107 protein-coding genes and 1 tRNA gene (2 of these 108 only partly in view) are annotated in these 115,343 nt (G+C 47.9%); 26 read left to right on the top strand and 82 right to left on the bottom strand.

Translation table 11 applies throughout. The features are described from left to right. The 16 genes from ACO0K3_RS01805 to cysS all read right to left on the bottom strand — a co-directional run. On the bottom strand, window positions 1-679 hold the 5' portion of the coding sequence (locus tag ACO0K3_RS01805; protein ID WP_422981329.1) for a CheR family methyltransferase. 215 nt of this gene lie to the left of the window's left edge; 679 of the gene's 894 nt are visible here — the first part of the coding sequence; the start codon lies at window positions 677-679; its stop codon lies beyond the left edge, outside the window. Window positions 680-899: 220 nt separating this feature from the next. Beyond that, a complete protein-coding gene (locus tag ACO0K3_RS01800) occupies window positions 900-2,612 on the bottom strand; it encodes a methyl-accepting chemotaxis protein (RefSeq protein WP_422981327.1) in 1,713 nt (570 codons plus the stop codon). Window positions 2,613-2,694: 82 nt separating this feature from the next. Next, window positions 2,695-3,210: a chemotaxis protein CheW gene (locus ACO0K3_RS01795; protein WP_422981325.1), complete on the bottom strand. Its 516-nt coding sequence runs from the start codon at window positions 3,208-3,210 to the stop codon at window positions 2,695-2,697. Window positions 3,211-3,249: 39 nt separating this feature from the next. Then, window positions 3,250-5,298: a chemotaxis protein CheA gene (gene cheA, locus ACO0K3_RS01790; RefSeq protein WP_422981323.1), complete on the bottom strand. Its 2,049-nt coding sequence runs from the start codon at window positions 5,296-5,298 to the stop codon at window positions 3,250-3,252. Between the two features lie 50 nt (window positions 5,299-5,348). Next, window positions 5,349-5,714 (bottom strand): response regulator, encoded by a 366-nt coding sequence (locus tag ACO0K3_RS01785; protein WP_162020889.1) that lies wholly within the window; start codon window positions 5,712-5,714, stop codon window positions 5,349-5,351. A 54-nt stretch (window positions 5,715-5,768) separates the two neighbouring features. Beyond that, the gene (locus tag ACO0K3_RS01780; protein WP_422981321.1) at window positions 5,769-6,317 is read right to left on the bottom strand and encodes a chemotaxis protein; all 549 of its coding nucleotides are present in this window, start codon (window positions 6,315-6,317) and stop codon (window positions 5,769-5,771) included. 48 nt (window positions 6,318-6,365) lie between these two features. Beyond that, window positions 6,366-7,295: a flagellar motor protein MotB gene (motB, locus tag ACO0K3_RS01775; protein ID WP_422958482.1), complete on the bottom strand. Its 930-nt coding sequence runs from the start codon at window positions 7,293-7,295 to the stop codon at window positions 6,366-6,368. 23 nt (window positions 7,296-7,318) lie between these two features. After that, the gene (motA, locus tag ACO0K3_RS01770) at window positions 7,319-8,179 is read right to left on the bottom strand and encodes a flagellar motor stator protein MotA (RefSeq protein ID WP_422956622.1); all 861 of its coding nucleotides are present in this window, start codon (window positions 8,177-8,179) and stop codon (window positions 7,319-7,321) included. Window positions 8,180-8,322: 143 nt separating this feature from the next. Then, window positions 8,323-9,126 (bottom strand): class I SAM-dependent methyltransferase, encoded by an 804-nt coding sequence (locus tag ACO0K3_RS01765; protein WP_422981319.1) that lies wholly within the window; start codon window positions 9,124-9,126, stop codon window positions 8,323-8,325. Between the two features lie 24 nt (window positions 9,127-9,150). Then, on the bottom strand, window positions 9,151-9,705 hold the full coding sequence (flhC, locus tag ACO0K3_RS01760) for a flagellar transcriptional regulator FlhC (protein ID WP_422956620.1): 555 nt from the start codon (window positions 9,703-9,705) through the stop codon (window positions 9,151-9,153). A gap of 39 nt (window positions 9,706-9,744) precedes the next feature. Then, window positions 9,745-10,062, bottom strand: coding sequence for a flagellar transcriptional regulator FlhD (gene flhD / locus ACO0K3_RS01755; RefSeq protein WP_262836001.1), 318 nt, complete (start codon window positions 10,060-10,062; stop codon window positions 9,745-9,747). A gap of 554 nt (window positions 10,063-10,616) precedes the next feature. After that, window positions 10,617-11,327, bottom strand: a complete 711-nt coding sequence (gene dnaQ / locus ACO0K3_RS01750; protein ID WP_422981317.1) for a DNA polymerase III subunit epsilon — start codon at window positions 11,325-11,327, stop codon at window positions 10,617-10,619. 59 nt (window positions 11,328-11,386) lie between these two features. Beyond that, complete coding sequence (tilS, locus tag ACO0K3_RS01745; protein ID WP_422981315.1) at window positions 11,387-12,790, bottom strand: tRNA lysidine(34) synthetase TilS; 1,404 nt, start codon at window positions 12,788-12,790, stop codon at window positions 11,387-11,389. Continuing rightward, on the bottom strand, window positions 12,787-13,761 hold the full coding sequence (locus ACO0K3_RS01740) for an acetyl-CoA carboxylase carboxyltransferase subunit alpha (RefSeq protein WP_422956617.1): 975 nt from the start codon (window positions 13,759-13,761) through the stop codon (window positions 12,787-12,789). The genes tilS and ACO0K3_RS01740 overlap by 4 nt, the downstream gene beginning before the upstream one ends. 49 nt (window positions 13,762-13,810) lie before the next feature. Continuing rightward, complete coding sequence (locus tag ACO0K3_RS01735) at window positions 13,811-14,467, bottom strand: DNA-3-methyladenine glycosylase family protein (protein ID WP_422981313.1); 657 nt, start codon at window positions 14,465-14,467, stop codon at window positions 13,811-13,813. Further along, on the bottom strand, window positions 14,464-15,855 hold the full coding sequence (gene cysS, locus ACO0K3_RS01730; protein WP_422981311.1) for a cysteine--tRNA ligase: 1,392 nt from the start codon (window positions 15,853-15,855) through the stop codon (window positions 14,464-14,466). Before cysS ends, ACO0K3_RS01735 begins: the two co-directional genes overlap by 4 nt. 260 nt (window positions 15,856-16,115) lie before the next feature. Between cysS and ACO0K3_RS01725 the strand changes: the two genes are divergently transcribed. From ACO0K3_RS01725 to ACO0K3_RS01705, 5 genes are all read left to right on the top strand, one after another. Next, window positions 16,116-17,072 carry a L,D-transpeptidase Cds6 family protein gene (locus tag ACO0K3_RS01725; RefSeq protein ID WP_422981309.1) on the top strand — a complete coding sequence of 319 codons (957 nt, stop codon included), beginning with the start codon at window positions 16,116-16,118 and terminating at the stop codon, window positions 17,070-17,072. A gap of 104 nt (window positions 17,073-17,176) precedes the next feature. Beyond that, window positions 17,177-18,340, top strand: a complete 1,164-nt coding sequence (locus ACO0K3_RS01720) for a L,D-transpeptidase family protein (RefSeq protein ID WP_422981307.1) — start codon at window positions 17,177-17,179, stop codon at window positions 18,338-18,340. 64 nt (window positions 18,341-18,404) lie between these two features. Further along, window positions 18,405-19,019 (top strand): peptidylprolyl isomerase, encoded by a 615-nt coding sequence (locus ACO0K3_RS01715; protein ID WP_422982089.1) that lies wholly within the window; start codon window positions 18,405-18,407, stop codon window positions 19,017-19,019. Window positions 19,020-19,061: 42 nt separating this feature from the next. Further along, the gene (locus tag ACO0K3_RS01710; protein ID WP_422981305.1) at window positions 19,062-19,550 is read left to right on the top strand and encodes a peptidylprolyl isomerase; all 489 of its coding nucleotides are present in this window, start codon (window positions 19,062-19,064) and stop codon (window positions 19,548-19,550) included. A 28-nt stretch (window positions 19,551-19,578) separates the two neighbouring features. Continuing rightward, the gene (locus ACO0K3_RS01705; protein ID WP_422981303.1) at window positions 19,579-20,364 is read left to right on the top strand and encodes a UDP-2,3-diacylglucosamine diphosphatase; all 786 of its coding nucleotides are present in this window, start codon (window positions 19,579-19,581) and stop codon (window positions 20,362-20,364) included. A 229-nt stretch (window positions 20,365-20,593) separates the two neighbouring features. On the opposite strand, the gene cysE is transcribed toward ACO0K3_RS01705, so the two are convergent. The 3 genes from cysE to rnr all read right to left on the bottom strand — a co-directional run bounded on the left by cysE (window position 20,594) and on the right by rnr (window position 24,777). Then, window positions 20,594-21,340 carry a serine O-acetyltransferase gene (gene cysE / locus ACO0K3_RS01700; RefSeq protein ID WP_422981301.1) on the bottom strand — a complete coding sequence of 249 codons (747 nt, stop codon included), beginning with the start codon at window positions 21,338-21,340 and terminating at the stop codon, window positions 20,594-20,596. Window positions 21,341-21,461: 121 nt separating this feature from the next. Then, window positions 21,462-22,202 (bottom strand): 23S rRNA (guanosine(2251)-2'-O)-methyltransferase RlmB, encoded by a 741-nt coding sequence (rlmB, locus tag ACO0K3_RS01695; RefSeq protein WP_422956608.1) that lies wholly within the window; start codon window positions 22,200-22,202, stop codon window positions 21,462-21,464. A gap of 79 nt (window positions 22,203-22,281) precedes the next feature. Continuing rightward, a complete protein-coding gene (gene rnr, locus ACO0K3_RS01690) occupies window positions 22,282-24,777 on the bottom strand; it encodes a ribonuclease R (RefSeq protein WP_422981299.1) in 2,496 nt (831 codons plus the stop codon). A 176-nt stretch (window positions 24,778-24,953) separates the two neighbouring features. Between rnr and ACO0K3_RS01685 the strand changes: the two genes are divergently transcribed. Next, a tRNA-Leu gene (locus ACO0K3_RS01685) sits at window positions 24,954-25,038 on the top strand. Window positions 25,039-25,292: 254 nt separating this feature from the next. Here ACO0K3_RS01685 and trhA read toward each other — a convergent pair. The 22 genes from trhA to surE form a co-directional block, all read right to left on the bottom strand. Then, the gene (gene trhA, locus ACO0K3_RS01680) at window positions 25,293-25,910 is read right to left on the bottom strand and encodes a PAQR family membrane homeostasis protein TrhA (RefSeq protein ID WP_422981297.1); all 618 of its coding nucleotides are present in this window, start codon (window positions 25,908-25,910) and stop codon (window positions 25,293-25,295) included. Between the two features lie 181 nt (window positions 25,911-26,091). Beyond that, window positions 26,092-26,637, bottom strand: coding sequence for a phosphoribosyltransferase (locus tag ACO0K3_RS01675; RefSeq protein WP_422956605.1), 546 nt, complete (start codon window positions 26,635-26,637; stop codon window positions 26,092-26,094). Window positions 26,638-26,673: 36 nt separating this feature from the next. Next, window positions 26,674-27,987 carry an adenylosuccinate synthase gene (locus ACO0K3_RS01670; RefSeq protein ID WP_422981295.1) on the bottom strand — a complete coding sequence of 438 codons (1,314 nt, stop codon included), beginning with the start codon at window positions 27,985-27,987 and terminating at the stop codon, window positions 26,674-26,676. Between the two features lie 3 nt (window positions 27,988-27,990). Next, complete coding sequence (locus ACO0K3_RS01665) at window positions 27,991-29,142, bottom strand: ATP phosphoribosyltransferase regulatory subunit (RefSeq protein WP_422981293.1); 1,152 nt, start codon at window positions 29,140-29,142, stop codon at window positions 27,991-27,993. A gap of 113 nt (window positions 29,143-29,255) precedes the next feature. Beyond that, on the bottom strand, window positions 29,256-30,155 hold the full coding sequence (gene hflC / locus ACO0K3_RS01660; RefSeq protein ID WP_422981291.1) for a protease modulator HflC: 900 nt from the start codon (window positions 30,153-30,155) through the stop codon (window positions 29,256-29,258). Further along, window positions 30,155-31,444: an FtsH protease activity modulator HflK gene (hflK, locus tag ACO0K3_RS01655; protein WP_422981289.1), complete on the bottom strand. Its 1,290-nt coding sequence runs from the start codon at window positions 31,442-31,444 to the stop codon at window positions 30,155-30,157. The genes hflC and hflK overlap by 1 nt, the downstream gene beginning before the upstream one ends. A 52-nt stretch (window positions 31,445-31,496) precedes the next feature. Next, a complete protein-coding gene (hflX, locus tag ACO0K3_RS01650; protein ID WP_422981287.1) occupies window positions 31,497-32,621 on the bottom strand; it encodes a GTPase HflX in 1,125 nt (374 codons plus the stop codon). A gap of 38 nt (window positions 32,622-32,659) precedes the next feature. Beyond that, entirely contained in the window at window positions 32,660-32,896 is a 237-nt protein-coding gene (gene hfq, locus ACO0K3_RS01645; RefSeq protein ID WP_162041076.1) for an RNA chaperone Hfq, read from the bottom strand. A gap of 139 nt (window positions 32,897-33,035) precedes the next feature. After that, window positions 33,036-34,379: a ribosome biogenesis GTPase Der gene (gene der, locus ACO0K3_RS01640; RefSeq protein WP_422956599.1), complete on the bottom strand. Its 1,344-nt coding sequence runs from the start codon at window positions 34,377-34,379 to the stop codon at window positions 33,036-33,038. A gap of 8 nt (window positions 34,380-34,387) precedes the next feature. Further along, a complete protein-coding gene (bamB, locus tag ACO0K3_RS01635) occupies window positions 34,388-35,536 on the bottom strand; it encodes an outer membrane protein assembly factor BamB (RefSeq protein ID WP_422981285.1) in 1,149 nt (382 codons plus the stop codon). Window positions 35,537-35,548: 12 nt separating this feature from the next. Further along, the gene (locus ACO0K3_RS01630; RefSeq protein ID WP_422981283.1) at window positions 35,549-36,232 is read right to left on the bottom strand and encodes a YfgM family protein; all 684 of its coding nucleotides are present in this window, start codon (window positions 36,230-36,232) and stop codon (window positions 35,549-35,551) included. 11 nt (window positions 36,233-36,243) lie between these two features. Then, window positions 36,244-37,605, bottom strand: a complete 1,362-nt coding sequence (gene hisS / locus ACO0K3_RS01625) for a histidine--tRNA ligase (protein ID WP_422981281.1) — start codon at window positions 37,603-37,605, stop codon at window positions 36,244-36,246. Between the two features lie 24 nt (window positions 37,606-37,629). Next, a complete protein-coding gene (gene ispG, locus ACO0K3_RS01620; RefSeq protein ID WP_422981279.1) occupies window positions 37,630-38,898 on the bottom strand; it encodes a flavodoxin-dependent (E)-4-hydroxy-3-methylbut-2-enyl-diphosphate synthase in 1,269 nt (422 codons plus the stop codon). A gap of 5 nt (window positions 38,899-38,903) precedes the next feature. Beyond that, on the bottom strand, window positions 38,904-39,956 hold the full coding sequence (locus tag ACO0K3_RS01615; protein ID WP_422981277.1) for a helix-turn-helix domain-containing protein: 1,053 nt from the start codon (window positions 39,954-39,956) through the stop codon (window positions 38,904-38,906). Further along, window positions 39,949-40,749: a type IV pilus biogenesis/stability protein PilW gene (gene pilW / locus ACO0K3_RS01610; protein WP_422981275.1), complete on the bottom strand. Its 801-nt coding sequence runs from the start codon at window positions 40,747-40,749 to the stop codon at window positions 39,949-39,951. The genes ACO0K3_RS01615 and pilW overlap by 8 nt, the downstream gene beginning before the upstream one ends. Further along, a complete protein-coding gene (gene rlmN, locus ACO0K3_RS01605) occupies window positions 40,746-41,903 on the bottom strand; it encodes a 23S rRNA (adenine(2503)-C(2))-methyltransferase RlmN (RefSeq protein WP_422981273.1) in 1,158 nt (385 codons plus the stop codon). The genes pilW and rlmN overlap by 4 nt, the downstream gene beginning before the upstream one ends. Before the next feature lie 66 nt (window positions 41,904-41,969). Next, window positions 41,970-42,395 carry a nucleoside-diphosphate kinase gene (gene ndk, locus ACO0K3_RS01600; RefSeq protein WP_422956591.1) on the bottom strand — a complete coding sequence of 142 codons (426 nt, stop codon included), beginning with the start codon at window positions 42,393-42,395 and terminating at the stop codon, window positions 41,970-41,972. 344 nt (window positions 42,396-42,739) lie between these two features. Further along, a complete protein-coding gene (gene rlmD, locus ACO0K3_RS01595) occupies window positions 42,740-44,074 on the bottom strand; it encodes a 23S rRNA (uracil(1939)-C(5))-methyltransferase RlmD (protein ID WP_422958511.1) in 1,335 nt (444 codons plus the stop codon). 155 nt (window positions 44,075-44,229) lie between these two features. Then, window positions 44,230-45,285 carry an RNA polymerase sigma factor RpoS gene (gene rpoS / locus ACO0K3_RS01590; protein WP_422981271.1) on the bottom strand — a complete coding sequence of 352 codons (1,056 nt, stop codon included), beginning with the start codon at window positions 45,283-45,285 and terminating at the stop codon, window positions 44,230-44,232. Window positions 45,286-45,378: 93 nt separating this feature from the next. Then, window positions 45,379-46,344, bottom strand: coding sequence for a peptidoglycan DD-metalloendopeptidase family protein (locus tag ACO0K3_RS01585; protein WP_422982087.1), 966 nt, complete (start codon window positions 46,342-46,344; stop codon window positions 45,379-45,381). A 42-nt stretch (window positions 46,345-46,386) separates the two neighbouring features. Beyond that, window positions 46,387-47,250, bottom strand: coding sequence for a protein-L-isoaspartate(D-aspartate) O-methyltransferase (locus tag ACO0K3_RS01580; RefSeq protein ID WP_422981269.1), 864 nt, complete (start codon window positions 47,248-47,250; stop codon window positions 46,387-46,389). Then, window positions 47,247-47,996 (bottom strand): 5'/3'-nucleotidase SurE, encoded by a 750-nt coding sequence (surE, locus tag ACO0K3_RS01575; RefSeq protein ID WP_422981267.1) that lies wholly within the window; start codon window positions 47,994-47,996, stop codon window positions 47,247-47,249. Before surE ends, ACO0K3_RS01580 begins: the two co-directional genes overlap by 4 nt. Before the next feature lie 108 nt (window positions 47,997-48,104). On the opposite strand from surE, the gene ACO0K3_RS01570 reads away from it, so the two are divergent. Beyond that, on the top strand, window positions 48,105-49,085 hold the full coding sequence (locus ACO0K3_RS01570; protein WP_422981265.1) for an NADPH:quinone oxidoreductase family protein: 981 nt from the start codon (window positions 48,105-48,107) through the stop codon (window positions 49,083-49,085). 267 nt (window positions 49,086-49,352) lie between these two features. Here the strand turns inward: ACO0K3_RS01570 and ACO0K3_RS01565 are convergent, their stop codons facing one another. The 18 genes from ACO0K3_RS01565 to ACO0K3_RS01480 form a co-directional block, all read right to left on the bottom strand. Continuing rightward, window positions 49,353-50,609 carry an HD-GYP domain-containing protein gene (locus tag ACO0K3_RS01565; RefSeq protein WP_422981263.1) on the bottom strand — a complete coding sequence of 419 codons (1,257 nt, stop codon included), beginning with the start codon at window positions 50,607-50,609 and terminating at the stop codon, window positions 49,353-49,355. Window positions 50,610-50,868: 259 nt separating this feature from the next. Next, the gene (locus ACO0K3_RS01560) at window positions 50,869-51,639 is read right to left on the bottom strand and encodes a uracil-DNA glycosylase (RefSeq protein ID WP_422981261.1); all 771 of its coding nucleotides are present in this window, start codon (window positions 51,637-51,639) and stop codon (window positions 50,869-50,871) included. A 41-nt stretch (window positions 51,640-51,680) separates the two neighbouring features. Then, window positions 51,681-52,253 carry a type II secretion system protein N gene (locus ACO0K3_RS01555; protein WP_422981259.1) on the bottom strand — a complete coding sequence of 191 codons (573 nt, stop codon included), beginning with the start codon at window positions 52,251-52,253 and terminating at the stop codon, window positions 51,681-51,683. Window positions 52,254-52,329: 76 nt separating this feature from the next. Continuing rightward, window positions 52,330-53,550: a type II secretion system inner membrane protein GspF gene (gene gspF, locus ACO0K3_RS01550; protein WP_422958519.1), complete on the bottom strand. Its 1,221-nt coding sequence runs from the start codon at window positions 53,548-53,550 to the stop codon at window positions 52,330-52,332. A 6-nt stretch (window positions 53,551-53,556) separates the two neighbouring features. Beyond that, complete coding sequence (gspE, locus tag ACO0K3_RS01545) at window positions 53,557-54,987, bottom strand: type II secretion system ATPase GspE (protein ID WP_422981257.1); 1,431 nt, start codon at window positions 54,985-54,987, stop codon at window positions 53,557-53,559. 4 nt (window positions 54,988-54,991) lie between these two features. Beyond that, complete coding sequence (gspD, locus tag ACO0K3_RS01540; protein ID WP_422981255.1) at window positions 54,992-57,118, bottom strand: type II secretion system secretin GspD; 2,127 nt, start codon at window positions 57,116-57,118, stop codon at window positions 54,992-54,994. 29 nt (window positions 57,119-57,147) lie between these two features. After that, entirely contained in the window at window positions 57,148-57,927 is a 780-nt protein-coding gene (locus tag ACO0K3_RS01535) for a type II secretion system protein N (RefSeq protein ID WP_422981253.1), read from the bottom strand. 1 nt (window position 57,928) lies between these two features. Further along, window positions 57,929-58,432 (bottom strand): type II secretion system protein GspM, encoded by a 504-nt coding sequence (gspM, locus tag ACO0K3_RS01530; protein WP_422981251.1) that lies wholly within the window; start codon window positions 58,430-58,432, stop codon window positions 57,929-57,931. Next, entirely contained in the window at window positions 58,429-59,718 is a 1,290-nt protein-coding gene (gspL, locus tag ACO0K3_RS01525; RefSeq protein WP_422981249.1) for a type II secretion system protein GspL, read from the bottom strand. The genes gspM and gspL overlap by 4 nt, the downstream gene beginning before the upstream one ends. Window positions 59,719-59,791: 73 nt before the next feature. Beyond that, window positions 59,792-60,811 (bottom strand): type II secretion system minor pseudopilin GspK, encoded by a 1,020-nt coding sequence (gene gspK / locus ACO0K3_RS01520; RefSeq protein ID WP_422981247.1) that lies wholly within the window; start codon window positions 60,809-60,811, stop codon window positions 59,792-59,794. Further along, on the bottom strand, window positions 60,808-61,461 hold the full coding sequence (locus ACO0K3_RS01515; protein WP_422981245.1) for a PulJ/GspJ family protein: 654 nt from the start codon (window positions 61,459-61,461) through the stop codon (window positions 60,808-60,810). Before ACO0K3_RS01515 ends, gspK begins: the two co-directional genes overlap by 4 nt. Continuing rightward, window positions 61,451-61,852, bottom strand: coding sequence for a type II secretion system minor pseudopilin GspI (gspI, locus tag ACO0K3_RS01510; protein WP_422981243.1), 402 nt, complete (start codon window positions 61,850-61,852; stop codon window positions 61,451-61,453). The genes ACO0K3_RS01515 and gspI overlap by 11 nt, the downstream gene beginning before the upstream one ends. Window position 61,853: 1 nt before the next feature. Next, on the bottom strand, window positions 61,854-62,339 hold the full coding sequence (locus ACO0K3_RS01505) for a GspH/FimT family pseudopilin (protein WP_422981241.1): 486 nt from the start codon (window positions 62,337-62,339) through the stop codon (window positions 61,854-61,856). A gap of 8 nt (window positions 62,340-62,347) precedes the next feature. Then, window positions 62,348-62,827: a type II secretion system major pseudopilin GspG gene (gspG, locus tag ACO0K3_RS01500; protein ID WP_422981239.1), complete on the bottom strand. Its 480-nt coding sequence runs from the start codon at window positions 62,825-62,827 to the stop codon at window positions 62,348-62,350. Window positions 62,828-63,191: 364 nt separating this feature from the next. Further along, a complete protein-coding gene (locus ACO0K3_RS01495) occupies window positions 63,192-64,775 on the bottom strand; it encodes a M20/M25/M40 family metallo-hydrolase (RefSeq protein ID WP_422981237.1) in 1,584 nt (527 codons plus the stop codon). A gap of 116 nt (window positions 64,776-64,891) precedes the next feature. Beyond that, the gene (locus tag ACO0K3_RS01490) at window positions 64,892-66,748 is read right to left on the bottom strand and encodes a M4 family metallopeptidase (protein WP_422981235.1); all 1,857 of its coding nucleotides are present in this window, start codon (window positions 66,746-66,748) and stop codon (window positions 64,892-64,894) included. A 506-nt stretch (window positions 66,749-67,254) separates the two neighbouring features. Then, window positions 67,255-69,537 (bottom strand): molybdopterin cofactor-binding domain-containing protein, encoded by a 2,283-nt coding sequence (locus tag ACO0K3_RS01485; protein WP_422981233.1) that lies wholly within the window; start codon window positions 69,535-69,537, stop codon window positions 67,255-67,257. A 68-nt stretch (window positions 69,538-69,605) separates the two neighbouring features. Beyond that, window positions 69,606-69,797 carry a DUF1289 domain-containing protein gene (locus tag ACO0K3_RS01480; RefSeq protein ID WP_422956569.1) on the bottom strand — a complete coding sequence of 64 codons (192 nt, stop codon included), beginning with the start codon at window positions 69,795-69,797 and terminating at the stop codon, window positions 69,606-69,608. A gap of 165 nt (window positions 69,798-69,962) precedes the next feature. On the opposite strand from ACO0K3_RS01480, the gene ACO0K3_RS01475 reads away from it, so the two are divergent. Beyond that, complete coding sequence (locus ACO0K3_RS01475; RefSeq protein WP_422958533.1) at window positions 69,963-70,565, top strand: MarC family protein; 603 nt, start codon at window positions 69,963-69,965, stop codon at window positions 70,563-70,565. Between the two features lie 82 nt (window positions 70,566-70,647). Here the strand turns inward: ACO0K3_RS01475 and ACO0K3_RS01470 are convergent, their stop codons facing one another. From ACO0K3_RS01470 to clpB, 7 genes are all read right to left on the bottom strand, one after another. After that, entirely contained in the window at window positions 70,648-70,788 is a 141-nt protein-coding gene (locus ACO0K3_RS01470; RefSeq protein WP_422981231.1) for a hypothetical protein, read from the bottom strand. Window positions 70,789-70,871: 83 nt separating this feature from the next. Then, the gene (locus ACO0K3_RS01465) at window positions 70,872-72,125 is read right to left on the bottom strand and encodes a CaiB/BaiF CoA transferase family protein (protein WP_422981229.1); all 1,254 of its coding nucleotides are present in this window, start codon (window positions 72,123-72,125) and stop codon (window positions 70,872-70,874) included. A gap of 15 nt (window positions 72,126-72,140) precedes the next feature. Then, a complete protein-coding gene (recR, locus tag ACO0K3_RS01460; RefSeq protein WP_422956565.1) occupies window positions 72,141-72,737 on the bottom strand; it encodes a recombination mediator RecR in 597 nt (198 codons plus the stop codon). A gap of 226 nt (window positions 72,738-72,963) precedes the next feature. Continuing rightward, window positions 72,964-73,290 carry a YbaB/EbfC family nucleoid-associated protein gene (locus ACO0K3_RS01455; protein WP_422956564.1) on the bottom strand — a complete coding sequence of 109 codons (327 nt, stop codon included), beginning with the start codon at window positions 73,288-73,290 and terminating at the stop codon, window positions 72,964-72,966. Between the two features lie 112 nt (window positions 73,291-73,402). Continuing rightward, window positions 73,403-75,898, bottom strand: coding sequence for a DNA polymerase III subunit gamma/tau (dnaX, locus tag ACO0K3_RS01450; protein ID WP_422981227.1), 2,496 nt, complete (start codon window positions 75,896-75,898; stop codon window positions 73,403-73,405). A gap of 241 nt (window positions 75,899-76,139) precedes the next feature. Beyond that, window positions 76,140-76,919: a potassium channel family protein gene (locus ACO0K3_RS01445; RefSeq protein WP_422981225.1), complete on the bottom strand. Its 780-nt coding sequence runs from the start codon at window positions 76,917-76,919 to the stop codon at window positions 76,140-76,142. 327 nt (window positions 76,920-77,246) lie between these two features. Beyond that, complete coding sequence (clpB, locus tag ACO0K3_RS01440; RefSeq protein ID WP_422981223.1) at window positions 77,247-79,841, bottom strand: ATP-dependent chaperone ClpB; 2,595 nt, start codon at window positions 79,839-79,841, stop codon at window positions 77,247-77,249. Window positions 79,842-80,007: 166 nt separating this feature from the next. Between clpB and ACO0K3_RS01435 the strand changes: the two genes are divergently transcribed. The 3 genes from ACO0K3_RS01435 (at window position 80,008) to ACO0K3_RS01425 (ending at window position 82,277) form a co-directional block, all read left to right on the top strand. Further along, a complete protein-coding gene (locus tag ACO0K3_RS01435; RefSeq protein WP_422981221.1) occupies window positions 80,008-80,604 on the top strand; it encodes a hypothetical protein in 597 nt (198 codons plus the stop codon). 309 nt (window positions 80,605-80,913) lie between these two features. Beyond that, complete coding sequence (locus ACO0K3_RS01430) at window positions 80,914-81,528, top strand: DUF3806 domain-containing protein (RefSeq protein ID WP_422981219.1); 615 nt, start codon at window positions 80,914-80,916, stop codon at window positions 81,526-81,528. A gap of 164 nt (window positions 81,529-81,692) precedes the next feature. Then, a complete protein-coding gene (locus ACO0K3_RS01425) occupies window positions 81,693-82,277 on the top strand; it encodes a hypothetical protein (RefSeq protein ID WP_422981217.1) in 585 nt (194 codons plus the stop codon). Between the two features lie 135 nt (window positions 82,278-82,412). On the opposite strand, the gene pip is transcribed toward ACO0K3_RS01425, so the two are convergent. The 8 genes from pip to ACO0K3_RS01385 all read right to left on the bottom strand — a co-directional run bounded on the left by pip (window position 82,413) and on the right by ACO0K3_RS01385 (window position 90,531). After that, window positions 82,413-83,408, bottom strand: coding sequence for a prolyl aminopeptidase (pip, locus tag ACO0K3_RS01420; RefSeq protein WP_422981215.1), 996 nt, complete (start codon window positions 83,406-83,408; stop codon window positions 82,413-82,415). 223 nt (window positions 83,409-83,631) lie between these two features. After that, a complete protein-coding gene (gene crcB / locus ACO0K3_RS01415; RefSeq protein WP_422981213.1) occupies window positions 83,632-84,018 on the bottom strand; it encodes a fluoride efflux transporter CrcB in 387 nt (128 codons plus the stop codon). Then, the gene (moaE, locus tag ACO0K3_RS01410; RefSeq protein WP_422981211.1) at window positions 84,015-84,506 is read right to left on the bottom strand and encodes a molybdopterin synthase catalytic subunit MoaE; all 492 of its coding nucleotides are present in this window, start codon (window positions 84,504-84,506) and stop codon (window positions 84,015-84,017) included. The genes crcB and moaE overlap by 4 nt, the downstream gene beginning before the upstream one ends. Window positions 84,507-84,511: 5 nt before the next feature. After that, window positions 84,512-84,769: a molybdopterin converting factor subunit 1 gene (moaD, locus tag ACO0K3_RS01405; RefSeq protein ID WP_422981209.1), complete on the bottom strand. Its 258-nt coding sequence runs from the start codon at window positions 84,767-84,769 to the stop codon at window positions 84,512-84,514. 31 nt (window positions 84,770-84,800) lie between these two features. After that, window positions 84,801-86,060: a gephyrin-like molybdotransferase Glp gene (glp, locus tag ACO0K3_RS01400; protein ID WP_422981207.1), complete on the bottom strand. Its 1,260-nt coding sequence runs from the start codon at window positions 86,058-86,060 to the stop codon at window positions 84,801-84,803. Window positions 86,061-86,299: 239 nt separating this feature from the next. Further along, window positions 86,300-87,223, bottom strand: a complete 924-nt coding sequence (locus ACO0K3_RS01395; protein WP_422981206.1) for a PhzF family phenazine biosynthesis protein — start codon at window positions 87,221-87,223, stop codon at window positions 86,300-86,302. 524 nt (window positions 87,224-87,747) lie between these two features. Further along, on the bottom strand, window positions 87,748-89,463 hold the full coding sequence (leuA, locus tag ACO0K3_RS01390) for a 2-isopropylmalate synthase (RefSeq protein ID WP_422981204.1): 1,716 nt from the start codon (window positions 89,461-89,463) through the stop codon (window positions 87,748-87,750). A gap of 675 nt (window positions 89,464-90,138) precedes the next feature. After that, window positions 90,139-90,531 (bottom strand): VOC family protein, encoded by a 393-nt coding sequence (locus ACO0K3_RS01385; RefSeq protein WP_422981202.1) that lies wholly within the window; start codon window positions 90,529-90,531, stop codon window positions 90,139-90,141. A gap of 373 nt (window positions 90,532-90,904) precedes the next feature. Between ACO0K3_RS01385 and ACO0K3_RS01380 the strand changes: the two genes are divergently transcribed. After that, a complete protein-coding gene (locus ACO0K3_RS01380) occupies window positions 90,905-91,852 on the top strand; it encodes a hypothetical protein (RefSeq protein WP_422981200.1) in 948 nt (315 codons plus the stop codon). A 106-nt stretch (window positions 91,853-91,958) separates the two neighbouring features. Here the strand turns inward: ACO0K3_RS01380 and ACO0K3_RS01375 are convergent, their stop codons facing one another. Together ACO0K3_RS01375 and ACO0K3_RS01370 are read right to left on the bottom strand one after the other, a co-directional pair. Then, window positions 91,959-92,495, bottom strand: a complete 537-nt coding sequence (locus tag ACO0K3_RS01375; protein WP_422981198.1) for a flavin reductase family protein — start codon at window positions 92,493-92,495, stop codon at window positions 91,959-91,961. 48 nt (window positions 92,496-92,543) lie between these two features. Continuing rightward, window positions 92,544-93,173, bottom strand: a complete 630-nt coding sequence (locus tag ACO0K3_RS01370; protein WP_422981196.1) for a 2OG-Fe(II) oxygenase — start codon at window positions 93,171-93,173, stop codon at window positions 92,544-92,546. Window positions 93,174-93,518: 345 nt separating this feature from the next. Between ACO0K3_RS01370 and ACO0K3_RS01365 the strand changes: the two genes are divergently transcribed. The 5 genes from ACO0K3_RS01365 to ACO0K3_RS01345 all read left to right on the top strand — a co-directional run bounded on the left by ACO0K3_RS01365 (window position 93,519) and on the right by ACO0K3_RS01345 (window position 96,917). Further along, the gene (locus ACO0K3_RS01365) at window positions 93,519-93,752 is read left to right on the top strand and encodes a DUF1272 domain-containing protein (protein ID WP_422981194.1); all 234 of its coding nucleotides are present in this window, start codon (window positions 93,519-93,521) and stop codon (window positions 93,750-93,752) included. Window positions 93,753-93,819: 67 nt separating this feature from the next. Further along, window positions 93,820-94,752, top strand: a complete 933-nt coding sequence (locus ACO0K3_RS01360; RefSeq protein WP_422981192.1) for an EamA family transporter — start codon at window positions 93,820-93,822, stop codon at window positions 94,750-94,752. Then, window positions 94,727-95,713: a GlxA family transcriptional regulator gene (locus ACO0K3_RS01355; protein ID WP_422981190.1), complete on the top strand. Its 987-nt coding sequence runs from the start codon at window positions 94,727-94,729 to the stop codon at window positions 95,711-95,713. The genes ACO0K3_RS01360 and ACO0K3_RS01355 overlap by 26 nt, the downstream gene beginning before the upstream one ends. Before the next feature lie 184 nt (window positions 95,714-95,897). Further along, on the top strand, window positions 95,898-96,434 hold the full coding sequence (locus tag ACO0K3_RS01350; protein WP_422981188.1) for a glutaredoxin family protein: 537 nt from the start codon (window positions 95,898-95,900) through the stop codon (window positions 96,432-96,434). 9 nt (window positions 96,435-96,443) lie between these two features. After that, a complete protein-coding gene (locus ACO0K3_RS01345) occupies window positions 96,444-96,917 on the top strand; it encodes a DUF6265 family protein (RefSeq protein WP_422981186.1) in 474 nt (157 codons plus the stop codon). Window positions 96,918-97,268: 351 nt separating this feature from the next. Here ACO0K3_RS01345 and thrC read toward each other — a convergent pair whose 3' ends face one another. The 6 genes from thrC to ACO0K3_RS01315 all read right to left on the bottom strand — a co-directional run bounded on the left by thrC (window position 97,269) and on the right by ACO0K3_RS01315 (window position 105,531). Next, on the bottom strand, window positions 97,269-98,729 hold the full coding sequence (thrC, locus tag ACO0K3_RS01340) for a threonine synthase (RefSeq protein ID WP_422981184.1): 1,461 nt from the start codon (window positions 98,727-98,729) through the stop codon (window positions 97,269-97,271). 272 nt (window positions 98,730-99,001) lie between these two features. Next, a complete protein-coding gene (gene fdhD / locus ACO0K3_RS01335) occupies window positions 99,002-99,892 on the bottom strand; it encodes a formate dehydrogenase accessory sulfurtransferase FdhD (protein ID WP_422981182.1) in 891 nt (296 codons plus the stop codon). Then, on the bottom strand, window positions 99,874-100,173 hold the full coding sequence (locus ACO0K3_RS01330; RefSeq protein ID WP_422981180.1) for a hypothetical protein: 300 nt from the start codon (window positions 100,171-100,173) through the stop codon (window positions 99,874-99,876). The genes fdhD and ACO0K3_RS01330 overlap by 19 nt, the downstream gene beginning before the upstream one ends. A gap of 13 nt (window positions 100,174-100,186) precedes the next feature. Beyond that, on the bottom strand, window positions 100,187-102,511 hold the full coding sequence (locus ACO0K3_RS01325) for an FdhF/YdeP family oxidoreductase (protein WP_422981178.1): 2,325 nt from the start codon (window positions 102,509-102,511) through the stop codon (window positions 100,187-100,189). A gap of 311 nt (window positions 102,512-102,822) precedes the next feature. Then, the gene (locus ACO0K3_RS01320) at window positions 102,823-104,466 is read right to left on the bottom strand and encodes an OFA family MFS transporter (RefSeq protein ID WP_422956533.1); all 1,644 of its coding nucleotides are present in this window, start codon (window positions 104,464-104,466) and stop codon (window positions 102,823-102,825) included. A 492-nt stretch (window positions 104,467-104,958) separates the two neighbouring features. Then, the gene (locus ACO0K3_RS01315; protein WP_422981176.1) at window positions 104,959-105,531 is read right to left on the bottom strand and encodes a helix-turn-helix domain-containing protein; all 573 of its coding nucleotides are present in this window, start codon (window positions 105,529-105,531) and stop codon (window positions 104,959-104,961) included. A gap of 147 nt (window positions 105,532-105,678) precedes the next feature. Here ACO0K3_RS01315 and kbl point away from each other — a divergent pair, with 147 nt between their 5' ends. The 9 genes from kbl to ACO0K3_RS01270 form a co-directional block, all read left to right on the top strand. Next, window positions 105,679-106,917: a glycine C-acetyltransferase gene (gene kbl, locus ACO0K3_RS01310; RefSeq protein ID WP_422981173.1), complete on the top strand. Its 1,239-nt coding sequence runs from the start codon at window positions 105,679-105,681 to the stop codon at window positions 106,915-106,917. 33 nt (window positions 106,918-106,950) lie between these two features. After that, window positions 106,951-107,916: an NAD-dependent epimerase/dehydratase family protein gene (locus ACO0K3_RS01305; protein WP_422981171.1), complete on the top strand. Its 966-nt coding sequence runs from the start codon at window positions 106,951-106,953 to the stop codon at window positions 107,914-107,916. 104 nt (window positions 107,917-108,020) lie between these two features. Continuing rightward, window positions 108,021-109,409 carry an L-serine ammonia-lyase gene (locus tag ACO0K3_RS01300; protein ID WP_422981169.1) on the top strand — a complete coding sequence of 463 codons (1,389 nt, stop codon included), beginning with the start codon at window positions 108,021-108,023 and terminating at the stop codon, window positions 109,407-109,409. A 261-nt stretch (window positions 109,410-109,670) separates the two neighbouring features. Beyond that, on the top strand, window positions 109,671-110,126 hold the full coding sequence (locus ACO0K3_RS01295) for a universal stress protein (protein ID WP_422981167.1): 456 nt from the start codon (window positions 109,671-109,673) through the stop codon (window positions 110,124-110,126). Between the two features lie 184 nt (window positions 110,127-110,310). Next, a complete protein-coding gene (locus ACO0K3_RS01290; RefSeq protein ID WP_422981165.1) occupies window positions 110,311-110,949 on the top strand; it encodes a response regulator in 639 nt (212 codons plus the stop codon). 290 nt (window positions 110,950-111,239) lie between these two features. Further along, entirely contained in the window at window positions 111,240-111,635 is a 396-nt protein-coding gene (locus tag ACO0K3_RS01285; protein ID WP_422981163.1) for a response regulator, read from the top strand. 21 nt (window positions 111,636-111,656) lie between these two features. Further along, a complete protein-coding gene (locus ACO0K3_RS01280; protein ID WP_422981161.1) occupies window positions 111,657-112,562 on the top strand; it encodes a helix-turn-helix domain-containing protein in 906 nt (301 codons plus the stop codon). Between the two features lie 76 nt (window positions 112,563-112,638). After that, a complete protein-coding gene (locus tag ACO0K3_RS01275; RefSeq protein WP_422981159.1) occupies window positions 112,639-113,478 on the top strand; it encodes a universal stress protein in 840 nt (279 codons plus the stop codon). Window positions 113,479-113,685: 207 nt separating this feature from the next. After that, window positions 113,686-115,343, top strand: partial view of an MASE3 domain-containing protein gene (locus ACO0K3_RS01270; protein ID WP_422981157.1) — the 5' portion only. Its footprint extends 298 nt past the window's final position; the window shows 1,658 of its 1,956 coding nt (coding positions 1-1,658); it begins with the start codon at window positions 113,686-113,688; its stop codon lies off the right edge, out of view.

Raw genomic sequence — 115,343 nt, 5'->3', positions numbered from 1 at the left:
TACGGCAAAAAATAGCATCAAACTCACCATTAACTGGCCAGCTATCTGCCAAAAGATTCAGTTGTTTGAACGTGATGAGATCTCGCAATTCTTGTCGCACTCTAACCAATCCATCTTGAGCACCTTTTCCTTTAAGAAAAAATTTCTTTGCTCGTTCCGGAGACATTTTATCTAGGCGATCAATGTTATAAACACCTTTTGAAGCAGTTGATAAAACGTTGGTATCAATGTCTGTCGCAATGATATGTGCAGGTGGCTTTAAACTGCCGAATGCCTCACATAATGTCATTGCAATCGAGTAAGGCTCCTCTCCCGTTGAGCTTGCAGAACACCAGACGTTGATGGGATCTTTCCTTTTTTTTACGTGTTCAGCAAGCAAAGGGAAATGATGCTCTTCTCTAAAAAAGGAAGTCAAATTCGTTGTCAGTGCGTTAGTGAATGCCTCCCACTCGGCACCAGCAGGTTCTTTCTGCAACTGATCCAAATAAACAGAAAATGAGTTAATACCTGTCGCACGTAAGCGACGTGCCAAGCGGCTATAAACCATTTCCTGCTTGCTGTCAGCCAAAGAGATACCCGCCTTTTGGTATATTAGCCCTCTAACTCGGTCAAAGTCTTTTTCATTAAAATCAAATTCCTTTGCTGTTTCAGCTCTGTTTTTTTCAGCAGATTTGGTCATTAATTTATCCTTAACATGAGGCTTACTTAATCAACCAATATTTAGACAGGATTGATTTCATCTATATGAATACGTACAACATAATCAGTCAATCTTACGTCACGGCAAAACAACAGTTATTCAGGAAATTCACAATATTTAATTAGTCCGAGTAAATAGCATTATTTCGACTCATCAAAATAGAAGAGGAATCTAAGTAATTTAAAACAATCCAAAGAGTTTAAAATTCATCCCACTCGTCGTTAACAGAATTACTATGCTGCCGGTTTGGAGATGCCGATGACTCTTTTCTTGCAGTCAATTGCTTCACAGGCGAACGCCCCTTGGAGCTTACATGTACAGGTGCTTTAGTAGATTTCGCGGGCTTAGCCGCTGAGAAAGTATCAGCACCACCGAGCTTAAAGACACTGACTGCTTGCGCCAAAGCCTGAGCCTGTTCTTCCATACTCTCTGCCGCTGCCGCTGCTTGCTCTACCAAGGCTGCATTCTGTTGCGTCATTTCGTCCATCTGGGTAATGGCGAGATTGACTTGTTCAATCCCGGCACTTTGTTCCTGGCTTGCTGCCGTAATTTCGCTCATGATGTCGGCGACATGCTGGACACTGGTGACAATTTCGTCCATGGTCTTGCCTGCTTCGTCGACTAGTTTGCCTCCTTGTTCTACTTTGTCGACGGAGTCGTCAATCAGGGCTTTGATTTCTTTGGCGGCACTGGCGCTGCGTTGCGCTAAGTTGCGGACCTCTGAGGCGACAACCGCGAATCCACGCCCTTGTTCGCCAGCTCTGGCGGCTTCAACAGCGGCGTTGAGGGCGAGGATGTTGGTCTGGAAGGCGATGCTGTCGATGACGCTGATGATGTCAACTATCTTGCGGGAGCTGTCTTTGATGGAGCCCATGGTGTTGACAACCTGACCCACAACGGCGCCTCCTTTGACTGCGACACTGGAGGCGGAGACGACGAGCTGGTTGGCTTGTCTGGCGTTGTCGGCATTTTGACGAACGGTACTGGTGAGTTCTTCCATGGAGCTGGCTGTTTCTTCAAGCGAGCTGGCTTGTGATTCGGTTCTTCTCGATAAATCAGCATTCCCTGAGGCAATCTCTTGGGATGCTACTGTGATTGCCTCAGTTCCGGAGCGAACCTGCCCCACAGTTTTACCTAAACTATCATTCATATCTTTCAGTGCATTCAGCAAAGACGATACCTCATCGTTGCCGCTCACAACTACTTGTGCAGACAGATCTCCCGCTGCAACTTGTTCTGCAATAGAGACAGCATCACTTAAAGGTAAGGTAATACTTTTAGTAATCATCCAAGCGACAAAAATACCAATGAGCATAGCGCAGAGTAAGATCAAGAATAACCAGAAGCTAAGTTTTGAACTATTTGCAGCTGATATCTCAAATTGACTCTTGGAAGCCGCTTCCTGAAATTCGACTAGTTTATTAATCTGCTGTATCGATTTACTGCTTAGTGGATCAATGATGGTCGCAATAATTTTTGATGCACCTTCTGCATTGAAGGCGAGAGCCTGACCAACAGCGTCTTTAAAAGGTTTCTCAATTTCCTTATCTGTTTTTGCAAGCTCATCAAGTAATTTTTTTTCTTCCTCAGTTAGTCCTAAAGAAGAAATTTTTGCTTTTGCTTCCTCATATCTTTTTCGTTGTGATTTAACTTTAGCATCCTCTTTTTGCATCTCTGCGACATCGGACTGTATCCCGATGTTACGCATTGATATTCCGCCCTCAAAAAGAGCGCTTTTCATCGTATTAGCTAAAGCTTGTTTTTGGCTTGAATTATTTAAACCTTCAATTAAAGCGTTTCTGTTTTTTGCGGCAAGCACGTTGGCAAGCACTAAAGTCAGTATCAGCCCGCCAATAATTAATCCAAAACCAAGCCCTAAGCGTGCACCGATTCTGAAGTTACGCAAATTCATAGCATTCTCCTCCTTCAATTTTTATTTTTTATTTTGCTGATTCGATTGCGAAACAAACCGCTAAAAACAGTTTTACTACCTATCAGGCCTGATGATCGACCAGCCCCATTTCTGGACTAGACATCAATTTATCGATATCGACAAGGATTAACATCCTCTCCTCAAGTGTCCCCAGCCCGATAAGGAAGTCTGAGCTAAACGTTGTTCCCATTTCTGGCGCTGGTCTGACTTGTTCTGGCAACAATGTCGTAACGTCAGAAACGCTATCGACGACCATACCAACAATACGCCCACCAATATTCAAAATAATGACAACAGTGAACTGATCGTAAGTCGGTTCACCTAAATTGAATTTAATACGCATATCTACAACAGGAACAATAATGCCGCGCAGATTAATAACGCCCTTGAGGAATTCTGGCGCGTTGGCAATGCGGGTAACAGCTTCGTAGCCGCGGATTTCCTGTACTTTCAGAATATCAATTCCATATTCTTCATTACCCAATGTAAACGCCAGAAATTCATGTCCGGCAATATCAGAGCCAGAACCGTCGACTTTGGTAGTATTTCCTTCAGATATTGGTAAAGACTGCGCCATATGATTACCTCCCGCAATTGTTTATATAAATTTTATTGATCATCGAGCTGAGCGCAATAACGCTGAGACATCCAGAATCAAAGAAACCCCGCCATCACCTAAAATTGTAGCGCCCGATATCCCAGGTACTTTACGATAATTTGACTCTATATTTTTGACGACTACTTGTTGCTGACCGACCAGATCATCGACAAATAAAGCGGCCTTCTTGCCATCTACTTCAACAATCACGGCAATACCATCGGACGGTTTGGTAAACTTGGGCTCGATATCAAAACATTCGTACAAAGGGATAAGCGGTAAATATTCATCCCTGACTTTGACCACACGCCCCTTGCCGCTAATTTCCTTCACATCTTGACTTGTTGGCTGAAGTGACTCAATCACAAACCCTAACGGAAGGATATAAATTTCTTCGCCAACCTTAATCGACATACCGTCTAAAATCGCTAATGTCAGAGGCAACGAGATAGTAATCGTGGTACCAAAGCCCTTGGCAGAACGAATATCTACAACCCCCCCCATCGCCGTAATATTTCGTTTGACCACATCCATACCGACGCCTCGCCCAGAGACGTCCGTAACTGCTTCTGCAGTAGAAAACCCAGGAGCAAAAATCAAAAGCCAAACTTCGCTGTCGGTCATTGAGTCAGAAACAATCAACCCGTTTTGCTTGGCTTTCGCTAAGATTTTTTCCCGGTGAAGTCCCCCACCATCATCACTAACCTCAATAATGATATTGCCACCTTGATGAACCGCAGATAGTGATAATCTGCCAGACTCATGCTTACCTGCCTGCAAACGGGCCGCTGGCATTTCTATGCCATGATCAATGCTATTGCGAACAAGATGCGTTAGTGGATCAACAATTCTTTCTATCAGGCCTTTATCCAATTCAGTCGAAGCACCATAGGTTATAAATTCAACTTTCTTACCTAACTTCGTCGCCAGATCTCTCACCATTCTAGGGAAGCGCGAAAATACATAATCCATCGGCATCATGCGTATAGACATTACCGCTTCTTGCAAATCACGTGTATTTCTCGTTAAGTGAGCAACACTGCTAAGCAAACGTTCATTGGCAATAGGATCTAATTCCTGCGTGCGTTGCTCAAGCATTGCCTGTGTAATTACAAGCTCGCCAATTAAGTTAATTAGTTGATCAACTTTCTCGATACCAACTCTGATAGTGGATGCCTCCTGGGAGGCATGCGATTTCTCAGACTCCTTTTTGACAGGAGCCTTTAATTCCACTTTCGCAGAATTCGGATTAGCCGCATTGGGATCTGTAGTTGAAGGTGATGTTACATCGGCATTCGGCGGGAACATCGACTCAATAGGCTCAAAAAAACCATATCCCAGATCATCATCCGACGATACAACATGATGTGCGGTACTCAGGGTGGGCATCTCTTGAGCGGATATCTTCAAGTCATCGGGGTCAAGAATAAAAGAGCATATTGCAATAATATCGTCTTGCGTTCCATTGGTTCTTAAAATCAGCGTAGTGAGTCCATCGGCTTTTTCTTCTTTAGAAATAGCTCCTAGCAAACCTAATTCCGAAAAAATTGCAGATAAATCGTTTGCCGTGAGTTTAGGCAACTCTATCCGAAAGCAAGTAGAGTAAGTTTCATTCTCAAGTTTTGCATTCGATCTTGAATGATCCTCAAACGCAGCTACCGGTGCCTTAACCGGCACGACATCTTGTGACAAAGATTGCAAGAGCATTCTTACATCGGCGACTGCATCCTGATCAACAGGAGTACCTAGCCGATGTCCATCTAGCTGCATCTTTAAAATATCTTTGGTAATCAAAAATGCATCGACATGCTCAGCCGTTAACGCCATCTCTCCTTTACGAATTTTATCGAGAAGTGACTCAAGAATATGAGTCACTTCCGTCATATCATTTAATCCGAAAGTAGAGGATCCGCCTTTGATCGAATGTGCAGCACGAAATATCGCGTTGAGATCTTCAGGGTCCGGAGAGGAGATATCGACAGCCAGTAACAATTTCTCTTTTTCGGCCAAAAGCTCTTCAGCTTCGTCGAAAAAAACTTGAAAAAACTGACTCATGTCAATCGTCATTATCTTGCTCCGTGGTGTACTCGAATTTATAAAATCTAGTCAGAGGACAATTAACCAATTACTTTTTTGACGACTTCTGTCAATTTCTGCGGATCAAACGGCTTCACCAACCAACCATTTGCACCTGCAGCCCTCCCCTTCGCCTTCATATCATCACTCGATTCAGTGGTGAGCATCAAAATTGGCACGCGTTGATAAGTTGCCAAGCCACGAAGAGATTTGATGAGCGTTAAGCCATCCATTCTTGGCATATTTTGATCGGTCAAAACAAGATCAACCACTTGATTGCGGGCTTTTTCCAAGCCATCCTGGCCATCCACTGCCTCAATTACTTGATATCCTGCAGCTTTCAAACTGAACGCCACCATCTGCCTCAACGAGCCAGAATCATCAACCGCTAAAATTGTCTTGGCCATCATCACTCCGTTAAACTAATGAAAAGTACATTAACCCACCAACATTAAAGGCAATCAAAATAATTCGATATCACCGCTATCCAAATGTTTTTGATTGACTGCTTTCCTTAACAAGCTTTTCAGCTCCACACTTTGCTTCTCAAGCCTCACCGTAATTTCTCTAAGCAATATCGCAATTTCGTCGGTTTCACCATCATGAGGTATGCCGTCGCCAACAATCCCTAAATTGCTTAAAACCTCACGCAAACCTGCACTACGCTGAACAGTCCGGGAAATTAACTGACTTGTGAGATCTTGAAATTGCAGGCTCGTAACGGCAGCATTAATATGTGATGCTATATCATCTTTGAGTACTTTAAGTCGGTCGATGCTCTCGACTGGAGCCTCGCCAGTAGAAATAATTAAATCAATCTCTTCTTGCTGACTGGAAATTGCAGCATGTAATGCCAAGAAGCTTGAACCAAGTTTCTCTATCGCCTCTGCGAGCAATATGGTTGTTTGCACAAGATCAGTTTCGACCTCAAGCAAGTGTTCCTTACCGTGATCAGACACGCCTGAAAGTAGTTCTTTAACCTCAGATCCCAGCATTTTCTTTTTTGACATCTTCAGCATCCTAATTCTGAATTTACCCGACCTGTTGATAAACAATACTTATTTATTGACCTTAACCGAAACCTCGCCGCCTGATTCAGTTTGATTACTGACTTCAATCGAACCACCATCCTGTGACGCAGACTCTTCAGCTTTTTTATTCATCACAATAATACTAATACGCCGATTGATCGGATTGAGCGAATCATTTTTATCAAATAGAACGGAAGACGATAAACCGACAACTCTGAGTACTTTTGTCTCATCCATACCACCATAGATCAACTCACGCCGTGAAGCATTTGCCCGATCTGCAGACAACTCCCAATTGCTATAGCCTTTTTCACCACTGCCATAAGGAGCAGCATCTGTGTGGCCGGACAAGCTAATCCTATTGGGCACATCATTCAGGGCTTTACCAATTTCATGCAAAATCTCTCGAGTGTATGGCTGTAACTCTGCTTTTGCAGAAGCAAACATAGGGCGATTCTGTTCATCCACCATCTGGATACGTAATCCTTCGGTTGTTATATCGAGCAAAAGTTGTTTCTTATATTGTTTTAATGTCGCGTTTGATTCAATGGCGGCCTCAATTTTAGTTTTGAGCCCTTTCAGTCTTTCGGCATCTACCTTTGCCAGAGCAGCTTCGGCAGCTTGGAGGTTATAGCTCTTTTTGGGAGCCTCCACGTCCCCCTTTTTATTTTGCCCTTCGCGCAAAGTCAGATCTTTACCACCACCTTTAATGACACTAGAACTATCACCACTGCCCTCACCACCCGCCATTGCAACTTTCAAAGGAGTCTGAAAATATTCAGCAATCCCCTGCAAGTTACCTTTCGCCGTTGAACCAAGTAACCACATTAACAAAAAGAAAGCCATCATTGCGGTCACAAAGTCGGCATATGCAATTTTCCATGCGCCGCCATGATGACCACCGGCCACTTTCTTTATACGCTTGACGATAATTGGCCGTAGTTCTTCATTCGCCATATTGCGCTCCCAACGACATTAAATTACTTGGATTTAGATTGCTTTATATGCTCTTCCAATTCACTAAAGGTTGGCCGCTCGGTTGAGTAAAGAACCTTACGCCCGAACTCCACTGCAAGTGCCGGAGCATAGCCGTTCAAACTAGCAAGCAGGGTTACTTTAATACATTGAAATGTTTTGGATGACTCATCCAATTGCTGCTCCATCAAACCCGCTAATGGGCCGATAAAACCATAGGCAAGTAAGATACCTAGAAATGTTCCTACCAGCGCATGTGCAATTAATATCCCCAACTCAGATGGAGGAATACCTACAGATTCCATGGTGTGCACAACACCCATAACAGCAGCTACGATACCAAAAGCGGGAAGACCATCACCCAATTTCGCAATGAAATGAGCAGGCATCGCACCTTCATGGTGGTGCGTTTCAAGCTCGTTATCCATCAAATTTTCGATTTGGAACGCATCCATATTTCCGGAAACCATCAGCCTCAAGTAATCACCGATAAATTCCATCAAATGATGGTCAGAAACGATCAAAGGATATTTACTAAAAAGCGGACTTTCTTCCGGTTTTTCAATATCGCCCTCAATCGACATCAACCCCTCTTTGCGTACTTTAGTCAGCACATCAAACAGCATCGTCATCAGCTCCATATAGAGCGCCTTAGTGTACTTAGACCCTTTCAAAACACCTGGAATTGCTTTGAGAGAGGCCTTTAGAGTTTTGCCATTATTACCAACCAGTGACGCACCAACGGCAGCACCACCAATCATCAGCAACTCGAGCGGCTGAAACAAAACAGCAAGATGTCCACCGGACATGACGAATCCGCCAAATACAGATCCCATTACTACAATATAGCCGACGATGACTAACACGAGCCATACTCCTTTATAAGCAAATGAACCTACTCATTTAATTGGAAGTGACAATATGATCTGCAAACTAATTTAGTACATTCATTTCTACAAATAATATCAACAGCTAAATATTGCCTGAGAAATATATTTCATAACTATCATTATATGCGCCATACGTAGAGAATTGGATCGTTAGAGTCAGTATTTATACATAAATCTGGCTCTATATCAGGGACAATAAATTCATAACTCAGCAGCAATGTACCGGAGCGCATTTCTGATTTTGCTTTCTCCCAAAGTGAAGGCATCGCTGCGGGTGAGAGATAAGCGAATACAACATCATATTCACCCAGAGTCATGTCATAATAATTTTTTAAAAAAAAACTTACCTTGGCTGAGTGAATTTGAGCTCTAAAGTAACTAATCAACCAAGGTAAAGGCGCAATTTCGACACCACAAAAAAAACTATCAGTTCGTTTTAACGACAAACTTAAAGTCAGTCCACCGAAACCACTTCCCAAATCAACAAACCTCAAAGGCTTACGCGGCAAAAAATCATCGATGACCGAGGGCAATGTGGCCTTAGATGGGTAATATGGAACTTGCGTTCGAAAGGTACTCCAGTAGAGTAACGCCATAAAAATAAATGCCGCCAAATAGTAATGACGAGAAATATCTAAGGAGAGAAGTGCAAAAACAGAGATTGGAAAGAAGAATTGTATCGCCCACCACCACCAATCCATTTTACGAAAATAGGAAATGATGGCCGCAACAAAAGCGCCAGCTAACAAGAAAGATATTAAGGAAAATTTTTTTGCAAATAACAGGTGAGTAAAAAAAATACCTGACCCACAAATACAAAAAGAAAAAATCTGGATAAATAATGCCTCGACCGCCGGAGGAAACCTTAACTTATCCGTCAGAATATTTTGAGCCTCAAATTTTTTTTCTAATTCTGTGCTCAAAAGATCTCCGGAAAACTATCTACATCAGGCCACCATCGCCAAAGGAGAATCCAACTCCCGAACTCGTTTTGTCTTCCCAGCACGAGAAGGAACGTGGCACAAACCACACGCATAATCATCATGCAAATCGAGTGTATGCGCAACAAATTGTCCACCACATTTACTGCATTTTGCAAATTTTAATATTTTTGCGTCGAAGAAACGAACCAAAGTCCAGGCACGAGTCAAAGATAATACAGATTCCTCACCAGGGGCAACCGGAGCCTGCTCAAGATATAGACGATATGCCTTCACTACCGCCTCAATACCTTTAATCTCAGCATGGTCATTCAAGTATTTATGAATATTCATAAATAGCGAAGAATGAATGTTTGGCTGCCAGGTGATGAACCAATCTGTGGAGAACGGCAACATACCTTTTGGTGGAGATACGCCTTTCAATTCTTTGTAGATCTTCAAAAGGCGCTCTCTGGACAAACTTGTCTCAGATTCCAGCAATTGCAGCCGCGCCCCCAGATTAACGAGATCGATCGCCAATTGGATTTCCTGCGCTTCGTTCACGACACTTTTGCTCACCATTTTACTCACCCCAATACGAATTAACTACAATCGACTAAATTAATGAATTTCTTCGACAGCTTGCCCGGCCATTAGAATGGCGGCATGAGAATGAGCCAAAGCGCGCTCTTTGTTATAGTTTGTCAGCATGCATAAAATGGCACTATCTTCAAATCTGAAGCGTGCAAGCATCATATTTGAGCCTGCCAACTTAAGGATTTGTGCGTTATTCAAACCTTCGATCAGGTCAGCAATTTCTTTTGCTATACCCAAGCGAAATATGGCAGTTGCTTTATCTGCGCGTATCATCTGCTGAGCAAGCATTAGGTAGCTCAGGTTTGCATCGCGAATTTCAGCCATCATATCGTTCGGTGTCATTTTCACATCCCCCATCATGTTATCCCGGCACAGAGTTGATTGCCGTTGAGACACATTGTGAGACCAAGAAATTTACCGATGTATAGGCCGAACTAGGAATATTAGGTAATTAAAAGCAGAGACTGCCCGTAGGAGTTTTCCCTACAGGCTATATTTGATATCTTTTTAAGAAGAACTAAAAAGAAAATTGAATTTTATTCTATGCAAGAATAAACAAGAGAAACATCAATAAAAACAAAGCTTTATCGTAAATTTCAAATAAAAATCTCTTTGCTTACATCACATTAACGACAAGAATTTCGAGAACTTTAGGCATTTTTTAAAAAAAACCTAAAAATATTTTCCTTTGTTTTTAACGTCTAAATATCTAAAAACTTTAGGGAGTTTTAAAAATAAATCGTGTTTTCGCAACAATTCTCATGTCAATAGGAATTACTTTTTGTAAAAATAGACACTAATTGGAAGAAATTCTTACAGAAAAGCATGAAAGGCAGATAGGACGCAGAAAAAATGCTGCATCCAAGTTGAGGAAGGTAACTATGTAACTAAAAGACCTATTGATGAGACTGGCGCCAGATACTTTGCCCGCGAACTTCTTTGTCTAAGCCATTGAGCAAGGATTCATGTGCGTCCAAATCGGAATTTGATGCGTAATGCACAATTACATCGCCAATTGGTGTGTCAGGAATAACCTCTTCCACCACTTTTATCTCAACAGTCTCCTCCACTTCAATGGCAAAACTGTTTTGACCACGCGACATTGCCAAAAACACATCGGCCAATAATTCTGCATCCAGTAAGGCGCCGTGAAGTTTTCGATGAGAATTTGATACCTCGTATCTGTCACATAAGGCATCTAGAGAATTTCGCTTGCCAGGATGCAACTCTTTTGCCTGTACGAGCGTATCCGTAACCGCTTCGACATAATCAGAGAATAATGGCAATCCTAGTCGCGCGAACTCGGCATTAAGAAATCCCACATCAAACGGCGCATTATGAATTACGACCTCTGCACCTTTAATATATTCACAAAATTCATCCACAATTTCGGCAAACTTTGGTTTGTCGCTTAAGAACTCTGTGGTTAAGCCGTGAACTGCTAACGCGCCCTCTTCCGAGTCTCGCTCTGGATTAATGTAACGATGGAAATTATTTCCGGTTAATTTGCGGTTAATCAGTTCTACGCAACCAATTTCAATTACACGATCACCGGTTCTGGCACTTAAACCCGTCGTTTCAGTATCTAATACTATTTGTCGTTTCATAATTTTATGTGGTTACTTTTTATTGAGATATTGAGATATTGAGATATTGAAACACTATTTTATTCATTCACAATGAATTCCCAGCGTAAGCGAACCAGCTGATTTGGTAACGCATCAAAAAATGCGGCATCTGAACCGATACCAGCAGCAAATAGTAGTTTTTTTTCACAAGAAATAAGAGGCAGACGATCTCTCTCCCAAAATGGAATTTCCATACTTTGATAATGGCTTTTGATATCACGCGTTGGTCGATTTGATGCTAACTTTAAACGCTCCCCGCCTTGTCGCGAATGCATTGTCAACACAGCCTCCTTTAACCAATCGGCTGAAATACCCACATCAGCATCGTCAAAATGAAGTGTCCCGCCAAATTCAGGAAACGCCATCAATGCCTCTCCATTCCAGCAAAACTGTCGAGGAACCACATCCGCAATTTTTATTGAACGCCTTGAAGACGAATAAATTCTGTTTTTATATCGGTGTATTCCTAAATTATCGTGATAAACACTGATTTTTGCGTCTGCACGACCTTCGAAAAGCTGATGACGTAGCTCTGCTAAACGAGCAGTGGTCGGCATACGTGAACCTTTAAGCGCCAGCCAATACCGAAGTAAATTATCGATCCGGTCAGCCCCCAAAGCGATCACACTAGGAATATACAATCCTTCTTTGTCTGCAGCGCAAGAATGAAGATCCTGTTTTGCTATTTCCGTCAATAATCGGTTGGTGGACTGAGCATGCGTTGCGCTTCTGGATAGACGCTCAGCATAACCAGGGGCAATAGACGACAAAATTGGCATCAATTGATGTCGCAATGCGTTCCGCACATACCGTGTATCGATATTGGACTCATCTTCGACATAGGCAATCACATTATCATTTGTGTACTCAACCATCCTCTGCCTTGTAATCGCAAGTAAAGGTCTGGCGACGAGTAAGGAGTCATTGCACAAAAGCCTAGGGGCCCGGTTAAATTGATCCATGCCAGACAAACCGGCCACGCCCGAACCTCGCAAGAGCTGTAGCAATACGGTTTCGGCCTGATCGTCTTGATGATGTGCGGTGAGAATCAATGGCAATTTATACTGTGAGCACAACATGCCAAGACTTTTATACCTGGCATCCCTTGCCGAGGCCTCTATTCCGTCTTTATGCACATTTTCGAGAACAACCTTAGTCCCGATGAAAGTCGCGCCCATGGATTCGCATTGTTTCGAGCAATGAAGAAGCCAATCATCTGCATTCGGACTCAGCCCATGGTGAACATGAAAAGCAAAAAGAGGAATTTTTTTTCTCTGACAAAAGACTTTTGCCAGATCTAGCAATACTGAAGAATCTAAGCCGCCACTATATGCAACAGCAAGGCCTGTATCACTTAAATCGATATCATTTATTTGCAAAATCTGCTCAAGCGTACGTTGAAAATGATCAATCAACGTACGCTCATTTTTTACTACTGTCATTCTGAAAGTTTAGTTTCCTTGAACTTGCCATAACTCATCAATTTTTCATGGCGGGCAGCAAGTAAATCTTTCGTTTTTAATCCTTGGAATTGACGCAGGGTATCAGCCAAAGCACGCTTGACCAAGGCGCACATTTGTTTAGGATCGCGATGGGCACCACCTAAAGGCTCATTAATAATTTTGTCAATCAAGCCCATGGCCTTCAAACGATGTGCAGTCAAACCAAGCGCTTCGGCCGCATCAGAGGCACGGTCTGAGGTTTTCCAGAGGATGGAAGCACAGCCTTCAGGCGAAATTACCGAATAAGTAGCATATTGCAGCATCAAGACGGCATCACCTACCGCTAAAGCAAGTGCGCCACCAGAACCGCCCTCACCGATGATGGTTGTAATCAACGGCACCTTTAATTCAGCCATTACGTACAAATTACGTCCGATCGCCTCAGACTGGCCGCGCTCTTCTGCGTCAATACCTGGCCAGGCACCGGTTGTATCAATAAAAGTGAATACTGGGATATTGAACTTTTCAGCCAGCTTCATCAAACGCATCGCTTTGCGATAACCTTCCGGTTTCGGCATGCCAAAATTACGCATAGCACGCTCTTTAGTATCGCGTCCTTTTTGATGCCCCATGACCATACAGGCCTGACCGTTAAAACGAGCCAAACCACCTACAATCGATTGGTCGTCAGCAAAACTACGGTCACCATGTAATTCGTGAAAATCGGTAAATATCTGATTCACGTAATCCATCGTATATGGGCGTTGTGGGTGGCGTGCAATTTGAGAAACCTGCCAAGGTGTCAACTTCGCGTAGATATCCTTGGTCAACATTTGACTCTTTTTAGAGAGCCTGTCGATCTCTTCCGAGATATCAACCGCAGAATCGTCCTGCACAAATCGCAATTCTTCGATTTTTGTTTCGAGTTCAGCAATAGATTGCTCAAACCCAAGGAATGTCGTTTTAGTCATCGTGCCTCCTACTATTTCAACCAGCGTTGAAGATAAGCTTTACTTAAAATTACGATTCAGCAACGGGATCTAGGCTACGCCACAGATACCAGGTCGCTACTGTACACCACGGCCCCCAATTTGCAGCCACTTCTCTTGCGTCGCTACGGGAAACCGGCTCACCTGAAAAATAATTGCTGCTAATGCCTTTGAGTAAACCAGGATCATCTAAAGGTAATATGTTCGGACGGAGCAGATTAAATATCAAAAACATCTCTGCTGTCCAGCGTCCTATGCCCCGAATTTGTATCAGCTCCGAAATAACGTCTTCATCTGCCATCTCCGCCCAACTATTGACGTGCACTCTTTTTTCTTTAAAGTGTTCAGCTAAATCCAGAATATATTCTGTTTTACGCTTGGACAGACCGCAAGCTAGTAGTTTTTCACTACCCGCCTTTAATACTTGCGTATAAGTACATTTAGGACAAAGTTCAAGAAAGCGCTGCCAGAGTAAATCAGCCGATTTGACTGAAATTTGCTGCGCGACTATTGAGCGCGTCAACGTAGTAAAAGGATCATCACGCCCGACCAAATACAAGTCGCCGAACTGAGGAATCAGTTTGCGCATGATCCTGTCGCGCTTCATCAACTCGATTTTTGCGCTCTCCCAATACTCGGGAACTTGCGGAACCTCTCTCTGACTCATTGTCGTATCCGCGCCGCTCATACCCTGCGCCACTCAGTCAAACCGCCGGCCTTATCTTCAAGAACGATCCCTTCAAGCAGTAATTCATCACGAATGCGATCAGATTCAGCAAAATTTTTCGCTTTTTTTGCCGCAATGCGAGCATCTATTCTGTCCTGAATCGCCGTGAGTTCGCTTGCATCTGCGAGCTCCGGTGAAGCTCGCAGATAATCGTTAGGTGGGCGCTGCAGCAAGCCTATAGTGCCGGCAAGCGTCTTAAGTTGCCGCGCCAACTGTGGCGATTTACTCTTATTTACATCGTTTGCCAGGTCAAATAAAACCGAGATAGCGATAGGTGTATTGAAATCATCAGACATCGCCTCTGCAAACCGTTTTGAGTAATCATCGTCCTGATCCAGAGGCAGATCGTCACTAATCGTTTCTTTCAGAGCTATATAGAGACGGGATAACGCAGCTTTCGCATCGTCAAGATGTGCATCGGAATAATTTAAAGGACTGCGATAATGTGCACGTAAGATGAAAAATCGGACAACTTCAGGATCGTATTTTTTCAACACGTCGCGAATAGTAAAAAAATTGCCCAAGGATTTAGACATTTTTTCATTATCTAAACGCACAAAACCATTGTGCATCCAATAATTTACAAAAGTATGTTGATGTGCGCCTTCAGATTGGGCAATCTCATTTTCATGATGTGGAAACTGCAAATCCTGTCCGCCACCATGAATATCGAAATGCTCCCCTAACAGATCGCCCGCCATTGCCGAGCACTCGATATGCCAGCCAGGTCGTCCTAGTCCCCATGGAGATGACCATTTAACCTCGGCAGGTTCGGCATCTTTGGCCGATTTCCACAAAACAAAATCCAGAGGATCTCGCTTACCTGTGTTGATATCAATACGCTCACCTGCACGTAAATCATCAAGAGACTTGCCAGACAATTTTCCGTAACCGGGAAAATCACGGACAGAATAATTCACATCACCATCCGTCGCCTTATATGCCAAACCATTGACTTCAAGCTTAGAAATTAATTGCAACATCTGAGGAATATATTGCGTTGCTCTCGGGGCATAGTCTGGAGCCTGCACACCCAAAGCCTGCGCATCCTCATTCATATAGTCAATAAAACGATTTGTAAGCTGTGAAATAGTTTCGCCATTCTCCACCGCACGTTTGATTATTTTGTCATCGATGTCAGTAATATTGCGAACATACGTCACATCAAAACCTGAACTGCGCAACCAACGCTGCACCATATCAAATACCACCATGACGCGCGCATGTCCCAGATGACAATAGTCGTATACCGTCATTCCGCATACATACATGCGTATCTTGCCGGGTTCAATTGGAACAAAGATTTGTTTTTCGCGGGTCAGGGAGTTGTATATTTTTTGTTTGTTCATGAGCTGCGTATGAATTATTTTTTGCGATCTTTGTCCGAATTTGTGCCAACTGATTCAATTTCAAACGACCTGTAACTGACAGTTGACGTCAAAGCGTGTCAAAAACCCATTTTGTGCGCATATTTGTTAAGATGTCGCTTTATATTCAGTATAACATTGCTGAACCAATGTTCCCCAGTTCCCCAATGAAACCAAGTCCATTTACTATGCGCCACCTTGTTCAAAGTGTTTTTGCATTATCTAGCCTGTCTCTTGCGCTCATGTCTTCACCCTGTTTTGCAGATGACACGTCCGATATCGCCAAGCTTTTTCGTGCAGGACAAACGGCTGAAGCGCTGCAAAAAGTAGATTCTATCTTGGCACAACGCCCAAAAGATGCTCAATTGCGTTTTTTAAAAGGGTTGATACTGACCGAACAAAATAAATCAACTGAAGCCATCACGGTGTTTTCCAAACTCACTGACGACTATCCGGAATTACCGGAGCCATATAACAACCTGGCCGTACTATATGCGTCTAGCGGGCAATACGATAAAGCACGTGCCGCGCTGGAAATGGCGATCAGAACCAATCCAACTTATGGTACCGCTCATGAAAATCTGGGAGATGTGTACGCCAAGTTAGCCAGCCAGTCCTACGACAAAGCACTGCAACTGGACTCAGGTAACTCCGGCGCAAAACTCAAACTGACGTTAGTTAAAAATCTGATCGGTAACACTACAGGCGGCACCAACCCCAAAAACTCAGTGAGTCCAGCGACAGTAGCCGCTGCAAGTCCGGCAAAAGCTCCCCCAGCCAAAACCGAACCAGAACCAAACAAGCAAGAAAAAGCTGAAGCCAAAATTGCCAGTAAACCAGTTGCCGCACCTGCAAGCGGCGATCAGGATGAGGTTCTGAAAGCGGTCGAGAATTGGGCAAAAGCCTGGAGCAGCAAAGACACCAGCACTTACCTAGCCCATTATGCGAAAGATTTTGACACACCAAAAGGTGAGTCGCGCAAAGCCTGGGCAGAGGAGCGTCGCACACGCATTGAGGGCAAAGGTCGTATCAGCGTCAAAATCGAGTCCCCTAAAGTCTCCTTGGATGGTAGTAGCGCCATCGTTAAATTCCGACAAATTTATAGCTCGGATCAATTGACTGCAAATAGCAGAAAATCTTTGTCCATGGTCAAGCAGGATGGCAAATGGCTGATCAAGCAGGAGCGCGCGGGTAACTGATGTATCGCTCTGTTCCGTTTTTGACCTCCCCGCCCTACAAGTGCGGGAAACATCTTGTTGCCGTTTTTTTATCGCTGTTATTGATTGCGCTCTTGAGCGCAGCCATGCCATCGCATGCAAAATCGCGCGCTGAGAAGCCCTCTATTGCTGAAGCGGTTCAGCGACTACCGAATCCTGACCTTTTATTACTTGAGGTATATAAAAGTCTGGCGGCAAACAAGTTGCAGCAAGCCCAGTTAAAGGCAGATGAATTAGTTGAAGCCTATCCTAACTTTCAGCTAGGACATTTGATCCGTGGCGATCTCCTCCTGATGCATACGAAGCAGGTCAATAGCTTTGGCGGCAATGCAAACGCATCACCGGAAAAGCTCAAGGATCTACGGGACGAAGCCTATGCGAGATTAAAATCTATCCGCGAAAAACCGGATCCGGATCTGATTCCTCGTAATATTTTGCAATTGCGCGATGATCAAAAGCAAGTATTGATCGTCGATGCGAAAAAGTCGCGCCTGTACCTGTATGAAAACAATGCAGGACAGCCTAAGTTCGTGACGGATTTTTATGTAAGCCAGGGCAAATTCGGCATCAATAAAAATAAAGAAGGCGATCAAAAAACTCCTATTGGGGTGTACTACATTACCAGTCGTCTGGCAGGATCTAAACTCCCTGATTTTTATGGCCCGGGAGCACTACCAATTAATTATCCAAATGAGTGGGATAAAATCAATGGCAGAAGCGGCTCTGGTATCTGGTTACATGGTGTTCCTTCAGAAAATTTTAGCCGCCCTCCTCTAGCCTCGGATGGCTGTGTGGTCTTAACCAATCCCGATTTTTTAAAAATTGCTGCCATGATTGACATAGGAAAAACACCCGTCATTATCAGCGAGCAAGTAGAATTCTCAAACTTTACAAAATGGAATGCAGATAAACAATCGGCGAGTAAAATGCTGGAAGATTGGCGTGCCGATCTGGAAAGTCAAAACCCGAATCGCCTGCTGAATAATTACTCAAGAAACTTCAAAACTATTCAGGGTGATAATCTGAATGCATGGTTTCCCAAACAGCAACAAGCAACCGAGGGCCTGCATAATCTGTCGATCAAGTTAAAAGAAGTCACGCAGTTTCGTTATCCAGGAAAAGATGAAATGATCGTCAGCACTTTCACCCAGGAAACGACAGCGAGCAAGAGCAAAACCAGTATCAGAAAGCGGCAGTATTGGATTAAAGAAGCGGCAAAATGGAGAATCATTTATGAAGCACAAGTTTGATATTTCGAGGAAAACTATGTCACTGACCCGTCGCCACATCATCACCCTGTTCGCCAGTACAGCCATGTTACTCGGTACATCTACCGTCTGGTCGGAAGACTTACCTAAAGTGGCACTCAAAACCAATCTGGGCGAAATCGTACTTGAGCTACATCCTGAAGCCGCTCCGAAAACGGTTGAAAATTTCCTCCGCTACGTTAAGGCCGGGCATTACAACGGTACGGTATTCCATCGTGTGATTGATAATTTCATGATTCAGGGTGGTGGCTTCGATAAAAACATGAAAGAAAAATCGACTGGCAAGCCGATTGCGTTGGAGGCGAAATACGCACTTGAACACGGCTTAAAAAATGAGCTCGGTACCGTTGCGATGGCACGCACGAATGATCCAAATTCTGCAACTGCACAATTTTTTATCAATGTAAATGATAATGACTTTCTGAATCATCAAGTATTACCTGAAGGTGATCCTGTCCAGTATGAACGCAGAGGCAATATCATTACTGCACCACGAGCACAAGCCCTGCTGGCAACGGCTGGCTACACACCATTTGGCAGAGTGATCAAAGGAATGGATGTCGTAGAGAAGATCAAAGCAGTAGAGACAAGCGAGTCGGGAATTATGCAAAACGTCCCAAACAAAGCTGTCATTATTGAATCAGCCAAGTTACTTAAATAATATACAATTACACCAATTTTCTTCACTTCTTCAAGGATTATCATGGCCGTTATTCTCACCACCAACCATGGCAACATCACCATCGAACTCGACGCTGATAAAGCACCTAAAACTGTCGCCAACTTCATCGCCTATGTAGAAGCGGGTCACTACAATGGCACCATCTTCCATCGTGTGATTGATGGATTCATGATTCAAGGTGGCGGTTTCGAACCAGGGATGAAGCAAAAAGCGACAAATGCGCCGATTGAAAACGAAGCAAAAAATGGCTTAAAAAATCAACGTTATTCAATCGCCATGGCACGCACTGGAGACCCACACTCAGCATCAGCACAGTTTTTCATCAATACGACAAACAACAGTTTCCTTGACTATCCAGGTCAAGACGGCTGGGGCTACTGTGTTTTCGGCACCGTCTCAGAAGGCAAAGAAATCGTCGACAAAATCAAATCCGTAAAAACCACACGCACTGGCATGTTCCAGGACGTGCCAGTTGAAAACGTGGTGATCGAAAAAGCTGAAGTCGTTTAATTCCGCTATTGAAAAGAACGAAATAACAGTGATTGATCAACACAAGCACGCGAAAGCGCAACCAGCACTGGTTGCGCTTTTTGTTTCTGACATCCATTTACGCGCATCACTGCCAAACACAGTGGCTGCCTTTTTTAGCTTCCTTCATCAGCATGGCAAACAAGCCAGACAGTTATTTCTGTTAGGTGATCTGTTTGAGTATTGGGCAGGTGACGACGCGATCAACGCGCCGTTCAATCAAACAGTCATCAGCGCTCTACGAGCAGTCAGCGACACCGGGACTCAACTCTACTGGATCGCAGGCAATCGGGATTTTTTAGTTGGCGAACAATTTGCCAAAGCAACTGGCTCCAGCCTTCTGTCAGACCCAAGCACAATCGTGATCAATGGAAAAAAAATTGTGCTGGCACACGGTGATCAGCAATGTACCGATGACCTCGATTACATCGCGTTTCGCAATCAAGTGCGTCAGCCCGCATGGAAACATCAGTTTCTCAGCATGCCCCTAGCCGAACGTACAGCGATGATTGAGGGAATGCGGCAAGATAGCAAGATAGAACAGCAGAACAAGACCGCCGCAATCATGGATGTAAATTCTGAGGCGATCCATCAGCTCTTTTCAGACAGCGATGCTGAAGTGATGATACACGGCCATACCCACCGGCCAGCAATCCATACTCATGAGTTAGGAATCCGTTATGTTCTGCCAGATTGGGAGTGCGATGCGGAGGAAAAACGCGGAGGATGGCTAGCATTATACGATAATGGTCAGCTCATCCGATTTGATGTGAATGGTGCGCCAATTACCGCCTAACAATCTATATACTCCAGCCCAGTATAATTTTAACCACCAATAAAATAGTGCGGATAAAAGACATATTTTTACCCCATAGTGGGGAGTATGCCTTTTTATTTGGTTTACTTGAGTCTGGACGAAAATTAGATCACGAACAAAGATGTCTTAGTACAAGCGCTGCCGACGATTGCGCCAATGCTGTGTAGCAGCCTAGATTCACCTGTGCCTGCTGCTTGAATATTTTCCCTTAATCAACCAGACTATTGATCTGCTCAGGATTCAGCTTTTCTGCCAATAACTGGGCTTCGCATGCAATACCTGCCGTCGCAATCGCTGCGGTCAATTTTTCTATTTGCTCTTGCTGCGATGCTGCATGATCGATCAACTTGTGCAAGACTTTAGAAATAGGGTCATCGCCATTAGACGTTACCCCATACGCGCTGAATAAATTCGCCGTCGCCTCAGACTGTGCATCTGTTTCTTTTTTCACGATATGCGCAGGATTACCCACGGCAGTCGCACCGGCTGGCACAGGTTTGACGACGACGGAATTTGAGCCTATCTTCGCACCGGCACCGATCGTAAAACCGCCCAACACTTTAGCACCAGCTCCGACTATCACACCCGGCTCCAAGGTCGGGTGACGCTTGGCGCCTTTAGACAAAGAGGTTCCGCCCAACGTCACCCCCTGATAAATCGTACAGTCGTCACCGATCTCTGCCGTCTCACCGATCACAACACCAAAGCCATGATCGATAAATACCCGGCGCCCTATCGTAGCTCCGGGATGAATTTCAATTCCGGTAAAGATACGCGCCAGATGCGAGATAAACCGCCCCAGCCATTTAAAGCCATGACTCCAGCACCATTGCGCCCAGCCATGCATCAGAATTGCATGGAACCCGGGGTAACAAGTAACGACTTCCCAAGTATTACGGGCAGCAGGATCTCGTTGGATGATATTGGCGATATCTTCGCGCAAACGACTAAACATGGAGTGATAAAGGAAAGGAAAAACGAATAATGAAAACTACTTAAGGAAGTGCATCTTAGCGCGTTCAGCAAAAACCTGCTGGCGGCAAGGCCAGCGCCAAGATGATATTCAGGCAGATAAATTAAGGACGGGGAAGTCGCTGCCGGCGCGCCTCGTACAGACAGACACCTGATGCTACAGACACGTTCAGACTTTCAACTGAGCCGAACATAGGAATACTAACCAACTGATCACAGGTCTCTCTGGTCAAACGGCGCATCCCCTCACCTTCAGAGCCCATAACAATGGCAATACCGCCCTTAAAATCAACATCATAAATCGTCTGATCTACATCATCCGAAGTACCTACCAGAAAAATATCACGTTCCTTTAGCTCACGCAGCGTGCGTGCAAGGTTGGTCACAGTGATGTAGGGAACCGTTTCAGCAGCACCGCTGGCCACTTTAGCGGCGGTAGCATTGAGTCCTACAGCTCGGTCTTTAGGCGCAATCACAGCATGCGCGCCAACACCATCGGCGACACGCAGACATGCGCCAAGATTGTGAGGATCGGTAATTCCATCAAGTATCAATAAAAGCGGCGGACCTTCGATTGCATCCAGCAATTCATCAAGATTACGCGCCAGAGATAACTCGCCTGCCTTCGCTACCACACCTTGATGGCGACGGGTGCCGACGATACTCGACAAGCGCTGATCATCTGCGGGGATGATGCGTACGCCTGCTGATTTTGCGGCACTGATCAAATCCTTCATACGTCCATCGACGCGAGAAGAATCAACATAAATTTCTTCCACCGACGATGCCTCATGACGGATGCGTGAGGTGACGGCATGGAAGCCAAAAATCATTTTATTTTTCATTATTTACTTTACTTCACTATCTAAATATAACTACCTGTTAATACTGCACCATCAACCTTCAGTACGTCTTTATTGTCTGTTATCGCTTTTTCTTGCCCGACCGGGATGCGGCACGAGATGGACGTTCCGTGGTCTCCTGCTTAGCGCGACGCGCTTTTGCTGGTGCTGCCGGGGTCTTTACCGGAACAACTTTTGCGCCCGACTTCGCTACTGGTTGAGAACCAGATTTAGCAACGACCTTTTTCGATTTGGTGTTGCCTTTAGTGGTACCGGCTTTAGTAGCAGCGCCGCGTCCGCCACCACTATTCTGCTCTCGCAGATCCGCCCCTACTGCCGGTCGCAGGCCAGTTGGCTGAACAATTGCCAGATCAATTTTACGCGCATCCAGATCGACACGACTGACCTGAACTGTCACACGATCGGTCAGCTGGTAGCGCTTGCCAGTACGTTCGCCACGCAGCTCGTGACGGGCATCGTCAAACTGGAAATAATCAGCGCCTAGCTCGGTAATGTGAACCAGGCCCTCGATATAAATTTCATCAAGTTGCACAAAAATACCAAATTGCGTCACACCAGAGATAGTGCCGGTGAACTCTTCACCGAGTTTATTTCTGATGAAATAGCACTTGAGCCAGGCTTCAACGTCGCGTGACGCCTCATCCGCCCTGCGCTCATTGGCAGAGCAATGCACCCCCAGTGCATCCCAGATAGTCAGGTCCTGCTCAGATTTTGGTTTTTTACCCGCGGCCTTATCGAGAATCTGCTGCTTGCGCGCAGCATTTGATACAGTTGTATTGAGCAAGCTAGTATCAATGCCTTTAGGCTCGTATTTCTTGCCTTGCAAAATTGCCTTAATCGCCCGATGTGTCAACAGATCGGGGTAACGTCGTATCGGGCTGGTGAAATGCGCATAAGCCTCATAAGACAAGCCAAAGTGACCAATATTATCCGGGCTGTATACCGCTTGCTGCATTGAACGCAGCAACATAGTCTGCAGCAGGCTCGCATCAGGGCGCCCCTTGATCTTGGTCATCAGCTCAGCGTAATCGGACGCAGAGGGCTTGTCGCCACCATTCAGATATAACCCGACTTGTTTCAGGAAATTGCGAACCTGGTTTAATTTCTCTTTTGTCGGTCCCGCATGAACACGGTAAGTACCTGGCTGTTTATACGTCTCCAGCAAATTGGCAGCACACACGTTAGCGGCCAGCATGCATTCTTCAATCAGCTTGTGAGCATCGTTGCGTGTACGCGGCAGAATTTTTTCAATTTTTCCTGCGGCATTACAAACGATATAGGTTTCGGTTGTTTCGAAGTCGATTGCGCCGCGACGGTGACGAGCTTTCAGCAAGGCCTGAAAGCAGTCATACAAATCTAGCAGATGCGGCACAAGAGGCAAACGCTTGTTCGCCTCAGGGCCTTTAGTATTTCCTAAAATAGCAGCGACTTCGGTGTAGGTGAAACGCGCAGCGGAATGAATAACGGATGGATAAAATTGATATGCAGTCACTTCGCCATCGAGCGAAATTACCATATCGCACACCAGAGTCAGGCGATCCACATCGGGATTTAAAGAGCACAGGCCGTTAGACAGTTTTTCCGGCAACATCGGTATAACCCGGCGCGGAAAATACACTGACGTGCTACGTAATAAAGCATCGCCATCGAGAGCGTCGTTTGGCTTCACATAATGGCTGACGTCAGCAATCGCGACGATTAGTCGGTAGCCTTTTGTGCGTCCAATTTTTGTTGTTTCACAATAGACAGCATCATCAAAATCACGGGCATCTTCTCCATCGATGGTGACCAAGGGCACATCACGCAAATCAACACGATCCACCAGATCGGCATCACGGATTTCGGACGGCAATTTAGCTGCCGCTTTTTTTGCTGCCTCGGAAAATTCATGAGGAACACCGAATTTTCTGACCGCAATTTCGATTTCCATACCAGGATCATCGACGTCACCGAGTACCTCAACGATATGGCCAACCGCTTGCGCGTATTTGGTCGGCTGCTCCGTCAACTCTACGCTGACGACCTGACCTGATTTTGCCTTACCTGGCGAACCGGCAAGTAAAATATCCTGGCTAAACCGCTTATCCTCCGGAGCAACGATCCAGACACCGTTTTCATTGAGCAGGCGTCCAATGATATGGGTATTGGCACGCTCAAGGATTTCGATGATGCCACCTTCCAGGCGACCACGCCGGTCAGTACCGACAACACGCGCTGTGACTCTATCGCCATGCAACACGCGCTGCATTTCTCGTTCTGGCAAAAACAAGTCTTCACTACCATCATCAGGAGTCAAAAAGCCGTAACCATCACGATGACTGCTGACACGACCGGAAATAAAATTATCTTGATTGGCAAGTGTGTAATTGCCGGACTTATCCTGCTTGACCTGACCATCTCTTTCCATCGCGTTCAATCGTCGCACCATGCCATCAAGCTCCTCAGGTTTTACGCCTAGTTTGCCTGCAATCGTTTCCACTTTTTGCTTAGTGCTCGATGTGCGCAGGATGCCGAGAATTTCCTCACGGCTGGGAATGGGATATGAATGTTTATTCAAAAGGTGAATTTCTTTTCTTTTTGTTGTTAAAAATTGAGTGTGCCGATGTCAGTCTACACCCCATCTAGTTTACCGGAGAGCAAGCTAATTGCCTAACATTACTCCAAATCAAAATGCTGACAATACGCTAAAGAGTTGACAATTTTACTGAATACTCTATAATCACGGTCTTCGCTGCCCACGTGGCGGAATTGGTAGACGCGCATGGTTCAGGTCCATGTGCCTTCGGGTGTGGGGGTTCGAGTCCCTCCGTGGGCACCACAGCATTGTAAGCCTCGTTGATTCGTCAACGAGGCTTTTTGCTATACAACTCCGCTTGTTCAATTAAATTCTACGACATTCTTTGTTAAAGATCTCCACGTCAGTTTGATTTTAGCCAGATAGTCTTAAAGAACTGCGACCTGTATCAGCTCATCATTAATCCTACTCACGTCCTCAGATACATCTATTCTATGGAATGAATATGACGCCTTTGCGTCACATCATATAAAAACATTTCCAAATACATCATGAGCTCAAGCAACATAAAATAAAACGGCAATGTAATGGCACACACTACCAGCCAAGACAAAAAGATGCCAGACACCATGACCATGTTTGACTTTATGATCCGTCGCATAGAATCCTATCCCCAGCGTGTAGAACAAACCCCCAGCAGCAAGCCAGCCAAAACCGGGCACACCTAATGCCGCAAGCAAAGGCTTCACGCCAATAATCGCAAGCCATCCCATCATCATATAAATAATCAGCGATGAAATACGAGCACCTTTAGCAAACCAGAGCTCCTGAACAATTCCTATCAAGGCCAGGCCCCACACCACAGCAAAAAGCGCCCATCCCCAGGAACCCCGCATCGTGACCAGTGTAAAAGGCGTATAGCTACCCGCAATCAGCAGATAAATAGCGCAATAATCGAACTTGCGAAACACATCTTTGGCGGCGCCCCGCAGGCTGTGATAAAGCGTAGAGGCAAGATAAAGAATCAGTAAAGACGCTACATAAATACTGAAGCTAACGATCTTCCAGGGATCTCCCGATTTTGCAGCAAAAACAATTAATACTGCACCACCCACAACCGCCAGAGCCGCACCTACGGTATGGGTAATACTATTAAAACGTTCACCGTAATGCATGTCAAAATCACCTTTTGCAGAAATTACATCTTATTTTCAAGACTCGATACAACGATAAAACATCATAGTTAAACAGTCTTCAATCTCATCTGGAGACGAAGATACAGATCAAAAGAGCGCCCACGATGTTTATCCTCCGTAAAATAAAAAACGGGAGCAAATTTCTCTGCTCCCGTATCTATTACTCTTTCGTTTCGCCTTTTTTTGACCAGGCATTCAACTGATGCGGTCGAATACTGTCGTACTCTTCAAACGGTTGATGTATCCAAGGATTACTTGCTAAATAATCGAGATAAAAATCCGGCTCTACCGACGAGCATGCCTTGTACCAAATGACTGCGGATTTTGCCTCTGTCACACCCGGGAAATTCTCACGTAAATGATGCAGAACTTTTTCCAATGTAACACCAGAGTCAACCAAATCATCAACGACGAGCACACGGCCTTGCAATGTACCTTTAGTCGTTGAAATGTATTTTCCGATATCCAATTGACCTTGAACCGTACCAGCATCTTCACGATAAGAGCTGGTGGACAGAATCGCTAACGGCACATCAAAAATGCGAGAAAAAATATCACCCGGACGCAAGCCACCGCGTGCCAGGCATAAAATCTGATCAAACTTCCAGCCGGACTCATATACCTTCAAAGCCAACTGTTCGATGGAGCGATGATACGCATCCCAAGAAACCCAAAGGTCTTTTTCTGTTGAAGCTGGCAACGTCATGTTACTTCCCCTAGCCTTATTTACTGTATAAATTATTTATAGAAATGGATGACGCAAAACAATGGTTTCTTCACGATCCGGCCCTGTCGACACCATATCAACAGGTACGCCAACCAGAGTTTCAATACGCTTGATATAGTTGCGCGCATTCAATGGCAATGCATCCATCGTTTTTGCGCCAACTGTCGTCTCTGTCCAACCTGGCATCTCTTCGTAGACTGGCACACAACGGGCGGCCTCTTCTGCACCAACCGGAAAGATGTCTACCGCTTTACCATCTACGGTATAACCTGTACATAGTTTTAAGGTTTCCAGACCATCTAACACATCAAGCTTCGTCAGACACATACCAGAGACACCGTTAATCTGAACAGAACGCTTCAACAATGCTGCGTCAAACCAACCGCAACGGCGTGCACGGCCAGTCACAGTGCCAAACTCATGACCTACACTAGCAAGATGTTTGCCCACACCCTGATCTGTCGGCAATTCTGATGGGAATGGACCGGAACCAACGCGCGTCGTGTAGGCTTTAGTAATCCCCAAAATATAATGAAGCATATTGGGACCGACACCAGAACCAGCAGCAGCATTACCAGCCACGCAGTTACTTGATGTCACGAACGGGTAAGTACCATGATCAACGTCCAGCAAACTGCCTTGCGCGCCTTCAAACAATAGACTAGCACCGTTTTTGTAGGCAGCATAAAGATCACTCGACACGTCGGCAACCATAGGACGAATACGCGGTACATTTGCCAGAGCATCGTCCAGTGTTTTCTGGAAATCAACGGCAGGTGCCTTCAGATAATTCGTCAAAACGAAATTATGGTAGTCGAGATTCTCTTTTAATTTTTCAGCGAAACGTTCTGCATTCAACAAATCCGCAACGCGAATGGCGCGACGAGCGACTTTATCTTCGTAGGCAGGTCCAATGCCTTTGCCCGTCGTGCCGATTTTTCCGGCACCACGAGCCGCCTCACGTGCCGCATCCAGAGCAGTGTGATAAGGCAAAATGACTGGACATGCTTCTGAGATTTTCAACCGAGATACTACCTCAACGCCATTTGCCTGCAGCTTGTCAATTTCACGCAAAAGATCCGGGACGGACAGCACAACACCATTCCCAATATAGCAAGCAGTACCTGCGCGCATAATGCCTGAAGGAATCAATTGCAAAGCCGTTTTTTGACCGCCAATCACCAAAGTATGGCCCGCATTGTGACCGCCCTGAAAGCGCACCACGCCTTGTGCATGATCCGTCAGCCAGTCAACAATTTTTCCTTTACCCTCGTCGCCCCATTGAGTACCAATAACAACGACATTTTTTGCGATTTTATTTTGAGACATCACTTAACCTACGCTTTTAATAATCCATTGACTACCATCAAATGCGACTGCCCTATTGCAGTCAAATTCGTCCTGTTCGCTCTCATGACCCGGCAAACTTTGAATAACAACCTCCCCACTTTGACGCAGCTCATTAATTTTTTGACGCAAAGCAGGATCCTGACTCCAAGGCGCCAGAATCGCATCTTTACGCTCGGCGGATGGCATCAAACGTGCCAATTCACGCAAGTCCAATGAGAAACCTGTCGCTGGGCGGGCACGACCAAATGCCTCACCGACGTGATCATAGCGACCGCCCCGTGCAACGGCATTCGGCAGACCAGGAACAAATGCATTGAACATCACGCCACTGTGGTAATGATAGCCTCGTAAATCCGCTAAATCTATCGTTACTTTAGCATTGCCGGCTAGTTTAACCAGATAGTCCAACTCATCCAGAGCCGTAGCAATACCCGCCAATGATGGCAGCACCTGACGCGCGCGTTCAATAACGGTTACATCGCCATACAACCTTGGCAACTCAAGCAATGCCTGTCTGACGACAGGATTGAAATCTTGAGAAATTTGCTCTAATGCAGGCAAATCTTTAGATTCCAGTAAAGCAAACAAACTCGATTCATGTTTTTTCGCAAGAGGGTCACTCTCCAGCAAAGATCTTAGTACGCCGACATGGCACAAGTCTAACCTGACCTCTGAAATATTAGCCAAAGCCAGCGAAGCCAGCACCAGCTCCTGGATTTCAGCATCGGCCTCCAATCCGGCATGGCCGTAAATTTCCGCACCGATTTGAATTGGCTCGCGTGTAGCATGCAGACCAGACGGGCGTGTATGCAGAACACTACCGGCATAACACAAACGTGTAACAGATGCGCGATTCAGCAAATGTGCGTCGATACGCGCCACCTGTGTCGTCATATCGGCCCTCACACCCATAGTGCGGCCAGACAATTGATCGACTAATTTAAAGGTACGTAAATCCATATCCTGCCCTGCACCACTCAGCAAGGATTCTATGTACTCAAGCAAAGGTGGCATCACCATCTCGTAGCCATAGAGACGGAAGTTATCTAGTAATACGCGTCGCAACTCTTCGATCTTGCGTGCCTCGGATGGCAAAACATCCGCAATATTTTCAGGTAAGAGCCAATTTGGCATGAGCTTGCAATCAAAAACAAAAACAACAAATAATCAAACTTTATACGTGACAAACGTAGGCGCGCTATTTTTTGCAAATAACGCAACCTACGTTGTATATGTAAAGCTACTTACTACTTAGATTTTCCAGCACTGACAGCAGTACCTGCGCCAGGTGTCTTAAAGTATTTAAAGAACTCAGAGTTAGGATCCACGACCATCACGTCATTTTTTGTCTTAAAGCTTGCGCGATAAGCCTCAAGGCTTCTGTAAAATTTATAGAATTCCGGATTTTGGCCAAACGCCTGAGCATAAATTTGAGAAGCCTCTGCGTCACCAGCACCACGCATTTTTTCCGCTTCTTTATACGCTTCTGCCAAAATTACGATTCTTTGCTTATCTGCATCTGCCCTGATTTTTTCAGAGTCAGCAGAACCAGTGGAGCGCAACTCGTTTGCCACGCGAGTGCGTTCAGCCTTCATGCGATCATAAACAGAGTTATTGATTTGTTCGACGTAATCAACACGTTTTAAGCGCACATCAACAATTTCTACGCCAATCTGCTTCGCTTCTTCTGTGACTTTTTTGCGGATAGCTTCCATCACTTTTCCGCGCTCACCAGAAATAACCTCACGCACAGTGCGCTTGGTAATTTCGTCGTTTAAAGCCGCTTTCACTATTTGAGACAGTCGGTCACGCGCTTTACCCTCGTCACCTTTGAAGCTCACAAAGTATAGTTTAGGATCTGTGATATGCCATTTGACATAGGCATCGACCAAAATATTTTTCTTCTCTGCCGTGATAAAACGATCGGCATCCGGCGTATCAATCGTCAAAATACGTTTATCAAGGAACAGAACATTTTGAAACGGTGGTGGCAATTTAAAATGCAAACCAGGCTCACTAATAACCGCTTTCATTTCGCCTAAAGCAAATACTATCGCATACGATTTTTGATCGACGACAAAAATCGTTGAGTAGGCCGCAACAATTGCCAAGACAACTGCGAATAAAGAAGAAAATAATTTATTCATTATCTTACCTCCCGATCACGGGAGTCACGGCTATCACGGGATCTGCCATCTTTACTGTATCGTAACTCAACAGTAGGAATTTGCTCTGTCGCTGGCGGCGTAGGTGCTGCCGGAGTCGTCGTCGTGGATGACGGGACTGCTTTGCCTGCGGCAGACGCTTCCGTGCCAGGCACCAATTTATCTAAAGGAAGATAAATCATGTTGTTTCCCGCTTTTGCATCCATCATCACTTTCGTCGTGCTGGAGAAAATTTGTTGCATCGTTTCCAGATACATACGATCACGTGTCACAGCCGGCGCTTTTTGATACTCAGCCAATACTTGTTTAAAACGAGATGCATTACCTTCAGCGGTTGCGACGATTCTAGACTGATATGCCTCAGATTCTTGCAACATGCGAGACGCCTCGCCTCTGGCAATTGGAATCACCTGATTTGCGTAAGCTTGTCCTTCATTTTTTTGACGCTCTTTATCCTGCCCCGCCTTCACCGCATCATCAAATGCCGCCTGCACTTGCTCTGGCGGCTGGACGCCCTGCATAGTCACATTCGCTATCTGAACTCCAGCCTGATAACGTTCAAGGATTTGCTGCATTAAGACACTGACATCTTGAACGACCTTATCACGCCCCTCGTACAAAACAAAATCCATCTTACTTTTACCAACAATTTCGCGAATTGCTGTCTCTGCAACCTGTCGTATCATTTCTTCCTGATCACGATTATTGAACAACCAGTCAGAAGCACTTTTGAGTTTGTACTGCACGGCGAATTGAATATCGATGATATTTTCATCATCGGTCAACATTAAAGCTTCTTTCGGCTGCTTGTTTTTTACGTTCGAACGGTAGCCAACTTCAACTGTGCGGACCTGTGACACGTCAACAATTTCGTGTGCCTGGATAGGATAAGGCCAACGCCAGTTAAATCCTGACATCGTAGAGTGACTGTATTTGCCGAATGTTGTAATTACACCAGTCTGACCTTCCTGGACAATGAAGAATCCGCTAACCAGCCAGATGAATGCCAGAACCGCGACAACAATCCCAACACCCATTTTTGCCCCGGCTGCATCGGGGGTAAAACCACCGCCGCCATCGTTGCTATCGCCATTTTTCTGACCAAACAAACGATTGATGCGCTCGTTAAAATCACGCCAAAGCTGCTCGAGATCAGGGGGACCTTCAGGCGGTTTTTTTCCGTTCTGGTTATTGTTTTGCGAACCGCGTCCCCATTGAGGGTCGTTCAAAGACATAGTTAAACCAATTCTTTTAAGAAGTGAAACCAGCATTCTGTCGCTATCCATTGAAATAGTGAGTTGAACTACTAAGAAAGTTCAGAACCTAAGCAAAACGCGCATCGTCCAATTCAGCGACTTGCGGTGTTTTAATTCTTTTTGATGCATCTAACTTCGCCAACTCTGCCACTGCGTGCCGCAACAAATCCATCCCGGCACCGGTTTGTGCGCTCAGAAAAACTCTCTGAATTTTATCATACTCACCCAGCTCTAAATTCGGTTCTAAGCCAGCCAGATCAATCTTGTTCCACACCAGAAGCTGAGGAATATGATCAGCTCCAATTTCCTTCAATACCTGATTGACCTGTTGAATCTGATCAAGTCGCACCGGACTACTCGCATCAACCACATGCAGCAACAGATCTGCGTGAATCGTTTCTTCCAAGGTTGCGCGAAATGCAGCGACTAATTGGTGGGGTAATTCCCGGATAAATCCAACAGTATCAGATACAACAACATTCCCTGCATCACCAAGGTAGAGACGGCGCGACGTAGTATCAAGAGTTGCAAATAACTGATTCGCTGCGTAGGTGCCGGCTTTTGTCAACGAGTTAAACAGAGTTGATTTGCCTGCATTCGTATAACCAACCAAAGAAACAGAGAAAGTGTTGCTTCGTCCACGCGAACGTCGTTGGGTTTCACGCTGCTTGTGTAACTTCTCCATTTTTGCTTTTAAGGCCTTGACTCGCTCACCTAACAAACGACGATCCGTTTCCAACTGCGTTTCGCCCGGACCACGCAAGCCAATTCCGCCTTTTTGCCGCTCAAGATGGGTCCAGCCCCGAATTAATCGCGTTGCCAGATGTTGCAACTGTGCCAGCTCAACCTGTACTTTACCTTCGTGACTATGAGCACGTTGAGCAAAAATATCGAGAATTAAACTAGTCCTGTCAATCACTCTAGTCTTTAGATGGCGCTCCAGATTTCTTTGCTGAGCCGGAGACAATGCATGATTAAAGATTACGATGTCAAGCTGAGCGTCTCGAATTGCATCAGCAATTTCATCCGCTTTACCGGAACCGACGAACAACGCGGCATCCGGGCTTGAACGCTTACAAGTGATGGTTGTGATCGGCTCTGCTCCCGCAGATTGGGAGAGCAGAGAGAGTTCTTCTAAACTTGCGGCGAAATCATCTTTGCCGAAGTCCACGCCAATTAATGCGGCGCGCATAGAAAACAATATTTTTTCAAAAATAACCGCCTGGAAATTTACTCGGCTTCTGGTTCAGTGTTGATGCTGACTGCACGAGCAGGAACAACAGTAGAAATGGCATGCTTATAGACCATTTGTGTCACAGTATTACGTAGCAAGACGACATACTGATCAAATGACTCAATATGTCCCTGCAATTTAATACCGTTCACGAGATAGATGGATACAGGAATGTGTTCTTTACGAAGTGCGTTTAAGAACGGGTCTTGTAAAAGTTGCCCTTTATTACTCATAACAGCTCCAATATGTTGTTGTGATCAGGAGTTGGGGACACATTGCAAAAGTTCAAGAGTCCCAATAGTTGATTACCTTGTAACTGTAATCTATTTTCAAAGATGCTGCATGAAACAACTTACAGCATCTGGATGAATTTTATTTTTCGGATTTTGAGAATGGATTTTTTCCTGATCTCATTTCGATGCGCAATGGTGTTCCCGTCAAAGAAAACGTTTCGCGGAAATGTTTTTCCAAATAGCGTTTGTACACATCACCAATTGAATCCAGAGCATTCCCGTGAATCACGATAATCGGTGGATTTTGACCGCCCTGATGTGCATAGCGCAGCTTTGGACGAATCGATCCCTTACGTTTTGGCTGCTGATGCTCAACAGCCTCAATCAAAGCACGCGTCAGTTTCGGCGTGGACAAATTCGCCATTGCGGCGGCATAAGCAGCATCAATTGACTTCAACAACGGTGCGATACCTGTCGACTTTAATGCCGAAATAAAGTGAAATTTCGCAAAAGTCAGGAAATTCAATTTACGCTCAATGTCGAGCTTAATCTCATCACGACGATCACTTTGCAAGCCATCCCACTTATTGACACCCACTACGAGAGCACGTCCAGACTCAAGGATAAAGCCTGCAATATGCGCATCTTGCTCAGAAATATCCTGCTGCGCATCTAGCAATAGTAAGACCACATTCGCCTCAGAGACCGATTGCAAGGTTTTCACTACAGAAAATTTCTCGATCGCTTCAAACACTTTGCCGCGACGGCGAATGCCAGCAGTATCTATCAACGTATAGTGCTTACCATCGCGCTCAAAAGGAATCTCAATTGAGTCCCGCGTAGTGCCGGGCATGTCGAATGCAATGACGCGATCTTCACCCAGCAAAGTGTTAACCAAGGTAGATTTACCAACATTGGGACGACCGACTATCGCAATTTTGATGCCTCTGACAACGTCATCCGGCTCTTCTAACTCAGGTGGGCGCTGCGCAAAAGCGATATTGAGCGACTCATCTACCAGGTCAAGAACGCCATCGCCATGCGCTGCTGAAATGACGTACGGATCACCGAGTCCAAGCTCATAAAAATCAGCGGTTACCGAGCTATATTTCATTCCCTCAGCCTTGTTGACCACCAACATGACTGAGCGGCCTGATTTACGTAAAAAATCAGTAATGGTTTTATCATGTGGAGTCAAACCTTGACGACCATCAACAATAAAAATAACCACATCGGCTTCGGCGACAGCTTGCTTAGTTTGCTTCGCCATTTCATGCATGATGCCTTCTTTGGCGACAGGCTCAAAACCACCTGTATCAATCACCAAAAATGGTCGCTCTCCCATACGCCCTTCGCCATAATGCCTGTCTCTGGTTAAGCCAGGCAAATCTGCTACGAGTGCGTCGCGAGAACGTGTAAGCCGATTGAACAGCGTGGATTTGCCGACATTAGGTCGACCTATAAGTGCAATAACCGGCTTCATTTTTAGTATTACTCGGTTGCCAACGCAACCACTGCCCCAGATTTGGTTTGAACAATCAGATTCGAGCCAGCCACAATCGGCGCGGCAAGAACAGGACTGCCATCGGTACTAATACGACCGATAAAAGAACCATCTTCTCTTGAGAGAAAATGGACAAAGCCAGAACCATCACCTACGGCGACAGATCGACCAAAAGAAATAGGAGCAGACAAGCGACGGTAAGCCAACTTGTCGTTACGCCAAGCGCTGGTTCCGGTGGAGCGGGCATAAGCGGAAACTGCACCCGCATTGTCTGCAGCAAAGACGAAGCGCTCATCGACACTGACCCCAACTTCGCTAGATAAATTCTTTGCCCAGCGTGACGTACCTGTTGCAATATCGTAGCAACCGACACGTCCCTGATAGGCAACAACACACACATCCGTACCCGCAACCACAGGCGTACCTGAGACATCAACAATACGCTCAAGCTCAGTTGCACCCTTAGGATCTGCAGCAGCTACTTCCCAACGCAAACCACCATTGTTCAAGGAAAAAGAAGCGAGCTTGCCGCCAGGCAAAGCGACAATAGCAGCAGGCTCAGCAATCGCGATCCCAGGAATAATACGCAAAGTCAGGATAGGTAACGGACGCTCAACTGACCATTTTTTCACACCAGTTTCGATATCATATGCCGCGATTTTATTGTCGATACTTCTAATGACCACGACATCTTTCGCTACCGCAGGCGACGCCAACACCTCACTTGATGCCTGGGCTTTCCAACGTAAATTTCCGCTTGTATCATACGCAAACAACACACCTTTTTTCCCGACAACAGCTACTGTCGTTGCGCTCGCTCCTACACCGGCAGTCAGTCCTATACCGGCATTTACACGCCATATCTGGCGTCCACTTGCTCCATCTAATTTAACGACCGAACCATCAGCGGCCGCAGCGTATACATCAGAGCCAATCTGGATAGGGGTAAATACGCTGTCTCCTGCTGCACCAACCGAACTAGACCACAGAGTTTTCACCGCCATACTGATTTTAAAATCTTGCAGTACTGCAGGAACATTTTTTGTTTCCGCCTTGCTTGCAAATGGATTCAGCGATGAACAGCCCGCCAATGTAAGCAACGTCAATGAAGCCAGCAATTTGCCAGAAAAACGCATGAACTACTCCTATTATTTGCTTGTGGAATTGCTTGCAGCGCCAGTAGTACTCGCCACTTTTGCTTCGGCACCGCCAAGAGCATCCAGCTTCAATTGAATCAATTGACGGCCAGGATTTTTTTCTTTGAGTTTATCCAGCGCTGTTTGAAAAGCTGCACGCGCTTCTGTCGTTTTATTTTGAGCCAGATAAATATCGCCCTTTCTGTCAGCGACGTCGCCAGCAAATTCCGCAGGGAAGTCGCCAGACAACAGAGATAAACCTTCATCGTAAGCTTTTTCATCTAAAGCAAGACCTGCAAGACGAATCTTGGCAATACTCTTATATTCATCAACACTACTGTGATCAACGACCCAATGCAATTGCGTCTTGGCGGCCTTCACATCATTTGCGTCAAAGGCGCTTTTAGCAGCAGTTAGTGCGGACATTGCGGCATACGGTGTTTTAGCAAACTTTTCAACAAGATCGTTTGCCGCACGCTGTACTTTGGCATTATCTTTGGCCTGAACAGCCTTCTGCATTTCATCATAGAGTTGCGATGCCTGATTCGACTGATTGCGCTGGTAGCTGGTCCATCCAGCCCACGCTGCGTATGCCGACAATGCAATCACCAGCAACCAGGTAACCAGATTACCGTACTGTTTCCACCATGCTTTGAGCGTGTCTAATTGCTCTTGTTCTTCGAGATCGTATGCCATGTTATGTAAGTCTAGTGATGAATATGAATATGTGTCGGGTCGTCGCAGCAATGATCTGCATCGTCAACACCTGTAATTTGATCAACTAAATAATCGACTGCCGTGTCAAACGGCACACTGACTTGATTATTTTCCATATCGCTGGAGCGCATTGCTTTCACGACAATCGTATTTGCGGAGGCTTCATCTTCTCCAATGATGACAGCATAAGCAGCACCACTGGCGTCAGCCTTCTTCATTTGCGATTTAAAACTACCTACTCCGCTCGCCGTTGCGCAATGTAACACAACATCTAAGCCCGCATCGCGCAAACGCTCTCCCAAAACAAAAGATTGCGCCTGAGCTGCAATTCCCTGATGCACAAGATAAACGTCACATTGTGCGGGCGCATGAGCTTCGCCGGATTCTTTCATCAATTCAAGCAAGCGTTCGATACCCATCGCAAAGCCGCATGCAGGTGTAGGCTTACCACCGAAAATACCGAATAATGAGTCATACCTACCGCCTGCGCAAACCGTACCTTGCGATCCCAGCTGATCAGTTACCCACTCGAAAACCGTCCGGTTGTAATAATCCATTCCACGCACTAATCGCGTGTTAATCGTGAAAGGAATACTGTTATCGCGCAAGATTGTTTGCACGCCCTCAAAATGCGCCAACGATTCAGCACCCAGATAATCCAACAATTTTGGTGCCGCATTTACCATGTCCTGCATTGCCGGATTTTTGGTATCAAGAATACGTAAAGGGTTGCTATGCAGGCGACGCAAGGCTTCGGCATCCAGCAATTCCTTGTTTGTCTCGAAATACGCGATCAGTGCGGCGCGATGAAGATTACGCTCTTGGGCATCACCGATTGAATTAAGTTCAAGACGGACATTTTGCAAACCGAGATCATCCCAGAGGCGCTGACACATCATAATGAGTTCAGCATCGATATCCGGACCACTAAAACCTAAAGCCTCAGCACCCACTTGATGAAATTGACGATAGCGTCCGCGTTGCGGTTTTTCGTGGCGAAACATCGGGCCGTTGTACCACAACCGTTTCGGACCCTCGTAAGTCAGGTTATGCTCTAGTGCGGCACGCACCACGCCTGCAGTATTCTCGGGACGCAATGTTAACTTATCGCCATTCATTGCATCTTCAAATGAATACATTTCTTTTTCGACGATATCTGTTACCTCACCAAGTCCGCGTGCAAACAATGCTGTCGACTCAACGATAGGCGTACGTATTTGCTGGAAGCCATAACTTTTCAATACCGATTGCACTGTGTTTTCAAACAACTCCCACAGCGGAGCATCGGTCGGCAAGAGGTCATTCATTCCCTTAACGCCGACAATTTTTTCTGGTTTTTTATTCTCTGACATTCTTCACTGCCTAATTAATATTTTTCAAAGCACCGTCTTTGACGTGTAATTATTTTTTACGTAATCCAGCACAATCGCCTGAAATTCTTCTGAAATACGTTCACCACGTAAGGTCATCGCCTTAGCACCGTCAATAAATACTGGCGCCGCTGGCGACTCGCCTGTGCCTGGCAAACTAATACCAATATTTGCGTGCTTGGACTCGCCGGGACCGTTGACGATACATCCCATTACAGCAACGTTCATATTCTCAACGCCCGGATATTGCTTCTTCCAGACGGGCATCTGATCACGTAAAAAGGTTTGTATGCTATCTGCGAGTTCTTGGAAAACGGTTGATGTCGTGCGACCACAACCAGGGCATGCGATCACCATAGGGGTAAATTTACGCAGGCCCATTGTCTGCAAAATTTCCTGCCCGACAATCACCTCTTTGCAACGATCACCGCCTGGCTCAGGTGTCAGAGAAATTCGTATTGTGTCGCCAATACCCTCTTGCATCAAAACCGACAATGCAGCGGTTGAAGCGACAATCCCCTTACTTCCCATGCCGGCCTCAGTTAGACCCAGATGCAAAGGATAATCGCAGCGCTTAGACAACTCTCGGTACACTGCGACAAGATCTTGCACGCCAGATACTTTGCAAGACAAAATAATTTTATCGCCCGCAAGACCCAGCTCTTCTGCACGTTGTGCGTTTTCGATTGCCGAGGTAATTAAGGCCTCATACATCACAGTTTGGGCGCTCCATGGGTCGGCACGTTGCGCGTTTTCATCCATGATGCGCGCCAGTAGAGCCTGATCCAGGCTACCCCAATTAACACCAATCCGGACGGGCTTATCATAGAAACAGGCCATTTCTATCATCTGCGCAAATTGTGTATCCCTCTTGGCACCCTGCCCGACATTACCCGGATTAATTCTGTATTTGGATAAGGCTCTAGCGCACTCAGGAAAGTCTTTCAGGAGCGTATGACCGTTGTAGTGAAAATCACCCACCAGTGGCACGTCGATTTCCATTTTGTCTAATTGCGCACGTATCGCTGGTACAGCGGCTGCAGCATCTGGATTATTGACAGTGATACGCACTAGCTCCGAACCGGCTCTTGCAAGTTCTTTAATTTGAATCGCTGTAGCAATCACATCAGCGGTGTCCGTATTCGTCATGGACTGCACCACCACAGGCGCAGTGCCGCCGATCACGACTTCACGAGCGCCATACACAATTTTCGCAGCACGACTGACACGACGAGACAAAGGACCAGATGAGATACCAGGGAAAGAGGCCGTCATACTATTTACTTCACATTCAAATTAATAACATTGCTTTCTTTAGTCGCAGCAATATTCAAAGACGTTCCGCGCAATGTACCGTCAACGCCGGCGGCATTGCCAATTTTGATCTGCAAAGCTTCTTTTACATCAAAGCTCTCTTCCGTACCCGCTTTAGCAAGATGCGATGTGACGACCGTGCCATTTTCACGCTTAATTTGTATCCACGAATCCTGACGGAATTTAAATTTCATCAGATTTGCAGACTGCTCCAGTGCGGCAGAATTATTCGCGACTGACGCAGGCAATGCAGGTTGGCTGGCTGTAGAAACAACCAAAGGCGTCGCTTGGGCAAGCGTCTGCGGAACTACTGCAGGATTGCTGGCAACCTGCTCAGACACAGGTGCTGGCCTGGACACTTCAGGTTCTTTATCCACAGTACTAGCAGCCACTTCTGTGTTCTTTTCAGAATTGACGCGAATTGCCGGAACAGGTGAGGCTGCCATCAATTCTGCCGAATCAGAAACATTTGAGGCCACAGTTTCAGGCGCAGAAACTAGTTGATGAGATAACAATTTTTGCATTAAGCCATTGTGCTCAAGTTTTTGAACGGCAAAAAAACCCGCCGCCAATATAGCCAATACAACCGCGCCCCAAATATATTTACTATTCGTCGGATCCTGGCGCCCCATCAAAGGCAATTTAGACTCAAGGAAAGGGGTAGTCAATGCAGGTCGCAAATGAGGAAATTCGGCAACAGCAGCCGACTCCTGAGGTAATTTCGCGAGTATCGGCTCAGCATCAATCTTCAGCAACTTAGCATAGGAGCGGATAAACCCACGCACAATCACCATTTTAGGCAAAGCATCGAACTGATTTGCCTCCAGAGCGATAATCTGACGCGCAGACAGTTTCAATTGCTCAGCGACTTGCTGAACAGTCCAGTCTTTTTGCGATCTTGCTACAGTGAGCATCGCACCCGCAGTTTGTGGGGCGGCGTGATTTTTTTGTTCGGAATCTTCGGTAACCGCAGAGGTATTCAATTGTTCCACTGACAAATTCAACCCTGCATCACTCATCAAAAGCCCCGCGCTGGAATAATAAATATTCTTTAGAGTTCGGATGACGTCGACGCAATTGCGTGCCAAGGCCGCTGACAGCAGACTGATCACCGAGTTTATTTTCTACTTTAATTGCAAGCCACAAGACGTCAGCCGCATAGACTTCATCCTTCAGAACACGATTAACATAAAATTTCGCCTTCTCATATTCGCCTCTGTCGTAGTACACCTTGGACAAATTGGCATTGATCGTCAAGCTAGCCGGGTCTGCACGAAAACCCATTAAGAAATATTTTTCAGCCGCGACCAGATCCTTCAAACGCAAACTACAAACCCCGGCATTGTTCAACGCCTTGGCAGGAGTAGGATAGCTAGAGTCTAGAATGACACGTTCAAAATACGGCATCGCCTGCTTTTCATGGCCGTTATTACATAGAAACCAACCGTAGTTATTTGCGATGTCTGAATTATTCGGCGCCAGCTTTAATGCATGCTGAAAATTATCTTCAGCCAATTGCTTTTCGCCCATATCCATAAAAATAAGTGCTCTGACGCTATAGGCATCCACCAAGTCCGGCTCAACCAGCAAAGCCTGGCGAATCTCGTCCAGTGCGACCTTTTGTTGACCTTGCTGATAATAGCCAATTGCCAATTGCATACGAATTGCTGCTCGCTTCTGCAGCTCCGCCTTTTCAAGGCTAGGCGTCGATTCTTGCGATGATCCCTCAAGCTTTTTGCTTGCACATGCGGACAAAATCAGCGCCAACAACACGCCAGATAAAACACGGTAGTGCAATCTAAAAATTTTCACTGAGTGATCTCCACGATCTTGCCAAAATTTTTACCGAACTTGGTTTGGTATTCCGCCATTTTTTGCATGCGCTCCTGCACACGCGTCCTATCCTGCACTTCACCTGCCAACTGCCCGCATGCAGCATCAATGTCATCACCGCGCGTTTTACGTATTGTCGTCACCAGACCTGCATCCATCAGCACCTGAGCAAATGCCTTGATACGTGGATTAGCCGAGCGCTTCAGGCCAGACTCTGGGAAAGGATTAAACGGAATCAAATTAAACTTGCAAGGCACATTTTTAACCAGCTGCAGCAATTCGCGCGCATGCTGATCCGTATCATTAACACCATCCAGCATGCAATACTCAAAGGTAATGAAATCACGCGGCGCGAATTCCAGGTAACGTTTGCATGCGGCCATCAATTCTTGCAAAGGATGTTTTTTATTTAAAGGAATCAAGCTGTCACGCAGGGCATCATTCGACGCATGCAGAGACACCGCCAAAGCCACGGCACACTCTTGAGACAACTTATCAATCATGGGCACTACGCCACTAGTCGACAACGTAACACGGCGACGTGACAAGCCATAAGCATTATCATCCAGCATCAAACGCAGAGCCGTGACAGTCGGCTCAAAATTCAACAGAGGCTCACCCATTCCCATCATGACAACATTAGTGATCTGACGCTCACCCTTGGGCCCGGGCGGAACACCTTTGGTCTGACGCAGCAAAAACTCAGCCATCCATAACTGGCCAATAATTTCACCCACGCTCAAATTACGATTAAAGCCCTGTTTACCAGTAGAACAAAAGCGGCAATTCACCGCACAACCAGCCTGGGTAGAAATACATAAAGTACCGCGATTTTCTTCTGGAATAAATACGGTTTCAACCGCGTTGCCCTGTCCCACATCCAACAACCACTTACGCGTCCCATCCGTTGAGGTATGGTCGCTGATAATGGCGGGAGCGGCAATAAAAGCACGTGTTGATAGTTTTTCACGGAGAGACTTAGCGAGATCGCTCATCTCTTCAAAATTGCTGGCACCAAACTGGTGTATCCAGCGCTGCAATTGTTTCGCACGAAACGGCTTCTCACCCAACTCACCGCAGTAAGCGATAAGTTGAGCAGGATCCAGATCCAACAAATTGGTGAGTGCCGTCATATACATCTTCTTTCACGCCTTGCCTCTGCAATCAGGCAAATACAAGGCGACGTTACAATAAAACGATTAACGTGAGTACACGTTCAACGCAGGGAAGAAGTAAGCGATTTCGACAGCCGCTGTTTCAGCTGCGTCGGAACCGTGTACTGCATTTGCGTCGATGGATTCAGCGAAATCAGCACGGATTGTGCCTTTTTCTGCCTTCTTAGGATCAGTTGCGCCCATCAGATCACGATTTTTCAAAATCGCGCCTTCGCCTTCCAACGCTTGCACAAAAACTGGACCGGAGATCATGAAATCAACCAGATCCTTGAAAAATGGGCGAGCTGCGTGAACTGCGTAGAAACCTTCTGCTTCAGCACGTGACAACTGTGTCAGGCGAGCGGCAACTACTTTCAAACCAGCTGCTTCAAAACGGCTGACAATTTGACCAATCACATTTTTTGCAACTGCGTCAGGCTTAATAATAGACAATGTGCGTTCGATAGCCATCTAAAAAACTCCAATAAAATGAAAGGGTTAAGACAAAATTTCAAGAATTCATCTAACCTTAGATTTTATCACGAAACAGCAATAGCTAGGTAAGTTGTCAATGAAAGCTATTACCGTTGAGAATTATTTTCTTTATTGACATGAATTGCAAGTCTTTCATGCAAAAGATGTCTGGATACAAGCTAAGCAATGTTAACGAATTCAGCTAAACGCTTATAAAAAGAGTCGAAATGCATCCGTTTTTTCAAAAATGGAGGGAGTATGCTTAAAATATATACTAAATGCGCACTATAACCGGGCACATTAAAAATATACACCCCCTCAGTATAAACAATATAGCGAAATCAAATTAAGTCAAAAACTGCCATCGATTCCACATGAGAGGTATGCGGAAACATATTAACGACGCCCGCAAAGCTCAGTCTATAGCCCGCCTGACTGACTAACATGCCAGCATCTCTTGCCAAAGTAGACGGACTGCATGAGACGTAGACGATACGCTTAGGCTTCAGCTCTGGAGCAATATCACCCAAATCAATCAAAGCCTGACATACCGCCATCGCGCCGTCGCGAGGTGGATCGACCAGGAAGCGGTCAAATTTACCTAGAGCAACAAAATCTTGCGCCGTAATTTCAAATAAATTCCGCGTGCTGAATGAGGTTGATTTATGCAATCCGTTCGCCAGCGCATTTTCTTGCGCGCGCTCAGTCAAGGTATCACTCCCCTCAATACCCACAACCTCTTTCGCCATCGTCGCAATGGGTAAAGTGAAATTACCCAGACCGCAGAACAAATCCGCAATCCGCTCATCTGCCTGAACATCCAGCATACGCAAGGCGCGCTCGACCAGTACGCGGTTGATATGGTGGTTGACCTGCGTAAAATCGGTCGGTTTAAACGGCATCTTGATACCAAACTCTGGCAATAGATAATGCAATTCGCTTTGCTCGGGATAAAACGGCGTTGCGGTCTCCGGACCTTTTGTCTGCAACCACCACTGAACAGCATATTGATCTGCAAACACCCGTAATTTCACCTCATCGTCAGCACTCAAAGGTGCCATGATGCGCAAGACCATCGCAGTCACGCCCTCGCCGATACCAAGTTCAATTTGCGGTAACTCATCAACAATAGACAAACTTGCGACCAGGGCGCGCAGCGGCATCAACATTGCGGAGACATGCGGCGGTAGTATTTCGCAAGTTTCCATATTGGCGACGTAACGGGATTTTTTCTCGTGAAAACCGACCAGCACGGTACCTTTTTTCTGCACATTACGCACCGACAAACGAGCACGGTAACGATATCCCCAGGTGGGGCCATAAATTGGGCGCAACATGGTATCTGCCTTAACCTTACCGAGATGCCAGAGATTGTCCTCCAGCACCCGCTGCTTCATTGCAACCTGCGCACTGGCATCCAGATGCTGCATAGAGCAACCGCCACACAGACCGAAGTAGGCACATTTAGGCTTCACCCTTTGTGAAGATTCGTGCACCAGTTGCGTCATCGTTGCGGCTTCCCAGCTTGGCTTTTTCCTGAAAGTTTGAAAGCCCACTTCTTCGCCTGGCAAAGCTCCCTCGACAAAGACAACTTTACCAGGACTGCCGTCTTCATTTTCAATATGGCCAACGCCGCGGGCGTCCATATCAAGGGAGCGGATATTAATTGTTTTCATATTGAACAATACATGACATACATGCCATGCAGATTAGGAAATATTCAGAAAGCGGGATTATAAGAGAATCTGACTGGTCACCCGCAATTGATGCAGAGAATTTGCGTCAAGACCCTTCGCAGGCAAAAAAAACAGGCTGCCAAACGGAGTCGCAACTACAACAAAGCATCCCTGCCTACGCCACGCGAGGCAAATGAGCGCTTCAGCTTAATCAGCGCCTCTTGCTGAATCTGGCGCACACGCTCACGGGTAATACCCATTTCATCGGCCAAGGTTTCCAGAGTAGCTGGATCATCGTTATCCAGACCAAAACGGCGCACAATCACAATTCTTTGCTTATCCGGCAATTTAGACAGCCAGTCACGTACCAGAATCGTCATTTCGTGATGCTCTGCGCGAATATCAGGTGTATCTTCACTGTCGCCAGGCAACATATCCATCAGGCTAGACTGCGGATCATTATCGAGCGGCGTATCAAGTGAGGTTGCGTGTTCTGATAGCGCCAGAATATCTTGCACCTCATCAATCGGGCGGTCTACCAGATGCGCAATATCCTCCAGTGCGGCATCACGACCATCATGCTGCTGTGACTCAAGATGATATTTTGCACGAAGAATTTGATTCAGTTCGCGGACCATATGCACCGGCAAACGAATAGTTCGCGCCTGGTTCATGATAGCGCGCTCAATGCTCTGGCGTATCCACCAGGTGGCATAAGTAGAAAAACGGAAGCCACGCTCAGGCTCAAACTTATCGATGGCATGCATCAGACCGAGATTACCCTCCTCGATCATGTCGAGCAGAGCCACTCCGCGATTGATGTAGTGTTTGGCGATCGAGACAACCAGACGCAAATTATGCTCAATCATTTTTTGACGAGCTTCAAAATTTCCCTGCTTCGCCAAGGTCGCATAATGCAGCTCTTCTGCGACTGCAAACAGTGGTCGCGTACCGATCTGATTCAGATAATGTTGCGTCGTATCAGTGGATAATTCCGCAGCTAGTACCGTTTTTAATTCATCAATCGGTGCGACGATTAATGAAACAGGATTATCGCTTTGTCCATCCTGATTATCCTGAACTTCGTCACCCTCGTCTTCAGAGAAGTCTGAGGGTACAGCCAACTGCTCAGTCGCCACATCAACGCGGCGCTCCTGATCTTCATCTATTTCAGTCGATTGCAGTTGATGCTTGGAGGAAGTTTTCGGCATAGTTGAGTTAATAAAACGACTTATCCTATTTTAATGATGGTTAGCAGACTCACCGGAACTATGTTGATCGACAGGTGTTGATATCACTCACTCTTACTGCTGACGTGGCAAAAATTTTGAAGGATCAACCGGCTTACCTTGTTGACGAATTTCAAAATGCAGCTTGACCGCATCACTATCTGAATTTCCCATTTCTGCGATTTTTTGCCCTTTATTAATCGCCTGACCTTCTTTAACTAAAATCGCTTTGTTGTGCGCATAAGCCGAAAGCAAGGTGCTGGTGTGCTTGATGATAACAAGATTACCATAACCGCGTATCCCGCTACCTGCATACATGACCTTACCGGCACCTGCGGCCAAGACATCCTGTCCCAATTTACCCGAAATATCCAAGCCCTTATTTTTAGCCTCGTCATAGCCCGCAATGACCTTACCATCTGCAGGCCACATCCAGTCAACCGCCTCACCATCGACAGGTACTGGAATCACGTCAGCCGGTTTAGATGGAGTCGTCACTTCGGTTTTTGGAGCATTGGCAAGGGCTGGCGGAACGACAGAAGCAAGGGACGCATTTGGCGCATCTGATTTTTGCATATCGGCCAGCGTCGCTTCGGAATAAGGTCGTTTATCGCCACGCGGAGAGGTTTTATTCGTTGACGGATTCACCGATGATAAAGGTCGGACCTCCACGCCAGGGCTCGCAATGACGGCAGCGGTCTGTACTGTGGCACTACCATCAGGAGGCGCTACGCGTAGTACCTGATCAACCTTGATGTCATTCGGATTTTTAAGATTATTCCAGGTCACGATATCGCTGTAACTTTGACCGTGATCCAAGGCGATACGAAATAAAGTGTCGCCTTTTTTAACGATGTAAGTATTGCGGGTATCTACCGGCTTAGCAACCGGTTTAGTCGAAGTCGTTGCCGATCCTTTTAAGGTATCGGGATTGCTGTTATCAGTGCCACGCTCGACCACCGGGGCATTATTTGGCGTCGTGCTACAGGCACTGACCAATGCCAGCAAAATTGATCCTGCGGCTAATTTTAATTTCTTCATACTCATTACTAATTCACTTGATTAAACATGCGCGCTTCGAGATCAGATCACGCCTTGGTGCAAAGGGACGAAATGACAGTGTTCCAGTACAGAACTTTTCCACTCATTTTTCGCCGTACGTTGAATTAATTGCAGAACTTGCTTGGCCCCACCGACAGGAGCAATTAAACGTCCACCTATTGTCAGTTGCTCCAGCAGCGCTTTGGGCACTTCCATTCCTGCTGCAGCCATAATGATACCGTCAAACGGCGCGACCTGAGGCAATCCGAGCATGCCATCGCCGTAATGCAAGCGAATATTCGCAATCCGCATCGGTCGCAAATTGTTTTTCGCCAGCTCATGCAGAGCTTTTATGCGCTCGATAGAAAACACCTCTTTTGCCACCAGCGATAATACGGCAGCCTGATATCCGCAGCCCGTACCAATTTCCAGCACACGGTGTAGAGTGCCACCATCACGCATAATCTCTGTCATTCGGGCGACAATATACGGTTGTGAAATAGTCTGATGATGGCCGATAGGAAGTGAGGCATCAATATAAGCCTGGCTAGCCAACCCTGACTGCACAAAGAGATGTCTTGGTATTGCATCCAACGCGGATAACACAAGCTGATCCTTGACGCCCTGCTGCGCCACCCGGGCGACCATCGCACGCCGCACCGCATCCGATACCAACGGACTGCCACGAGATGATTCGAGTGTGATTTTATTCTGACTGATGTTACCGTCAGACATCGGCTGACCAGTGGCAAATTGTTTTTTTACAGGCCCATGCGTCATCGCGTTTTGCATTGCCGTTTGCTGCGTTGCCGTCTTTGGAGAATGTACCGGCCGGCTTGTGGCTTTACCTGGCGCATCAACGACCGAGGACAAGCTGAGAGGGAAGCGTTTGCCGTCCTTATTCATATCTCGCCAGCTCCGAATTCACTTTGCAATTGCGCCAATTGGCGCATATTGGTTAAATCAATTTGCAACGGCGTCAGTGATACATAACCCTGCCCTGTCACATAAAAATCGGTTCCCTCACCAGCATCTTTTGCCATACCTGGCGGACCGATCCAATAGATATCCCGGCCATGTGGATCACGTGCTTTAATCACCGGTTCAGACGTATGACGCTTTCCTAATCTAGCGGCTTTAACTCCCTTGATCTGCGCATAATCTAGATTAGGAATATTCACATTCAACAAAAACGGCTGACTCAAAGTCGGAAAACCTTGTTCTATCATCTCACGCGCGGTTCTTGCCGCAGAATCGAGATGTGACCAGCCCTTTTCCACCTGAGAGAACGCGATTGCAGGAATACCAAACAAATACCCCTCAGTCGCTGCGGCAACGGTACCGGAGTACAAGGTATCGTCACCCATGTTTTGTCCTTGATTGATACCAGATACAATCAAATCGGGTCTGGTCTGCATGATTGCCGTCAAAGCGATATGAACGCAATCTGAGGGCGTACCATTCACGAAATAATAACCATTAGCCGCACGATAGGCAGACAGGGGACGATCCAGCGTCAACGCGTTGGAACTGCCAGAACGGTTACTATCCGGCGCTACTACGGTCACCTCTGCGATCGAGGATAAAGCATCTGCCAGGGCAATGATGCCGGGCGCAAGGTAACCATCGTCATTACTGATCAGGATTTTCATGATGAACATTTTAACCGATGCAACTTTGTAAAATCAGACAACAAGTAGTTTTTTACGGCATAATCATAAAATCAAACGACCGTACTATTTTAATCAGGAGACAAAAACATGAAAGCGGTATTGTGCAAAGCCTGGGGCTTACCCGACACGCTGGTAGTAGAAGATTTACCGGACTTGGTAGCCGGTGCCGGACAAGTTGTCATCGATGTCAAAGCAGCCGGTGTTAACTTTCCCGACGTCTTGATCATCCAGAATAAATATCAATTTAAACCTGAGCTGCCGTTCACTCCTGGCAGTGAACTTTCTGGTGTTGTACGCGCCGTCGGTGAGGGTGTCAGCAAGATAAATGTGGGTGACAAGGTCATTGCCTTCATCGGACACGGTGCATTTGCCCAGCAAGTAATCGCCCCTGCTCAGGCTGTAATGCCTATGCCTCCTGATATGGATTTTGATACCGCTGCGGCCATCACACTAACTTATGGCACATCACATCATGCGGTTGTTGATCGCGCTCAACTCAAAGCAGGCGAAACCATGCTGGTACTTGGCGCGGCAGGCGGTGTCGGTCTGGCAGCGATAGAAATTGGCAAAGCATTAGGTGCACGCGTTATTGCGGCAGCTTCCTCCGATGAAAAACTGGCTATCTGTAAAGAGCATGGTGCAGATCTGACCATCAATTACAGCACCGAAGATTTGCGTGAAGCGATCAAAGCCGCCACCGATGGTAAAGGTCCGGATGTGATTTACGATCCGGTCGGTGGCATTTACGCAGAGCCAGCATTTCGCTCCATCGCATGGCGCGGACGCTATCTCGTGATCGGATTTGCAAACGGTGAAATTCCTAAACTACCTTTAAACCTGACGCTGCTCAAAGGTGCGTCTTTAGTCGGCGTATTTTGGGGTGAATTTGCCAAACGTGAACCCAAAGCGAATATGGCAGCAATGCGCGAACTGATGGGCTGGTTAGCCGAAGGTAAAATCAAACCGCATATCTCTGGTCGTTATGCATTAAAAGATACTGCAATCGCGCTGAACGATATATCAGCGCGCAAAGTAACAGGTAAAGTCGTTATCCAACCCGAAAAATAAGTTCATATGAACTTAAAGTTTGTTAGTAAGTTAGCGAACCGGGAGCAAGAGTGAAGCAGGACAGCACAAAAGTGAGATCTAGATTACCAGCCAGCCTGTCAGGTTAACTTATCTCCCGATTTGATTATTTCGTTCTTTGACTATGTCACGCTTAGCTGACTTTAGCTCAGCTGACTTCACAAGGCATCAACATCCCCCATAAAAAAAGCACCTCACGAAGAGGTGCTTTTTTATTCTGCCCAACATGTCCACTATCGAATCACGCCATCAATTACCAGGCGTTGAAGCATCCCCTAACCAATAGCGATTAATATCCTTCAGCCCCCACTTGACCGCATCCTCGCGGGCTACGATTTTATCTTGCAATCCTGGGCCTGCAAGATCAAGCAGCTCAGGCATGATATACGCCATTGATTTAATAGAAAAAAATACCTTCACCTTTGGCGACAACAAAGACTTACCAGTCTGCTGCTCGACAACAACACCGAGCCGGCCCGATTCTAAGCGCACCAGAGTGCCGACCGGGAAGATGCCGATACTTCGGACAAAAGCCTGAAATACCGCCTCATCAAAATGCCCCTTACTCCACTCCGCCATTTTTTTAACGGACTCTGCCGGACACCAACCTTGCTTGTACGGACGGTTCGAAGTGATTGCATCATAGACGTCGCAAACCGCCCCCATCTTCGCAAAAAGGCTGATCTGTTCACCTTTTAACCGCTCTGGATAACCTGAGCCATCAACCTTTTCATGGTGATGCAAGCACACATCGAGCGCCACGTCGCTAATCCCCTCGACTTCAAGCAACATTTTATAACCTGCGACAGGATGCTGTTTAACTGAGACGAACTCGGCGTCTGTCAACTTACCCGGTTTATTCAAAATATCATCGGCCACCATCATCTTACCAATGTCATGCAATAGGCCGGCCAGACCGGCTTCGCGTGTTTGCTCGTCACTCAGACCCAATTGCTTGGATAAAGCAATCATCAAAGCACAGACAGCGATAGAGTGCATATACGTGTAGTCGTCTTTGGTTTTCAACCTCGCCAGACCAATCAACGCACCAGAATTCCGCATGACAGAGCTTGCTATTTCATCGACCAAAGGCAGGACGTTTTCGACTTCGATGGCCTTACCCATGCGGGCTTCATTAAACATCGAAAATACAGCCTGCTTGGATCGGGTCACAATCTTCGCAGCTCGCCCGACTTCGTCTTCCATCGAAACGCTGGGAATCTCGCTGAGAGGAGGCGGAGCAGGCTTAACTATCGCGACGACTTCAGGCTCTGCCACATGAATTGCAGGAACCGGAGGCTCTGGCTCAGCCTCTACATAGACATCTACCCCTTTGCTGGTATCGATCCAGGCTTCTTTAATTTTGGTGCTCAAAACCTTGGTTAAGATGTTTTGATCATCAATCATGAAAGATTTTTGCCAGAACGGTGTATCCATCCAGGAACTACATAATTCCTGTACATACATACCAACTCGCAGCTGCTTTATTTCAATTTTCTTCAGCATGTTTGATCTTCATTGCCTGATCTGTATCGACTATTCATTATCGTATCACCGATAAACAATGAAGGATGACGAATTTTAAGCAGATCCTTTGATCTATCTCTGATGTCATATTGACGGGACTCTAATTTCTCAAAGACGGTAGATAAATGGGCAATACTCAGATAAAAATCGGCAAGAAAAAAAGTAAAATAATGAATAAATCCATAGACTTGTATTTTAGACTTGTATTTCTCAGTCTTCGATGAAGTACGGGCCTCTTTTAAATCAACCGTTGCAATAAGCGTAAGGGTTTAAAAAAGGATTGCATCGTTTTGTTGCAAATAAACGATAAGTTATACGGGTGCTCTGCAATTTGCTGTGAAAACAATTCAGTCACCGGGATTTGCTTTAACTGCTCTGCTATCTTTCCCCATAAGACAAGAGTCACCGCTGTCATCACTTGTGGTTCTGATTTTGCTTGACGTTCATGGAGGGCAGTCAAAATATGATGCAAGAATGGTTGCCATGCTTTGGCATCTTTGGCCGGCGCGACATCAGACCTGAAAACCAGTGTCGCGTTCAGCAATAAAAATCCTTGGTTCAATAAATTCTGTTGTAAGTCAGGCAAAGTCTGAATCAAATCAGCATCTGGTAATTTTGCTTGCCTTGCAACGACAGACATCGCCGCAATAGAGGTATCCGCTTCAGTTAAATAGCCGTCTGCGACCAGCAGCATTTTTATAAAATTGCGGAGAGAAGTAGCACGATTCACTTTTTTCGATAAGCCGCCACCCGGGTCCGGAGACCATAGATCCCCTACGGCGCCATCCATAAAGCAAAAACCCGTTGCACTCTCCGCTCTTGGATACGGTCCTTCACCAATTAATACATAACGGACGCGATCGATCGGCAATGCAAACGCTGCGAATAAGCGGGTAGCCTCTGGTAAAAAATCAGCGTTTTCTAACTGTGACAAATACGCAGAGTCTGAGCGCTGCAAGTCGGATAAGGCACTCCGTAAGATCGGCACCCATGAAGGATCTGCAAGCATTAACGCTTGTTCAATAAAATTGGGAAATGACAAAGAATACCCTAGCGTTGATTGTCTGGAGCTGAGGCGGGGGGATTAACCACGGGAACCCCACTACTGATTCCGATACCGGGGTTCGGTCCGCTAAAAACCTGACGGTTATTTTGCGGAAATGCGATGGGATTCGGCGGCGGAACTGCTGGGCTATTCATCGCTGCAGACGGTGAAGAAACGATGGTCGCAGAGGGTGGCAATTCAACTCGCTTAGTTATTCCATTTTCGGATATCAGAACATATTGATCATGTACTTCTTGCAGTGTGATGCCTGGAAACAGTTCCTGATTGATACCGATAGCCTGCGCAGGTTTGCCATTGGCGCTCACAATAGCAACGCTATCGTTGAGACGTCTGGCAAGGATGACGCCTTTTAGCTGGTAATTGCTGGCGGCTTGCGCAATCTGGCTGGCGCCAAAAATATTTCCCCATTGCCCCGCACCTGGCTCAAACGCTACCGCTTGGGAAGGCACTGTAACGGCACGTGCCTTTGGCTTAAATAGTTGAATGCCCCAAAAACTGAGCGACATGCAAACGACAATGAACATCAAAAAACTGATGATAAGAGGTACACGCTTCATTTCATTCCTTGATTTCATTCTTTATTTACTGACACCGATGAAGGGCAGGCATACCAGAGATGTTGCCATTGCACAGTCATCGAACCAACTGGTTAATTTCAATAATCGGCATCAGTACCGCAAGCACGATCAACAAGACAACGACACCCATTGCGAGGATCAGCGCAGGTTCCAATAAACCGGCAATTGTCAGTGCACGACGCTCTAGGTCTTGTTCCTGCGCATTCGATGCACGCTCCAACATGGCAGGCAACTCTCCGGTGACTTCGCCAGCACGTATCATATGAATCAACATAGGCGGAAAGTGCTTGTGCGCAGATAGTGCACGGGCGAGCCCCACACCTTCACGCACACTGGCAGTCGCTTCTTCAACCTGGGCTTGCATCGCAACGTTGGACAAAGTCTCCCGACTGGTTTGTAAAGCCCGGAGTATCGGCACACCAGATCCGGTAGTGATCGCGAGGGTATTAGCGAAGCGTGCTGTGTTCAAGCTACGTTCAAACTTACCATAAAGCGGTGCGGTCAAAAGCCAGGTATGCCAGCGCATTTTAACCTCAGGATTTTTAAGCGCAGTACGCCAGGCCCAAAACGCCAGAGCGATGATTATCGCGACATAGATACCGTAATTACGCACAAAGTCAGAAATTGCCAGCATCATCACCGTCAGCAAAGGAAGCTTTTGCTTGGTATTCGCAAACACCGAAACAATCTGCGGCACGACATAAGTCAGCAAAAATATGACGATTAAAAAAGCGACGACCGTTACGATTGCCGGATAAGTAAACGCCAGTTTTACTTTCTGAACCAAGGAGTTACGACGTTCGATATAGTCTGCCAGGCGCGACAAAACACGTGATAAATGACCAATCTGCTCACCCGACGCAACCAGAGCACAATAAATATCGGCAAAGTCATCGGGATGCTGCTTCAAGGCATCGGATAAAGCGGCTCCAGCCATGACCTCTGATCGGATAGAGCCGATTAAATCACGGATATAAGTGCGCTCAGCTTGTTCCAATAAAGCCGAAAACGATTGTTCCAGCGGAAGTCCGGCTTCCAGCAAACTGGCAAGCTGACGTGTGAACAAGGCTAGTTCAACATTGGACAAATGCTCACCGAACAAGCTGCGTCGTTTTTTACCTTCCGCATCTAATTGATTGGCAAGAGCTTCAACAGAAACAGGTAAAAATCCCTGGCTGCGTAAATCAGCACGTGCAGCGCGTGCGCTGTCGGCATTCACTACGCCTTTTTTGCTGGTGCCGTCCTGATCAACGGCTTCGTATCGGAATGCTGGCACGGTTGATTATTCTTTCGTCACACGCAGTAATTCTTCTGGCGTCGTAATGCCAGCACTTAACCAGCGCTCACCGTCTTCTCGCATCGTTCTCATGCCATCTTTCTGTGCAGCCGTACGTATTTCGGCCTCAGCTGCCTGATGATGGATTTGAGCGCGAATTTCTTCCGTCGTCAGCAGCAATTCGTAGACCCCTACCCGCCCCTGATAACCGGTATGTCCACAGTGTTCACAACCCTCGGCATGCCATACTTTGCCGTCAAATCGTTTGCAGTGGACGCATAATTTTCTCACCAAGCGCTGCGCAATGACACCGAGCAAAGACGAGGACAGCAGGAATGGTTCAATCCCCATATCCAGCAAACGCGTGACCGCAGCAGCAGAATCATTAGTGTGCAGCGTAGCCAGCACGAGATGTCCGGTCAGCGACGCCTGAACGGCAATTTGTGCGGTTTCTAAATCACGGATCTCACCGATCATAATCACGTCAGGATCCTGACGTAAGATCGCACGCAAAGCTTTCGCAAACGTCATGTCAATTCGCGTATTTACTTGCGTCTGCCCCACACCGGCAAGCTCATATTCGATAGGATCTTCGACCGTCAGAATATTGGTAGTACCCGCATTAATGCGCGACAGAGCCGCATACAATGTTGTGGTTTTACCTGAACCGGTTGGCCCGGTTACCAGCACAATGCCATGTGGCTGAGCGATTAATTTATCAAATTGCGGCAACACATCGTCACTCATACCAAGCTTACTTAAATCCAGCCGGCCAGCCTCTTTATCGAGCAAACGCAATACTGCACGTTCACCATGCCCCGTCGGCAAAGTCGAAACACGGACATCAACAGGCTTACCACCGATACGCAAAGTAATCCGACCGTCTTGGGGCAAGCGTTTTTCCGCGATATCAAGCTGCGCCATGATTTTGATACGAGAAATCAATGATGCATGGATTCCTTTTTTCGGGCGAACGATATCACGCAAAGATCCGTCAATTCGAAAACGCACAACAGATATTTGTTCAAACGGCTCGATATGAATATCCGAAGCGCCTTCTCGCAAAGCCTGCGTCAACAAGGCATTGATCATACGGATAACCGGCGCGTCGTCTGCGGACTCCAACAAATCCTCGATCGCGGGCATGTCAGACATCAGTTTAGCCAAATCAAGATCAGATTCGACTTCACCGACCACGTCTGCAGCATCGCCGCCAGAGCCAGCGTAGGCCTTGGCAATCAGCTCAAGCAAATCTTCGTGCGGCATGACCTGCAATGTAATCCGGCCAAAGCGGCGCCCGACCTCAGCAATCGCAGCAGGCTTAGTCTGCGTCGACACAGCGAGCGCTACTGAAGAGGTTTCTTTGCTCAGATCTCGACTTGCCAGCACAGAAAAATCTCGAGCAAACGCGTAGGGCAATAAGCGGTTCTCTAGCATGCTCTTATTTACTCTCTTTACTGTCAGCCTTGGACTTATCGACCGCTGTTGCTGCTGGCGCTTTAAATAGTTTACCCTTTTCGATTTCGGGTAACAAAGTCGCTGCGTCAGTTTCTTTAGTCGGCGCAATTTGTGCGCGCATATAGTCATAGCGGTCTAAGGACACGTTATTACTTTGCTCGGCATTGCGAATCACGATAGGCCGGATAAAAATCATCAGACTGGTTTTGCCGCGTGTCTTGGTCTGATATTTAAACAAATTACCCAGCACAGGGATGTCACTCAGCAAAGGTACGCCCTCGTTCGAATCATCTGTCGAGTCCTTCATCAATCCACCAAGCGCAATGATCTGTCCATCGTCAACCAGCACATTCGACTCAATCACACTCTTGTTCGTAATCAGACCTGAGGCATTCACGGTGGTCTTATCGACACTGGATACCTCTTGATAGATCGACATTTTGATCGTACCGCCATCAGATATCTGCGGCTTCACTTTCAGCGCCAAGCCGACGTCTTTACGCTCAACGGTAGTAAAGGGGTTGACGCCACTACTGCCTGTCGATCCGGTCGATGCATATTGTCCGGTAATGAACGGCACGTTTTGACCAACGCTAATTTTTGCCTCTTCATTATCCAGCGTAATCAGAGTAGGAATCGACAAAACGTTGCCATTACCGTTGGATTGCAAGGCATGCGCCAAGGCGCCTAGCCCGAGTTGACCATTCACCTGCTTAAACAGACCCAGAGTCAATCCCGCACCCGGGAGTGTTGATCCGCTACCTGCAATCAGGGAGCCAATATTATTCGTGGTCGATGTCTGAAATGAGGTACCGCCGCCGACCCGGTAATCGCTATTACTATTACCGGACAAACCTAACCATTGAATGCCAAATTCATTTTCTTTATTCGCCTTAATTTCGACAATCAGCGCCTCGACATAGACCTGCGCACGGCGCGCATCCAGCTGATCGATCACACCACGCAGATTACGATAAACCGTTTCGCTTGCTGTAATAATCAAAGTATTGGTAGCGGCATCGGCTTGAATAAATCCACCAGCACCTCCAGCAGATAAACTTCCGCTTGAACTAGTACTGTTCGAACCGAAGCCTGTTGCAGCAGAACCAGTCGTCGCAGATGACGCCAGCCCGCCCGTGGAGCCAATACCTGTTCCTGATGTGGATGGCGTATTAGCTGACAGATTGGATGTGGAACTGCTTGGCAAAGAGCTGTCTTGCGTCACGATAGAGCGCAATGTCTGCGCCAGCTTTACCGCTTCCGCATTTTTCAGGTATACGACATGGACATTACCTGGCAAGGTCGTTGGCTGATCGAGTTTGGCAATCAAAGATTTGAGCAAATTTCCGCGCGCACTGGAAGGCGCTTTGACCATGATCGAATTAGTACGCGGATCAGCGAGCAAAATAGCTTTTCCCGCATCTGCCGATGCACCGGACGTCTCGGTCAGTTTTGCTACCATCGCCGCCAGATCACTGGCAATCGCGTGTTTGACCGGGATAACATCAACATCATTAGAGGCCGGTACATCAAGCGCATTGATGATTTTAGTCAGGCGCTTGATATTGTCGGCATAATCGGTAATGACAACGGAGTTATTACCCGGATTCGCATTGATCGTATTATTCGGCGAAATCAGAGGCCGCAATACCGTCACGATATTATTTGCCGATTCATAATTCAAGCGATAGATCTGCGTTGCGACCTGATCGCCTTTCAGTGCCTCAGCTTGAATAGGACCTGCCTGCAATTTAGCATCTGACTCCGGTACAACTTTTGAATAACCGTCGCCAGTCACTACTGAATATCCTTGCAAACGCAAGCTGGATGTCAGCAATTTAAACGCCTGGTCCTTGGTTAAAGGTTTTTCTGATACCAGATTAATCTGCCCTTTTACCCGCGGATCGATGATAAACGTCACACCGGTGTAATGCCCGATAGCTTTGACCACCGACTCAATATCAGCACCGACAAAATTGAGGGCCGCTGTATTTTGCCCCGGATCCTGCGCATGCGCGGGAAACGAGCCAGAGCATAGAAAAGCCGCGCTCAACAAAGCGACCAAGGGGAGTCGGCGCACATTCACGCCATGTTGTACTGATACGTTCATCGCAGATCTTGCTTTCAATGGATTTTTTCTCATTTGAACTCTAACGCTATAACATCCTTATCGCCATCCCTACGGCGCTGCCCAAGCAAATTCAACAAATTTGCCAACCTGTCTTCCTGCCCTTTTTCTGCCATTGCTTTGCCAGAAAATTGAAATCGTCCATCACGCAAACCACCGGCACCACTAAGTAACAAGGGTCCTTTGTTGGTGTTCAAAGCTAGATCAGCGGTCTGCCCTTTCCAGTCAAATGTCAGCAAATAACTGCCCAGGGGTTTAATCGCTGAGAGGCGTGATGACATTTCATTCATTTCAAGCCGCATCGCACCTATCACGTCGAGTTTCGCGCCCTGACGATTAAATTGCAAACTATTCCAGGACAACCTTAACTGTCCAGATGGACCAATCGTATTCAACGGTGCGCCTAAACCCTCCAGACGCTCGGGAGGTATCATTAAATCTGCACCGCTAACAGTCCACTGTGAGAAATTCCCCGACAGAGTAACAGGCTGAGAAAGCGATGCCGGATTTTCTACTGCAACATCGAGCTGCCCCAACAACAATAGCGGAGAAATACGCCAGCTAAATCTGCCAGGCAACAATGGCGTCAGCGGCGCATTGCCACTCGGCGCACCGCCGATGAATGCCGATCCCCTCCAAAAACTACCTTGCGCATCACCCAGGCTAACCCGTCCCATCGTTTGCTTTTCGACCAATAAAGCCATCCAGCTCGCAGGCAAAAACACCAATACCGTCAATACAACACTGAGAACAGCAGCGATAACCCAGATGATTTTTTTTATTTTCATCATTTCAGAGATTATTTTTTTGCTGCTTCATCGTCAATGTCGCACTGACCTGACCACTCTCAGCCAAGGCGGTCAATTTCGATTCTTCCACTGTCAGGCGGCTCGACTTCTGCATCTCGAGTAACCATTCCATCAGCGTCGGATACGCCACAGTCGATATCTGCAATCTGACCATATCATCAGATACCGAGAGATTCTGCGCTTTGACGCCACGACGAGACAGAGACAGCTCAACCGCTTCGCGTGAAATCGCATCGACGTTTTCTGCCATTGCGACACCCAGCTGAGCACTTTGCCGGCTCAATACGTCCATTTCAGCTACCTGCTGTTTTAGCTGCGGAATCGCTTTTTGTAATTGTTTTTTCCCTGACCATGCAGGATCAATGCCGATAAAATACAGCAAGGCCGCAACAATACTGGCGACACCGAGTAAAAGCATGCGACGCTCACGCGTTTCTAACTGCTGCAAGTATGACGTGACGGCATCCATTAAACTTAGCGCTTTCATTTAGTACTCCCTGAAACCGGTTTAATCTGCAAAATACCGTCCTTGAATGAGACCAGCATCAAGGCCTGTTCTTGCAGTGCAGTTTTCAACTGATCTGGTGCATTAAATGATTTTGTTTTCACAAATAAATTACGCTCTCTGTATTCCATACCCAGCACACTGGCTCCCGGTACACCAGGTGCCAGACGATCCCAAACTTGGGCGAACTGCGCCGCCAGCACCACGAAATCATCAGGTGACGATTGTCCGGACATTTTTTTTGCAGCAGTGATTTTTTGTTGCATTTGCGCCAGAGGGTCGATGACAACCGACTCCTTAGGATAGGCAGAACGATAGGCTTGTGTCATTGATGCAGTCAGTGACTGCGCTTCACGCTTCAAAGACCACCACTCAATATTCAAGCCGATGATATTAATAAGTAAAGCAGCAACACCCAAACCTAAGGGCCAGCGCCAGATGCGCCAGTCAACGTAGGATTGATTGATTGAACTGATACCTGCCAGCAAATCCGGCGTATGTGTATCGAGTCCGGCAATACGATTTTTCCAGCTCAGTGCCTGTAGTGTAACGCGCTGAGCCATCTCTACATTTTCTGCCAGCGCATGTTGAAACGGCGCAACCGCTTTTGCATCAAGATATACCGTCACATCCGACTCCGGCACAAATAAACTCAATGCCTGCAAAGACTCCAATACACCAGCCGCCTGCTGCTGAGTATCTGTCGACATCGTTTGATCTAAGCCCAAACCGAGGCCGATAAACGAACTATCAAAACGACGTGCTGCAAACTCGATGATGGAATTTTCCTGATCCAGCAAAACGCTGGTCGCGCCAGCGCGATACTCCATAGCCATCTGGGATGGATACGCCACTACTTTTTTGGCACCCGATATCAATACGGTACGATAAACCGTTTCCATCCAGGTTTTATCCACGACGGCGACCGTACACAACCCATCAACAACACTGACCGGTTGCAAGATCACCTCGGATGCTTCAGTAGAAAGCTGATCCTCGAGCAGGTTCGGCAGAGACATTCGTAATTTTGATGCGGCCATCGGCGGTACTTTCGCCTGCAACAAGCTCACATCACTTGCCGCCAGCAAGACCACAACCTGACGCGCTTGCATCAAAGCCGGTTTTAACTGAGCGAGTGTCTGACAACCTTGTTGCTCTATTGTTCCGTTAGCAGACACTGTGGCAAATGGTCGCGCCAAATTAGCCCAGTCTGCACTCGTCTGAGCAGTGACTTTTGAAGGTAATAATATGTACAGTGTACTTGCCATAATCTATTTTCTATTCACGCAACCGCATCCGCGCATCATGATGGTCAAACTACCAAAACTACTACCGTTTTCTTTATAACTCGCGTATCCAGATAATTTTCGTGACGGCGTCGTTACGCTCAATCAGAGAATTAAAATTCAAGAAAGATCTACCTAAGCGAATTTTTCCTGACACGATAAAAAATTCCGTAAATACGGAAGCCTCGCCGTCTGCGAGATTCGCCAGTTTATCTGGAAATCTTTGTTTAAAATCTGACAAATCCAAAAATTCAGCTCTGTCCCGGCTAGCGACGATTGCGGCCGCATCTGACATCGACAATGTTGCGATACATGCGGACAATACTTCAGCAGAAGCCGTATTGACATTCAATGTCGTGGTGCGTGGCAAAACCACGACAAAGTCTCGCAACTTCGTCAGCATGTCAGCATTAAATCCTGCGACAGACAGCAAATCATCGATTTGTGTGAAGCGCAAGAATTGTACTGCAGGAACACTGTCTGACGATGTCTGAGATGGATTGCTTGCTGTACCTGTTGTCACAGTGGGATTAGAGGCGGCTCCGGTAGTCGTAGCCGGGTTACTACTCGCTGTTGTTTTTTTTGTCTGGGACGAAGCGATTGCTTCAGCTGCGGCAGCCGCCAAAGAAGTATCCAGGCGAAGATTTCCTAACAGGCGTTGAAACGCGATGATCGCCTTAGGATTCATCACACCGTCTGTCGCCAGATTGTTCAGGTTAAATCGTGACTGTGCATCGCTGATTTGTCCGGATAAACTTGCTTCACTGCTCTCGGAATCAGCTCGGCCGTTCTCCACATATTCATCGAGACGCGTTTCTGCCAGATTCGTTGCCCATGCTTCTTTCAGGTGATCGACTTTGCGACCACGTCCATCTTCACGCAAGATGAGGCGTGCCCAATCCAGCGCACCACGCAGCACCCATTTTTTTTGCAACTGAAGACGTTGATTCTCAATCGAGCGAACCTGCACCTGCTGCTGCCAAAACAGACTGGCGACTATGGTAATTGCCAGGGTAGTCAGTAATAGGGCCGTGACGACTGCAACCCCTGCCTGCTGACGATGGGGAGTTTTCATGCGGCTCCCAGCAAAAATACTTTTAACATGGCGTGTTCTCTGCCGCGCAATTGCAAAGACATTTCCAACCCGCTTTTCAGGGGAACAGGTTTAGCAGCGCTACCACTGCTGTTCGCCGGATTTTGAGCACTATCAATATCCGTACCGGCAACACGCCAAGCGTTCTCATCCTTATTCCATGTGCGCATGGCAATTGATGCCACATCATTTTGCAGTACCACGACAGGCATTGCGTCCGTCTCATTTAGAGCGCTTTGCCAGTCTGCATCAAGCTGCCTTAAGTCACGGGTCGCGGTCGATTCGCGCCGGGTCAGTACGCCATCAAGCAAGCGATAAGCGACCACTTGCAAACGTAAGGGCTGGTTGTCGTCAAAAACCGTACGAATCAAAAACAAACTTTGCTGGGATGCCCGCAGACTCTCGCGTGTCGCTAACAAATCAACGCCAGCCAGATGCGCGCAGTCATTTTCGAGTTGCGCAAAGCTAATCTGCGTACCGCGCGATTGCTCTAATTCATTGGTGAGTCCGATTCGTGCTCTGACGATACTATCCAGCCCACGCCAACCGAGCACGGCGACGATCGCCAAAATCGTGATTGCGACTAATAGCTCGATTAAAGTAAAGCCGGATTGTTTTTTTTCAGAGCGCATTGGGTACCACTTGAGTCAGCTTGACGATACGGCGCTCTGCGTGTGCCGCATCGAATACATACACTTCCACTCTGCGAAACAGAGGGTTAGGTGTACCTAGCACATGTTCTTCACAGACCAGATTCAATTCTCCCTGAGGACAAGGGAATGAACGCTCGCCCAAAGCAGGCCATTCGCTGCTGAGACGAATCTGGGCTAGTCGATTTTCGGCGGACCAGCTTGCCATCATTGATGCACGCAAATCGTTACTGTTCTGTGTCAGGCTCCCAATCGCCCGCAGGCTTGCGCCAAGCGCGGTACCGACGATGACCAGCGCCACCAGCACCTCCAGCAAAGTAAATCCAGACAGGTAACGAGAGGGTGTTCTTTTAAGAAGAGAATGGGGCTTCATCTTATTCCACTACAAAATGGCCAATGCCATCTGCCCTGATCAGTACCTGATCTTCACCTGAGCTCATACTCAAGACGAAGGGTTTGTCGACTGGCTCTCGCCCAAAGATAATACGTAGATTGGCATTATCTATATTTGTTGCAGGGCTGATTGTGAGCCGCACCGGACTCATCACGAATTCGCGTTCACGCAGCATATCTACGTCACGAAGTATTTCCCAGATTAATTCGTTACGAACCAGAAAATGATATTGGTTTTGATCCGCCTCAAAAGCAATGGGCCGGTTACGCACAATCGCTTCTTCGCGCGCCAGCTGGAGCAACACTGCAATTCTTTGCGCATCCGTTTGCAGACGCTGATGGCTGCTTTGCATAGCGTTAAACGACACAGCGCCGAGCATGATGCCAGCGATGACCAATACCACTAGTAACTCAAGCAGGGTAAAGCCCGCCTGATTACGCAATCTGAAACCCGGGGAAACTTGCACTACGATCCTTATTGATCCCAGGAACCGATGTCAGCATCATTACCGGTGCCACCAAGCTGACCATCAGCACCCAATGAAAAGATATCGACCTCGCCTTTAATGCCTGGCGACAGGTATTGGTAAGGGTTACCCCAGGGATCTTTTGGCAATTTGTCGATGTAGCCGCCAGTTTTCCAGCCATTTGCGGCGGGTCCGGCAGTCGGCTTGATGATCAGCGCTTGCAGCCCCTGTTCTGTGGTCGGATAACGCTGGTTATCGAGGCGATATAGCTTGAGTGCCTGCATCAGGGTAGAAATATCTTGTTTTGCAGCGACAATGCGGGCGTCGTCGGTACGCCCCATTAATTTTGGTACAACCAGTGCGGCCAGAATCCCCATGATCACCACAACAACCATGATTTCAATCAAGGTAAAGCCACGCGAAACAATGGATCGAGATGATTTAATACGGCGAGTTGAATTATTTTGTTGAAAAGTTTGATCGCTCATAGGGATAAAAAGTAAAACATGTAATCTGCAAAGACAAATTTGCCCGGCAAAACATAGATTCATCAAATTCAGAAACTTGCCCTGACCGGAACATCATCAAAGCAAACATCTCCAAAACTCATTATGCGTCACGAAACTGGCAAAGCCTGTCTCTGTTGCACTTATTTACGCTAATTAACAGCACATAATACGGCACATGATTAGTGCACATAAAAAGTATCGCATAGTACGCGAAGTATATTTCAAAAAAATAACAGTCTAGTTATTAGTCTCTAAATAGTCTCTGAATAGTTTATGAATAATACTTCGCGCAACTATGCTCTACAAATGACAATCCGGCCTATCAAGGCGTGTTATTGCGATCTTATTGCGGCCTGTAAGTGACTTTTAAGGTGTAAGTCGCAGCAGAATACCCGTTTAACAGAACGTAGGCATCACCGTTTGCCGTTAAATTGATGCTGCAACTTTCGGTCGATGTTGATCCGTCTGATTTGCAATCATAGGTCGTCGTCGTTGGTGCCGATGTTTTGCGCACGTACAGATCTGCATCTCCAGTTCCGCTCAACGCGGCAGCAAAGCTACCTCCCGCACCGACTTTAAATGGACCGTAACTGGCTTTTTGCCCCTTCGTCAAACTTCCGGTAAAAGTCTCCACCTTATCCACCGGTCCGGGCGTCGCCGCACCATCACTACCCAATTCAACAGCAAATGATAAAGCCAGGCGTGCGAACTTTAGCGAGTGATTCGCTTGCCCGCCACTATTGGCGTAGGTGTCGTTTTCTGTATGAATATAAGGATTATCCTGGGTAAATGCGGTTTCAAAAGGCATGGAGGTTGCATAACCCTGAGCATACCAAGACGCATGATCCGAACAGCCATAACCACACTTATCGTAGCCAATGCTTAAACTTGGCTGATACGTTGAGATCAGATTGGCGACAAACTGGTTCTGGGCGCTATTCGTGTAATCGGTGTAAAGATAAATATCTTTATCCGATCCTTTGTAGTTAGTCATATCAAGCTGCATCATGCCAATCACGTTGGTATTCGCTGCCTTAAAGCTCTTGGCAATCTCCTGGGAACCCCGCAAACCCACTTCTTCTGCGGAATAGCCCATGATTTTAATAGTCCTGCGCGGTTTATAGCCGTTAGCGACCAATACGCGTATGACCTCCGTCAGGCTGGCGATACCCGAAGCATCATCGTCGGCACCCGGGGCCTTGGTGGTTTCCGTCGTACCTTTGGTATTAATTGAATCCAGATGTGCGCCAAGAACAATCACTTCGGCAGCATTATCGGTGCCTTTGATGGTGAGGATAACGGACTTCTGACTCCAGCTTGCATGAGTGAATTGTTCTACGGTGATATCACTGCGGGCCGACGTCATCTGTACCCATTTTTGCTTCAACCAGTTCGAGGCGTTGACACCATTGGTGGTCGTGTAATAACGATTGGCATAGCCAGACATATCAATAATTGTCTGACCGATGTTACTTGCCTGCATCTGCGACAACATCGGCGTCACAACTGTCTGATTATCGATTACATACGATGGTGCCAGACTTGCCGCGATTGCGTTCAAGCTCGCAGGCGTGCTTAATGCAACTCGCCCCGCACTCTCATTCGGATGAAACATAAATCCACCGCAACGCTTCAATTCCTGATGTATTGCGGCCGACAATCCAGTGAGCTGCTGCTCATCAACCTCAACTAAGTGGACCTTCTCCTGGATCATGGAACCAGTGAGTCCCTGAAAACCGGGATTGGCGACAACGATCTGACTATCTTTCGCAATTGTCTGTGGCGCGAGTTTTTGTAACTGATGAAACGCTGTATCACCCAGCGTGATCCATACTTTGTTTCCCGCGACGGCCTCAGTGTTTATACCCATCAACAACAGACTGGTTAACATTCCAGAAAACAGTCCAGATACGATTTTCTTTTGCATGACAATACCCCTCCGAATGCACAATTCTGGCACTCTTCAAAAATACTGATTGAAAAAAAATCCCGCTCCGGACGGAGCGGGACTGAGAGTATCTACTCAATAACAACTAAAGAGTATTACTGATAAGTTGCAACCAAAGTCGTGCTGCTTACTGCGGCATAAGCGCTGACCAAAACATAGTAAGTTGCTGTTTTTGGTGCAGCAATTGTTACTGTCTCGGCATTTGTGGAGCCCTCAGACTTACCATCGTAAGAGGTCGTCGTCGGTGCTGCACTTGCTTTGACATACAGATCACCGTCACCTGTACCACCAGCCAGTTTGACGCTCAGATTTTTTGCGCCTGCTGGAACAACGATGGAGTACAGCTTAGTAGCACCTTTAGCCAGAGTGATGCCAGTGACTGTCACGCCTTTAGTCAATGGTGTTGCTGTTGGTGTAGTCGTAGCGCAGCTTACGCCAACTGCACTGAATGCAGAAGTAACGTCAGCAACTGTGTAACCACGGTTGCCTGCTGCTTTTTCTACGCCGCAAGCACCTTGATTAAACGTGCTGCCTGCAGTCCAGTACAAACGGTTTGCATCCGCCATAACTTCGAACGCTTTGCGTGTGTTCCAGCCAGTTTTAGTCGCCAACAAATAGAAAGCTTTGTTGTACACACCACTGGAATAATGCACATCGAGGCTGCTGGTGTAGTTCGCTGCATTATCGATAGAACCGCCATCCAGCGGTGGATTGTACATATAACGCAAGGCACCACTGGCTTTGAAAATATCAACACCAACTTTAAAATCGTTAGTCCCTTTGACATAGTACTTGACTGCTTCACCGGCCATATCCGAGAACGCTTCGTTCATACCACCGGACATGCCAGAGTAAGTCAGATTCGAGTTCTGTTCTGTGAAGCCGTGACTAATTTCATGACCAGTCACATCCAACGCTGTCAATGGGTAGAAAGTAGAAGCACCGTCACCGAAATTCATTGCTGTACCATCCCAGAATGCATTTTCGTAGGCAGAGCCGTAATGTACGCGCATCATCAATTTTTGACTGATCGGACGTACACCCAGATAAGTCTGGTACATGTTGAAGACCTGATTACCAAAGTAATGCGCGTCATTCATCGGGGAGTAAGCACCGTTCACTGTTTTGACAGTATTGCGCGGGCAGGTAAAGCTGTGCAACGTACCGGAACCGGACGTCGCGTTGTTCATGTTGTAGGTATCAACATTCGTGCTGCTCAGCTTACAAGTAGAGCCGCTGACCAACACGTCTAAATAACCGTAACCAGCTGTGGTACCGTATTCGTATTGACCTGTTTTAGCGTTACCGCCAGGACCTGTGCCGCTCAGAGTGTGGGCAATACCTTCCCATTTTTGCAGAACAGCGCCGGTATTTGCATCAATGATGAAATGCGGACGGCTTGGCTTGTTTGGATTGGACGTATCCAGGAAAGAAATAACATAAATCAGTTGGGCTACATTGTTTGCGCCAAGCTGGATATGTAATTTGGATTGTTCGTTTTCAGTGGAATTAACACGTGCTTGAGTCTTTGCCAGTGTCAATGCCTGAGAGGCTGAATACAGTGGTCTTGCAGTTGGCAAATCATTACCCAGATTGCTCAACATTGCACCTGCCAGCGCTGGCTGAGCGGCACCTGGTACTACGTGCTCAACAACACCTTCACCCCAGACAGGTACGCCCTGATGAAACTGCTGGTAGCGTGTTACCACTTTACCGTTAGCATAAGTCTGGCTACGAACAGCTTGCAGTTCGCTAGCAGTTAAACCCAGCAAATCATTCAGTTTTGCTGTTGTGCCACCGGCTAATGTTTTCGCCGCTGCTGAAGTCGCTGCTGGCGCAACAAAATTTTCCAAGTCAATACGATCTGCTGCCATCGCATTGCAAGCACCCGCTACCATTACTGCCAGTAGGGTTGGACGTAATACTTGTGTTAATTTCAAAGCTTGTTCCATTTTCTCTCCATTTTCAAATTGCCGTAGGGATTGTGTCCCCTATGAGTATTAGCCAACGCGGTAAGCGTTGAATTTATGTCAATCTAAAAAAACAAGTAGACCAGAGTGAAGGCTTTTGATCTGTATCCCAGCAAAAACGCTGAAACTTCTTGCCGAAAAACCACAAAAATATTGCAGTCGTTCAACAGGCTATTGCCCAAATAGCTAGTACAGAGTTAATCAGACATCAAAAGACTTGCAAATAAGCTCGTTGTTTTTCCGCAATGTGAAAAATGATGTAAATATTTCCTTACAAGAGAAAATTTTGGAAAAGACCTTAACATGTCAAATAATGTTAAAAAATTGCCGATTTGAAAATACAAAAAAATGCAATTACATCCATTTAAGTAAACATTGTTTTTACATTTATGGATGAACTATTTTTATTGAATTTGATCCGGAGCAATAATGAAGACCATACCAGTTGACCAAATTCAAGATTAAAATAATTCAAATAGCTGCTTAATTCAGGTAGCTTCCAGACGTAAAGGCAGGCTTCTCAATCGCTGCCCAGTTAGCAAAAACACGGCATTAGCAACTGCAGGCGCAATTGGCGGCGTACCTGGCTCACCGATGCCCTCCGGTGGTTCAGCACTGGCAATGATGACCGTTTGAATTTCAGGCGCTTCACTCATTCTGAGAACCGGATAGTCATGGAAATTCGTCTGCTCAACCTGGCCGTTTTTAATGGTGACTTCCCCATACAAGGCAGCACTGAGACCAAAAATGATCGCAGACTCAATTTGCTGCGTAATGATATTGGGATTAACTGCAATTCCACAGTCCACCGCACACGTCACTTTATGGACCTGGATCTGCTTGTCTTTAACCGAGACCTCTGCCACTTGCGCCACGATAGAGCCGAACGATTGATGTAGCGCAATCCCATGCCCGCGTCCCTCTGGGACTGGCCCAGCCTTATTCACTGCGGCATCCAGTACGGTCAAAAAGCGCGGATGCTGTTTCAATAATTCACGTCGAAAATTGACCGGATCCTTACCCGCCGCATGCGCGAGTTCATCAATAAAGCTTTCTTTGAAAAACGCGTTATGTGAATGCCCGACAGAGCGCCAATATCCTAAAGGGACAACCGTTGGCACAATGACGTGGGCAATTTTTTGATTGGCAAATTCGTAGGGCATATCAAACTCGCCCTCCGCTGTCGTCTTATCTGGTCCGGCACCGGGCACACCAAATGTGCGCTTCAGAACCTGGTGCGTCACGGATCCAGAGGCCGACTTATTATCATAAGCAGTCACAACACCATTCGCATCAACCAACGCATTAAACCTTGCTAAAGCAGCCGGCCGGTACATATCATGTGTCATATCCTCTTCTCTGCTCCAGATCAACTGCACTGCTAAACCCTTAGTCTGCAAGGCTACCGTCACCGCCTGAACCACCATATCGACCTCAAGACGGCGTCCAAAACCGCCGCCGAGATACGTCATATGTAATTCAACTTTATCCGACGATATATTGGCAACTTTGGCTGCGACATCGACGGCAATACTGGGAACTTGTGTTGACACCCAGAGATCAAGTTTGCCGTCTTTAAATTGCGCAGTGCAATTAATCGGCTCCATCGTGGCATGGGCTAAAAATGGTGCCTTGTATTCGGCCTTGATGGTCTTGGCCGCAGAGGTTAAAGAACTTACATCCCCTTGCTGGTAGTAAGTAAAACCAGATTCAGTGTCAAGTTGACGCCCTAACTCTTTAAAAATATCTGCCGTGGACACATTCGCAGCAGAACCAGGATTCCACTCTACAGACAGTGCCAGCAATGCTTTTTTTGCAGACCAATAACTTTTGGCTACGACGACAACACCGGCCACCAGATTTGCAGAATTCGTCGCTTGCAAATCAATCACCTGAACTGGATCACCGGCGGATTTGGTCTCACTCTCATTGATTTTTTTGATGCTACCACCGATGACCGGACTCATTTTGATCGCAGCATAAAGCAATCCCGGTGGACGTACATCGATACCAAAAACTGCACTGCCATTCGTTTTAGCCGCAGAATCGGTACGTGATTGCGGAGTGCCAATCAGGGTAAAGGCTTTAGGATCTTTTAAATGGACGTCATCAGGTGTTATCAGTACTGCCTTAGCAGCCAGCTCACCATAACCAGCGCGCTTACCCGAGGAATGAATAACTTTTCCGTCACTCGTCTTACATTGATCTGCTGGCACGTTCCACTCTTTTGCGGCGGCGGCAATCAGCATTGCCCGGGCAGTCGCTCCTGCTTCACGCATAGGTAGCCATGAATCTTTGACGCTAGAGGATCCGCCAGTAACCTGCAAACCAAGCTCACGGGCAAATTTTGCCGTCATCCAGCGTGCGGTTCTTTTGACGGTACCGGCATTATCCGGATGAAAAGGCAATCCATCGGCAAGCATTGCAACATTGCCATAAATTTTATCGATAGGAGCATGAACAGGTCTGACCATGTACATGGGAACATCGAGCTCCTCTGCAATCAGCATCTGTAATGCCGTGTGTATGCCCTGCCCCATTTCGCTTTTATGCATGGCCACCGTGACCATACCGTCTTTCGCAATTTTGATCCACCCGTTTAAACTAACTTCATCATTCACCACTGGTAGAGAGCTGGCACCGTGCAGCCGTTGCCTCGGCGGAGTGAAGCCCCAACCGACAACCAGCGCTCCGGCAACACCTACTCCGCCTAAAATAAAACGCCGGCGCGACTTCTTTTGGGGTTCTGTTTTTAGCTTTGCTTCTGCCATAACAATGTCTCCGTGATTGTGATTTTTATTGATGTTTATGGTTTTGCGTAGTTGAGCAATTTGATCAATCAGGTATTCCTGCGAGGGTAGCCCTCAGCCAAGATTCTTTGCCATACGACTTCCTTCTGATCCTGGTTCATGAATACCCATTCAGCGACCTCCGCTACCGTCCTGCCACATCCCCGGCATACATCATCAAAAGTCGTGGAGCACACAGCAACACATGGCGTATCAGGCCGTTCTTTTTTTTCAATTGTCATGGAAAATCTTACCTGTCTAAAAATAATACGAGCGTGCTGGAAACGCCAGATTACCCCAATAGTAACGCGATTTCTATAATTCGCTTGAATGGCTATGGCAATTCACATACGATGCTTTACAGACTTATTTCACAGACACATCAATGACCTCAAAGCGAACAAAATATGACGCAAGATTTTTTCCAATCCTTCATTCTGCTCATCCTGGTCACTGACCCGTTTGGTAACGTACCTATTTTTGTTGCCGCACTTTCTCATGTTGCCCCCGAGCGCCGCTGGCGTGTCGTGGTACGTGAATGTGCGATAGCCTTTGCGCTGTTACTGCTGTTCATGTTTTTTGGCCGGCATTTCCTGACGGCGATGCAACTATCGGATGTGTCGCTACGTATCGGTGGCGGTGTGATTCTGTTCCTGATTGCGCTTCGTATGGTATTTCCGCAAGAGGGCGGAATTTTTGGTGATGTAGAAGACGATCACGAACCCTTCATTGTACCTCTGGCCATCCCGGCACTTGCAGGACCATCGGCATTGGCTACCGTACTCCTGTTTTCGTCAAGCAGCAGACTGGATGTCGCTGTTCATGTCGCGGCACTGACATCGGTCGCGGTGGTGTGGCTAGTGGTGTTATTAAGTGCTGAACGCATGCAGCGCGTACTGGGTAAACGTGTCATGACAGCATTTGAACGACTGATGGGATTGATCCTGACGGCAGCCTCGGTAGAAATGCTGCTCGCAGGCATCCGGGATTATTTAAAAACTTTATCCTGAGCTAATTCCTGAACTGATCAATCGGTACTCCCTAGGTACTACTTAGGCACTCTTTAGATACTTTTTAAATTGCATTAGTACATCAATTCGCAGGTGTGACCACGACCGCCTGCGATATATGGCTACTTGCATCTTGCGCAAATAATTTGCTGTTAAAAGTGAAGTAGCCGAGTAAAAATAATACGAGCGCAATGGCAAATTGTTTAAAGAACTGACGGTTCATAAGTGGACTCTGCTTTCTTATACTTCTTCTAGATCGCTACCTGCTTTGCGCAGGCAACAACGACATCAATGAGTGAAATAGCGTCAGACAATCTTATCGTGCTCAAGCTGCGCTATCTGGGATTCAGAATAACCTAGCTGCTGTAACACCTCGCGATTATGCTGCCCCAGTTTCGGCCCCAGCCAGTTGGTATGACCAGGTGTTTCAGATAATTTCGGCGAGATTGCTGGCAATTTCACCGGTGTTCCATCGGCAAATACATGCTGTTCAAACATATTCCGTGCAAGGAATTGAGGATCGCTCATCATGTCCCGGACCGAATAAATTTTACCCACCGGCACATCGGCTGCTTGCAATAGCTGCAACGCGCTATCTATGGTTTGTTGCTGACACCAGTCACTGATTGCCGTATCGATCTCAACCGTGCGCGGAACGCGTCCATCATTACGCGCCAGACCGGAATCGTTCGCCATATCTTCACGGCCAATCGCCATCATCAAGCGTTTAAAAATCGCGTCGCCATTGCCTGCAATTACGATATTCTCGCCGTCACCTGTCGTGTAGGTATTCGATGGCACGATCCCTGGCAAAGCACCGCCAGTCCGCTCACGCACAATGCCTGCATGATCAAACTCGGGCACGAGGGACTCCATCAGATTAAATACCGATTCATACAGCGCCACATCGACCATCTGTCCTTGTCCGGCAACGCAATCTGCCCCCTGCTGACCGTTCCAGCGTCCACCTGTTGCATCGCGGTGACGCAGCGCCATCATCGCGCCAATCACGCCGTGCAGAGCAGCGACTGAATCGCCAATCGATATGCCGACGCGCACTGGCGGACGATCGGGATGTCCAGAGACATAGCGTAAACCGCCCATGGATTCGCCAATCGCACCAAAACCGGGCAAGTCCTTCATCGGCCCTGTCTGTCCATAACCGGACAGACGTACCATGATCGTTGCGGGATTAACTTCCTTCAAACTGTCGTAACCAAGCTGCCATTTCTCAAGCACACCGGGACGATAATTCTCGATAATAATATCGGCATCTAGTGCCAAACGCCGGGCAATCACTTGTGCCTGAGTCTGCTTCAGATTAAGAGTCAGACTTTTTTTATTACGCGCCTGAACACTCCACCATAATGAAGTACCGTCTTTCAACACACGCCATTGACGGATAGGATCGCCTCCGTCGGGTGATTCTATCTTGATGACTTCTGCGCCGAACTCTGCCAGCATACGCGCGCAAAATGGTCCGGCAATCAAGGTACCCAATTCCAGCACTTTGATTCCCGCTAACGGGCCAGTCAATTTTTTTTGAGCGTGTTCAGTCATCGTTTCAGCATTAATTTAAGTGCTGCGGCGGTCCAGCATGGCGCGGGCAATAGTGCCTGCATCAACGTATTCAAGCTCCCCGCCCACGGGCACACCACGCGCCAGGCGGCTCGCTTTGAGGCCTCGTGCTTTCAGCGTTTCACTGATGTAATGCGCAGTGGCTTCACCTTCATTCGTAAAATTCGTCGCCAGCACTACCTCAGTCACCAGCCCGTCCGTAGCACGAACGATCAGTTTCTCAAGGTGTATGTCTTTTGGACCTATCCCATCCAGAGGTGATAATCGTCCCATCAGCACGAAGTACAGACCTTTATACGTCATCGTCTGCTCGATCATCATTTGGTCCGATGGCGTCTCGACGACACAGAGCATCGATACATCACGTTCAGGATCCAGACAGGTTTCGCAGACATCACTTTCGGTAAAGGTGTTGCACATCGCGCAGTGATGAATTTTCTCAACGGCCTGCATCAATGCTCGCCCTAGCTGCGCAGCACCATCGCGATCATGCTGCAACAGATGATAAGCCATGCGCTGCGCAGATTTTGGGCCGACGCCGGGCAAACGACGCAGGGCTTCCGCGAGAATTTCAAGACTGGTTTGGGATTTCACGTAGTGGATGGTCGTTGTGAGTTAGAAGCGATGAGACATACTGAATAGTAAATCGGACTGAGGATGTGTCTCTTGCCAGTCAGGCTTTATTCTGATTCATTTACCTGCTGATTTATCTGCATGATCATAGTTTCGTCAGGTTTTTCAGACTTTTTTGAATTCCTATGTCTATCTAAACAAGCACGCAGAAAGCAGACTCTATGCGTGCTCGCTATTCCAACAGAACTTAGAATGGCATTTTAAAACCAGGTGGCATTGGCATACCTGCCGTCAACGCAGACATTTTTTCTGATGAAGTCGCTTCTGCTTTACGCACTGCATCATTAAATGCTGCTGCGACGAGATCTTCCAGCATATCCTTATCATCACCCAACAAAGACGGATCAATGGTGACGCGTTTCACATCGTTCTTGCAAGTCATCACTACTTTGACCAGACCAGCACCAGACTGACCTTCTACTTCAACCAAGGCCAATTGATCCTGGGCTTTTTTCATATTGTCTTGCATTGCCTGCGCTTGTTTCATCAGGCCAGCGAGTTGGTTCTTCATCATGGTACTTCTCCTAAAACAAATTCAAAAAAATAGTGGCAATCTCTGCCCGGTACAGCTATCTGGGGTTATTGGGCTGGGGAATTTCGTATCCTGGAATTTATCAACAATTCACTTAAATTGGTTTGATACTACCCGTCACAACTGTCGCGCCGAATTCTCGCATTAAACTCTGTATGAAGGAATCACTTTGTATCGAGTTCTCTGCCTGTTGCTGGCGCTCCGCACGCTCAGCAACTGCCTGTGCATTCGCTGTCTGCTCGACTGCACCAATCTTAGTCTCGACCTTGACGGATTTTGAAAAACGTTCCTCCAGCGCCATTTCTAATTTCTCTACGCTACCGGACGACAATAAGGTCTGTAAAGGCACGCGCAATTGGAACAAAAAGGTATTCCCATTGATCTGGCATTGAATCAATTCACTTTGCTGCGCCAGTTGCTGTGCCACACCGCGCATAGGCAAACTTGCCGCCAGATTAGGCCAGTGTCCATCCCAGTTTAATTCAGGAATAGGTACCAGCGCAGCAGGTCGCACGATATCTTCTGCCGGTTCGCTTGCAATAGCTTGCGCAAAATCGGGCGTCACAGATGCGTCGCTCACTAAGTTACTCAACGCATCAGCAGATACGACTTCAGCTTGCTGTCGACCAGCCAGGTTCGCTCGTTGCGGCATCACAGGCGCACGTACGGCGAGGCCCGCCACTCCGACCGCGTCAAACTCATCATCAAACGCGCCATTATGAAAATGCGGAGGCGGCTCATTCGACGCTGCGGAATAGCTTGCCTCCATTAAATCCTCATCCCAGGGTGGCGGCATGCCGTCGGGGGCGTAGGATGTATTGGAAGAGCTTGCTGCTTTTGCCTGAGCCACTGGTGCTGTCGACTGAGGTGCGGCAACTCTTGCAGGGATAGGTGCAGGTGCTAATACCGGAGCTTGCATCTGCGCTGGCGCAGGCTGTGCTGCTGCGACAGGCGCAACTGGCACAACAGCTGGCTGAGACGCCAGCGCTTTTGCAGCTGCGGCCCGACTTCCTACAGTCGATTTATTTAAACCCGCAGCGGCCAGTGCGGCAGCCCTCCCCGACATTGCAGGAGATACTGACTGGCTCATAACACTACTGGCTACCGGATCAGGAACAATAGCGGTAACAACAGAAGCTGGAGAAGATGCCGGTGCACTTGCTACTGTGCTGACTGGTGCAAGAGGTGCTGGAGCAACCTGCATTGCAGGAGCCAAAGGTGCAAACGCATCTGCTACCGCAGCAGTGGGTGCAGCCACGACAGGAGCAAGCGACGCTATCGTCGGTATTTGATTTGGTAAGTGATGCGGTATTTGATGCAATATTTGATGCGGTATCTGACCTGGCACTGGCGTTGCGTTTTGACTTGATGCCTGCACCGGAGCAGACATTAGTGGCGCTGTCATAGTAGGGCCAGGACGTTGCGGCGCACGACTAGACGGCGTCACACCACCAGAACCGCCACCGCTACCAGCGCCGCCTACTGCACTATCAGACGGACGGAAAGCCAGCAAGCGCAATAAAGTCATGCTAAAGCCAGCATATTCATCCGGCGCCAAAGCCAGCTCATTACGACCGTGCACAACGATCTGGTAAAACAACTGAATTTCTTCCTTGCCGAACAGATTTGCCAGTCGCAGTACTTCTTCACGTTCAGGGGCATCGTCTGCAACCGCATCCGGCACCATTTGAGCAATCGCAATCTGGTGCAGTAAGCTACCTAAGTCTTGTAGTGCTGCCTTATAGGACAAACTACGGGCGGCCATCTCATCGGCGACATCCAGCAGGGCCTTGCCATCTTTAACCGCCAACGCATCAAGCAAACGGATCAGATACGACTGATCCAGCGCACCCAGCATACCCTGTACAGCTTCTAGAGTGACCTTACCTGCGGCATAAGCAATCGACTGATCAGTCAGTGACAATGCATCACGCATAGAGCCATGAGCACCTTGCGCCAGCAAACGCAGCGCGGGCACTTCAAACTCGATTTGTTCCTGCCCGAGAATATTTTCCAGATGCGAGACGATATGTCCCGGCGGCATCTGCTTCAGGTTGAATTGCAGGCAACGGGATAAAACCGTCACAGGAATTTTTTGCGGGTCGGTCGTTGCCAGAATGAACTTCACATGCTCGGGCGGCTCTTCTAGTGTCTTCAACATCGAGTTAAAGGCATGGTTGGTCAGCATGTGCACCTCATCGATCATATAGACCTTGAAGCGCGCGTTCGACGGCGCATACACCGCCTGCTCCAGCAACGACGCCATCTCATCGACACCACGATTGGATGCTGCATCCATCTCGATGTAGTCGACAAAACGACCCGCATCAATCGCCGTACAAGCCTCGCACACACCGCAAGGATGGGCAGTGATGCCACCGTTGCCGTCGACACCCTGACAATTGAAAGATTTAGCGAGAATACGCGAGAGCGTTGTTTTACCGACTCCGCGAGTCCCCGTGAACAGGTAAGCATGGTGCAGCCGTTGCTGCTCCAGCGCATGGGATAAGGCACGGACCACGTGCTCCTGCCCCACTAGCGTTTCAAAGCTTTTGGGACGATATTTTCGGGCGAGAACTTGATATGACATGGTGAGATTTTACCTTATTCCGCTAACGCATCCTGTTTTGATTTTGTCACTTCTTCAAGACTGGCGAAGAATCTGGTCTGGATTATAAGTGCTGGATTGAAATATCGTGAATAAGTCGGTAGAGCAGCGTGCTCATCAAACAAAAATCAGACGCTTTTGATAAGGCAGGAAGTAATGGAGATTGCTATTTAACAAATGACATCACCGCGTTTATTCGTATTGGTTATGTTATGCGTGGTGATTATTTAACCTCGTGTTTTTGGTCCCTTAACCGCAATTCTTCGCGCAATGCCGCAACTTCATGCCGCAAGGAGCGGATGTCGGCATGAAGCTCACGCTCAAACTTCGCCTCCTCTTCACCAACAAACAGCGCTGCGATACTTGCCGTCACAATCGAGAACATGGCGTAACCCAGTAAAACGATGAATACCGCAAATATTTTTGATGCCCAGGTAGACGGCACAATATCGCCGTAACCGACCGTCGCAATCGTACTGAATGCCAGCCAGATACCATCGGCATAAGTCAACACACTCGGCTCCAGCCAATAAAACCCGGCACCGGCACTGGTCAGCATCAGAACTGCCAGAACAATCATCTGCACCAGGTGACTTGGACGCATACGCTGCAATACCAGGGTCGCAATCCGTAAGACAATAGCAGCGCACAAGCCCAGTCGCAAAAACCACTCCAGGACATTCCAGTTATCCCCAAATGAAAACGCACTGACTGCGCAACCGACAATAATTAATGTATCCAGCAACATCTTACCGCTGCGGGTGGGTCGCCCCTGGTATTTATGCCATTGAGAATACGTGTCGACGCCCATGATCAGCGCAACTGCGCCATACAAAGCATGACCGATAAAACGAGATTGATCGTTCCCGTCAATCAGCAAAAGATAAAATGCAGGAATCGACAGCAGCAAGGAAGTCATCAACAACGGACGTGACAACCAGCTCAAAAACTGCTGACTGATTAATGGAAAACCTGCGTTGCCGGAGCCAGTTTTTTTATTCATTTTTCTCACAAAGCCCCCTCTTGTATTACTACCACTCAGTATTTTTGCGACTCTGCCGTACACCTTAGATAGTCAAGCAATTATGCTGGATACGGGAAAACCGGAGCGAGAAAGCATCTTGATCTAACGCAAATTACTCCGCAATTGTATTAATGCGACTCCGCATCGATTTTTTTTGAATTATGTTCATTTAACAAAAATGCCTGTCGTATTCAATGCGACAGGCATTCTATGACCTCATTGCCACCCAATCCATGAGCACGACAAGACTATGGCGACGACTCTACATTCCAAACTGATCTACATTTCAAACTGATTCAGGCTGATTCAAACTTCTTCAGATTTTTTCTTAAAAACCAGATCACCGCTTTCCACCTCAACCAGAATCACATCCTTCGGTCCGAACTTACCTTGCAACAGCATCTTCGACAGAGGATTTTCTATCTCTTGCTGTATCGCCCGTTTTAATGGACGGGCGCCGTAGACCGGATCAAATCCCGCCTCTGCGATTTTTTGCAATGCGGCGTCGCTGACCTGCAAGCCCATATCCATTTGCACCAGACGTTGTTCCAGCACATGCAACTGAATTTTAGCAATCGCACCAATATTCTTCGCATCAAGCGCATGGAACACCACGATCTCATCAATCCGGTTGATGAACTCAGGACGGAAGTGCGTTTTTACCTCGCCCATCACCGCCATCTTGATCACGCCAGGATCACTACCTTCCATCGCCTGGATCTGATGCGAACCGAGATTCGAGGTCATGACAATCACCGTATTTTTAAAATCAACGGTACGCCCCTGACCATCCGTCATGCGGCCATCATCCAGCACCTGCAACAAAACATTAAAGACATCGTGATGCGCTTTTTCGACTTCATCCAGCAAGATCACGCTGTATGGTTTACGACGCACAGCCTCGGTCAAATAACCGCCCTCTTCATAGCCCACATAGCCCGGTGGCGCACCGATCAGGCGAGCGACCGAATGCTTCTCCATAAACTCGCTCATATCGATGCGGATCAGGGATTCTTCGGTATCGAACATAAAGCCCGCAAGCGCTTTACACAACTCCGTCTTACCCACGCCTGTAGGGCCGAGGAATAAGAACGAACCATAAGGACGGCTCGGATCACCCAAGCCTGCACGCGAGCGACGGATCGCATCAGAGACTGCACCAATCGCTTCATTCTGACCGACCACGCGCTTATGCAATTCTTCTTCCATGTGCAGAAGTTTTTCGCGCTCGCCTTGCATCATGCGAGACACCGGAATCCCGGTTGCACGCGACACAATTTCAGCGATCTCTTCCGCGCCAACCTGCGTGCGCAACAGTTTCAGCTTGCCGTGTGTGTTCGACTGCGTAGCATCGGCCTGCTTGAGCTGCGCCTCCAGCTCGGGCAAACGGCCATACTGCAACTCAGACATGGTCTGCCAGTCGCCACGGCGTTTGGCATCTTCCATCTGAAGGCGGATTTTTTCTATCTCTTCCTTGATATGCGTACTGCCTTGCACCGTCGCTTTTTCCGACTTCCAGATTTCTTCCAGATCCGCATATTCGCGCGACAGCTTGGTGATCTCCTCTTCGATCAAAGTCAGACGCTTTCTCGATCCCTCGTCTCTTTCTCTTTTAACTGCTTCGCGTTCGATCTTTAACTGAATCAGACGGCGATCGAGTTTGTCCATGACCTCTGGCTTGGAGTCGATTTCGATCTTGATTTTTGCGGCAGCCTCATCGATCAGGTCAATCGCTTTATCGGGTAAAAAACGATCCGTAATATAGCGGTGCGACAACTCCGCAGCCGCGATAATCGCAGGGTCCGTGATGTCAACGCCATGATGGACTTCGTACTTCTCTTGCAGTCCGCGCAAAATCGCAATCGTCGCTTCAACGCTAGGTTCATCAACGATGATCTTCTGGAAGCGACGCTCCAGTGCCGCATCTTTTTCTATGTATTTACGGTATTCATCGAGAGTGGTCGCGCCGACGCAATGCAATTCTCCACGAGCCAATGCAGGCTTGAGCATATTGCCCGCATCCATCGCCCCCTCTGCCTTACCCGCACCAACCATGGTGTGTAGCTCGTCAATAAAAACGATGGTTTGTCCCTCGTCCATGGCGATTTCTTTGAGCACCGCTTTGAGACGCTCTTCAAACTCGCCACGGAACTTAGCGCCTGCAAGCAAGGCTGCCATGTCGAGTGACAACACGCGTTTGGATTTCAGGCTATCGGGCACTTCGCCATTCACAATCCGTTGCGCCAGTCCTTCGACAATCGCGGTTTTACCCACGCCCGGCTCACCGATCAAGACCGGATTATTTTTGCTGCGGCGTTGCAATACCTGAATCGCACGGCGAATCTCATCATCACGACCAATCACCGGATCGAGCTTACCGAGGCGCGCACGTTCCGTCAGATCGAGTGTATATTTTTTGAGTGCTTCACGCTGCCCTTCGGCCTCCTGCGAATTCACATTAGTGCCGCCACGAACAGCAGCGATTGCAGCCTCCAGCGATTTACGCGTCAAACCATTTTCTCGCGCTAATTTACCCGCTTCGGATTTATCATCCGCCAGCGCCAGCAGCACCATTTCGCTAGCCAGAAACTCATCGCCACGTTTTTGGGATTCTTTATCAGCCAGATTCAACAAGCCCATCAGCTCACGGCCAATCTGCACCTGACCGTCAGTACCGGTGACCTTTGCCAGACGATCCAAGGCACTCTTTAAGGCATTCGTCAGTGCGGCCACATTCACGCCAGCACGCTGCAAGAGCGAGCGACTGCCGCCATCATCCTGATTAATCAGCGCCAACAGAATGTGCACCGGCTCTATGTATTGGTTATCATTGCCGACAGCTTGACTTTGCGCATCAGCAAGCGCTTCTTGTAATTTCGTCGTGAGTTTATCGAGTCGCATGGTTTTCTCCTGAAGTTCCAGCGGAAAAACCGCATGGAAGCCTGTGATACAAATGATTGAATTGCTTGACTAAGAGCGAAGTTTGGGGCTGCCGAGACTATTTCAAGAAGTGACCTATAGTAGGCAAAGAAGCATTGCGCTTAGTTTGCGCCACATCAAAGAGTTTATGGAATTACATCAGATCAACGTTCATTATCAGCCCGAGCAAGACCGGCTACTAGCAAAGTTCTCCTTCACACCGGCAACAGAGGTAAGCGCTGCAAGCGAGGGCGTGGCTGCAGATGCAGCAACAAAATCAGCAGACCAAGGCAGACAAGAGATTCGCTGCCACCTGACGCGTCGGCTCACGCTACGACTATGGCCCGCCATCATGGAATCAATGGGTAAACAAGTTGCCCTCAATCAACCGGCATCAGCCATGTTCAGCAATGATATCGTCCAGATGGAACACCAGTCGTCCGTCGCTCTGCTAGAACAACACGGCGGCTTCAGCACACCTTACGAAGAACAAGTCCAGACCTGGCCACTAGGCGAAGCGCCGCTACTGCTAGCAACGATACAACTCCACGTAAGCCAGGACGAACCCATGCGCATCGAATTCATACCACTGAGCGGCGAAGGATTTGCCGTCAATCTGACTCCGGTCGTTCTACACGCATTTTGCAAGCTACTACAAACCGCCGTGACGGAAGCTGATTGGGGATTTGAATTAGAAATGTCCGGCGCAGATCAGGAGACATTGCCGGCGCACTTGTTGAATTGAGTGCGGTGATATTAGTCTAGTCGATAAAGTCAAAACTCTCGCCTAATCAACCCATACGTATAGTCAGCGCCTGAAACGCACTCTATGCTGGCTGTAATGCTTAAAACGCAAGCGTTCACGCACTTGGTCAAATAAACGCGGTTTTACAGGCGTGATGTTTTTGCCCATTTAGTTATACTGTATTTTTAATCAGTATAACTAAATACAGCTCGCGTTCATGAGGGTTTCAAGAGATGTAGAGCAAGCTTGTTATTTTTGTATCGTCGGTTATCATTGCAAAATGAAAATTAAATCACGTTAGGCATCAAAATGGCAATCGTTACTAGTATCTTTGATGCTCTACGAAAGTTTGGGCGATCAAATCAAAAAACTGCAATACATCGTCAAGACGAGCAGCTTGTAGGAAAGCAAATCATTAGTCGAAACCAGCACGTATCAAGAAGTGAACTTGGTACTGCAACAGGATTCGTCGCCACTATAGAACCAACTCCAGAAACGCTTGTGCCATTGACGGACGAAGAATTAACTCCAATATTAGAAAATGCCATTTTTGTAGATTCGTTTTTCTCAGCATTTCTCAATCGCGCATCTTCTGATAAATTTCTTGATGACTTGGATAATGCCTTTGGCATGTGGACCGAGTCCGCCGACAAAAAAGGTTATTCCGATGAGGCCGTGATTGAAATCGTTGGCGCAGCGTTTGGTAAATTTTGCGTCGAAACACTTTGTATGCGTTGGGTTCGGATTGTTGACGAGTATGGTATTGCGATTGCTATTCAGGGACGAGTCAAAGATTTTCGTAGTTTTCCATTTGATGTTATTTCGAAGCGTATACCGTCAGGAGAATATGGTTTTTTCAAGCCCGTTTACATCAATCTGCAAGAAATATCTCAGGGCGATTGTGCTCCAACCAATGTAGCCTAACAGGTCAATCGACGGAGAATCGCCAATGACTATTTCACTTAAATTTATGACCGTTGTGGCGATCTCGTCATTTCGGCGCTAGCGCTCAATTTATGATCTCCACTCGCGATCTTTCGAACCTACCAAAACCCATAGATCTTCGTAAGATATTGCAGGCGCTCGCAATGCTTGATGCAGTTATCGAAGAGGAATGGGATTACAGGTATTTCTCTTTTAATTCAAAATGGTCGATTGATGAACAGATGGGTTCGATGCGTAACGGTTCCGGTGACGATCTTTTCGTATTATTTAATTCTTCGGGATGTTTTTTACGTGGGTTTGATCATGAGTCAACTATGAGCCCATGGAATTCAATACCGCCGAAAATTTGGCACGGCGTGCTTGATAGTGTTCCACAACAATTTGCAGATGCTGTGAGCGAACCAGCTTTTCATATGGAAGATACGACGTTCTGTATTTGGTGTCGTGAGGGCGATTCTAATTGGTCACACGGTCAGATTGATTTTCCCAAGAATGAGGAAGATCCAGATGGTTCACTGTGGATGCTGTCACCCTTAGAAGGTAATCCTGAAACATATCAATCATTCGTAAAAGAATATTATGAATTGGATGTTGATTTGGGTATTGTTTCGAGTATCTTTTCTCACGAACCGTTGTCCAAAGAATTGTTAATGAGGTTTCCGACACCACGTAATTACGAAGATGTAATTTCCGACGCAGAGGAAATTGGCTATCCGTTCAAGCGCTAACATGACATTCGAAAATGACGCGCAGGTTAGCGCATCTCCAAAATTTACTTAAAGGCGTACGCGCCTTTCAACTTTGCGTTATCTAATGAGCACCACCATTGAGCAAACTCGTTACAGCCCGCTAAAATCAAACCCCTAAGAAAACCGCCCACCAGTTTTAAAATCCTCCGTCGCCTTCACCAACGCACTCGCAATCCCTGGCTCCATCGCGGCATGTCCCGCATCGCCAATCACGTGATAAGCCGCTTCTGACCACGCCTGATGCAGGCGGTAGGCTGATACTGGTGGGCAGATGACGTCGTAGCGGCCTTGCACGATGACGGCTGGCAGATGACGGATTTTGCCGATTTGCTGGATCAGTTGATCTTCTTCCATGAAGGCGCCGTGCAGCATGTAGTGTGCTTCTAAACGACCGATGCCGAGGCTAACCGCGTCTGACTCAAAATCTTCAATCGCTTGCGGCTGCGGCTCCAGGAACAGGCAAGATCCTTCGTAGCGGCTCCAGTTGCGGGCGGCCTCCATGTAGATTGCGGGGTCGTCGCAAAACAGGCGCTTGACGTAGGCTTGCAGCAGATCGTGGCGCTCTTCGGCGGGGATGGCGTCGGCAAAGCGCTGATGCACTTCGGGGTAGAAATTGCCCATGCCGTTGACGAACCAATCGACCTCGGCCTTGGTGCACAGGAAGATGCCGCGCAGAACGAAGCCGAGGCAGCGCTGCGGATGCGCTTCGCCATAAGCCAGCGCGAGTGTGGAGCCCCATGATCCGCCAAAGACCAGCCAGTCGGAGATGCCAAGCATGACGCGGATTTTTTCGATATCGTCGATCAGGAGCGGCGTCGTGTTGTTGCGGTATTCGCCCAACGGAGTTGATTTGCCGGCGCCGCGCTGGTCGAACAGGACGATGCGGTAATGCGCCGGATCAAAAAAGCGCCGGTGTGTCGGCGACGTGCCACCGCCTGGTCCGCCATGCAAAAACAGTACAGGCTGCCCGTCGGGATTGCCGCTCTCTTCCCAATACAGGGTGTGTAATTCATCGACCTTGAGCGTGCCGGTCTTGTAGGGTTCAATCGGCGGGAATAGGGAAAAATTCGAGGAGAAATTCGGAGATGGATTCAGAGATGGATTCGACATAGTTACCTGACATTTGATCACTTACTCCGATAGATATTTATATACATACTGGGTAAGAGTATTAAAAATTGACTAGAGGAATATTGCGGATACATGCCTATTTTTGCATATACTCCCCTATTTAAGCATTTTCATGCGCCTTCACGCATCTTTCATGCGCTCTTATACGCTATCACACGTTTTTATACGTGCTTATGCATCCTTATGCGTCCCTATACGTCTTTTACGACGCAGACAACGCGCGCCAGGTCGCAAAACCTGCGAAACAAAATACGATCGATCCGACCAAATGCAGACCGCTATGCGCCAGCGCCCAGCCATAATCACCGCGCTGCAACAGTCCCATGGCCTCTGCGGAGAAAGTCGAGAATGTCGTCAATCCACCCAAAAAACCCGTCACAGCAAGCAAGCGCCACTCGGGTGACAAATGCGGATTCGCAGCAAAAAAGGCGACGCAGATACCGATCAGATAACCGCCACCGAGATTCGCAATCAAGGTGCCGACTTGCACTTGCAGTGCGATGCTATTGAACCAGATTCCCAATGCCCAGCGCAGCCACGCACCGAATGCGGCACCGACACCTACTGCAATAAATCCTAATCCGCTCATGCTGACTCCTTACCCATATTTGTTGAAATCGTACCGGCGAGCTGCCATTTATTGAGCGCATAATCATCAGCTTCCCGCGCATCGACCCAGCGTGCACCTTGGGATGTTTGTTCTTTTTTCCAGAACGGCGCTTGCGTCTTTAAATAGTCCATGATGAACTCACAGGCGGCGAACGCTTCTCCACGATGCGCCGACGCGACGGCAACCAGAACGATCTGATCCAGCGGCTGCAGTATGCCAACCCGATGAATCACCAGCGTATCGAGCAATTGCCAGCGCTGCCCTGCCTGCTGCACGATATCGTCCAGAGATTTTTCGGTCATGCCGGGATAATGCTCCAGCTCCATTGCCTGCACATCCAGACCATCATTAAGGTCACGCACAAGGCCAACAAAACTCACCACCGCACCTATCGCCGGTTTGCCAGCGCGCATTTTCGCCAGTTCGGTACTGACATCAAAATCTTCAGTTTGTACAAAGACGGCCATGACGCTTAACCACCCGTCACAGGAGGGAAAAACGCAACTTCGCAGCCATCCTCAATCAAGGTCGCTGCGTCGGTCATCTGCTGATTGCAGGCCATGCGCAAGGCACGCCCCTCGGCAAGCGCCTCTGCCCAGACACCGCCACGCGCAACCAGCCAGTGACGCACATCGCCGACAGTCAGAACCGTGTCCGGCAAGCTGACTCGCTCTTCGGAGGTAGCCAGTTTCTCGCGGATACTGGCAAAAAAACGTAAGTGAATTTTCATAAAGGAGAAGTGAACTACAACAATCAAGACATCAGGACATCAGACTAGTAAACGGAATGAAGCGCACCAGATCCCCCGGTGCAATCACCTGACCTGGTGCTACATCGATCATGCCATCACCCCAGACGGTGGAGGTCAGCACGGCAGAGCTTTGATTGGCGAACAGATCAAGGCCACCATTGGCATTGATTTTAACGCGTAAAAATTCATTGCGACGATCCGGCTTTGTCCAGGCAAAATCAGCGCGCATTGTGTAGGCCTGTGGCGCGACATCGGGCACCCCTTGCAACGCCAGAATAAACGGACGCACGAACAATAAAAAGGTTACGAAGCTAGACACAGGATTGCCAGGCAAGCCGAGGAAGAAAGCTGCATGATCGTCGTTCACATCGCCGCTTACATCGCCGTTCACATCTCGGCTCACAACCTCACCGAACGCCAGTGGCTTGCCAGGCTTCACTGCGATCTGCCACATATTGAGTCGCCCTTCGGCTTCGACTGCGGGCTTGATATGATCTTCTTCACCGACCGATACGCCGCCGGAGGTGATGATCAGGTCATGCGATTTTGCCGCCATACGCAGGGTATCGCGTGTCGCCTGTAACTGATCCGGCACGATGCCGAAATCGGTGATGTCGCATCCCATGTTTTCCAGCAAACCGGTCAGCGTAAAACGATTCGAGTTGTAGATCGCGCCTGGCTTTAAAGCTTCGCCCGGCATCGCCAACTCGTCACCGGTAAAGAAGACAGCCACTTTCAGCTTACGCAATACTGGTAATTGCGCCAGGCCGACTGATGCGGCCAGCCCCAACTCCTGCGCCCGCAAGCGTGCACCCGCCGCCAAAATAGTGGCTCCGGCGCGGATATCTTCTCCCTGACGACGTATCCATTCGCCGCTTGCCGGTGTGTGTGAGACCGTCACCATATCGCCGTCAAGGCTACATTGCTCTTGCATCACGACCGCATCGGCTCCGGCAGGAATCATCGCACCGGTAAAAATCCGGGCTGCGGTACCAGGCTCCAGCGGGTCACCGATATGCCCCGCCGGCACGCGCTGCGACACACGCAAACGCGCCTGCCCGCTGACGCAATCAGCGGCGCGCACGGCATAACCGTCCATTTGCGTATTGTCCATCGGCGGCACATGCAACTGAGACAGCTGCGCTTGCGCCAGTACCCGACCATTTGCCGACAAGGTCGGTATGAATTGCGTCTCGGTAATCGGTTTGGCAGCACGCAATAAAAAGTCCAGCGCCTCAGCCACACTCAACATCGGTTTTTTTGTCGTCATAAAGAATTGGTAAGCAGATCGGTGAACGGATATATAACAGCTCTGGCGCTCTAAAAAAGCGCTGAAAGCAATAAACGTTTGATGAATCAGATTGTATAACGATCACGCTTTGCGGATGCAGCCTTCCTACGCGCATCTTGATTCACTTACAGAATGCAAGCTTGCTTCGCAAGCAGCTTCAAGCAGCTATTACTGGCGCATTTCAAGACACTCGTCACGCAACCGGCATCGTCAGCAACCTATGGCAGTTGAATCACGCCACGCCCGATCTCACGCACTTTGCCACCGACCTTGATCTGACGCTCTGCATTGATATCGAGATAAAGATGGCTAGGCCGGAGCACTTGCGCACCTTGAGAAATCGCCAGACTTGCGGGCAAATCCCGCTCGGTTGCGATCCACCAGCCACCCAGATTGGCGCAGGCAGAACCGGTACCCGGATCCTCGTTGACACCACCACCTGGTTTGACGAAGAAATATCGTGAGCGGATTTGCTGACGTACCGCATCACCCTGAGCCGCAGCATCGAAGGCAAACAGATAGGCGACCCGGCGTCCCATACTGTTGGGCGGCCAATGTTCTAGCTGCGCGCCATCTGGCTGAGCGCGCTGCACGGCACCGACGCTATTGAGTGCAATCAGCAACTGGTCTGTCCCGGTATTCACCCATAAAGGTTCACACAGCAGATCCGATTCATCTAAACCAAAAATAGTCGCCACTTGCTGACATGAGAGTTCACACGACAGGATTTGCGGCGCGGCCTTAGTCGGTGCGACAAAGGTCCAGATGTCTTGCACCAACGCGGCAGCGACAATGCCCGCCTTGCATTCGAGCGTGACGCGATTAGGTGCATCTGGCTGCGCACCCGACTGTGCTTGAGATTGCGCTTGAGATTGCGCCACCAGCTCATTGACGACATACGCCGTACCCAAAGTCGGATGCCCCGCAAACGGCATTTCCGCACCGGTCGTAAAGATGCGCATCCGTGCAGTCGCCTGATCGGATGGAAGAATAAAAACCGTCTCGGATAAATTAAATTGTAGAGCCAGCGCCTGCATCTCTGCATCACTTAAGCCATCGGCATGTTCAAAAACGCATAGAGGATTGCCACCGAATGTCGCTTCTGCAAATACATTCAATAACCGGTAAGGATAACTGCGCATGATAGATCGCCAAGTGAGGAAAGTAGCAATCATCATAACGAACATTCAGTGCATTGATAGCGTTATGAATAAAGAATCTACGACAAGCCGCATGACTCAGGCTAACAGTATCTTGACTAGTTCAATATCTCAATAATCGAATCCGCAATACTGATGCGGCTTCTGGAGTGAAATACCTCTGAAAGCCGCGCCAGCATTGCGGATTGATTTTCAGGAATTTCTAAAACCATTTAATCGACACTGCATGGAACCACTCACTCCTGCTACTCCTGCCTTTTCTCTGTGTCTCCGTGACTCTGTGGTGAGAGGTCTTGGTTTTTGTGTTGGATTTATCGATGGGATATGTTAATTTGGAAGGTTTTAATAATTCCAAAAATAAAATCCGCAACATCGATGCGCCTTCTAGAGTGAAATACCTCTGGAAGCCGCACCAGTATTACGGGTTGATTGTCGACTACAGAAAAAATCTTCCGTAGGCAAATCCGGGATGATGCATCATCTCGGATATGCTCAAGGTGATCGTATCAGGCTACAGCCACCGCATCATCAACTACTGGCGCCAAATTCTCTAAAATCGCAGATGTCGCTGCCCTGCTGCGATTCACTGCGCTGATCACGGCTTTGAATGAGGCGCGGACGATGTTGCCATCGACTGCAGCACCGAATTGCGTCGCCCCCTGATCAACGCGCAATTCAACATAGCAGGCCGCCTGTGCGTCTGCACCGGAGCTGATCGCGTGCTCGTGATAGTCCATGAGCTTGATATTCAACCCCAGCGCATTGACAAACGCATCAATCGGGCCATTGCCGTGACCTCGCAGAGTTGCCGGTTTTCCGTTTTGGGTGATGTCTACCTCGATCTGAACCGATTCGGCCTGCGCTGTGTCCTCGCTCATGCGATGACCTACGTAAGCGTAAGGGGTCTGCTGATCAAGATATTGCTGTTTAAAAATCGCATAAATATCGCTGGAGACAATTTCCTTACCGCTGGCATCGGTCGCCACCTGTACCGCACGGCTGAACTCAATCTGCAAGCGACGTGGCAATGACAAACCGTAATCCTGCTCCAGCAAATACGCCATGCCGCCCTTACCTGACTGGCTGTTAACGCGAATGACCGCGTCATAGCTGCGTCCGAGATCCGCCGGATCGATAGGCAAGTAAGGCACTTCCCACAGTGCATCCGGTTTTTGCTGGGCAAACCCTTTTTTGATCGCATCCTGATGTGAACCGGAGAACGCGGTGTACACCAGATCACCGACATATGGATGACGCGGGTGCACCGGCAACTGATTACAGTCCTCCACGCATTGGCGCACCATGTCGATATCAGAAAAATCGAGTCCGGGGTGCACGCCCTGGGTATAAAGATTCAAGGCCAACGTCACCAGATCCACATTGCCAGTGCGCTCGCCATTACCAAACAAACAGCCTTCAACACGATCCGCGCCCGCCATCACGGCCAGCTCAGCCGAGGCGACTGCTGTGCCGCGATCATTGTGCGGATGTACGCTGATGATGATGGAATCGCGACGCGCCAATTTGCGATGCATCCATTCGATCTGATCGGCGTACACGTTGGGCGTGCTAGATTCAACAGTCGATGGCAAGTTAAAAATCATCTTGTTATACGGCGTCGGTTGCCATACCTCGGATACGGCATCGCAGACGTTTTTTGAAAAATCGAGCTCGGTCAGGCTAAAGGATTCTGGCGAATATTCAAAACCCCATTTAGTCTCAGGATGTTGTGCGACCAGTTCTTTGACAAGCTTGGTACCGTTGACGGCGATGGCTTTAATCTCTTCACGCGACATACCAAACACAATGCGACGGAACGCCGGTGCAATCGAATTATACAAATGTACGATCGCCTGTTTTGCACCGACAACCGACTCTACGGTACGACGGATCAACTCATCACGTGACTGCGTTAACACGATGATCGTGACATCATCGGGAATACGGTTTTCATCAATCAGCTTGCGCACGAAATCAAAATCAGTTTGTGACGCTGAGGGAAAGCCGACTTCAATTTCTTTCAAACCTATCTGTACCAGCATCTCGAAGAAGCGCAATTTTTTCTCGGGACTCATCGGCTCGATCAGCGCCTGATTACCATCGCGCAAATCCGTACTCATCCAGATCGGCGGATGGGTAATCACCTTGTCTGGCCAGGTACGGTTAGTCAATTGCACAGGTGGAAAAGCGCGGTACTTCGCTGCTGGATTAGTCAACATCATGATGAGTCCTATTATGGTCAATGCGGGTCAAATTGGGCCAATTATCGTAATTAGATAAAGCGAGAATTTTGAATCGGGAGAGAATCGGTTGTGGCACCAGGCTACCTGACGGCCACAGAACACTAGGCCAGGTAACCGATCGGTAGTGGTAGTAGAGCTAGCGCACGCGCAAAGATCATCACAGCGATAACATCGCCAGAGATGAGCGTTACGAGTATGGACTTAAAGTGCATATGCCAGCTTTCTACAACGTCGGACTATTTTGTTTGGAAGTGGTGCCTGAGCACCTGAGATACAGCAACAGCGGGGAGAATTACTGAGCGGCGCTTAGTAGTGGCGCGGCTAGTAGCAGCAGCGCTAGCAAAGTGCTGGCGCTGTGCGATAAAGCTAGTAGGGATTGTGATTGTGCGGAATACATGCCACTAATGTAGGCGACGATGCCTCTGGCTGTCAATAGCAAACCATCACCATGTCGGAAATTACTTAGTGACTGTCGAACAGCAATCGATTGGCTATTGATTGAATATCGGCAGCCAATCGAGTAATAGTCAACTGACGGATGAGCGGCGTCTATATGAATATTGAGTGGCGACTAAACATCCGCCAGTCTCTTGCAATGCAGCCGCCATGACGAACAGCAGCCACACATAACTGCGCAAGTTCAGCGAAACATACTTACAACGGATCATGACAACAAACACAAATTTTATTACCATCAGGATCACGAAAATACGCGCCGTAATAATCAGGATGATAATCAGGCCGCAAACCCGGTGCCCCTTCGCAACGCCCACCAGAAGCCAGCGCCACGTGATAGGCACGATCAACCGCAGCCCGGTCCGACGCTAACAAAGCCACCATCTGCCCATTACCCACCGTAGCAACCTCACCGTTAAAAGGACGGCCGATTACCAACAAAGGACGAGCAGCAAGCGGAGACATCCACCCCGCCCAAGGTTTATCGTGGTCGCAGAATTTCAATTGCAAATTCAGCGCATCCATCAACGCAGAATAAAACGTCAAGGCTCTGGGAAAATCTGTGATGCCGATGAAGATGTGGGAGAACATGGTTTGATTTTTAAGAGTGGTCAGGTAAGAGGCGTTGTTTAGCGCTAATTTGAAAGTTAACGCTGATTTAGTCGGTATATTGTATTGAACTTTAAATTAAGAAAACCACCGAATGATTTAGCGATTGTGCTTGTCGTTCCAGGAATTAATTGCAGTAGCTTTTAATTGAACTAACCATAACTGTCAAACGGTCTAAAGTCTTTATTGGCCCGCAATCGTCCAAGAGAGCTGAATCGCGCGAAAATGTTATAGTGATTATTTTGCAATCCCAGTTTTGCTGTAGTAGTGTTGGTCTGTGTTTTTCTAAATTAGAAGAAGTGGTAAGCGGGCGCGTATTTCTTCGGCGCAGTACCCCAAAAATTAGTATTAAAAAATGACACTCAATCAACAACAATACAGTTCCGATCAAGTCACACAAATATTGCATGCTTATCGGTCTATATTCCCGACTATCACCGCCGATCTCGAGAACTATTGGGGCTTGCAACGCGAGCGTCCTTGGTCTTATGTGACAACCAACTTTCACAGCGCAACATTCGAAAAACTACAGGCGCTGCAGGAGCGGGCATGGGAAATCGACAATCTAAGCTTAACCCAGGAAGCACGAGGAATTGCCTTGCGTGACGCGGCACTGAAGATGGATGTTGGTTATAGCATCGGCATTTCGCCTTGGACCGATAATTTGCTTGCCCGTACATATTCAGATAGCAAAGATAGTGTTGTGATCTTACTCGGCCACGACTGGTATCCGATTGTAACCGGCGACAGTCCCTCTGGTACCCCATTAAAGTCGTCAGATTCGTTACATACAGTGGAGCGATATTGGCCTGGAGCGCCTGAGGCTGTAATGGACGGAACTACAGTAGGTTTGTTTATCAACCTGTACCCCGACTACCGCCCTCCGGGGGACTCCAAGTGCGGAAATTTAAATAAATATGGCTATAGCTATGAGGAGTGTTTGATTGGCTTAGACGCGCTCGTGGCAGCTGTACTAAAACGATTCAGCCAAGTACATTTAATTTCCTGGGGAGCGAATGTTTGGCGTGCGTTGCTAAAGCGACTACCTGAATTTCGAAACTCTACCACCTTACTTTCTGCTGCCGTCCAGGCATCACCTGGCAAAGTGTTGCGTATCGAACTGGGCGGGAGGGAGCTTCAATACCTTCCACTGATGCATCCAGGACATTGGGGAAATTTCGGGCAGGCATGCCATCTGCGCCATGTGAAGGCCGGATACGCAGCATTGAGATTAGGTCTTCCAGGCTTGGACAATTCGAAAGTGAAACGTGTTCGTAAAGCGAGAGAAATTGTAATCGTCTAGGCTTTGTATAATAAGTAAAAACAACGTCGAACAGTTAAAATAGTGTCGAAGTTATCAACACACTGGAAACACCTACTAGGCTAGATTGACGACAAGGCATGCGTATCTACCTCATTTTAGATTTCGTTTGAATCAGTTCTCCCGCAACCATAAAAAGTCCCTTGCCAAGATGGTGTAGTGTTTTGGGATTTTTTATCGCAGTATTTTTCCAAGCCTTTACGACTTCCACTACAAATAATCCGTATTTATTAACCATGCTTTTATCAATTACTTTGCATTCGAGATTGATAAAACATTCTTTAATCAATGGCGCACTGACGTGCTCTGCAGCGATTGGTGTGAGCCCTGCCTTTGCCCACTTGTCAATCTTGGCACCTGTGGTATTGCCGCAGATAACGACTTGATCGATGAGGTCGGCCGAGGGTAGGTTGATTACACATTCTCCTGTCGATTTTAGGGCGTTGTAAGAAAAATCGCGATTACTAATGACCATGGCAATTTGTGGCGGTTCAAACTCAAGCATGGTATGCCATGACATCGTCATCACGTTGGGCCGATCATGGGACGATGTCGTCATTAAGACAACGGGGCCTGACTCCAGTACTCCATAGACTTTAGACAGAGGGAATGTACGTTTGCTCATATTGACTCCGGTTATGTTAAATCGCGCTTAGACGCGAACCCAATACTTTTACAATCTACGCCGAAACCACCCAGCCAGCGACAATCTGTCGCGGGTCGCTGGCAATACTTCATGCAACATGGTGGCGGATAAAAATAAAACCATACTGCTCGCTTCGGGGGCGATGTCCAGGGGCTTTGAGTCATTGAGATGTAAGCGCAATGCACCGCCCTGCTCTGTCTGCCAGTCTTGATTCAGATAAATGACGACGGATATCGTGCGGCGATCATCGTCTTGGAAACGATCCCTGTGTTGCGCATAGAATGCGCCCGGCGCATAAAAAGCGAAATGACTTTCGTAGTCGTCCAGGCCTAAGAACAGATCGCGGTTCAATTGCTGTCGCAACGATTCCATTAGCAGCAGATACTGATCGCAGGCCAATGACTGCCCTATCGACAACCAACTAATCTGATCGCTGCGGAGTTGCGCTTCTGTTTTCGCTTGATTTTGTATTTTAGGTTGGAGGCCCATCTGCATGTCAGGCTTTGTTACACGTCCCGTCTTGGCGATACGCAATAAGTTTTGATCGTTGAGCCCCTGACACTCTGCTGCCAATGCCAGGGTTAAGTCAGCGTCAAGAAAAATTGCCTGACGCGCCCAACCGTATTCAACGAGATGAGTGATAAAACCGGCTGACATAGTGGATGGTGAGTCATCGTCCTTAAGAACGATGCTCACTGAATGGCGATCAACATGAAATTATTTTCTTTATCGGGTGATCAGACGATGTCTGAGGTGCATACGAAAATCATGCGGCGGGTGTGATTAATGTTGCTCATTAAACAGAATGAGAGAGAATCCGGCAGATCATGTATTGATTTTGTCTGCGCGTTCACTCACTCATAGTAACGCTGTTCGTACTTCCGCCCGGGATTCATTTTCAGCGATGTCCTAAAACGTCCGCAATTGGTCTCGGACCAGACAGTTTTTTAAGAATATGCGTGATATTCTGAGATCACCTTCAGCTCCTCCTTCAAAACAATCATGTTACAACTTCGACCTAACTGCGAGCATTGCGATTGTGATCTACCTCCTCATTCTGAGATGGCGCGTATCTGCACTTTTGAGTGCACGTTTTGCACAAGCTGCGCTGATCAGGTGTACCAAGGTATCTGTCCCAATTGTGGCGGCAATCTGGTCGCCAGACCGATTCGACCGGCGAATAAACTAATAAGCTATCCAGCCTCACAGGAACGTGTACACAGGCCTGCGACCTGACTCATGGTTTTGTTGTAAGCTCAGGGTCTGCTGTCCTCTCCATTCACTTTATTACACATCTCTTCTCATGTCTAAAAATGTCCTTACTACGCGTCATTTATTGACGGCACTGATTGTCGTGTTTTTATGGGGGATGAACTTTGTCGTGATTAAGATTGGTTTAAAAGGCATTCCACCATTTTTGATGGGGGCATTGCGTTTTATGCTGGTTGCTTTTCCTGCGATCTTGTTTTTGCCACGACCTAAGGTGTCGTTCAAATTATTAGCGGCATATGCATTGACGATCAGCCTTGGTCAGTTTGCTTTTTTATTCTCGGCGATGGCGGTCGGCATGCCGGCGGGACTGGCTTCGCTAGTACTGCAGGCACAGGCATTTTTTACGGTCGGCCTGTCTGCGATTGTATTTGGCGACAAGCTACGTGCCAGCAATCTGATTGGTATGCTGGTTGCCAGTGCGGGATTGGTCTTGCTTGGCAGTGCGAGTATTCCTAGTATTCCTGGCATTGCAAATTCCACCAGCCAGGTAAGTTTATTAGGTTTTGCGCTGACAATTTGTGCCGCTTTCTCCTGGGCCAGCGGCAATGTGATTAATAAAAAAATTGGTCCGACAGCAGTTTTGAGTCTGGTGTCATGGAGTGCCCTGATTCCGATTATTCCATTTCTCTTGCTATCGCTCGTTTTTGAGGGCGGCGATGTGATTGTGCATAGCCTGAATAATATGAGCTTGCCTTCTGCGCTGACGATTGTGTATCTGGCAGTGGCAGCGACCCTGATTGGCTACACCTTGTGGGGGCGTTTATTGTCCAGTCTGCCTACACATATGGTGGCGCCTCTGACCTTGATGGTGCCGGTGATTGGGCTTACTGCCGCATGGGTTTTACTTGGTGAGGCGCTGCGACCTTTACAAATCATCGGAGCGCTCATCGTGATGTGCGGATTGCTAATTAATGTGTTTGGTGCGCGCTTGCTTGAGCATGCCCGCACTTTGTTTGCCCGTTGATCGTACGATCGTGCGTACACAGATCGTTTATTTTTTACTGTTGCCAGATACTTTATTGATTGATCTGGCGGGTCCGGCAGATGCCTTTTTATTCGCGAACCGTTATCAACAGAAAATTCGTTTTGAGCTGAAATTTATCAGCCCCATGGATCGGATTATCTGCTCTACAGGATTGCAACTAAGTCCTTTATTACCGCTGCCAGTACAGATAGAAACCGATGCGATCGTAGTATTGCCCGGTTTGGTTGGTATGGATTTTCCGTACCAGGAAGCGCATGAACAGGCTTGTATATGCTGGCTGCGTGAGCATGTCAGCGCGACGCACCGTCTAGTATGCATCTGCTCTGGCGCTTTGCTGGCGGCCCATGCCGGACTGTTGGCGGGTCACACGGCGACGACGCACCACGATCATTGTCAGGATCTGGCGCGGATCGACAGTTCTATCCGTGTTGAGGAAAACCGTATTTTTGTTCAGCATGACAATGTCAATACCAGTGCAGGCGTGACCGCCGGAATTGATCTAGCCTTGCAACTGATCAGCGATATTGCAGATCCGCTGACGGCAACAGCCGTTGCCAGAAATATGGTTGTGTACATGCGGCGCGCCGGATCAGATCCGCAATTATCGCCGTGGCTCATGCATCGCAATCATATCCATCCGATCGTACACAAAGTACAGGATGCAATTATCAAACAGCCGGATTTTGCCTGGAGCCTGCCGCTGCTCGCAGAACTGGCCTGCACCAGCACCCGCCACCTGACGCGTTTATTTAAATCCCATGCAGAGATTTCTGTGCAGGATTACATCAGTAGCCTGCGACTCTCTCTGGCGAGTAAATTGTTAGCCCAGACTAATTGGCCGATAGAGCAAGTTGCGCAAGCGGCAGGCTTCGGCTCGGTCAGACAATTTCGCCGGGTCTGGAGAAGCGCGCATGCAGAGCCCCCTGGGCTACATCGCTAGAAAGCTGGATATCACCCAGCAAGCGTCTTAGCAACATGCAGATAACAGGCCAATAGCGTTGGCTCTCTTTTGCTGCTGTCTTGTTGCGTTCGCATCGCTCCAGATCATGAGAAGCAGCAGAATTTGCCAGCATCTTGCGCTATCATGAGAGACATTTTATTGGCACTCTGATCGATACCCTGTCATGACCCAAATTTGCCCCAAATGCAGTTATATCCGCAAAGAGACTGACACCTGCCCGGCATGGCAATGTCCCTCATGTCAGGTCGCGTACGCCAAGGCGGGCGACACCACTCGGCCTCAATTACTGCAACCGGCAGCGCGCACGAATCGCCTCGACAGAGACAATTCTGCCCTCTGGAAATGGCTGCTCATGGCAGCATTACTCGGTGCTGTGTTGTGGCAGCTCAAGCCAGCAGGACGGTTTGGCAGCAAGTCCACCACTCAGCAATCGGCTGACGGCAAGCAAACCATGCAACAACCCGTCGTGATTTTATACGGCACCACCTGGTGCGGCTATTGCGCTGCCGCACGTGAATTCTTTAAAGCTAACGGCATTGCCTATACTGATCTGGATACGGAAAAAACCACCGAAGGCTATCAGGGACATAAAAAACTTGGCGGTGGTGGCGTCCCTTTAATCGTTATCGACGGCGAAGTAATGCATGGATATAGCGAAGCCGGATTGCGTCAGGCTCTGGCACCATGGATAAAAAATTAGGAGATTCGGATGCGCAGGTTCCTGAAATTACTTTGTGTGCTAGGTACCGTTTTGCCTTTGCCCTTATATGCACAGAGCACCATCAACGATGTCAGCTGGCTAAGCGGTTGCTGGCAAGCGGTCGGCGGCGATGCCGGGTCAGAAGAACACTGGCTGACACCGGCTGGTGGCAGCATGCTTGGTATCGCACGCACTGTGCACGGAGGAAAAACCGTCGCGTATGAATATATGCGGATACACGAAGAGAAAAATGCACTGATCTTTACGGCAAAACCATCCGGCAAGGCCGAAGCCAGTTTTTTGCTGTTATCCCTCGATAAGCAAAAAGTCGTGTTTGAAAACCTGCGTCCGGAATTTCCGCAAAGAGTGATTTACCATTTACAGGATAATGGTAATTTACTGGGCCGGATCGAAGGTCGTTTACAAGATTTGGACAAGGGTATTAATTTTCCCATGCATAAAGTGAGTTGTACGGGAAAGTGATGGGGTTGCACAGTTGCGTGGTTGCGTAGTGATGCTGCAATGAGGGATGGCGTTGAGAATATCTCTGTCCGCATGACGCAGCCTGCCCGCTCCCATAATAGCTAAATTTTCTCTCCGCCTTGGTTGTGAGCACGGGCTTGCCAGCGCCCTCACCCTGCCCTCCGCCGCATGCGTGTGTGTGATGCTAAATGATTGTGTATTTCTACGCGCTCACACGAACGAACGAAAGTATTCGTTGTGTGTAGATCGGATATTGCGGATCTACTGATATCTATTTTTTTGAAGTTCTCATAAAAAAACCGGAAGTATTTTTCAATACGTCCGGCTTTTAGATTCTGGCTCACTACTATTCTACAAACCAGTGTGACTCACGATAAACGCTTTCATTTTTTCGACATCCGCCGTCATTACCTCAAATCGTTGCGGCAAGGCTTCGATGTTTTCAAAACCAGCCGGGCGCTCTGCATCTCGTCCCAGGGCTTCTTGTATAGTTTCATTAAACTTTGCTGGCAAGGCGGTTTCTAATACGATCATCGGGACACCTTGCTCTATGCGTTCCAGAGCGACCTTGATACCGTCGGCCGTATGCGTATCAACCGTAATGCCGTAATTTTTTTCAACCTGACGTATCGTCGTCAAACGATCAGCATGAACAGATTTGCCGGACTCAAAACCGAAGCGGGCGATTTTATTAAATTCATCGCCGTCACTGCCTGGCTTACCGGATAAATCAAAACCACCTTCCGTTTCTACCTTGCGAAATAAGGCTGCCACGCGGGCACTATCGCCGTCCAGCAGATCATGGATGAAACGTTCAAAATTTGATGCCTTGGAAATATCCATCGACGGGCTGGTGGTATGCCAGGTCTCGGCTGATTTCCGTACCCGGTACACGCCGGTGCGGAAGAACTCATCAAGCACATCGTTTTCATTCGTCGCTACGACGAGCTTGGCAATAGGCAAGCCCATCATGCGAGCGATATGTCCGGCACAGATGTTACCGAAATTACCCGATGGCACTGTGAACGAGACCTTTTGGTCATTGCTGCTAGTCGCGCTCAAATATCCGCGGAAGTAGTACACCACCTGAGCGACAACACGTGCCCAGTTGATCGAATTAACGGTGCCGATTTTTTGACGGGCTTTGTAGTCAAGATCATTGGAGACGGCCTTGACCATGTCCTGACAATCATCGAACACGCCCTCGACAGCGATATTAATAATATTCGGATCTTGCAGACTGAACATTTGCGCAGTCTGGAAGGCACTCATTTTTTTATGTGGTGACAGCATAAAAACACGGATACCTTGTTTGCCGCGCATCGCATATTCAGCGGCACTACCCGTATCACCGGAGGTTGCGCCAAAAATATTGAGCTCGGCCTGATGCTTAGCCAGGGTGTATTCAAACAAATTACCCAGTAATTGCATCGCCATGTCTTTGAAGGCCAGTGTTGGACCATTCGACAGGGCTTGTAATATCAGTTTGCGGCCATCTTTATCTTCCAGAACGCGCAAAGGCGTGATTTGAGTAGCATCTTCGCCCGCACGGACATTACGGTAGACATCTGCCGTGTAGGTTTTATCAGTGATGGCTTTGAGATCAGCGACAGGAATATCTGTCGCAAATTTTTTGAGCACTTCCAATGCCAGGTCGGCATAGGACAGTGTGCGCCAGACATTGAGTTCTTCACCGCTCACTTGCGGATAAGATGTTGGCAAATATAGGCCGCCATCAGGAGCCAGACCACCTAAAAGTATTTCGGAAAAATTGGGGCGTGCGGCATATCCGCGAGTTGAAGCGTATTGCATAGGATGACTGACGAAATTGGAAGAGTTGGACGAATATTCTCCGTATTATATCGCCCTTACCCTGCTGTAGCCTGCGAAAATTTGGTCAAACCCCGGTTTAGAGCAATTCTGCGCGTTTGGCTGTCCTCTTTAGCAAAGTCAGCTGTACGTAAATATCTGAATGGAATGTAGTGCCTGCAAAACATTATCAGATAGTTATAGCGTCATTTTAGCGTCATTTATATCTTAATTCGCAACTTGATTTCTAACTGATTGATCACTTAATCCACACTCTATCCAGCCAGACGTTCAGGATGGCTATACACAACAAAACCTTGTTCACGGACGAAGCCAATCAGGCAAATGCCCGCACGTTCGGCAATACTGATTGCCAGTGTGGTCGGTGCTGAGATGGTTGCGAGGATCGCGATGCCGGCACGTGCTGCCTTTTGCACCAGCTCATAGCTTGCACGACTCGTCATAACTGCAAACCCCGTCCGGGATGCAAGTGATGTCGCTATCAACGAGGTGGTTGATTGTTCACGAGCCTGACGCCGAGTATCAGCCGTCATTGCACCAATCAATTTATCGAGCGCATTATGGCGACCGACGTCTTCTCTGACGATTTGTATTTCGCCATATAAGTCACTCCATGCAGCCGCATGTAAAGCACCGGTCAACGCGTTGACGGGTTGCTTAGACTGTAACTCTTCAAAAGCTTTTGCCAATGCCAGCTTACCGACTTGTACATCACGACCAATGAATGGCGCGGCCAGATCCAGAGCCGTCAGGCTCTCAAGTCCGCACAGGCCGCAGCCGGTTTTACCGGACAAACTGCGTCGCTTATCTTTTAAACGCACGAAGCAATCGGACGCAATCGTGATCTGTACTTCTATACCCAATGCCGCTGCATTTTGTATGCACTCAATATCGTAAATCTGATCAGGCCGATCCACGATTTGCTCTGCCAGACTGAAACCAATAGCGAAGTCTTCAAGATCCATCGGCGTCGCCATCATGACTGCGTGCGAAATACCGTTAAAGATCAGCGCTACCGGAATTTCTTCCGCAATGGCATCATTGGTACGCTCGCTTGTGGTGGTGGAAAATTTGTGTCGCTCTATGCGCAAGCGACGGCTGGCACGCGCCATTTCATCGGGTTGAGTCATTTTGTCGCGATGCATGCAGCACGCCCTTTTTCAGTCAATACCAGCATCGTTCTGTCGCCGTCTTGTTCGGCATGTACCCATCCCAAACCTAGCTGCTGACCTATGCAATCGTCACCCAGATAGGCAACACAGCGCAACAAGCTGCTATGGCGTGCACGGAGCTTTTTACTCAGACGTGCGATTGATACGGGTTCAGGCTGCGTCGCCAGCTCTGCCAGCAATGCATCGGCCAGATCGGCAACCGGATTAGTGCTCGGCTGTCGATCTAGTCGATCTATTAGTACATCCTCTGTCATTGTTTACCCGAAACTATTGCACTGCCATCGCTGGCACAGTCGCCTCTATGTGGGACGTAATCACAACCGGAATCGATTTAGAGGTCGGCGTACGGGCGTAATCAGCGAAACTCGACAAGGGAACCAGGCCGTTTGTTTCGGGGAAATACGCTGCCAGGCAACCGCGCGGAATATTGTATTCCACCAGCATAAAGCGTTTCACCTGACGTCGCGCATTGTCATCACACAAGCTCTCGATATCGACCCAGTCGCCAGCCTGCATCGCCAGCTCAGCCATATCATCCTTATTGATGAACAAGACTCTGCGCTCACCAAATACGCCGCGATAACGATCATTCATGCCGTAGATCGTGGTGTTGTACTGATCATGCGAACGCATCGTCGCGAGATTGAATACCGGTGAGCTGCGGCTCTCGCGTGCCTGATGAATCGGCAAATCCGTCGGTACCGCATGCGCATAAAAATTCGCTTTATTTGTCGCCGTTTTCCACAAACGCTCTGCTGCAGTATTGCGCAAATGAAACCCACCCGGCACTTTAACGCGGGTATTAAAGTCGGCGAAATCATCGAACACAGCAGCAATCTTGTCGCGAATACGGTCATAGTCAGCAACCAGCCACATCCAGTCGGTTTTGCTACGCCCCTTCAGCGTTGCCGCAGCCAGTCTGGCAACAATCATCGGCTCAGACAAGAGCTCAGGTGAGGCCGGCGCATTAATGCCTGAGGACAAATGCACCATGCTCATGGAATCCTCGACACTGACCGCTTGCGGCCCGTTGGCCTGAATATCAATTTCAGTACGTCCAAGGCACGGCAGAATCAGGGCTTCACGTCCGCAGACCAGATGACTGCGATTGAGCTTGGTCGCCACATGCACGGTCAGCGCGCAATTTTGTAAAGCCTTGTGTGTGAGCTCTGTATCAGGCGTCGCCGTGGCGAAGTTACCACCGAGCGCGAAGAAGACTTTATTAGGCGCATCCAGCATCGCCTGAATTGCGCCAACGGTGTCGTAGCCATGTTCCCGTGGTGGCACAAAATCAAATACCTGTCCAAGCCTGTCCAGAAAAGCCGTATTCGGTTTTTCATAAATGCCCATAGTACGATCACCCTGTACATTGCTGTGACCACGCACAGGGCAAGGTCCGGCACCGGGACGACCGATATTGCCACGCAAGAGCAGCAGGTTCACGATCATCTGGATCGTAGCGACGGAATGCTTATGCTGCGTAATACCCATGCCCCAGCAGGCGATGACTTTGCCGGCTGCCATGTAAATATCGGCAGCACGCTGGATCTGCGCACGTTCCAGGCCAGATTCACGCACGATCACATCCCACGGTTCCGCCAGCACTTCTGCAGCAAACTGATCAAAATTCGCAGTATGTTCAGCGATAAACTCGACGTCGATAATACGCTTAGCACCGGCAGCCTGCGCCGCGATATCGGCTTCAAGCACACATTTAATCATGCCCTTAACGGTTGCCAGATCGCCACCGATTTTCAGTTGGAAATAATCGGATGAAATCGCCGTCGATTGCCCGCTGATCATTTCTGTCATGTCTTGCGGATTCTGGAATTTTTCCAGGCCACGTTCACGCAACGGATTAAACGATACAATCGCCGCGCCGCGCTTCGATGCGCCGCGCAACTCACCCAGCATACGCGGGTGATTGGTACCAGGATTTTGTCCAAAAATCAGAATTGCATCGGCAATCTGGAAATCCGATAAAAGCACGGTTCCTTTGCCGACACCGATTGCTTCACGCATCGCGAAACCCGACGGTTCGTGACACATATTCGAGCAATCGGGAAAATTATTCGTACCGAATTCACGCACGAATAATTGGTATAAAAAAGCCGCTTCATTACTAGTGCGACCCGAGGTATAAAAAATTGCATCGTCCGGCGATGGCAAGGCATTTAAATGCGTCGCGATCAGATTGAACGCACTCTCCCAGGAAATCGCCTGGTAACGGTCGCTGCTGCGATCATATTGCATAGGCTGGGTCATTCGCCCCAGACCTTCTAGCCAGTAATCGCTATGGGTAGTGAGTTCTTTAACGGTATGCGCGGCGATGATATCCGGTGTTGCGCGACGCGCGGTCGATTCGGCAGCGACTGCTTTGGCGCCGTTTTCGCAAAATTCAAAAGTCGAGGTGTGATCCGCATCAGGCCAGGCGCAGCCAGGACAATCGAAACCATCGGGCTGATTCGCAGACAGCAAGGTCTTTGCGCCTTTGCCAGGAATACCCTGCTCGATAATTTGTTGCGCAACGCTTTTCAGCGCACCCCAGCCGCCCGCCGGGCGGTTATAGACCTGAACCACTTTTTTATTCATAACAACCTCAAGCATCAACACTGCAAACCAGTCAGTTTCTTACATACTTTATGTATTGATCAATTGAACGAAGCGAACGAACCGAACATCTACACGAAGAGACCAAGTGAAGAAACAAACAGGGGGAAAGAAAGATTCATCGACTATTAACTACTTATTACTAATCACGGCCACTTTAATTACTGCTACTTATTACTGTTCAGCACTGCTTAGTACTAAGCAACACTGATTAATATTGATTAACACTGGTTAAGTCTACCTCAGAAAAAAAGATCGCACAGAGGCGATCTTTTTTTCTGCTTAGTCTGTTCTTATTTGAACAAGACGATCGCTTTTTGCAAGGTAATCCAGATACCAATTGAAAGTGGAATGCCTACCGCCGCCCAGGCAAATACCACCGTAACCGGGCTGCTAGCCGTAGCAGCAACGACTACACCGCTACTATCAGTGGTTGCTGCAACGCTGCGATCATGTGCCAGCTTGCGCTCAGCGGCTAACTCTTCATCGGTCATAAAGACGCTGTCCTTCACTGGCCGCACCAGCAAATTACAGATAAATCCGAGGACTAACATACCTGCCAGAATATACATCGTAACGTCATAGGCCTGAGCCTTTGGTACGCCATGTGCCAGCTGGTATTCACGGATATACGTCACCAGTATCGGACCGAGCACACCCGCAGTTGACCAGGCAGTCAGCAGACGACCATGGATCGCGCCCACCATTTGTGAGCCGAACATATCAGCGAGATACGCAGGCACGGTCGCAAAACCACCACCATACATCGACAAAATAATGCAGAAAAACAGGACGAACAATGCCAGACTGCCCGCATGTGCCACGGTAGGAATGGAGACGTATAAAATAAATCCCAACATCAGGAAAACAAAATAAGTTCCTTTGCGACCGATGTAATCAGAGATCGATGCCCAGAAGAAACGGCCACCGATATTAAACAAGGACAACAAACCGGTAAACGCCGCGGCAATAGTTGCGATCTGTTTCTTTTGATCGCCGCTCAAGTCATTGAAACCAATATCGAGACCGATCAATTTACCGCCAAAGACTTCTTGCAGCAAAGGTGACGCCATTCCCAAAATACCGATACCGGCTGACACGTTGAGGCACAACACGCCCCAGATTAGCCAGAATTGCTTAGTCTTCCAGGCTTTGGACAAATGCACATGCTTGCTTGTGATCATGGCGTTATTCGCCGCAACAGGTGGTGTCCAACCCGCTGGTTTCCAGCCGGAAGCCGGTACGCGATAGCCGAAGGCACCTGCCATCATGAAGACGAAGTAGATTGCCGCCATCACTAGGAAAGTTTCCCATACGCCGACTGAGGTCGGTGTAGCGAAATGACGCATCAGCCAATCTGCCATAGGCGAGCCGATCATCGCGCCGCCGCCGAAACCCATGATCGCCATGCCTGTCGCCATGCCGCGACGATCGGGGAACCATTTAATCAAGGTGGACACGGGCGAGATATAACCCAGACCCAGACCGATACCGCCGATTACACCGCCGCCGAGCCATAACAACCAAGCTTGATGCGAGTACACACCGAGCGCAGAGATCACCAGACCGCTGCACCAGCAGATCGCCGAGACGACACCAGCTTTGCGCGGACCTGCATGTTCCAGCCAGCCACCGAATAAAGCTGCAGATGAACCGAGGAAGATGAAGAACAAGGTGTACATCAAGCTCAACGTGGAGATTTTCCAGTCGCAGTTGCTAGCAAACAATTCGGCGATTAAGCCCATGTCAGCAGCACAAGCCAGCGGCTTATCAATACCGATCGCTTTAGATAACGGCAACCAGAACACCGAAAAGCCGTACGCCATACCGATACACAAATGGATTGCCAGTGCGGCAGGTGGCACTAGCCAGCGGTTGAAACCTTCACCAGCAATGGTGCGTTCCTTTGCCAGTAAGGAATATTGAGATTGAGACATATAACTCCATCCTTAGCTTGATCAAGCTTGAATAATTAAGGGGAAATAGACAAACAAATAGCGTGAGCATTTAATCAAATGCTGCTGAATTGTCTTATGAAAAATTCTTTTTGACAATTCATTAAATTGTAGCAAGATTGTTTTGCAACATTTCCTTACTACACACAAGGTTAATCATGATTCTTTGCAGGTGCATGATAACGCTACGCAGATCAGTCTGGCAATCACGCCCACAAGGCAAACAAGATATACAGGGAGGGAGTACTTTTATAAGACGCCCATAAAAAGGACGATCAAAGGGTATTTTATTAAAAAATAAGGGGAGTATATTATTATCGGTACAAAATCGGTGCAGACAGACTTTACATCAGAAACATTACATAAGAATAATATTCGCAATCCAAGATTAAGCCTGAGGCGATTAATGACCACTGGATGCCATTTTTTATCCGGCACCAGAATCTACAATAGCAGTTCATCAATCAGCCCGCATTAGCGATGAATAACCACCATCAGAGCTTTTGCCTCGGTCTTGCCTATATTGCGTATCGCGTGACTTTTATCTGCCTCATAACGCGCCGTGCCGCCGACTTTGAGTTTTTTCTTCACACCATCGACTTCGACCTCGACGCTACCATTCAACAGGGTTAAATGCTCGGTAGCACCCGGATCATGCGAGTTTGACACTAGCGCGCCACCCGGCGCCAGACTGAGCTCATACCACTCATATTTACCCGCCAGCTCCATAGGGCCGAGGATTTTTAGTACATAACCAGCATGCTCTCCCGGCAGAGTCGGCGTCTCATGCGGCTCCAGCATGCGGATCACATCAACTTTCGGTGTCTCTGCCGATAGCAACTCGGCAATACCAACACCCAAGGCATTGGCCAGACGCCATGCGACGGCGATGGTCGGATTGGCCTTTTCCCTCTCGATTTGTGACAGCATGGATTTTGAGACTCCCGCGGTACGGGATAAATCTTCCAGCGTCAGATTACGATCCAGACGCATTCTTTGCAGAGTTGCACCAACTTCGGGCGGGGTATTAGCCAAGTTTTTTTTCATATTTCCACTTGCATAGTTTTATAAGCACAGATAATATCCACTATATCGAACTTTAGTTCTACATATCGAATATTTCAACAGATTAAAAACATCTTACCAGAGTGCAACGCTACTGGGATGTTTTATTCAGTCATACCGGAGGCGACCATGAGCACAACAAGCACAGCAACAACACCGACCGCAGATACTACCCAGTCAAAACAAAATTTTTTTAACGGTCTGAGCCAGAATCTGGACACGCTGCGCCAGCAAGGACTGTACAAACCTGAGCGTGTGATTGCCTCCCGCCAAGGTGCAGAAGTGACCTGTGACGATGGTCGCCAACTGATTAATCTATGCGCCAACAACTATCTTGGCTTATCGGGCGATGAGGCGATGGTACAAGCCTCGATCAAGGCGACAGAGCAATATGGTTATGGTCTGTCCTCGGTACGCTTTATCTGCGGCACGCAAACAGTACATAAACAGCTGGAAAGCGCAATCTCCAGCTTCTTGGGAACAGAAGATACTATTTTGTATGCAGCTGCATTTGATGCAAACGGTGGCGTATTTGAACCTTTGTTCGATGAAAATGATGCGATTATTTCCGATGCACTGAACCACGCCTCGATCATTGATGGTATCCGTTTGTGTAAAGCAGCACGTTTCCGCTATGTACATAACGATATGGCGGATCTGGAAGTCCAATTACAGGCAGCTGCTGGCAAGCGCCATCGTGTGATCGTGACCGATGGGGTATTTTCAATGGATGGCACGATTGCCCAGCTTGATAAAATTTGCGATCTGGCAGACAAATACGATGCGCTGGTAATGATTGATGAATGTCATGCATCGGGCTTCATGGGCGCAACTGGTCGCGGCACCCATGAACACCACAATGTCTTAGGCCGTATCGACATCATCACAGGCACACTGGGTAAAGCACTGGGCGGCGCAATGGGTGGCTTCACTTCGGCGCGCAAAGAAGTAATCGATACCCTGCGTCAAAAATCCCGCCCCTACTTATTTTCCAACACACTGGCACCCTCGATCGCCGGCGCATCACTCGCCGTGTTGGAGCGCTTGTCCTCGTCAACCGAATTGCGTGACCGCTTGCATGCCAATACAGCACATTTTCGTAAAGAAATCGCTGCACTCGGATTTACGATCAAGCCTGGCACACATCCGGTGGTGCCTGTGATGCTGTTCGATGCCCCTATCGCCCAACAATTTGCGGCCCGGTTATATGAGCTAGGTATTTTGGTAACCGGCTTCTTTTATCCGGTGGTACCAATGGGGCAAGCCCGCGTGCGCGTGCAATTGTCTGCGGCACACACCACCGAACAACTGAACACCGCTCTCGCCGCCTTCGCCCAAGCAGGTCGCGAACTGGGCTTGATCAAGTAAATCCAATTCAATCATACGTACTCAGGAAATCACATGGAAAAAATATTAGTCATTGGTGCCAACGGCCAGATCGGCAGCGAACTGGTTGACGCCTTAGCAGCACAGCATGGCGCAGACAATGTCGTTGCCGCCGATATCAGCCCAAACAGCTTGTACGGCGCCAAGATCTATCAGGTTATCGACGTGCTGAATCCAGTCCGCCTTGCCGAGGTCGTCGAGCAATATCAGATAAGCCAGGTCTATCAACTGGCTGCATTGTTATCTGCGACTGGAGAACAGGCACCTCTAAAAGCATGGACCCTGAACATGGATGGTTTGCTAAACATTCTTGAACTGGCCCGTATCCGTGGCGAAGCGGGCAAGCCTCTGAAAGTCTTCTGGCCATCGTCGATTGCCGCATTCGGCCCGAACACACCAGCCGTCAATACACCGCAATATACGGTCATGGATCCAAGCACGATTTACGGCATCAGCAAACTGGCGGGTGAACGTCTATGCGAGTACTATTTCCAGAAGTATGGTGTTGATGTCCGCAGCATTCGCTACCCTGGCATCATTAGCTACAAATCGCCTCCTGGCGGCGGCACGACTGATTATGCGATTGCGATCTTCCATTCTGCCCTGCGTGGTGAGCGCTATGAGTGCTTCCTCGAAGCAGAGACAACGCTGCCGATGATCTACATGCCCGATGCGATCCGTGCCACGATTTCCCTGATGGATGCCCCCGCAGGCAAACTTTCTATACGTTCTTCCTACAATGTTGCTGGTTTAAGCTTTAATCCACGGGAATTAGCCCTCGCAATCAAACAAAATTTGCCAGGCTTTGACATACACTACGCCCCGGACAGCCGCCAAGCGATTGCTGCAACCTGGCCACAGAGCCTGGATGACAGCACCGCCAGCAAAGACTGGGGATGGCAAGCGCAAATCGGTCTGCAACAATTGGTAAGCGACATGTTAAAGAACGTCAAAGTAAGTAACGGAGCGCTTGCTGCATAAAACAAAAAAATCCGGATCAATGCGACATTCTGGCACCGCAATGATAGTGATCATTGCGGTGCAGAATCGGACCTGATCGGGGCACACGAGACAAAGGACGATGTATGGACATGCGGGTATTTGATTTATTTAAAATAGGTGTAGGTCCATCCAGCTCCCATACCGTCGGCCCTATGCTGGCGGCGCGACGTTTTTTACTCGAATGTCCTGAATTATTTAAAGTTAGCAAAGTCCAGGTTGCGTTATACGGCTCTCTGGCCTTGACTGGTCATGGTCATGCAACGGATAAAGCCGTGTTGCTGGGGCTCATGGGCGAGACGCCGCAAGATGTAATTCCCGACACAGTAGAAGACAAACTCACGGCCCTGGCTGACGGCGGCAGCATGAATCTGCTGGGAGAATATCCAGTCAAATTCGACATGATGGACGATCTGCTATGGCACAAGCAGGAGGTCTTGCCAGGTCACCCGAACGGTATGCGTTTTATGCTGACGCGCAATGACGGCACGGTATGCGAGCAAGTGTTTTACTCTACTGGCGGCGGTTTCATTTCGACTGAAGCAGAGTTACAGCAATCTGCCCAAGGCACTGCCAACAGCGCTGCAAGCTCCTCACTGCCCTTTCATTTTGGGACGATGGCCGAATTGCTGGCACACGGTCAGCGCAGCGGACTTTCTATCGCTGCGATGCTACGGGCCAATGAAATCACGCGTTGCAGCGATGCTGAACTGGATGCCGGTGTCGATAAGATCTGGTCCGTCATGAAGGGCTGTATTTCGCGGGGCCTGCAAATTTCCGGTGAGTTACCCGGTGGTCTGCATGTCAAACGACGGGCGGCAAAATTATGGCGCAGTGCAAATGAAAGCGCGGATGTATTGCCGCATGACGGCATGCACAAGGTGAGCCTCTATGCGATGGCCGTTAATGAAGAAAACGCCGCTGGCGGTCGCGTAGTCACTGCGCCGACCAATGGGGCTGCGGGCATCATTCCTGCGGTTTTACGCTACTACGCAGAAGACTGCAAACCAAGTAATCCCGAGCAAGGCATACGGCAATTTTTGTTAGTCGCCTCGGCGATCGGCATGCTATGCAAGAAAAATGCGTCTATCTCCGGCGCAGAGATCGGCTGCCAGGGGGAAGTCGGTGTCGCTTGCGCCATGGCAGCGGCAGGATTGACTGCTGCACTCGGCGGCACCAACGAACAAATCGAATCCGCCGCCGAAATTGGTATCGAACATCACCTTGGAATGACCTGCGACCCTATCGGCGGGCTGGTACAAATTCCCTGCATAGAACGTAATGGCATGGGCGCCGTCAAAGCGATTACCGCAGCTTCTCTTGCGCTGAGGAGCGACGGCACGCATCACGTCAGTCTGGACCAGGTGATAGAAACCATGCGTCAGACCGGTGCGGATATGCAGACCAAGTATAAAGAAACCTCTTTGGGCGGTCTGGCCGTGCATGTAGTGACCGTCAATCACGCCGCTTGTTAGGCAGACTACAACACACTATGTGCGCCATTGTCTGCTCATGTCCGCCCATCCAATCGAGTCTTACAGCAGATAAGTTACCCATATGTATTATCCGCTGCGATTGAATGCATTAATCTGACTCTATTTGTAATTCTCAAAAAACAAACTACTATTTTGATACAGACTTTGTGCTGACGCAAAGTCTCGCTCGCTGAAGCATCTAGGCTATAGATATCGTCCGCTCACTTGATACTGGATAGTTAATACAAGGGAAGGCATATCATGTACAACAAGATTCTTTTACCCGTTGATGGCTCAGCGCTCTCACTAAGTAGCGCCAATGCAGGTCTAAAGCTCGCTCAACAATTGAAAGCAAGCATCGTTATTGCATTTATTGCGCCAACCTTTCAATACCCGGTGTACGGCGAATTCATTCCGCCAGCCACCCAGACCGAAGAGGAATATCAAGCAGCAATGCGAGCGCTCGGTGATAACTATTTCCAGCCGATCAAAGAATCTGCAAACATGATGAATATTGCCACCCAGAGCGAGACGAAATTCAGTGATTCAACCGCCAAAGAAATCGTTCATATTGCCGGACAATACGGCTGTGACCTGATTTTTATGGGTTCACATGGCCGCAGTGGCCTTGGCAATTTTTTGCTTGGTAGTGTTACGACTAAAGTTCTATCTATTTGTCAGATTCCGGTATTGGTGCACCGTATCAAACATAGCTAAAAATGACGGTTCGACATACTCAGATCACAATGCTGAAAAATTGAGAACAAGCTGACGCAGCAGGCTAGCGAACTTCTAGAAGTCCCCGGATGTAAAGTACAATACGCTTTACCTCATAGCAATCTTTAATGACTGCGGTGAGGTAAAGCGTATTTTATTTTGCCCTTCTTACCCTACTCTATCGATGATTCGCATACTGATTGCAGACGACCACACCATCATGCGCGAAGGCTTAAAGCGCATTCTGGACGGCATTGACGACATACAGGTTGTGGCCGAAGCAGTAGATGGATTCGATACACTGGAAAAAGCACGGCGAGGTAATTTTGATGTGTTGCTGATGGACTTATCCATGCCAGGACGCAGCGGTGTTGATCTGATTCGCCAGATCAAGGATGAGATGCCTAAATTGCCGATCCTGATCCTGACCATGCATGAAGAAGAACAATATGCGGTGCGGGCAATCCGCGCTGGCGCACGAGGTTATCTGACCAAAGAGAGTGCTGGCACACAGCTGGTAACCGCTTTACGTAAAGTCGCTTCAGGACGTCCATATATCAGCATGGAAGTTGCCGAACAACTCGCGATGTCCGCCATGCCCGCCGACAACGGCTTGCCGCACACGCAGTTATCTGATCGTGAATTTGAAGTATTTAACCACTTGGTAAAGGGACGTTCTATTACTGAAATTGGCGACCTGCTACACCTCAGCGTAAAAACGGTCAGCACGCATAAGACACGTATTCTGCAAAAAATGGGCATGACCAATATGTCTGATCTGGTGCAATACGCAATTGCTCATCATCTGCTTCAATCTGTCTGAACCACACTGCCAGAACAGCACTACCCACACCCTTCTTTGATGCACGCGAGTACTACAAGATCGCGCGCCTATCTCGCTTAAAGCTTGGAAAGCGAACCGAGTCATCACTCTTCTGCTAGGAATATTCCTACAAGGGACTCAGTAATTTCCGCCAGTCAAATCAGCATTCCCTGATGTAAATCAATTCACTTACTGATCATAATGAATTCATACGAATACATGCAAGTGTCCGTAAATTTATCTCAAGAATTATTGAGAAGCGCATTAAAAATTTACTCAAGATCAGAAAAATGAGCCCGAGCTTAAACCTGTACATCGTTGAAGATTCTGTACTGATCCAAAATCGCTTAGTCGGTTTCATGGACGATCTGCCTGATGTTCATATTGTCGGCGTCGCTGGTGATATCAAGAGCGCTTACCAGGAGATTCTGGGCTCGGATACCAACGCGATGATTTTGGATGTACAGCTTAGTGATGGCAACGGACTGAGCTTATTAAAAAGCGTCAAACAAAAGAAACCTGACGTCAAAATTATCGTACTCACCAACCACGCCACCGACGCAAACCGCTTGCAAGCCATGCGAGCCGGTGCCGATGGTTTTCTGGATAAGTCCACTGACTTCGCACAAATACCACGCATCCTGCATAACTGGATTCATGCAGAGCCATCAAAGAATTTGAATTAATCTACCTCGAGAGGGAAAACCATGTCTACAGCCACTGTTTCTACATCGTTGTCGAATATCGAAGTGACCGCCAGCCCGGCCGCCTATTTGTCGGCAAGCGTATCGGCATCCGCATCTAATGATGCTGGCTGGCGCTGCCACGGCACACTATGGTCTAACCTGCATGAGGTGTGTGACTTGCTCGGCATTGCAACCCCGTTAGCGTCCGATGACGAACAAGTTTTGTTCCAACATGTGCGTTATAAAGCTGGTCAGCGTATCCATACTATTGGTCAGAATTTCGATACTTTGTACATCGTCAATTCTGGTTTTCTGAAGACCGTATTAATCGACGAATACGGCAACGAGCAGGTATTAAGCTTCCCCATGAAAGGTGATTTGCTCGGTATCGACGGCATACATACGCAACGTCACGCATCGGAGGCAGTTGCGCTCTCTGATTGTGATGTGATCTTAGTACCGTACACAATATTTTCATCTCTTGGTCGCCTCTATGCAGAATTAGAACAAGCCATGTTCCGGGCCATGAGCCGCGAATTAGTACGTGAACAAATCATGATCGGTATGCTCAGTGCATTAAGTGCAGAAGCTAAAGTAGCCCGCTTTTTGCTTAATCTAGGTGAGCGTTTTGCACAACTCGGTTATTCAAACAAACTATTTAATTTACGCATGACACGTCACGAAATTGGTAGTTATCTGGGCTTGACCCTGGAGACAGTCAGCCGCACCTTATCTGCCTTCAATGAATTAGGGCTGATCCGTGTTGAGCAACGCCAGATTGGCATTCTTGATCCTGTCGCATTAAAAACACTACGTCGTTTACCACCGGCTAAAACCCGTCTCAAAGTAGGTGAAAAAGTCACCGCCCTCGTAGGAAAGAGCTTACTCCCGCAATGGAGTAAAGAGGTTGCGGTTGCACTGAATTAGTATAAGCTTAGTTAATACATCGACACCTGGCCTTAGCCCTGAGACCGGCTTTCTTTATGACATCAAGGAGTCTGACATGACTTACAAAACCGTACTGGTTCATCTGGATGAATCAAGCCGCTCTGCGCTCAGAGTCAAGGTTGCGGCAGAGATCGCGATTGCGGACAATGCGCATCTGATCGGCACAGCAGTGACAGGTGTTTCACGCTTTATCTATCAGGACGGCAACATCAGCGCCAGTGATCCCAATTTGACGATCCATCTGAATTTTTTACGTGAACGTGCAGAAAAAGCGATCGCCAGTTTTGGTAAAAGTATGCGGGAATTTGGCGTAGCATCTTTCGAAAGCGTGATCGCCAACGACGAGGCTGGCGGTGGCATCGGCTTACAGGCGCGCTACAGCGATCTGGTCGTGGTTGGCCAAACGAATCGTGATGAGCCCTCGCCTTCTGTGTTGCCAGACTTTCCCGAATATATCGTGATGAACTCAGGTCGCCCGGTATTAATCGTTCCTTATACCGGCGATTTCACTACGGTTGCAAAACGTCCACTGATTTCATGGGATGCCAGCCGCGAATCGACACGCGCCGTTACCGACGCGATTCCTCTATTAAAACGTGCTGACTTGGTACAGGTTGCCATTTTCAATCCGAAGGCAACACCAGATGCGCACGGCGAACAACCGGGTGCAGATATCGCGCTCTACCTTGCACGCCACGGTATCAAAGTAGAGGTATCCGTACACAAGACTTCGACCGATATTGGCAACGCCCTGCTTTCACTCGCTCATGACTTAGATAGCGATATGCTAGTAATGGGCGGCTATGGCCACTCACGTTTCCGTGAAATGATCATGGGCGGTGTGACCAGAACTATTTTGGAAAGTATGACCATTCCCGTTTTGATGTCACATTAAAATCAGCATTGATACAACCGTTGGATGAAGGCACGAGAATTCGTGCCTTTTTTTCGTCTACCTTTTTTCGTCACCAATTTTTGTCGCCGCTATTTTTGTCAGAGCTAAAAGCAGAGACGGAGAAAAACATCTGACATACAACAAACTCCCCTAAAATACAGACTTGTCTGATTCAACCCGGATTTAACCTCCCGGACCCGTCGCCCTATGTTGCTGCATACTCCCAAAGAACTGAAACAAGCCAAATGGATTGCCCTATGCCTGCTGGTGCTGTCTTGTGTCATGTGGCTGAACAAAGCCAACTTCGCTCATTACAAAATTATTGCATCCTTACCTTTGCATACGGCATTAGAAACAGCAACTATCGTTATTTTTTCTTCTGTGTTTATTGTCTGCTGGAACGCCTTTGGCGAGCGCCGTAAAAAGAGTAGCGTCATACTCGCCGTCGCTTTTTTATGTACGGCGATTTTAGGTTTTTTTCACGCAATCAGCTTCCAGGGTATGCCGGGATTTTTGCAAGCAATTGACATGCATAAATCACTCAGTTTTTGGCTCATGTCGAGGCTGATCGTCGCTCTCACCTTGCTAGGACTTACACTTAGTTCCAGAGATACGTTCTCATCGCCGTCACAATCAGTTGCGGTACTCGTCGCGGGAGTCCTGTTGACCGCTATTTGCGTCGTTTTCATCTTGATTGCACCTGAGTATGTACCTTTGACTTACTCCGCGGAATCAGGCCAGACAACTTTCAAGCTAGTGGGTGAATCACTGTTGATCGGCCTCAATGTATTGACTGCGACTCTGTTATATCGTCAGGCTGTCCGTATCAAGGGCGAGCACGCAGAGGAGCGACTGCATATTGATAGAGCTTCGTTATTTGTCGCCAGTTCCACTATGGCGATGTCGGAGGTGTATTTCTCTTTATATACCGATACCAGCGATATCTATGTCATCGCAGGACATGTTTATCAGTTTCTGGCAGCGACGGCGATCTATCGCAGCATGGTTGCTGTGAATATTCATGCCCCTTACGCTACCTTGAGCGCCGCAAATAAAAAAATTGCGAGGAGTGCCGACGAATTGTCTGTCCATAAAGAACGCCTTACCGGCATCATCGAAACCGCGATTGATGGCATCATCACCATCGATGAGCATCAGAATATCATTCTGGCCAATCCTGCTGCAGCAGCGATGTTCGGTTACGCCATAGAGCAAATGACCGGCACCTCACTTAATGCAGTGATTCCGGAGCGGCATCGTAAGTCGCATGGCAGCCATGTCAAAAAGTTTGGGCAAACCGGCGACACAAGGCGAAAGATGGGTGGTAATTTCGAGGATTTTTATGTCACAGGCTTGCGCGCCAGCGGTGAAGAATTTCCCATCGAAGCATCGATCTCAAGCTTGATGGAAAATGGACATCGCTTCTATACCGTGATTTTCCGGGATATCACTGAGAGAAAAATTGCTAAAGAAAAAATGGCGCAATATCACTCACAATTGAGTCAACTCTCCAGCGCATTACAAAGTATCCGGGAAGAGGAGCGCAAACATATCGCACGCGAACTACATGATGATCTCGGTCAACTTCTGGCTGCATTGAGGATGGATTTATCCCTGCTGCAACGCGATGCCGAGATGTCGGGCAAATCACAAAAGGCCTTGTCCAGCATGGATCAGTTGATATTAACTTCCATCACAACCTTACGCCGTATCGCAACCGATTTACGTCCACGCGCGCTAGATGAAGGGGGGCTCTACTTTGCGCTGCAAACATTGCAAAAAGATTTTACCCAGCGCCATCAGATCGAATGCCAATTGCGGGCGGACGAGGACCTGCTCAACCTGGATGATGCGCATAGTACGGC

It is taken from the genome of Undibacterium sp. Rencai35W (assembly GCF_049340185.1).
Lineage (GTDB): Bacteria > Pseudomonadota > Gammaproteobacteria > Burkholderiales > Burkholderiaceae_D > Undibacterium.
Note: the sequence above shows the minus strand (reverse complement) of the source record. Positions and strands in the feature narration are given on the sequence as shown.

Excerpts from the sequence above, each read along its gene's own strand:
- ACO0K3_RS01720 (WP_422981307.1), top strand. The coding sequence starts at position 17,177 with ATGCCATCGCATGCAAAATCGCGCGCTGAGAAGCCCTCTATTGCTGAA.
- ACO0K3_RS01535 (WP_422981253.1), bottom strand. The coding sequence starts at position 57,927 with ATGATGAAAATAAAAAAAATCATCTGGGTTATCGCTGCTGTTCTCAGT.
- ACO0K3_RS01555 (WP_422981259.1), bottom strand. The coding sequence starts at position 52,253 with ATGAAGCGTGTACCTCTTATCATCAGTTTTTTGATGTTCATTGTCGTT.
- bamB (WP_422981285.1), bottom strand. The coding sequence starts at position 35,536 with ATGCGTTTTTCTGGCAAATTGCTGGCTTCATTGACGTTGCTTACATTG.
- ACO0K3_RS01300 (WP_422981169.1), top strand. The coding sequence starts at position 108,021 with ATGGACATGCGGGTATTTGATTTATTTAAAATAGGTGTAGGTCCATCC.
- ACO0K3_RS01455 (WP_422956564.1), bottom strand. The coding sequence starts at position 73,290 with ATGATGAAGAACCAACTCGCTGGCCTGATGAAACAAGCGCAGGCAATG.
- ACO0K3_RS01585 (WP_422982087.1), bottom strand. The coding sequence starts at position 46,344 with ATGAAGAAATTAAAATTAGCCGCAGGATCAATTTTGCTGGCATTGGTC.
- ACO0K3_RS01675 (WP_422956605.1), bottom strand. The coding sequence starts at position 26,637 with ATGACGTTGCCAGCTTCAACAGAAAAAGACCTTTGGGTTTCTTGGGAT.
- ACO0K3_RS01360 (WP_422981192.1), top strand. The coding sequence starts at position 93,820 with ATGTCTAAAAATGTCCTTACTACGCGTCATTTATTGACGGCACTGATT.
- ACO0K3_RS01470 (WP_422981231.1), bottom strand. The coding sequence starts at position 70,788 with ATGAACCGTCAGTTCTTTAAACAATTTGCCATTGCGCTCGTATTATTT.
- ACO0K3_RS01435 (WP_422981221.1), top strand. The coding sequence starts at position 80,008 with ATGGAATTACATCAGATCAACGTTCATTATCAGCCCGAGCAAGACCGG.
- ndk (WP_422956591.1), bottom strand. The coding sequence starts at position 42,395 with ATGGCTATCGAACGCACATTGTCTATTATTAAGCCTGACGCAGTTGCA.
- gspI (WP_422981243.1), bottom strand. The coding sequence starts at position 61,852 with ATGAAGCCCCATTCTCTTCTTAAAAGAACACCCTCTCGTTACCTGTCT.
- gspD (WP_422981255.1), bottom strand. The coding sequence starts at position 57,118 with ATGAACGTATCAGTACAACATGGCGTGAATGTGCGCCGACTCCCCTTG.
- crcB (WP_422981213.1), bottom strand. The coding sequence starts at position 84,018 with ATGAGCGGATTAGGATTTATTGCAGTAGGTGTCGGTGCCGCATTCGGT.
- glp (WP_422981207.1), bottom strand. The coding sequence starts at position 86,060 with ATGACGACAAAAAAACCGATGTTGAGTGTGGCTGAGGCGCTGGACTTT.
- ACO0K3_RS01325 (WP_422981178.1), bottom strand. The coding sequence starts at position 102,511 with ATGAATAAAAAAGTGGTTCAGGTCTATAACCGCCCGGCGGGCGGCTGG.
- trhA (WP_422981297.1), bottom strand. The coding sequence starts at position 25,910 with ATGCATTACGGTGAACGTTTTAATAGTATTACCCATACCGTAGGTGCG.
- ACO0K3_RS01565 (WP_422981263.1), bottom strand. The coding sequence starts at position 50,609 with ATGCTGAAGAAAATTGAAATAAAGCAGCTGCGAGTTGGTATGTATGTA.
- der (WP_422956599.1), bottom strand. The coding sequence starts at position 34,379 with ATGAAGCCGGTTATTGCACTTATAGGTCGACCTAATGTCGGCAAATCC.
- moaE (WP_422981211.1), bottom strand. The coding sequence starts at position 84,506 with ATGGCCGTCTTTGTACAAACTGAAGATTTTGATGTCAGTACCGAACTG.
- ispG (WP_422981279.1), bottom strand. The coding sequence starts at position 38,898 with ATGACGGCCTCTTTCCCTGGTATCTCATCTGGTCCTTTGTCTCGTCGT.
- ACO0K3_RS01615 (WP_422981277.1), bottom strand. The coding sequence starts at position 39,956 with ATGAGTGATGCAGGGTTGAATTTGTCAGTGGAACAATTGAATACCTCT.
- ACO0K3_RS01560 (WP_422981261.1), bottom strand. The coding sequence starts at position 51,639 with ATGCTTGCAGATCCTTCATGGGTGCCGATCTTACGGAGTGCCTTATCC.
- gspE (WP_422981257.1), bottom strand. The coding sequence starts at position 54,987 with ATGCTAGAGAACCGCTTATTGCCCTACGCGTTTGCTCGAGATTTTTCT.
- hisS (WP_422981281.1), bottom strand. The coding sequence starts at position 37,605 with ATGTCAGAGAATAAAAAACCAGAAAAAATTGTCGGCGTTAAGGGAATG.
- cheA (WP_422981323.1), bottom strand. The coding sequence starts at position 5,298 with ATGACGATTGACATGAGTCAGTTTTTTCAAGTTTTTTTCGACGAAGCT.
- rlmB (WP_422956608.1), bottom strand. The coding sequence starts at position 22,202 with ATGAAAAATAAAATGATTTTTGGCTTCCATGCCGTCACCTCACGCATC.
- hflX (WP_422981287.1), bottom strand. The coding sequence starts at position 32,621 with ATGCGCGCCGCATTAATTGGCGTGGACTTCGGCAAAGATGATTTCGCC.
- ACO0K3_RS01375 (WP_422981198.1), bottom strand. The coding sequence starts at position 92,495 with ATGAGCAAACGTACATTCCCTCTGTCTAAAGTCTATGGAGTACTGGAG.
- ACO0K3_RS01785 (WP_162020889.1), bottom strand. The coding sequence starts at position 5,714 with ATGGCCAAGACAATTTTAGCGGTTGATGATTCTGGCTCGTTGAGGCAG.
- ACO0K3_RS01445 (WP_422981225.1), bottom strand. The coding sequence starts at position 76,919 with ATGAATAAAAAAACTGGCTCCGGCAACGCAGGTTTTCCATTAATCAGT.
- ACO0K3_RS01800 (WP_422981327.1), bottom strand. The coding sequence starts at position 2,612 with ATGAATTTGCGTAACTTCAGAATCGGTGCACGCTTAGGGCTTGGTTTT.
- ACO0K3_RS01485 (WP_422981233.1), bottom strand. The coding sequence starts at position 69,537 with ATGGCAGAAGCAAAGCTAAAAACAGAACCCCAAAAGAAGTCGCGCCGG.
- rpoS (WP_422981271.1), bottom strand. The coding sequence starts at position 45,285 with ATGCCGAAAACTTCCTCCAAGCATCAACTGCAATCGACTGAAATAGAT.
- ACO0K3_RS01320 (WP_422956533.1), bottom strand. The coding sequence starts at position 104,466 with ATGTCTCAATCTCAATATTCCTTACTGGCAAAGGAACGCACCATTGCT.
- moaD (WP_422981209.1), bottom strand. The coding sequence starts at position 84,769 with ATGAAAATTCACTTACGTTTTTTTGCCAGTATCCGCGAGAAACTGGCT.
- leuA (WP_422981204.1), bottom strand. The coding sequence starts at position 89,463 with ATGATGTTGACTAATCCAGCAGCGAAGTACCGCGCTTTTCCACCTGTG.
- surE (WP_422981267.1), bottom strand. The coding sequence starts at position 47,996 with ATGAAAATCCTGATCAGTAATGACGATGGTTACCTTGCGCCCGGCATC.
- kbl (WP_422981173.1), top strand. The coding sequence starts at position 105,679 with ATGAGCACAACAAGCACAGCAACAACACCGACCGCAGATACTACCCAG.
- gspL (WP_422981249.1), bottom strand. The coding sequence starts at position 59,718 with ATGGCAAGTACACTGTACATATTATTACCTTCAAAAGTCACTGCTCAG.
- ACO0K3_RS01345 (WP_422981186.1), top strand. The coding sequence starts at position 96,444 with ATGCGCAGGTTCCTGAAATTACTTTGTGTGCTAGGTACCGTTTTGCCT.
- flhC (WP_422956620.1), bottom strand. The coding sequence starts at position 9,705 with ATGGTGAGCAAAAGTGTCGTGAACGAAGCGCAGGAAATCCAATTGGCG.
- ACO0K3_RS01330 (WP_422981180.1), bottom strand. The coding sequence starts at position 100,173 with ATGACAGAGGATGTACTAATAGATCGACTAGATCGACAGCCGAGCACT.
- ACO0K3_RS01275 (WP_422981159.1), top strand. The coding sequence starts at position 112,639 with ATGACTTACAAAACCGTACTGGTTCATCTGGATGAATCAAGCCGCTCT.
- motB (WP_422958482.1), bottom strand. The coding sequence starts at position 7,295 with ATGGCGAATGAAGAACTACGGCCAATTATCGTCAAGCGTATAAAGAAA.
- ACO0K3_RS01315 (WP_422981176.1), bottom strand. The coding sequence starts at position 105,531 with ATGAAAAAAAACTTGGCTAATACCCCGCCCGAAGTTGGTGCAACTCTG.
- ACO0K3_RS01350 (WP_422981188.1), top strand. The coding sequence starts at position 95,898 with ATGACCCAAATTTGCCCCAAATGCAGTTATATCCGCAAAGAGACTGAC.
- ACO0K3_RS01380 (WP_422981200.1), top strand. The coding sequence starts at position 90,905 with ATGACACTCAATCAACAACAATACAGTTCCGATCAAGTCACACAAATA.
- ACO0K3_RS01430 (WP_422981219.1), top strand. The coding sequence starts at position 80,914 with ATGGCAATCGTTACTAGTATCTTTGATGCTCTACGAAAGTTTGGGCGA.
- ACO0K3_RS01515 (WP_422981245.1), bottom strand. The coding sequence starts at position 61,461 with ATGCGCTCTGAAAAAAAACAATCCGGCTTTACTTTAATCGAGCTATTA.
- ACO0K3_RS01285 (WP_422981163.1), top strand. The coding sequence starts at position 111,240 with ATGAGCCCGAGCTTAAACCTGTACATCGTTGAAGATTCTGTACTGATC.
- fdhD (WP_422981182.1), bottom strand. The coding sequence starts at position 99,892 with ATGCATCGCGACAAAATGACTCAACCCGATGAAATGGCGCGTGCCAGC.
- ACO0K3_RS01355 (WP_422981190.1), top strand. The coding sequence starts at position 94,727 with ATGCCCGCACTTTGTTTGCCCGTTGATCGTACGATCGTGCGTACACAG.
- ACO0K3_RS01710 (WP_422981305.1), top strand. The coding sequence starts at position 19,062 with ATGGCCGTTATTCTCACCACCAACCATGGCAACATCACCATCGAACTC.
- ACO0K3_RS01385 (WP_422981202.1), bottom strand. The coding sequence starts at position 90,531 with ATGTTCTCCCACATCTTCATCGGCATCACAGATTTTCCCAGAGCCTTG.
- ACO0K3_RS01580 (WP_422981269.1), bottom strand. The coding sequence starts at position 47,250 with ATGAATAAGGACGGCAAACGCTTCCCTCTCAGCTTGTCCTCGGTCGTT.
- ACO0K3_RS01665 (WP_422981293.1), bottom strand. The coding sequence starts at position 29,142 with ATGCCAAATTGGCTCTTACCTGAAAATATTGCGGATGTTTTGCCATCC.
- ACO0K3_RS01795 (WP_422981325.1), bottom strand. The coding sequence starts at position 3,210 with ATGGCGCAGTCTTTACCAATATCTGAAGGAAATACTACCAAAGTCGAC.
- ACO0K3_RS01780 (WP_422981321.1), bottom strand. The coding sequence starts at position 6,317 with ATGTCAAAAAAGAAAATGCTGGGATCTGAGGTTAAAGAACTACTTTCA.
- ACO0K3_RS01490 (WP_422981235.1), bottom strand. The coding sequence starts at position 66,748 with ATGGAACAAGCTTTGAAATTAACACAAGTATTACGTCCAACCCTACTG.
- ACO0K3_RS01725 (WP_422981309.1), top strand. The coding sequence starts at position 16,116 with ATGTCTTCACCCTGTTTTGCAGATGACACGTCCGATATCGCCAAGCTT.
- ACO0K3_RS01290 (WP_422981165.1), top strand. The coding sequence starts at position 110,311 with ATGATTCGCATACTGATTGCAGACGACCACACCATCATGCGCGAAGGC.
- gspK (WP_422981247.1), bottom strand. The coding sequence starts at position 60,811 with ATGAAAACTCCCCATCGTCAGCAGGCAGGGGTTGCAGTCGTCACGGCC.
- ACO0K3_RS01365 (WP_422981194.1), top strand. The coding sequence starts at position 93,519 with ATGTTACAACTTCGACCTAACTGCGAGCATTGCGATTGTGATCTACCT.
- ACO0K3_RS01735 (WP_422981313.1), bottom strand. The coding sequence starts at position 14,467 with ATGAGCGGCGCGGATACGACAATGAGTCAGAGAGAGGTTCCGCAAGTT.
- flhD (WP_262836001.1), bottom strand. The coding sequence starts at position 10,062 with ATGACACCGAACGATATGATGGCTGAAATTCGCGATGCAAACCTGAGC.
- ACO0K3_RS01740 (WP_422956617.1), bottom strand. The coding sequence starts at position 13,761 with ATGACTAAAACGACATTCCTTGGGTTTGAGCAATCTATTGCTGAACTC.
- ACO0K3_RS01425 (WP_422981217.1), top strand. The coding sequence starts at position 81,693 with ATGCTTGATGCAGTTATCGAAGAGGAATGGGATTACAGGTATTTCTCT.
- ACO0K3_RS01570 (WP_422981265.1), top strand. The coding sequence starts at position 48,105 with ATGAAAGCGGTATTGTGCAAAGCCTGGGGCTTACCCGACACGCTGGTA.
- rlmD (WP_422958511.1), bottom strand. The coding sequence starts at position 44,074 with ATGAAAACAATTAATATCCGCTCCCTTGATATGGACGCCCGCGGCGTT.
- hflC (WP_422981291.1), bottom strand. The coding sequence starts at position 30,155 with ATGAATAAATTATTTTCTTCTTTATTCGCAGTTGTCTTGGCAATTGTT.
- hfq (WP_162041076.1), bottom strand. The coding sequence starts at position 32,896 with ATGAGTAATAAAGGGCAACTTTTACAAGACCCGTTCTTAAACGCACTT.
- gspM (WP_422981251.1), bottom strand. The coding sequence starts at position 58,432 with ATGAAAGCGCTAAGTTTAATGGATGCCGTCACGTCATACTTGCAGCAG.
- ACO0K3_RS01280 (WP_422981161.1), top strand. The coding sequence starts at position 111,657 with ATGTCTACAGCCACTGTTTCTACATCGTTGTCGAATATCGAAGTGACC.
- dnaQ (WP_422981317.1), bottom strand. The coding sequence starts at position 11,327 with ATGAAACGACAAATAGTATTAGATACTGAAACGACGGGTTTAAGTGCC.
- ACO0K3_RS01670 (WP_422981295.1), bottom strand. The coding sequence starts at position 27,987 with ATGTCTCAAAATAAAATCGCAAAAAATGTCGTTGTTATTGGTACTCAA.
- ACO0K3_RS01475 (WP_422958533.1), top strand. The coding sequence starts at position 69,963 with ATGACGCAAGATTTTTTCCAATCCTTCATTCTGCTCATCCTGGTCACT.
- cysE (WP_422981301.1), bottom strand. The coding sequence starts at position 21,340 with ATGTTTAGTCGTTTGCGCGAAGATATCGCCAATATCATCCAACGAGAT.
- hflK (WP_422981289.1), bottom strand. The coding sequence starts at position 31,444 with ATGCTGGTTTCACTTCTTAAAAGAATTGGTTTAACTATGTCTTTGAAC.
- tilS (WP_422981315.1), bottom strand. The coding sequence starts at position 12,790 with ATGACAGTAGTAAAAAATGAGCGTACGTTGATTGATCATTTTCAACGT.
- rlmN (WP_422981273.1), bottom strand. The coding sequence starts at position 41,903 with ATGACGGCACTCACCAATTTGTTGGATCTGGATCCTGCTCAACTTATC.
- gspG (WP_422981239.1), bottom strand. The coding sequence starts at position 62,827 with ATGAGCGATCAAACTTTTCAACAAAATAATTCAACTCGCCGTATTAAA.
- ACO0K3_RS01295 (WP_422981167.1), top strand. The coding sequence starts at position 109,671 with ATGTACAACAAGATTCTTTTACCCGTTGATGGCTCAGCGCTCTCACTA.
- cysS (WP_422981311.1), bottom strand. The coding sequence starts at position 15,855 with ATGAACAAACAAAAAATATACAACTCCCTGACCCGCGAAAAACAAATC.
- ACO0K3_RS01715 (WP_422982089.1), top strand. The coding sequence starts at position 18,405 with ATGTTACTCGGTACATCTACCGTCTGGTCGGAAGACTTACCTAAAGTG.
- ACO0K3_RS01370 (WP_422981196.1), bottom strand. The coding sequence starts at position 93,173 with ATGTCAGCCGGTTTTATCACTCATCTCGTTGAATACGGTTGGGCGCGT.
- ACO0K3_RS01480 (WP_422956569.1), bottom strand. The coding sequence starts at position 69,797 with ATGACAATTGAAAAAAAAGAACGGCCTGATACGCCATGTGTTGCTGTG.
- ACO0K3_RS01630 (WP_422981283.1), bottom strand. The coding sequence starts at position 36,232 with ATGGCATACGATCTCGAAGAACAAGAGCAATTAGACACGCTCAAAGCA.
- pip (WP_422981215.1), bottom strand. The coding sequence starts at position 83,408 with ATGTCGAATCCATCTCTGAATCCATCTCCGAATTTCTCCTCGAATTTT.
- ACO0K3_RS01465 (WP_422981229.1), bottom strand. The coding sequence starts at position 72,125 with ATGACTGAACACGCTCAAAAAAAATTGACTGGCCCGTTAGCGGGAATC.
- ACO0K3_RS01395 (WP_422981206.1), bottom strand. The coding sequence starts at position 87,223 with ATGCGCAGTTATCCTTACCGGTTATTGAATGTATTTGCAGAAGCGACA.
- thrC (WP_422981184.1), bottom strand. The coding sequence starts at position 98,729 with ATGCAATACGCTTCAACTCGCGGATATGCCGCACGCCCCAATTTTTCC.
- clpB (WP_422981223.1), bottom strand. The coding sequence starts at position 79,841 with ATGCGACTCGATAAACTCACGACGAAATTACAAGAAGCGCTTGCTGAT.
- ACO0K3_RS01495 (WP_422981237.1), bottom strand. The coding sequence starts at position 64,775 with ATGCAAAAGAAAATCGTATCTGGACTGTTTTCTGGAATGTTAACCAGT.
- ACO0K3_RS01305 (WP_422981171.1), top strand. The coding sequence starts at position 106,951 with ATGGAAAAAATATTAGTCATTGGTGCCAACGGCCAGATCGGCAGCGAA.
- dnaX (WP_422981227.1), bottom strand. The coding sequence starts at position 75,898 with ATGTCATATCAAGTTCTCGCCCGAAAATATCGTCCCAAAAGCTTTGAA.